Annotated in this window: 127 protein-coding genes and 2 other annotated features (2 of these 129 only partly in view); of the genes, 87 read left to right on the plus strand and 40 right to left on the minus strand. The window is 37.6% G+C overall.

Going from position 1 to position 113958, the window contains the following annotated elements; translation table 11 throughout:
• The 3 genes in view from ACXVYO_RS18620 to ACXVYO_RS18630 are tightly spaced (at most 40 nt apart) and all read left to right on the plus strand, a layout consistent with a single transcriptional unit that may run on beyond the window.
• On the plus strand, positions 1-778 hold the 3' portion of the coding sequence (locus ACXVYO_RS18620; protein WP_048562035.1) for an alpha/beta hydrolase. It extends 26 nt beyond the left edge of the window; 778 of the gene's 804 nt are visible here — the last part of the coding sequence; its start codon lies off the left edge, out of view; its stop codon occupies positions 776-778.
• 37 nt (positions 779-815) lie between these two features.
• Entirely contained in the window at positions 816-1880 is a 1065-nt protein-coding gene (locus tag ACXVYO_RS18625; RefSeq protein ID WP_001102483.1) for a tetraprenyl-beta-curcumene synthase family protein, read from the plus strand.
• 40 nt (positions 1881-1920) lie between these two features.
• A complete protein-coding gene (locus ACXVYO_RS18630; protein WP_458468162.1) occupies positions 1921-2154 on the plus strand; it encodes a hypothetical protein in 234 nt (77 codons plus the stop codon).
• Between the two features lie 36 nt (positions 2155-2190).
• Here the strand turns inward: ACXVYO_RS18630 and ACXVYO_RS18635 are convergent, their stop codons facing one another.
• The 6 genes from ACXVYO_RS18635 to ACXVYO_RS18660 all read right to left on the minus strand — a co-directional run bounded on the left by ACXVYO_RS18635 (position 2191) and on the right by ACXVYO_RS18660 (position 7587).
• Positions 2191-3492, minus strand: a complete 1302-nt coding sequence (locus ACXVYO_RS18635) for a PepSY-associated TM helix domain-containing protein (RefSeq protein ID WP_458468163.1) — start codon at positions 3490-3492, stop codon at positions 2191-2193.
• Between the two features lie 157 nt (positions 3493-3649).
• Positions 3650-4324 (minus strand): aspartate/glutamate racemase family protein, encoded by a 675-nt coding sequence (locus ACXVYO_RS18640; protein WP_458468164.1) that lies wholly within the window; start codon positions 4322-4324, stop codon positions 3650-3652.
• A 24-nt stretch (positions 4325-4348) separates the two neighbouring features.
• A complete protein-coding gene (locus ACXVYO_RS18645; protein ID WP_458468165.1) occupies positions 4349-5029 on the minus strand; it encodes an ABC transporter permease in 681 nt (226 codons plus the stop codon).
• An 18-nt stretch (positions 5030-5047) separates the two neighbouring features.
• Positions 5048-5881, minus strand: coding sequence for an ABC transporter ATP-binding protein (locus ACXVYO_RS18650; protein ID WP_458468166.1), 834 nt, complete (start codon positions 5879-5881; stop codon positions 5048-5050).
• A gap of 177 nt (positions 5882-6058) precedes the next feature.
• Entirely contained in the window at positions 6059-6631 is a 573-nt protein-coding gene (locus ACXVYO_RS18655; protein WP_458468167.1) for a class I SAM-dependent methyltransferase, read from the minus strand.
• Positions 6628-7587 carry a TIGR01212 family radical SAM protein gene (locus ACXVYO_RS18660; protein ID WP_458468168.1) on the minus strand — a complete coding sequence of 320 codons (960 nt, stop codon included), beginning with the start codon at positions 7585-7587 and terminating at the stop codon, positions 6628-6630. The genes ACXVYO_RS18655 and ACXVYO_RS18660 overlap by 4 nt, the downstream gene beginning before the upstream one ends.
• Before the next feature lie 111 nt (positions 7588-7698).
• Between ACXVYO_RS18660 and ACXVYO_RS18665 the strand changes: the two genes are divergently transcribed.
• From ACXVYO_RS18665 to ACXVYO_RS18715, 11 genes are all read left to right on the plus strand, one after another.
• A complete protein-coding gene (locus ACXVYO_RS18665) occupies positions 7699-7962 on the plus strand; it encodes a YtzC family protein (protein WP_000840869.1) in 264 nt (87 codons plus the stop codon).
• Between the two features lie 15 nt (positions 7963-7977).
• On the plus strand, positions 7978-8127 hold the full coding sequence (locus ACXVYO_RS18670) for a hypothetical protein (protein ID WP_001129345.1): 150 nt from the start codon (positions 7978-7980) through the stop codon (positions 8125-8127).
• 168 nt (positions 8128-8295) lie between these two features.
• Positions 8296-9318 carry a DUF418 domain-containing protein gene (locus ACXVYO_RS18675; protein ID WP_458468169.1) on the plus strand — a complete coding sequence of 341 codons (1023 nt, stop codon included), beginning with the start codon at positions 8296-8298 and terminating at the stop codon, positions 9316-9318.
• Positions 9319-9702: 384 nt separating this feature from the next.
• A complete protein-coding gene (locus ACXVYO_RS18680; protein WP_046198226.1) occupies positions 9703-10464 on the plus strand; it encodes an ABC transporter ATP-binding protein in 762 nt (253 codons plus the stop codon).
• 16 nt (positions 10465-10480) lie between these two features.
• Entirely contained in the window at positions 10481-12340 is a 1860-nt protein-coding gene (locus ACXVYO_RS18685) for an FtsX-like permease family protein (RefSeq protein ID WP_458468170.1), read from the plus strand.
• Between the two features lie 347 nt (positions 12341-12687).
• Entirely contained in the window at positions 12688-13254 is a 567-nt protein-coding gene (locus ACXVYO_RS18690) for a tyrosine-type recombinase/integrase (protein ID WP_063262134.1), read from the plus strand.
• A 34-nt stretch (positions 13255-13288) separates the two neighbouring features.
• Positions 13289-13786: a cation:proton antiporter regulatory subunit gene (locus ACXVYO_RS18695; RefSeq protein ID WP_097845216.1), complete on the plus strand. Its 498-nt coding sequence runs from the start codon at positions 13289-13291 to the stop codon at positions 13784-13786.
• Positions 13787-13789: 3 nt separating this feature from the next.
• Positions 13790-15013 (plus strand): cation:proton antiporter, encoded by a 1224-nt coding sequence (locus tag ACXVYO_RS18700; protein ID WP_458468171.1) that lies wholly within the window; start codon positions 13790-13792, stop codon positions 15011-15013.
• Positions 15014-15249: 236 nt separating this feature from the next.
• Positions 15250-16443, plus strand: coding sequence for an MDR family MFS transporter (locus ACXVYO_RS18705; protein WP_063262131.1), 1194 nt, complete (start codon positions 15250-15252; stop codon positions 16441-16443).
• Between the two features lie 189 nt (positions 16444-16632).
• Positions 16633-16852: a binding site (T-box leader), on the plus strand.
• A 65-nt stretch (positions 16853-16917) separates the two neighbouring features.
• Positions 16918-19326, plus strand: a complete 2409-nt coding sequence (gene leuS / locus ACXVYO_RS18710; RefSeq protein ID WP_458468172.1) for a leucine--tRNA ligase — start codon at positions 16918-16920, stop codon at positions 19324-19326.
• Between the two features lie 202 nt (positions 19327-19528).
• A complete protein-coding gene (locus tag ACXVYO_RS18715) occupies positions 19529-20479 on the plus strand; it encodes a hypothetical protein (RefSeq protein WP_458468173.1) in 951 nt (316 codons plus the stop codon).
• Between the two features lie 44 nt (positions 20480-20523).
• Here ACXVYO_RS18715 and ACXVYO_RS18720 read toward each other — a convergent pair whose 3' ends face one another.
• The 5 genes from ACXVYO_RS18720 to ACXVYO_RS18740 all read right to left on the minus strand — a co-directional run bounded on the left by ACXVYO_RS18720 (position 20524) and on the right by ACXVYO_RS18740 (position 25768).
• The gene (locus ACXVYO_RS18720) at positions 20524-20946 is read right to left on the minus strand and encodes a pyrophosphohydrolase domain-containing protein (RefSeq protein WP_000180547.1); all 423 of its coding nucleotides are present in this window, start codon (positions 20944-20946) and stop codon (positions 20524-20526) included.
• 187 nt (positions 20947-21133) lie between these two features.
• On the minus strand, positions 21134-21319 hold the full coding sequence (locus ACXVYO_RS18725; protein WP_000038782.1) for a hypothetical protein: 186 nt from the start codon (positions 21317-21319) through the stop codon (positions 21134-21136).
• Positions 21320-21409: 90 nt separating this feature from the next.
• On the minus strand, positions 21410-22489 hold the full coding sequence (gene gerHC, locus ACXVYO_RS18730; RefSeq protein ID WP_458468174.1) for a spore germination protein GerHC: 1080 nt from the start codon (positions 22487-22489) through the stop codon (positions 21410-21412).
• Complete coding sequence (locus ACXVYO_RS18735; RefSeq protein WP_458468175.1) at positions 22465-23559, minus strand: spore germination protein; 1095 nt, start codon at positions 23557-23559, stop codon at positions 22465-22467. Before ACXVYO_RS18735 ends, gerHC begins: the two co-directional genes overlap by 25 nt.
• A gap of 16 nt (positions 23560-23575) precedes the next feature.
• Complete coding sequence (locus ACXVYO_RS18740; protein WP_458468176.1) at positions 23576-25768, minus strand: spore germination protein; 2193 nt, start codon at positions 25766-25768, stop codon at positions 23576-23578.
• 152 nt (positions 25769-25920) lie between these two features.
• On the opposite strand from ACXVYO_RS18740, the gene ACXVYO_RS18745 reads away from it, so the two are divergent.
• Entirely contained in the window at positions 25921-27045 is a 1125-nt protein-coding gene (locus ACXVYO_RS18745; RefSeq protein WP_458468177.1) for an alpha/beta fold hydrolase, read from the plus strand.
• A gap of 49 nt (positions 27046-27094) precedes the next feature.
• On the opposite strand, the gene ACXVYO_RS18750 is transcribed toward ACXVYO_RS18745, so the two are convergent.
• Positions 27095-27277, minus strand: coding sequence for a hypothetical protein (locus ACXVYO_RS18750; RefSeq protein WP_016085879.1), 183 nt, complete (start codon positions 27275-27277; stop codon positions 27095-27097).
• A gap of 199 nt (positions 27278-27476) precedes the next feature.
• On the opposite strand from ACXVYO_RS18750, the gene ACXVYO_RS18755 reads away from it, so the two are divergent.
• The 6 genes from ACXVYO_RS18755 to ACXVYO_RS18780 all read left to right on the plus strand — a co-directional run bounded on the left by ACXVYO_RS18755 (position 27477) and on the right by ACXVYO_RS18780 (position 33619).
• Positions 27477-27782, plus strand: coding sequence for a rhodanese-like domain-containing protein (locus tag ACXVYO_RS18755; protein ID WP_000141210.1), 306 nt, complete (start codon positions 27477-27479; stop codon positions 27780-27782).
• A 78-nt stretch (positions 27783-27860) separates the two neighbouring features.
• The gene (locus ACXVYO_RS18760; RefSeq protein ID WP_000512461.1) at positions 27861-28085 is read left to right on the plus strand and encodes a spore germination protein; all 225 of its coding nucleotides are present in this window, start codon (positions 27861-27863) and stop codon (positions 28083-28085) included.
• 20 nt (positions 28086-28105) lie between these two features.
• Positions 28106-28429 (plus strand): hypothetical protein, encoded by a 324-nt coding sequence (locus ACXVYO_RS18765; RefSeq protein ID WP_242257444.1) that lies wholly within the window; start codon positions 28106-28108, stop codon positions 28427-28429.
• Positions 28430-28547: 118 nt separating this feature from the next.
• Positions 28548-31403, plus strand: coding sequence for a BclA-related collagen-like exosporium protein (locus ACXVYO_RS18770; RefSeq protein ID WP_458468178.1), 2856 nt, complete (start codon positions 28548-28550; stop codon positions 31401-31403).
• A gap of 172 nt (positions 31404-31575) precedes the next feature.
• Positions 31576-32589: a GTP 3',8-cyclase MoaA gene (gene moaA / locus ACXVYO_RS18775; protein ID WP_458468179.1), complete on the plus strand. Its 1014-nt coding sequence runs from the start codon at positions 31576-31578 to the stop codon at positions 32587-32589.
• Between the two features lie 16 nt (positions 32590-32605).
• Positions 32606-33619: a molybdopterin-synthase adenylyltransferase MoeB gene (locus ACXVYO_RS18780; RefSeq protein ID WP_073516783.1), complete on the plus strand. Its 1014-nt coding sequence runs from the start codon at positions 32606-32608 to the stop codon at positions 33617-33619.
• Positions 33620-33657: 38 nt separating this feature from the next.
• On the opposite strand, the gene moaC is transcribed toward ACXVYO_RS18780, so the two are convergent.
• Entirely contained in the window at positions 33658-34143 is a 486-nt protein-coding gene (moaC, locus tag ACXVYO_RS18785) for a cyclic pyranopterin monophosphate synthase MoaC (protein WP_458468180.1), read from the minus strand.
• 83 nt (positions 34144-34226) lie between these two features.
• On the opposite strand from moaC, the gene moeA reads away from it, so the two are divergent.
• From moeA to ACXVYO_RS18820, 7 genes are all read left to right on the plus strand, one after another.
• A complete protein-coding gene (gene moeA, locus ACXVYO_RS18790; RefSeq protein ID WP_458468181.1) occupies positions 34227-35516 on the plus strand; it encodes a molybdopterin molybdotransferase MoeA in 1290 nt (429 codons plus the stop codon).
• A complete protein-coding gene (gene mobB, locus ACXVYO_RS18795) occupies positions 35486-36001 on the plus strand; it encodes a molybdopterin-guanine dinucleotide biosynthesis protein B (RefSeq protein ID WP_458468182.1) in 516 nt (171 codons plus the stop codon). Before moeA ends, mobB begins: the two co-directional genes overlap by 31 nt.
• On the plus strand, positions 35998-36462 hold the full coding sequence (gene moaE, locus ACXVYO_RS18800; RefSeq protein ID WP_001994514.1) for a molybdopterin synthase catalytic subunit MoaE: 465 nt from the start codon (positions 35998-36000) through the stop codon (positions 36460-36462). The genes mobB and moaE overlap by 4 nt, the downstream gene beginning before the upstream one ends.
• Positions 36463-36464: 2 nt before the next feature.
• Entirely contained in the window at positions 36465-36698 is a 234-nt protein-coding gene (gene moaD / locus ACXVYO_RS18805) for a molybdopterin converting factor subunit 1 (protein WP_073516779.1), read from the plus strand.
• A gap of 93 nt (positions 36699-36791) precedes the next feature.
• Positions 36792-37211, plus strand: coding sequence for a DUF3888 domain-containing protein (locus ACXVYO_RS18810; RefSeq protein ID WP_458468183.1), 420 nt, complete (start codon positions 36792-36794; stop codon positions 37209-37211).
• Between the two features lie 85 nt (positions 37212-37296).
• Positions 37297-38154, plus strand: coding sequence for a glucose uptake protein GlcU (gene glcU / locus ACXVYO_RS18815; RefSeq protein ID WP_458468184.1), 858 nt, complete (start codon positions 37297-37299; stop codon positions 38152-38154).
• A 13-nt stretch (positions 38155-38167) separates the two neighbouring features.
• Positions 38168-38953, plus strand: a complete 786-nt coding sequence (locus ACXVYO_RS18820) for a glucose 1-dehydrogenase (RefSeq protein WP_071722473.1) — start codon at positions 38168-38170, stop codon at positions 38951-38953.
• A 73-nt stretch (positions 38954-39026) separates the two neighbouring features.
• Here ACXVYO_RS18820 and ACXVYO_RS18825 read toward each other — a convergent pair whose 3' ends face one another.
• Positions 39027-39521: a CarD family transcriptional regulator gene (locus ACXVYO_RS18825; protein WP_001998466.1), complete on the minus strand. Its 495-nt coding sequence runs from the start codon at positions 39519-39521 to the stop codon at positions 39027-39029.
• A gap of 256 nt (positions 39522-39777) precedes the next feature.
• Between ACXVYO_RS18825 and ACXVYO_RS18830 the strand changes: the two genes are divergently transcribed.
• Together ACXVYO_RS18830 and ACXVYO_RS18835 are read left to right on the plus strand one after the other, a co-directional pair.
• Positions 39778-40014, plus strand: coding sequence for a DUF2553 family protein (locus tag ACXVYO_RS18830; RefSeq protein WP_000533797.1), 237 nt, complete (start codon positions 39778-39780; stop codon positions 40012-40014).
• A 1-nt stretch (position 40015) separates the two neighbouring features.
• Positions 40016-40198, plus strand: a complete 183-nt coding sequence (locus tag ACXVYO_RS18835; RefSeq protein ID WP_000621751.1) for a sporulation protein Cse60 — start codon at positions 40016-40018, stop codon at positions 40196-40198.
• A 34-nt stretch (positions 40199-40232) separates the two neighbouring features.
• On the opposite strand, the gene ACXVYO_RS18840 is transcribed toward ACXVYO_RS18835, so the two are convergent.
• Entirely contained in the window at positions 40233-40460 is a 228-nt protein-coding gene (locus ACXVYO_RS18840) for a DUF3973 domain-containing protein (protein ID WP_033659785.1), read from the minus strand.
• A gap of 425 nt (positions 40461-40885) precedes the next feature.
• Between ACXVYO_RS18840 and ACXVYO_RS18845 the strand changes: the two genes are divergently transcribed.
• Together ACXVYO_RS18845 and ACXVYO_RS18850 are read left to right on the plus strand one after the other, a co-directional pair.
• A complete protein-coding gene (locus tag ACXVYO_RS18845) occupies positions 40886-41317 on the plus strand; it encodes an SRPBCC family protein (RefSeq protein ID WP_458468185.1) in 432 nt (143 codons plus the stop codon).
• Positions 41318-41641 carry an ArsR/SmtB family transcription factor gene (locus tag ACXVYO_RS18850; RefSeq protein ID WP_000098837.1) on the plus strand — a complete coding sequence of 108 codons (324 nt, stop codon included), beginning with the start codon at positions 41318-41320 and terminating at the stop codon, positions 41639-41641.
• A 33-nt stretch (positions 41642-41674) separates the two neighbouring features.
• Here ACXVYO_RS18850 and ACXVYO_RS18855 read toward each other — a convergent pair whose 3' ends face one another.
• Together ACXVYO_RS18855 and ACXVYO_RS18860 are read right to left on the minus strand one after the other, a co-directional pair.
• A complete protein-coding gene (locus tag ACXVYO_RS18855; protein WP_458468186.1) occupies positions 41675-43111 on the minus strand; it encodes an MDR family MFS transporter in 1437 nt (478 codons plus the stop codon).
• Positions 43112-43303: 192 nt separating this feature from the next.
• Positions 43304-44575 carry an NAD(P)/FAD-dependent oxidoreductase gene (locus tag ACXVYO_RS18860; RefSeq protein ID WP_458468187.1) on the minus strand — a complete coding sequence of 424 codons (1272 nt, stop codon included), beginning with the start codon at positions 44573-44575 and terminating at the stop codon, positions 43304-43306.
• 298 nt (positions 44576-44873) lie between these two features.
• Between ACXVYO_RS18860 and ACXVYO_RS18865 the strand changes: the two genes are divergently transcribed.
• The gene (locus tag ACXVYO_RS18865) at positions 44874-46526 is read left to right on the plus strand and encodes a putative polysaccharide biosynthesis protein (RefSeq protein ID WP_242241045.1); all 1653 of its coding nucleotides are present in this window, start codon (positions 44874-44876) and stop codon (positions 46524-46526) included.
• A gap of 41 nt (positions 46527-46567) precedes the next feature.
• Positions 46568-47296, plus strand: a complete 729-nt coding sequence (locus ACXVYO_RS18870; protein WP_071722484.1) for a pseudouridine synthase — start codon at positions 46568-46570, stop codon at positions 47294-47296.
• Between the two features lie 82 nt (positions 47297-47378).
• Here ACXVYO_RS18870 and ACXVYO_RS18875 read toward each other — a convergent pair whose 3' ends face one another.
• Complete coding sequence (locus ACXVYO_RS18875) at positions 47379-47600, minus strand: DeoR family transcriptional regulator (protein WP_000805512.1); 222 nt, start codon at positions 47598-47600, stop codon at positions 47379-47381.
• A gap of 357 nt (positions 47601-47957) precedes the next feature.
• Between ACXVYO_RS18875 and pepV the strand changes: the two genes are divergently transcribed.
• The 4 genes from pepV to ACXVYO_RS18895 all read left to right on the plus strand — a co-directional run bounded on the left by pepV (position 47958) and on the right by ACXVYO_RS18895 (position 53436).
• Positions 47958-49364, plus strand: coding sequence for a dipeptidase PepV (gene pepV, locus ACXVYO_RS18880; protein ID WP_458468188.1), 1407 nt, complete (start codon positions 47958-47960; stop codon positions 49362-49364).
• A gap of 221 nt (positions 49365-49585) precedes the next feature.
• Positions 49586-50131, plus strand: coding sequence for an RNA 2',3'-cyclic phosphodiesterase (gene thpR, locus ACXVYO_RS18885; RefSeq protein WP_458468189.1), 546 nt, complete (start codon positions 49586-49588; stop codon positions 50129-50131).
• Between the two features lie 138 nt (positions 50132-50269).
• The gene (gene pulA, locus ACXVYO_RS18890) at positions 50270-52411 is read left to right on the plus strand and encodes a type I pullulanase (RefSeq protein ID WP_458468190.1); all 2142 of its coding nucleotides are present in this window, start codon (positions 50270-50272) and stop codon (positions 52409-52411) included.
• 227 nt (positions 52412-52638) lie between these two features.
• Positions 52639-53436 carry a phosphotransferase family protein gene (locus tag ACXVYO_RS18895; RefSeq protein ID WP_002073294.1) on the plus strand — a complete coding sequence of 266 codons (798 nt, stop codon included), beginning with the start codon at positions 52639-52641 and terminating at the stop codon, positions 53434-53436.
• 3 nt (positions 53437-53439) lie between these two features.
• Here the strand turns inward: ACXVYO_RS18895 and ACXVYO_RS18900 are convergent, their stop codons facing one another.
• On the minus strand, positions 53440-53718 hold the full coding sequence (locus tag ACXVYO_RS18900; protein ID WP_097906247.1) for a YtzH-like family protein: 279 nt from the start codon (positions 53716-53718) through the stop codon (positions 53440-53442).
• Between the two features lie 232 nt (positions 53719-53950).
• On the opposite strand from ACXVYO_RS18900, the gene trmB reads away from it, so the two are divergent.
• Both trmB and ACXVYO_RS18910 read left to right on the plus strand, forming a co-directional pair.
• Positions 53951-54604, plus strand: a complete 654-nt coding sequence (gene trmB / locus ACXVYO_RS18905) for a tRNA (guanosine(46)-N7)-methyltransferase TrmB (RefSeq protein WP_001239381.1) — start codon at positions 53951-53953, stop codon at positions 54602-54604.
• 69 nt (positions 54605-54673) lie between these two features.
• Positions 54674-55528 (plus strand): YtnP family quorum-quenching lactonase, encoded by an 855-nt coding sequence (locus ACXVYO_RS18910; protein WP_458468191.1) that lies wholly within the window; start codon positions 54674-54676, stop codon positions 55526-55528.
• 134 nt (positions 55529-55662) lie between these two features.
• On the opposite strand, the gene ACXVYO_RS18915 is transcribed toward ACXVYO_RS18910, so the two are convergent.
• The gene (locus ACXVYO_RS18915) at positions 55663-55974 is read right to left on the minus strand and encodes a PepSY domain-containing protein (RefSeq protein WP_000118541.1); all 312 of its coding nucleotides are present in this window, start codon (positions 55972-55974) and stop codon (positions 55663-55665) included.
• 148 nt (positions 55975-56122) lie between these two features.
• On the opposite strand from ACXVYO_RS18915, the gene ACXVYO_RS18920 reads away from it, so the two are divergent.
• From ACXVYO_RS18920 to murC, 10 genes are all read left to right on the plus strand, one after another.
• Positions 56123-57196: a M42 family metallopeptidase gene (locus tag ACXVYO_RS18920; RefSeq protein WP_458468192.1), complete on the plus strand. Its 1074-nt coding sequence runs from the start codon at positions 56123-56125 to the stop codon at positions 57194-57196.
• Positions 57197-57329: 133 nt separating this feature from the next.
• Complete coding sequence (locus ACXVYO_RS18925) at positions 57330-57839, plus strand: DUF84 family protein (protein WP_458468193.1); 510 nt, start codon at positions 57330-57332, stop codon at positions 57837-57839.
• Between the two features lie 83 nt (positions 57840-57922).
• A complete protein-coding gene (locus ACXVYO_RS18930) occupies positions 57923-58237 on the plus strand; it encodes a thioredoxin family protein (RefSeq protein WP_000838193.1) in 315 nt (104 codons plus the stop codon).
• A gap of 79 nt (positions 58238-58316) precedes the next feature.
• The gene (locus tag ACXVYO_RS18935) at positions 58317-59129 is read left to right on the plus strand and encodes a DUF1444 domain-containing protein (protein ID WP_458468194.1); all 813 of its coding nucleotides are present in this window, start codon (positions 58317-58319) and stop codon (positions 59127-59129) included.
• The gene (ytpR, locus tag ACXVYO_RS18940) at positions 59126-59740 is read left to right on the plus strand and encodes a YtpR family tRNA-binding protein (RefSeq protein WP_001006763.1); all 615 of its coding nucleotides are present in this window, start codon (positions 59126-59128) and stop codon (positions 59738-59740) included. Before ACXVYO_RS18935 ends, ytpR begins: the two co-directional genes overlap by 4 nt.
• Positions 59741-59935: 195 nt before the next feature.
• A complete protein-coding gene (locus ACXVYO_RS18945; protein WP_458468195.1) occupies positions 59936-60280 on the plus strand; it encodes a thiamine transporter in 345 nt (114 codons plus the stop codon).
• 40 nt (positions 60281-60320) lie between these two features.
• Positions 60321-61277: an N-acetylmuramoyl-L-alanine amidase gene (locus ACXVYO_RS18950; protein WP_458468196.1), complete on the plus strand. Its 957-nt coding sequence runs from the start codon at positions 60321-60323 to the stop codon at positions 61275-61277.
• Positions 61278-61432: 155 nt separating this feature from the next.
• The gene (locus ACXVYO_RS18955) at positions 61433-65023 is read left to right on the plus strand and encodes a DNA translocase FtsK (RefSeq protein WP_458468197.1); all 3591 of its coding nucleotides are present in this window, start codon (positions 61433-61435) and stop codon (positions 65021-65023) included.
• A 61-nt stretch (positions 65024-65084) separates the two neighbouring features.
• The gene (locus ACXVYO_RS18960) at positions 65085-66203 is read left to right on the plus strand and encodes a nicotinate phosphoribosyltransferase (RefSeq protein ID WP_000658380.1); all 1119 of its coding nucleotides are present in this window, start codon (positions 65085-65087) and stop codon (positions 66201-66203) included.
• Positions 66204-66455: 252 nt separating this feature from the next.
• Complete coding sequence (murC, locus tag ACXVYO_RS18965) at positions 66456-67766, plus strand: UDP-N-acetylmuramate--L-alanine ligase (RefSeq protein WP_458468198.1); 1311 nt, start codon at positions 66456-66458, stop codon at positions 67764-67766.
• Between the two features lie 55 nt (positions 67767-67821).
• Here the strand turns inward: murC and ACXVYO_RS18970 are convergent, their stop codons facing one another.
• The gene (locus tag ACXVYO_RS18970) at positions 67822-68484 is read right to left on the minus strand and encodes a hypothetical protein (protein WP_458468199.1); all 663 of its coding nucleotides are present in this window, start codon (positions 68482-68484) and stop codon (positions 67822-67824) included.
• On the minus strand, positions 68481-68825 hold the full coding sequence (locus ACXVYO_RS18975; RefSeq protein ID WP_448163495.1) for a PadR family transcriptional regulator: 345 nt from the start codon (positions 68823-68825) through the stop codon (positions 68481-68483). The genes ACXVYO_RS18970 and ACXVYO_RS18975 overlap by 4 nt, the downstream gene beginning before the upstream one ends.
• A 145-nt stretch (positions 68826-68970) precedes the next feature.
• On the opposite strand from ACXVYO_RS18975, the gene ACXVYO_RS18980 reads away from it, so the two are divergent.
• The 5 genes from ACXVYO_RS18980 to ACXVYO_RS19000 all read left to right on the plus strand — a co-directional run bounded on the left by ACXVYO_RS18980 (position 68971) and on the right by ACXVYO_RS19000 (position 71118).
• The gene (locus ACXVYO_RS18980; RefSeq protein ID WP_458468200.1) at positions 68971-69519 is read left to right on the plus strand and encodes a GNAT family N-acetyltransferase; all 549 of its coding nucleotides are present in this window, start codon (positions 68971-68973) and stop codon (positions 69517-69519) included.
• On the plus strand, positions 69516-70007 hold the full coding sequence (locus tag ACXVYO_RS18985) for a GNAT family N-acetyltransferase (protein WP_458468201.1): 492 nt from the start codon (positions 69516-69518) through the stop codon (positions 70005-70007). The genes ACXVYO_RS18980 and ACXVYO_RS18985 overlap by 4 nt, the downstream gene beginning before the upstream one ends.
• A 77-nt stretch (positions 70008-70084) precedes the next feature.
• A complete protein-coding gene (locus ACXVYO_RS18990) occupies positions 70085-70489 on the plus strand; it encodes a PH domain-containing protein (protein ID WP_458468202.1) in 405 nt (134 codons plus the stop codon).
• A complete protein-coding gene (locus ACXVYO_RS18995) occupies positions 70486-70668 on the plus strand; it encodes a hypothetical protein (protein WP_458468203.1) in 183 nt (60 codons plus the stop codon). The genes ACXVYO_RS18990 and ACXVYO_RS18995 overlap by 4 nt, the downstream gene beginning before the upstream one ends.
• Before the next feature lie 15 nt (positions 70669-70683).
• Entirely contained in the window at positions 70684-71118 is a 435-nt protein-coding gene (locus ACXVYO_RS19000; RefSeq protein WP_458468204.1) for a hypothetical protein, read from the plus strand.
• A 38-nt stretch (positions 71119-71156) separates the two neighbouring features.
• Here the strand turns inward: ACXVYO_RS19000 and ACXVYO_RS19005 are convergent, their stop codons facing one another.
• Positions 71157-72272 carry an aminopeptidase gene (locus ACXVYO_RS19005; protein WP_000654740.1) on the minus strand — a complete coding sequence of 372 codons (1116 nt, stop codon included), beginning with the start codon at positions 72270-72272 and terminating at the stop codon, positions 71157-71159.
• Between the two features lie 187 nt (positions 72273-72459).
• Between ACXVYO_RS19005 and ACXVYO_RS19010 the strand changes: the two genes are divergently transcribed.
• The 5 genes from ACXVYO_RS19010 (at position 72460) to ccpA (ending at position 76038) form a co-directional block, all read left to right on the plus strand.
• Entirely contained in the window at positions 72460-72972 is a 513-nt protein-coding gene (locus ACXVYO_RS19010) for a DUF948 domain-containing protein (protein ID WP_076540795.1), read from the plus strand.
• Positions 72972-73298 carry a bacillithiol system redox-active protein YtxJ gene (gene ytxJ / locus ACXVYO_RS19015; RefSeq protein WP_001057490.1) on the plus strand — a complete coding sequence of 109 codons (327 nt, stop codon included), beginning with the start codon at positions 72972-72974 and terminating at the stop codon, positions 73296-73298. The genes ACXVYO_RS19010 and ytxJ overlap by 1 nt, the downstream gene beginning before the upstream one ends.
• Before the next feature lie 117 nt (positions 73299-73415).
• Complete coding sequence (locus tag ACXVYO_RS19020; RefSeq protein ID WP_458468205.1) at positions 73416-74432, plus strand: CamS family sex pheromone protein; 1017 nt, start codon at positions 73416-73418, stop codon at positions 74430-74432.
• A 49-nt stretch (positions 74433-74481) separates the two neighbouring features.
• Positions 74482-74625 (plus strand): hypothetical protein, encoded by a 144-nt coding sequence (locus tag ACXVYO_RS19025; RefSeq protein ID WP_458468206.1) that lies wholly within the window; start codon positions 74482-74484, stop codon positions 74623-74625.
• A gap of 414 nt (positions 74626-75039) precedes the next feature.
• Positions 75040-76038: a catabolite control protein A gene (gene ccpA, locus ACXVYO_RS19030; protein WP_001103291.1), complete on the plus strand. Its 999-nt coding sequence runs from the start codon at positions 75040-75042 to the stop codon at positions 76036-76038.
• 34 nt (positions 76039-76072) lie between these two features.
• Here ccpA and ACXVYO_RS19035 read toward each other — a convergent pair whose 3' ends face one another.
• A complete protein-coding gene (locus tag ACXVYO_RS19035; RefSeq protein WP_458468625.1) occupies positions 76073-76435 on the minus strand; it encodes a DUF4288 domain-containing protein in 363 nt (120 codons plus the stop codon).
• A 1-nt stretch (position 76436) separates the two neighbouring features.
• Positions 76437-76673 carry a DUF3949 domain-containing protein gene (locus ACXVYO_RS19040; protein WP_458468207.1) on the minus strand — a complete coding sequence of 79 codons (237 nt, stop codon included), beginning with the start codon at positions 76671-76673 and terminating at the stop codon, positions 76437-76439.
• A gap of 200 nt (positions 76674-76873) precedes the next feature.
• Between ACXVYO_RS19040 and ACXVYO_RS19045 the strand changes: the two genes are divergently transcribed.
• The gene (locus tag ACXVYO_RS19045; protein ID WP_000636592.1) at positions 76874-77146 is read left to right on the plus strand and encodes a DUF3917 domain-containing protein; all 273 of its coding nucleotides are present in this window, start codon (positions 76874-76876) and stop codon (positions 77144-77146) included.
• A 49-nt stretch (positions 77147-77195) separates the two neighbouring features.
• Here ACXVYO_RS19045 and mscL read toward each other — a convergent pair whose 3' ends face one another.
• The 3 genes from mscL to ACXVYO_RS19060 all read right to left on the minus strand — a co-directional run bounded on the left by mscL (position 77196) and on the right by ACXVYO_RS19060 (position 79410).
• On the minus strand, positions 77196-77594 hold the full coding sequence (mscL, locus tag ACXVYO_RS19050; RefSeq protein ID WP_000266996.1) for a large-conductance mechanosensitive channel protein MscL: 399 nt from the start codon (positions 77592-77594) through the stop codon (positions 77196-77198).
• 128 nt (positions 77595-77722) lie between these two features.
• Positions 77723-78649 carry a Gfo/Idh/MocA family protein gene (locus ACXVYO_RS19055; RefSeq protein WP_458468208.1) on the minus strand — a complete coding sequence of 309 codons (927 nt, stop codon included), beginning with the start codon at positions 78647-78649 and terminating at the stop codon, positions 77723-77725.
• Positions 78650-78729: 80 nt separating this feature from the next.
• On the minus strand, positions 78730-79410 hold the full coding sequence (locus ACXVYO_RS19060; RefSeq protein WP_458468209.1) for an ankyrin repeat domain-containing protein: 681 nt from the start codon (positions 79408-79410) through the stop codon (positions 78730-78732).
• Positions 79411-79559: 149 nt separating this feature from the next.
• Here ACXVYO_RS19060 and ACXVYO_RS19065 point away from each other — a divergent pair, with 149 nt between their 5' ends.
• The 3 genes from ACXVYO_RS19065 to ACXVYO_RS19075 all read left to right on the plus strand — a co-directional run bounded on the left by ACXVYO_RS19065 (position 79560) and on the right by ACXVYO_RS19075 (position 82098).
• The gene (locus tag ACXVYO_RS19065) at positions 79560-81014 is read left to right on the plus strand and encodes a sensor histidine kinase (protein ID WP_458468210.1); all 1455 of its coding nucleotides are present in this window, start codon (positions 79560-79562) and stop codon (positions 81012-81014) included.
• Position 81015: 1 nt separating this feature from the next.
• Positions 81016-81705, plus strand: a complete 690-nt coding sequence (locus tag ACXVYO_RS19070) for a response regulator transcription factor (protein WP_458468211.1) — start codon at positions 81016-81018, stop codon at positions 81703-81705.
• A 123-nt stretch (positions 81706-81828) separates the two neighbouring features.
• Positions 81829-82098 carry a hypothetical protein gene (locus ACXVYO_RS19075; RefSeq protein WP_458468212.1) on the plus strand — a complete coding sequence of 90 codons (270 nt, stop codon included), beginning with the start codon at positions 81829-81831 and terminating at the stop codon, positions 82096-82098.
• Positions 82099-82316: 218 nt separating this feature from the next.
• Here the strand turns inward: ACXVYO_RS19075 and ACXVYO_RS19080 are convergent, their stop codons facing one another.
• The 4 genes from ACXVYO_RS19080 to acuA all read right to left on the minus strand — a co-directional run bounded on the left by ACXVYO_RS19080 (position 82317) and on the right by acuA (position 85736).
• Complete coding sequence (locus ACXVYO_RS19080; RefSeq protein ID WP_458468213.1) at positions 82317-83177, minus strand: alpha/beta fold hydrolase; 861 nt, start codon at positions 83175-83177, stop codon at positions 82317-82319.
• A gap of 101 nt (positions 83178-83278) precedes the next feature.
• Positions 83279-84445 carry an acetoin utilization protein AcuC gene (acuC, locus tag ACXVYO_RS19085; protein WP_097818398.1) on the minus strand — a complete coding sequence of 389 codons (1167 nt, stop codon included), beginning with the start codon at positions 84443-84445 and terminating at the stop codon, positions 83279-83281.
• Positions 84442-85086, minus strand: a complete 645-nt coding sequence (locus ACXVYO_RS19090; RefSeq protein WP_071724315.1) for an acetoin utilization AcuB family protein — start codon at positions 85084-85086, stop codon at positions 84442-84444. Before ACXVYO_RS19090 ends, acuC begins: the two co-directional genes overlap by 4 nt.
• 17 nt (positions 85087-85103) lie before the next feature.
• Positions 85104-85736: an acetoin utilization protein acetyltransferase AcuA gene (gene acuA / locus ACXVYO_RS19095; protein WP_061680131.1), complete on the minus strand. Its 633-nt coding sequence runs from the start codon at positions 85734-85736 to the stop codon at positions 85104-85106.
• A 176-nt stretch (positions 85737-85912) separates the two neighbouring features.
• Between acuA and acsA the strand changes: the two genes are divergently transcribed.
• The 6 genes from acsA (at position 85913) to tyrS (ending at position 91186) form a co-directional block, all read left to right on the plus strand.
• Positions 85913-87631: an acetate--CoA ligase gene (acsA, locus tag ACXVYO_RS19100; RefSeq protein WP_016130337.1), complete on the plus strand. Its 1719-nt coding sequence runs from the start codon at positions 85913-85915 to the stop codon at positions 87629-87631.
• Positions 87632-87721: 90 nt separating this feature from the next.
• On the plus strand, positions 87722-88279 hold the full coding sequence (locus ACXVYO_RS19105) for a maltose acetyltransferase domain-containing protein (protein WP_000845594.1): 558 nt from the start codon (positions 87722-87724) through the stop codon (positions 88277-88279).
• A gap of 66 nt (positions 88280-88345) precedes the next feature.
• Positions 88346-88801, plus strand: coding sequence for a hypothetical protein (locus ACXVYO_RS19110; RefSeq protein ID WP_132130961.1), 456 nt, complete (start codon positions 88346-88348; stop codon positions 88799-88801).
• Complete coding sequence (locus ACXVYO_RS19115) at positions 88782-89327, plus strand: RNA polymerase sigma factor (RefSeq protein ID WP_458468214.1); 546 nt, start codon at positions 88782-88784, stop codon at positions 89325-89327. Before ACXVYO_RS19110 ends, ACXVYO_RS19115 begins: the two co-directional genes overlap by 20 nt.
• Complete coding sequence (locus tag ACXVYO_RS19120; protein WP_098015308.1) at positions 89308-89553, plus strand: hypothetical protein; 246 nt, start codon at positions 89308-89310, stop codon at positions 89551-89553. Before ACXVYO_RS19115 ends, ACXVYO_RS19120 begins: the two co-directional genes overlap by 20 nt.
• Before the next feature lie 77 nt (positions 89554-89630).
• Positions 89631-89859 (plus strand) — a binding site (T-box leader).
• A 70-nt stretch (positions 89860-89929) separates the two neighbouring features.
• Positions 89930-91186, plus strand: a complete 1257-nt coding sequence (tyrS, locus tag ACXVYO_RS19125; protein WP_000512075.1) for a tyrosine--tRNA ligase — start codon at positions 89930-89932, stop codon at positions 91184-91186.
• 78 nt (positions 91187-91264) lie between these two features.
• Here tyrS and ACXVYO_RS19130 read toward each other — a convergent pair whose 3' ends face one another.
• Positions 91265-91567, minus strand: a complete 303-nt coding sequence (locus ACXVYO_RS19130; protein ID WP_458468215.1) for a YjdJ family protein — start codon at positions 91565-91567, stop codon at positions 91265-91267.
• A gap of 150 nt (positions 91568-91717) precedes the next feature.
• On the opposite strand from ACXVYO_RS19130, the gene ACXVYO_RS19135 reads away from it, so the two are divergent.
• Positions 91718-91846 carry a hypothetical protein gene (locus ACXVYO_RS19135; protein ID WP_053514539.1) on the plus strand — a complete coding sequence of 43 codons (129 nt, stop codon included), beginning with the start codon at positions 91718-91720 and terminating at the stop codon, positions 91844-91846.
• A gap of 54 nt (positions 91847-91900) precedes the next feature.
• Here the strand turns inward: ACXVYO_RS19135 and rpsD are convergent, their stop codons facing one another.
• Positions 91901-92503 carry a 30S ribosomal protein S4 gene (gene rpsD, locus ACXVYO_RS19140; protein ID WP_000135322.1) on the minus strand — a complete coding sequence of 201 codons (603 nt, stop codon included), beginning with the start codon at positions 92501-92503 and terminating at the stop codon, positions 91901-91903.
• 398 nt (positions 92504-92901) lie between these two features.
• Here rpsD and megL point away from each other — a divergent pair, with 398 nt between their 5' ends.
• On the plus strand, positions 92902-94077 hold the full coding sequence (megL, locus tag ACXVYO_RS19145) for a methionine gamma-lyase (RefSeq protein WP_458468216.1): 1176 nt from the start codon (positions 92902-92904) through the stop codon (positions 94075-94077).
• A gap of 62 nt (positions 94078-94139) precedes the next feature.
• Here the strand turns inward: megL and ACXVYO_RS19150 are convergent, their stop codons facing one another.
• Positions 94140-94619 carry a GAF domain-containing protein gene (locus ACXVYO_RS19150; protein WP_458468217.1) on the minus strand — a complete coding sequence of 160 codons (480 nt, stop codon included), beginning with the start codon at positions 94617-94619 and terminating at the stop codon, positions 94140-94142.
• Positions 94620-94766: 147 nt separating this feature from the next.
• Here ACXVYO_RS19150 and refZ point away from each other — a divergent pair, with 147 nt between their 5' ends.
• On the plus strand, positions 94767-95405 hold the full coding sequence (gene refZ / locus ACXVYO_RS19155) for a forespore capture DNA-binding protein RefZ (RefSeq protein WP_458468218.1): 639 nt from the start codon (positions 94767-94769) through the stop codon (positions 95403-95405).
• 11 nt (positions 95406-95416) lie between these two features.
• Here refZ and ACXVYO_RS19160 read toward each other — a convergent pair whose 3' ends face one another.
• Positions 95417-96361, minus strand: coding sequence for a DMT family transporter (locus tag ACXVYO_RS19160; protein WP_458468219.1), 945 nt, complete (start codon positions 96359-96361; stop codon positions 95417-95419).
• A 124-nt stretch (positions 96362-96485) separates the two neighbouring features.
• Here ACXVYO_RS19160 and ACXVYO_RS19165 point away from each other — a divergent pair, with 124 nt between their 5' ends.
• From ACXVYO_RS19165 to ACXVYO_RS19200, 8 genes are all read left to right on the plus strand, one after another.
• A complete protein-coding gene (locus ACXVYO_RS19165) occupies positions 96486-97328 on the plus strand; it encodes a LysR family transcriptional regulator (protein ID WP_458468220.1) in 843 nt (280 codons plus the stop codon).
• A gap of 207 nt (positions 97329-97535) precedes the next feature.
• Positions 97536-99248 carry a septation ring formation regulator EzrA gene (gene ezrA / locus ACXVYO_RS19170; RefSeq protein WP_458468221.1) on the plus strand — a complete coding sequence of 571 codons (1713 nt, stop codon included), beginning with the start codon at positions 97536-97538 and terminating at the stop codon, positions 99246-99248.
• 215 nt (positions 99249-99463) lie between these two features.
• Positions 99464-100606, plus strand: a complete 1143-nt coding sequence (locus tag ACXVYO_RS19175) for a cysteine desulfurase family protein (protein ID WP_458468222.1) — start codon at positions 99464-99466, stop codon at positions 100604-100606.
• A 6-nt stretch (positions 100607-100612) separates the two neighbouring features.
• Positions 100613-101827 carry a tRNA uracil 4-sulfurtransferase ThiI gene (thiI, locus tag ACXVYO_RS19180; RefSeq protein ID WP_458468223.1) on the plus strand — a complete coding sequence of 405 codons (1215 nt, stop codon included), beginning with the start codon at positions 100613-100615 and terminating at the stop codon, positions 101825-101827.
• A gap of 80 nt (positions 101828-101907) precedes the next feature.
• Positions 101908-102105: an alpha/beta-type small acid-soluble spore protein gene (locus ACXVYO_RS19185; RefSeq protein WP_000091640.1), complete on the plus strand. Its 198-nt coding sequence runs from the start codon at positions 101908-101910 to the stop codon at positions 102103-102105.
• A 296-nt stretch (positions 102106-102401) separates the two neighbouring features.
• Positions 102402-103988: an acyl-CoA synthetase MbcS gene (gene mbcS, locus ACXVYO_RS19190; RefSeq protein WP_458468224.1), complete on the plus strand. Its 1587-nt coding sequence runs from the start codon at positions 102402-102404 to the stop codon at positions 103986-103988.
• Positions 103989-104079: 91 nt separating this feature from the next.
• Positions 104080-104511 carry a VOC family protein gene (locus tag ACXVYO_RS19195; RefSeq protein ID WP_458468225.1) on the plus strand — a complete coding sequence of 144 codons (432 nt, stop codon included), beginning with the start codon at positions 104080-104082 and terminating at the stop codon, positions 104509-104511.
• Between the two features lie 70 nt (positions 104512-104581).
• The gene (locus ACXVYO_RS19200) at positions 104582-106150 is read left to right on the plus strand and encodes an amidohydrolase (protein ID WP_458468226.1); all 1569 of its coding nucleotides are present in this window, start codon (positions 104582-104584) and stop codon (positions 106148-106150) included.
• Between the two features lie 104 nt (positions 106151-106254).
• Here the strand turns inward: ACXVYO_RS19200 and ACXVYO_RS19205 are convergent, their stop codons facing one another.
• A complete protein-coding gene (locus tag ACXVYO_RS19205) occupies positions 106255-107058 on the minus strand; it encodes an NAD kinase (protein WP_458468227.1) in 804 nt (267 codons plus the stop codon).
• 206 nt (positions 107059-107264) lie between these two features.
• Here ACXVYO_RS19205 and ACXVYO_RS19210 point away from each other — a divergent pair, with 206 nt between their 5' ends.
• From ACXVYO_RS19210 to ackA, 5 genes are all read left to right on the plus strand, one after another.
• Positions 107265-107903, plus strand: a complete 639-nt coding sequence (locus ACXVYO_RS19210; RefSeq protein WP_458468228.1) for a DUF2953 domain-containing protein — start codon at positions 107265-107267, stop codon at positions 107901-107903.
• Between the two features lie 13 nt (positions 107904-107916).
• Complete coding sequence (gene ytfJ, locus ACXVYO_RS19215) at positions 107917-108312, plus strand: GerW family sporulation protein (protein ID WP_000350005.1); 396 nt, start codon at positions 107917-107919, stop codon at positions 108310-108312.
• Between the two features lie 134 nt (positions 108313-108446).
• The gene (gene tpx / locus ACXVYO_RS19220; protein ID WP_000024525.1) at positions 108447-108947 is read left to right on the plus strand and encodes a thiol peroxidase; all 501 of its coding nucleotides are present in this window, start codon (positions 108447-108449) and stop codon (positions 108945-108947) included.
• Positions 108948-109146: 199 nt separating this feature from the next.
• A complete protein-coding gene (locus ACXVYO_RS19225) occupies positions 109147-110133 on the plus strand; it encodes a class I SAM-dependent methyltransferase (protein WP_000084362.1) in 987 nt (328 codons plus the stop codon).
• 299 nt (positions 110134-110432) lie between these two features.
• On the plus strand, positions 110433-111626 hold the full coding sequence (gene ackA, locus ACXVYO_RS19230) for an acetate kinase (protein WP_000034584.1): 1194 nt from the start codon (positions 110433-110435) through the stop codon (positions 111624-111626).
• A 25-nt stretch (positions 111627-111651) separates the two neighbouring features.
• Here the strand turns inward: ackA and ACXVYO_RS19235 are convergent, their stop codons facing one another.
• Positions 111652-112086 (minus strand): NUDIX hydrolase, encoded by a 435-nt coding sequence (locus ACXVYO_RS19235; protein WP_458468229.1) that lies wholly within the window; start codon positions 112084-112086, stop codon positions 111652-111654.
• A gap of 71 nt (positions 112087-112157) precedes the next feature.
• Positions 112158-112793, minus strand: coding sequence for a DUF1796 family putative cysteine peptidase (locus ACXVYO_RS19240; protein ID WP_458468230.1), 636 nt, complete (start codon positions 112791-112793; stop codon positions 112158-112160).
• 137 nt (positions 112794-112930) lie between these two features.
• Between ACXVYO_RS19240 and ACXVYO_RS19245 the strand changes: the two genes are divergently transcribed.
• Positions 112931-113764, plus strand: a complete 834-nt coding sequence (locus ACXVYO_RS19245) for an EcsC family protein (protein ID WP_458468231.1) — start codon at positions 112931-112933, stop codon at positions 113762-113764.
• Positions 113765-113796: 32 nt separating this feature from the next.
• Here ACXVYO_RS19245 and ACXVYO_RS19250 read toward each other — a convergent pair whose 3' ends face one another.
• Positions 113797-113958, minus strand: partial view of a YitT family protein gene (locus ACXVYO_RS19250; protein WP_458468232.1) — the 3' end only. 501 nt of this gene lie beyond the right edge of the window; 162 of the gene's 663 nt are visible here — the last part of the coding sequence; its start codon lies beyond the right edge, outside the window; the stop codon is at positions 113797-113799.

Raw genomic sequence — 113958 nt, forward strand, 5'->3', positions numbered from 1 at the left:
GAAAGCTGTCGTTGTTATCGTGCACGGCGCAATGGAATATCACGGACGTTACGAATCCGTTGCGGAAATATGGAATCATAGCGGCTACCACGTCGTAATGGGGGACCTTCCGTCACATGGAACGACTTCAAGAAATAGAGGACATATTGATTCATTTGATGAATACATAGAGGAAGTTAAATTGTGGGTGAAAGAGGCAAGAAAGTATAGGTTACCTATTTTTATATTTGGTCATAGTATGGGTGGTCTTATTGTCATTCGTATGATGCAAGAAACGAAGAGAGAAGATGTAGACGGTATTATTTTAAGTTCGCCATGTTTAGGCGTAGTAGCTGGACCTTCAGCACCGCTTCAAGTTGCCTCAAAAATATTAAATGTTGTTGCACCAAAATTGCAATTTGCAACGAATCTTACAGTGGAAATGTCCACTCGTAATCATGAAGTTCGGGACGCGATGGAGAATGATTCATTGTTCTTGCGCAAAGTATCAGTACGTTGGTATAGTGAATTGATTAAGTCTATCGAAATTGCTCATAAAAAAATAGATGATTTTCCAGATGTTCCGCTCTTGCTAATGCAGGCTTGTGAGGATAAACTTGTAGATAAAACACGTGTCCGCATGTGGTTTGATAATGTTAAAATGAGTGATAAGGCTTTTAAAGAATGGCCGAATTGTTATCACGAGTTATTAAATGAGTATGAGCGTGATGAAATTTTGAATTATATTCAGTCATTTACTGAAATACGCATCAATAACATAATAGAAACAAATAAGTAAATTATTTGTACATTGAATAGAGGAGATGAAGGAAGAAGTGAACGTACCGAGTAATCCCATAACGCTCATGGCGAAAGTATACCGTGATGTGTTTCCGGTAGTACACCATGAGCTAGCGGTGTGGAAAGAGCGTGCCTACCATATTCCGAATGATGAGCTTCATAGTCAGGCAATCGCAAGTATTGAGAATAAAACGTTTCATTGCGAAGGCGGTGGTATTTTAGCACTGCTAGCAAATGAGCACCGAGAGGAATGCATTCGTTTTATCGTAGCGTATCAAACAATCAGCGATTATTTAGATAATTTATGTGACCGCAGTACATCACTTGACCCAAATGATTTTGCCGCACTGCATGAATCTATGTTAATGGCATTATCACCTGAAGTAGAAGGTGGCGGTAATTATTATCGCTATCGTGATGATCAAGACGATGGTGGTTATTTAGATGAACTTGTTGAAACATGCCAAGATGTTTTAAAGAAAACGAAGCACTATGACAAAATTGCTCCTGTTCTTCATGAACTTGCTTGTTATTATTGTGATTTGCAAATTCATAAACACGTGAAGTTAGAAGAAAGAGAACCACGCTTACAAACGTGGTTTGAAGCACATAAAGAAAACTTACCAGAGATGAGTTGGTTTGAATTTTCAGCATGTGCTGGTTCTACACTTGGAATCTTCTGTCTTGTAGCATATGCATTTCATGATGAATTACATGATGAAGATATTGCGAAAATTAGACAAGGATACTTCCCTTACGTACAAGGACTTCACATTTTACTTGATTATTTCATCGATCAAGAAGAAGACCGTATAGGCGGGGATTTGAATTTCTGTAGTTATTATGAAAACGAGCAAGCGATATTAGATCGTATGAAACATTTTGTAGAAGAAGCAGAGAAGAGCATTGGTGATTTGCCTCATGCGAAGTTTCATCGTCTCATAAGCCGAGGGTTACTTGGTATTTATTTATCAGATCAAAAAGTATCAGCACAAAAGAATATGCACAAAATGGCGCGGCGCATTGTAAAATACGGAGGCCTCACTTCACGATTCTTCTATTGGAACGGGAAGATGTACCGAAAGAAAATGGCGCAGTGATGAAGAAAACCACTCTTGTAGAGTGGTTTTTTCTTATAATATGGTAAAGGTGGTGGTGGGAATGAAGCGATTGTTTCGAAAGTTATATGACCATATTGAAGTAACATTACTCGTGCTACTTTCCATTTCATTTGTAACTGGAATGTATGTGATGATGAATAAAGCTGGTGGTCCTACAACGATGGATTATGTAGCCCAAGTTATTATTGCATTGATTATTATAGTAGATATTGTCTTTTTAATGAGTGGTAGAAAAAAAGAAAATAGTAAATAAAAAGCATTTGTACACGAGAGTACAAATGCTTTTTCATTATGATCGTATTTTTGCAAATACATATATAAGAAGTTCAATTGCGAAAATAACTAAAACAGATAGTCCGAATAAAGGCATGACAGCGCCTAGCATAACCATCATGATAAAGAAAACGAATATACTTTTCTTATCTCTTTGCTTTGGCGGTGCTGCTAATTTTCCTTTTGGTTTTCTTGCGAACCACATTTTTATTCCATAATAAATGAGAAGTAATAAAGATAATGTCGTTAGTAAGCATAATATTTTATTTGGCCATCCGAATAAATGTCCTTCGTGAAGCGGGATACCGTAAGTGAACCATTGTGCAAATAAGCCGTAATCACGATAGTCCGTTTTTGAAATGAGTTCTCCGCTATATTGATCAAAGTAAGCTGTTATTTCTTCATTTGGTGCCACATCCATACCTGTAATACCGGAACCGCTTGATTTCGAAACGGTGAATACACCTTTCGGATCAGCTGGTAATGAGATAACATATGGCTTCTTTATTTCAATTTCTTTTTGTAATTCATCGACACAAATTGCTTTCGGTTCATTTGAATTCGATTCAGGAGGAGCTTCTTTTCTTGTTGCCCATGGCAATTCTTTTACCTTTGATTCAGGCGGTGCCATATACAACTTTGGATATCCAATCGATTCATTCGACGATGCGATTTTATAAATTTGGTTCCCCATAAATCCTGACCATGGCAATCCAGATGCAACTAGCAGAACGAGTGGAATTGTAAATATAATACCGATAATAGAATGACGTCGTTTTGCTTTTTCTCGCTTATTGGATGCGGGTATGTTTTTGAATTGGCGTATACTCATATACAATCCAGTCACAATTAAAAAGATTGTCCAGCATGCCGCAAGCTCTACAGTATAATTGACGACAGTGCCACCAACTAAAAGAGAACTATGTAATTCCCGCATTATATTCGCAAACGTTTCACTTGCATTTTGATCCCCAACAATTTGATTATTACTATCTAGATACACATACTTTTGTTGTCCAGTGTATTCATTTGCAATCGTAAGTCTCGTATTATAATCCCCATTAAACTCACTAATTTTCGTCACACTATAATGTGGATATTTTTTCTCTGTTAAGGAAATAGAATCAGACATCGAAATAGACTCTGTTTGGGCGCTCTCCCCAAAATATAAATCTTTATAGATGAAATCTTCAACCTCTTCCCGAAATAAATACCCAATTCCGCTCAGTGACAACGTAATAAGAAGCGGCGTAATAAAAAGCCCAGCATAAAAATGCCAACGCCAAAAAATGTAATGAAGCGAACGATTTACTTTCATACTTTCTGTTCCCCTAACCTTCCCTATATGAATAGATTCCTCATTTTAATATAGCGAGATTAAGTGTGGATATTTTGAAGGAATTGTGAAAAATGTTAAAAGTTTTTGGGGTTTTCATCAAACATAAACCACATTTCAGAAAGTATGTTTTCTATGTTTACGAAGATTTCTTTTTATTAGATACATACACCCTAACAACTGCCTCAGCAAGACATTGAGCAGAATCAACAAAATCCTCACCCGCCACAACATTCAAATCAGTACATGCGATAATTGCGGTATCAACTTCATCTCTCAATTGTAAAACGAGCGTGCTCCATAATTTGCGGGCTTCTTCAACTTCTCCGCTTTTTATATAAGTAATAATTTGATTAATCATTGCCTGCCATTTTTCATGATGAATGTACTCTATATTACGTTTTGCAATCCCGCCTTGATAAATACCAGCTTGAACTGTCGCTTCTGTTGCGAGAAGAGCAACTCTTTTTGTATTTTCAGGAATTGCTTGTAACGTCTCATCGACGATATTTAAAATCGGAATGGACAGAGAATACTGTAACTCTTCAAAATAAAGATGCGCCGTATTGCACGGCATAGCGATAAATTCTACGCCAGTACTTTCAAGCTTTTGCGCCCCTTCAATAATCGCCTTTTTCATTGCTTCGTGATCAATAGAGCAATCCATATAAAATGGTGTTGGACAAGAATAAATCATCATATGAGGAAAGTCCATATCATGCTTTGCTCCGTATATTGTTTGGCACTCTGCTACAACTGTATCAACGAATGGACCAGTTGATTTTGGTCCCATTCCTGCTAGTATTCCGATCATTGGTTTGTCTCCTTTAGTATGTAATTAAAAACGTTTTTTGCGAACGACAAATAGAAATAAAGTAAGTAATAAAAATGAATATACGATAGCCCAAGCTGTGAGCCATAGCGTGTGAGTAAGTATATTCATTTTGTATTGTCCAAGCATTAGAAAGCTTTCGACAGGTGGTAAAAACCATAGTAGCTCTTTTTTAAACCGGATTGAGGCAATTGTTATAAGTAATATGAATGTCAGGCTAAGCCAAGCGGTGCTTGCTTTTGGAATAATATTTCTAGTAAATAAAGTTGCGATTGAAATTCCTAATATAGAGAAAGATATATGAGCAAGAAATCCGACTAAAAATAAAGAAACTGTCATTTCTTCATTAAACATTTGCAAAATAATTGGGTAGATTACGGATATGAAAGATAAAACAGAACAAATGAGAAGAGCCGTAATATATTTACCCACATATAGTGCGGAAATATTATTTGTGTGAGAAATAGTAATTTGTTCTTGTACAGGGTCTTCCGTATGAAAAATTGTGACTGTAATCCAGGCAGATAATAAATAAAGTGCGAGTGCAGTTTCTAAGTATGTCGGTACAATAGGAGTCGGTTTATATGTATATACAAAAAGTAAGCTCACAAAGTACATCGCAATAGGAGGGACGTACTTATATGATTTTGTATAGTCGAGAAAATGGTAACGAATAAGCGCAAACATAATAAACCTTCTTTCGATTTAAAAGTTAGGTTGTAGCAGTGTGATAAATGCTTTTTTATGTAATAAAAACTGAAGCATTTCGTTTGTATATTCTTTTTCGATTTGTAGTTGAATAAGGTTTTGATTTGAATTGTGTACAACGTGTATAAATCCTAATTGTTTCCGTAGTTCTATTGCTGAAAATGTTTCGTGAACGATTGCTTCAATATAGACTTGTTCTGCTGATTTTTGCACAGAGATATTTGCCGTGATTGTATGATTTGCTAACGTCACAATTCTATCGGCAAAGTTTTCTAGTAGTTGCTTTTCGTGACATGTGAAGAGTATAGATATGCCTTGTTGTTTTAATGAGAGTAAAATATGTTCTAGTTCTTGCTGTGAGTTAGGATCGAGCCCAGAAAGCGGTTCGTCTAAAATTAATAAATGGACGTCTGTAAGTAACGCTTGCATAATACCAGTTTTTTGTTTCATACCTTTTGAAAAGTTTCGTACAACGGAATGTCTTGCATGATGTAAATGAAAAGACTCAAGAAGCATCGGAATTTTATCTTTTACATATTTTGTTGATAAACCGTGAATGTGGCCGAGATGATATAGATAATCTTCTAATGTAAAACGAATCCCTTCAGGAAAATGTTCAGGTACATAGCCAATTTGTATATGTTCTTTTCTTTGAAGTGTCCCTGCCGTAGGTGAAATAAATCCTGCAATTATTTTGAGTAGAGTACTTTTTCCAGTCCCGTTCCCGCCAATAATAGCGAGCGCTTCTCCTTCTGGAATGGATAAATCAATGTTGTCTAGTATAAGTGATTTGCCATACTTCTTTTGAATTCCCCTTAGTTCTACTAGCAAAGTTCTATCCTTCTTTCTTCAAATATTGTATACATCCATTATATAGGAGAATAAGAAAAAGACGTGCAATGGGTGCACGTCTTTTTTTGTTATGTTGTGTCGAATCGTCGATATATCGAAAAAATCGTTGATATATCCGGAGTTACGATAGATATAATTGAAAAATCGTCGATATATTTAGCGCTTCTCAATCGCCACAATAAATGGCGGGTTATTTTGCTGGTTAATGAACCCATATCGCAGTACGTGAGCTTGTTTTTGGTCTAGTTCTTCTGCAAATTTGAGAACAGCGTCGCGTTCTACTTGTCCTTCTGGGTGTCCGTGGTAAATGACAAGGACGATGATTCCTTCAGGTGCCATTACTTCTAGTAATTGTTCAATTGCTGAAATTGTTGAGTTCGGTTTTGTAACGATATGTTTGTCACCGCCAGGAAGGTAACCTAAGTTGAAGATAGCGCCTGTTACTTTTCCTTTTGCATCTTCTGGTAATACGGATAAGAGCGTATCGTGACTATCGTGAACTAAAACAGTACGTTCGAAAAGCTCTTTTTCTTTTAAACGGATAGTGGAGCTTTCAATTGCTTCTTTTTGAATATCAAATCCAAATACTTTTCCGTTATCTCCAACGATTTCAGCTAGGAAGCAAGTGTCATGTCCATTTCCCAGTGTTGCATCTACAGCGTAATCGTCTTCTTTAACAGCCGTTTGCAGCAGTGTGCGAGCAAACGGTAATACACGTTCTAATTTCATTTTTGTTTCTCCTCATTTGCATATTTTCCTTGCCAGCTCCCGCGGCGTACAAATTCTGCATCGATGGAATTTAATACTTCCCATTTATTTAAGCTCCACATTGGGCCAATCATTAGGTCAGGTGGACCGTCACCTGTGATGCGGTGCACAATTACGTCTTCTGGAATCATTTCAAGTTGGTCAACAACGAGACTTACGTAATCTTCAAGAGAAAGGAACTCGAGTTGTCCTTTTTCATATTGCTTCACCATTGGCGTTCCTTTTAATAAATGAAGTAAATGAATTTTAATTCCTTGTACATCAAGCTTCGCTACTTCACGAGCTGTTTCCATCATCATGTCATAATCTTCAAGGGGAAGACCGTTAATAATATGAGAGCAAACTCTAATGCCGTGCTTACGTAATTTATTTACGCCTTCCACGTAAGATGGGTAGTCATGAGCGCGATTAATAAGGTTTGCAGTTCGTTCATGAACGGTTTGTAGTCCAAGTTCAACCCAAAGATACGTGCGTTTATTTAAGTCCGCTAAATATTCAACGACATCGTCTGGTAAACAATCTGGACGAGTCGCAATAGAAAGACCGACAACGTCTTTTTCTGCTAGAAGCGGTTCGAATTTTTCTTTTAACACTTCAAGTGGTGCGTGTGTATTTGTGTAAGCTTGGAAATAAGCGATACATTTGCCATCTTTCCACTTCGAGCGCATTTTTTCTTTCATTTCATGATATTGCGTTATAACATCATCGCGGCGATTGCCAGCGAAGTCACCAGATCCGGCAGCACTGCAAAATGTACAACCACCGTAAGCAACTGTACCGTCACGGTTCGGGCAATCGAAGCCAGCATCTAATGAAACTTTAAAGATTTTTTCACCAAATTCATTTCGTAAATGGTAATTCCATGTATGATAACGTTTATTGTCGTTTGTATATGGAAAAGGGTTTTGAACCTTCATTACTTTCCCTCCTAAGCCGAGTCAAAATGAAACAAAATCCATTATAACATACTCATAAGGTAGAGATGGAAGGGACACACTAAAGGGGAATTGAAGCAAGGAGGGACAATTATGGCAGAGCGTCAATCACTTGAATCGTATATTACACAAGCGGAACAAGCTGTGGAATACGCGAAAGAACAATTAGACCAAGGCATGAGACAAGAGCATTACAATACGATGGAGTATTCAGATGCACAGTTACAATTAGAACAAGCATATAACGATTTACAAACGATGCAACAACATGCGAATGATGAGCAACGTGAGCAATTAAATAGAGCACGCATGGCAATTCGCCAACTGCAACATCAAATGATTATTACACCGCACTAATAAGGAGTGAATGTAATGGCGAAACGTTCAGATCAAAATAATCCAGAGCAAAAAACGCAAAATGGACATAACGCTGAGTTTTCAAATGAGCTTGATCCGGTTGTGCAAGTGAAACAGCGTAATAGTAAAAAAGGACAACCGCAAAGATCAAAGCAATCAGAGTAAACCAGGTCGCAATACGACCTGGTTTTATTTTGTATCGCAAAAGTCTGATTAAAGCTTCATTTTACTATATGACAATAATGTAAGATTACTGTAAGGTTTGCCGATAGTTGTAAGATAACATTTCCATTAGAGTAAGGGAGGATTAAATTTTGGACAAGGAGTTGCTTTATGGGGAACAATATTACAAACAAACGAATTGACGAGTTAGATTACATTCGTGGTTTCGCATTACTGGGGATTATTTTAGTAAATATTCTAGCACTACTTAATATTAAAACTCCAGATCCTAATACAGTAGATGCTAGCTATCAAAGGTTTCTATATTTATTTGTAGAAGGTCGTTTCTTCTCGATTTTCTCATTCTTATTTGGAGTAGGATTCTATATCTTTATTACGCGAGCAATTGCGAAAGGGAAAAATGGCTATGTTTTATTTTTACGTCGCTTAGTTGCGCTATTTATTTTTGGTTTAATTCATCAAATGTTTCAGCCTGGAGAAGCACTAGCGTTATACGCAATTTGTGGATTAGTCGTTTTACCGTTTTATAAAGCGAAAAAAGAAGTGAATGTAGTAATCGGTCTTATTCTTACGATAGCTTTTAGTATTATGGCAGCTAAGGAATTATTACCATTAGGTTTAATTTTATTAGGTCTTGCTGCGGGGCAGTATAAAGTGTTTGAAAACCTTTCAGCGAAAATCAAACAAGTCGCTATTTTTACAGGCATTATGTTCATTTTAAGTGTTGTAGCGTTATGGTATCAATATGGGCACGTTCCTGCTGAGCCATTCGTAAATATGATGCTTATGAATGAAGATGGAACGATAGATGCTGCAGGTCAATTCTTAAAAATTGGTGTTACAGTTGGACCAATTATTTCAGCTTTCTATGTCGGAGCATTAATTTTATTACTTCAGCTAAAACCAGTTCAAATATTGTTAGCGCCACTGAAATACTACGGTCGTATGGCTTTAACAAATTACATTGGACAAACGGCAATGATTTTAATTGCTGGTAGCGTATTTAACTTCGCAGAAAACTTAACATACATGCAGACGTTATATGTATGTATCGCAATTTACGTTATTCAAATTGTGTTTAGTGTAATTTGGATGAAAATCTTTAAAATGGGTCCGTTAGAATGGATTTGGCGTGTTATTACGTATTGGACGGTAACACCTTTAAAGAAATAAAGTGAAACTTTAATCAGTGGGGGGGTTCTTCATCCCCCACTGATTATTAGCCCTCACCAATCGGACTTTAATGGGCAGCCCGACCCCCACCTAACTTCTTTGCTTTCGCTGAATTTTGAGGTGGGGGTCTTACTGCCCATTAAAGCGGGATAAAGAGAGAAATGGGCTGTTCCTTTTGCGGAACGGCCCATTTTTATTTTCATCTTTTGTCGGTAAGTCGATATATTTTGAAAATCACTGATAATAATTCATTTACGAACGAACCTTACACACGCCCGTTTTTTATATTACAAAAGTGTAAGGTAATTGTAATGTTAACAAATAGCAGTTCACCCCCAAAAGGCGCAAAATAGGTAATGGAAAAACAAACGTAGGAGGATATATATGACGAAACCAGTTGTAGACGTGAAAAACGTTCAAAAAGTGTACGGTAAAAAAGGTGAGAACCAATCACACGCGTTAAAAGGTGTTTCATTCTCGATTCAAGAGGGTGAGTTTGTTGGGATTATGGGACCATCTGGTTCTGGTAAAACGACATTATTAAATGTAATTTCAACGCTTGATAAAGCAACGGGCGGCGTTGTTGAAATTGCGGGTACGGATATTACGAAAATGAAGCAAGGTGAGCTTTCTGATTTCCGTTCGCAAAAGTTAGGATTCATTTTCCAAGACTTTAACTTATTAGAGAACTTATCTATTTATGAAAACATTGCACTTCCGCTTTCTCTTCAAGGTGTTTCATCACGAAATATTGGACCGAAAGTAGAGAAAGTAGCGGATATGCTAGGGATTACAGAAATACTTCAAAAGTATCCATCTGAAGTCTCTGGTGGACAGAAACAACGTTCAGCAGCAGCGCGCGCACTTGTGCATGAGCCGGCAATTATTTTAGGGGACGAGCCAACAGGAGCTCTTGATTCTAAAAATGCAACGAGCTTACTTGATGCGATGACAAATTTAAATAAGGATCAAGGTGTATCGATTATGATGGTTACGCATGATCCGTATAGTGCAAGTTACTGTCAGCGTATTTTATTCATTCAAGATGGTGAGCTATATAAAGAAATTCATCGCGGTGGTACGCGTGAAGAGTTCTACAAAGAAATTTTAGATGTACTTGCAGATTTAGGTACACAAAAAGCGTAAGAAAGGAGGGTCCAGTATGTTATTTAAACTTTCCATGTCGGGGCTGAAAAGTAAGCTGAAAGATTATATCGTCTTACTTGTCGGTCTTGTCATGTCGATTTCAATTTTTTACATGTTCCAAACGTTAGCGTTGAATAAAGCGTTTATCGAATCTAATTCAGTTATTCAATCAATTGGATTCGTATTCCAAGCAGGTTCATTTTTATTAGCAATTATAACGTTCTTCTACATTTTATATGCAAATTCATTCTTATTATCTCTTCGTCAAAAAGAGTTTGGTATGTATATGATGTTAGGAGCGAAAAAACATAAAGTTACATTACTTATGTTTATTGAAACAATCGTATTAGGTGCTGCATCTCTTGCGATCGGAATTACAGTTGGTGTAGGACTTGCAGCGGGTATTGGACAGTTATTAATGAAACAGCTTGAATTTGCTGGTGAAGGGTATAAAGCATTTTATCTACCATCTATGACTGTTACTTGTATCTTCTTCTTTGCACTATTTGTATTATCAGCAATTATGAACAGTATTAAATTATCACGTATTTCTGTATTGCAACTCGTACATGCAGATGCACAAACAGAGCGTGTTGCGGTAAAAGGAAAAATGACAGGTGTCGTTGCAGTCCTTGCTGTTATTTTATTAGGAACTGGCTATGCATCGATGATTTACATGGAAAAACTAAGAGAAATGGGAATCCTTATTGCATTAATTACAACAACAGCTGGTACTTACATGCTATTTGGGTCACTTCTTCCGGTTATTATTAAAAAGTTAAAAAGTAATAAGAAGCGTAGTGAAAAAGGGCTTAATGCTTTTACATTTGCACAATTAAATTTTCGTATTAATAGTTTAACGAAGGTACTTGCAACAGTAGCGATGTTAGTAGCGCTTGGAGCGGGTGCAATTTCAGGTGGTATGGCGTTTAAAAATAACGTTATAAAAATGGTAGACGGTTTAGTAATATATGATTCAGTAGTTCATAACCCAACAGCTGAAGAAAAGAAAATTTTAGACGGTATTACATTTAAAGAGAAAAGCGAATATCGTTATAAAGTTGATGATAAATACGTTTACTATGTAAAAGAAGATTTAGAAAAAAATCGTCCTTTAGTAAAAGATATGACAAACGTGAAGTCAATGAAAGATTTAGTGAATACGAAAAAAGCTTCACAGGAACTACCAGTAGGCGCAATTTCTAGAGAGATGAATGAAAAAGATGCGAATGCGAAAGAACTTCCAGAAGAATGGGACGATGCTTTCAGAACAATTCAGCCATTTTATGTATACCAGGATCATGCAATTAAAATTGTAGATCAAAAAATGTACGATGAGATAAATGGTAAAGAAGGTATAGCATTTATCGGAAAAGTAGATGATTTCTTAACATATACAAAAGAATGGAAAAAACTTGACGAGTTGCAGCTAGATAAATATAAAAATATAAAAGCTGAAAGATTAGATAGTAAATATCAAGCTTACAATGGATTCTACGGCATTGCGAGCGGAACTGTATTTATGGGATTCTTCCTTGGAATTGCGTTCTTAGCAATGATGGCAAGTTGTTTAATGTTTAAAATTCTTTCTGGCGCATCAAAAGATATTACGCGTTATCAAATGCTTCGTAAAATCGGTGTGCGCCGTGAGTTATTAACGAAATCGATTTATAAAGAGTTATTCTTAGTATTCTTATTCCCAGCAATTGTGGGTATTGCTCACGTATTAGTTGGTATGAATATTTTCGGATTTATTTTAATGGATCCTTACTTCCGTATTTGGGTACCAATCGTAATTTTCGTAGTTATTTATGCGATTTATTACTTCATTACAGTTCAATTGTATAAAGGAATTGTTCTTCCGAAAGAAGATTAATAGGTAAAAGGCCGAGTGAAAGTGCTCGGCTTTTTGTATTTTCAGAAAAAACACTTTAATGTTACTGAAATATATAATATAATGTAAATAAGTAACATAATATGTGAGTATCAGCAACCGAAAAATGAAAGGAGGAATCCGATCTGTAGAAAGAAGCTGAACTTGTATCCCCTATTTTTCTACCCACACCGTATTTGTACAATCATAAATTTCAAAATGAAAAATTGTCAGACCTAAGTCGTATATTGTGAAAATAATGGATAATACATGGAAATCTCATAGCGTGATAAGGTAAAATGAACAGGATAATGAGAAAATTACCGTTCATAAGATGAGGAGATACATGTATGGAAGTTGTAGAGGCATTAAAAGATATAAGCCAAATTGAGGCTATGAAAAAGTATTTAAAAGAGCACTCGCAGCGAGATTATCTTTTATTTGTTATTGGAATTAACACTGGATTAAAGATTACTGAACTACTTAGCATGAAATTTGAAGAGGTATTAAATGAAGATAGAACTGTTAAAGAGTTCTACTCTCTTCCTGTGAAAGATGAAAAATTCAAACAAGATATTTATTTAAATACAAAAGTAAAAGAAGCACTTTTGGAGTATGTACAATCTATTGATGCTCAAAGAGAAAACTACGTATTTCAATCTAATAAAACGACAAATTCAATCTCACGCCAACAAGCGTATCGTGTTATTCATAGCGCAGCTGAAGCGGTTGGAATTGTTGGGAAGATTGGAACGAACTCAATGCGAAAAACATTTGGATATCACGCGTACAAAAGAGGAATAGCGATTGCGCTATTGCAAAAGCATTTTCATCACGCAACTCCATCAGAAACACTCAAGTATTTAGGAATCTCAAAAGATGAAAAGTTTAAAACAGAGATTGATGTAGATTTGTAAAAGCCGTAACTAAAAAATTTAGGAGGCGGAAAATATGAATATTAGAGAAAGTGAACTTCCGGGTATTGGTTGTAAGTTTGAAGTAATTACAAAAGGTAATGAAAAAATGGTTATCGTGATTCATGATGATGGTCGGAGAGAAATGTATCATTTTGATGCGGATCATGATGAGAGTATTTCAAGTGTTTCTCTTCGCGATTCTGAAGCGAGACAAATTGCAGCTATTTTAGGCGGAATGGTATATAGACCACAAGCGTTAGATACAATTGAGATGGCTTTTGAAGGATTATCAATTGAATGGTTTAAGGTGGAGAATAAGGCACCAGTAGTACAACAAACAATTGGTAGCTTACATGTCAGAAAAACATATAACGTAACGATTATTGCTATTTTGAAAAAGAATATGAAGAAATTCTTTAATCCAGGTCCAGACTCTATTATTGAAGCTGGCGATATGCTCGTGTTGTCGGGTGAAAGACATGAAGTGAAAAGAATTATTAATGAATTGCTTTCAGCAGGAGGTGATTCCTAATCGATGGATACTTTAATCTTTGAAGTTGGAACTGCGTTAGTATTAGTAGCTTTTGCAGCTATCCTCGCTGCGAAGTTAAAGTTCTCGATTATTCCGTTTCTCATTATACTCGGTATGTTAGTGGGGCCTCATGCCCCAGATTTAGGACTTATCGATTTAAGGTTTATTGAAAGCGGAGAAGTTATTTCCTTCCTCGGCCGCGTTGGCGTCATATTCCTCCTATTCTATTTAGGCTTAGAATTCTCAATAAAAAAATTAATTAAATCAGGAAAGTCGATTGCTTTCGGGGGGACTGTCCACATATCGCTTAATTTCATATTAGGTTTGCTTTATGGATATGTGATGGGCTTCCCCTTGTTAGAAACATTAATTATTGCTGGAATCATTACAATTTCATCGAGTGCAATTGTTGCAAAAGTAATTGTTGATTTAAGAAGATCTGGTAATAAAGAGACTGAATTAATATTAGGAATCATTATGTTTGATGATATCTTTTTAGCTGTATATTTATCAGTCGTTTCAGGGTTAGTACTTGGTGGTGCAACATCATTTTTAGGTGCTCTTACATCGGTGTTAATCGCAGTAGGATATATGATACTATTCTTTGTAGTCGCTAGAAAAGCTACGCCGTTTCTAAATAAAGTATTAGATATTTCGTCAAATGAAATTTTTATTATCGTAATATTCGCTATTTTATTCTTTGTAGCAGGGTTTTCAGAAACGATTCATGTTGCTGAGGCGATTGGAGCGTTATTGTTAGGACTCGTCTTTTCTGAAACAGAGCATAGCGATCGGATTGAGCATCTCGTCGTCCCGTTTCGTGATTTCTTTGGAGCTATATTCTTTTTCAGCTTCGGTTTAAGTATAGATCCGTTTTCACTTGGAGGAGCAGTGTGGTTGGCGTTAGGAGCAGTTCTTATTACACTCATCGGTAATTTTACAGCTGGAATGATGGCGGGACGTAAAGCCGGGTTATCGCATAAGGCTTCTACGAATATTGGTTTAACCCTCGTATCACGCGGAGAGTTCTCCATTATTGTAGCCAATATCGGCATTGCAGGTGGCTTAATGGCAGCGATTAAACCGTTCTCTGCACTGTACGTTTTAATATTAGCATCGTTAGGTCCGTTATTAACGAAAGAGTCTGGGAGAATATACTCTCTATTAGATAAGATATTTAAATGGAGTGCGAAAGAACGTGCAAAGCGAGAAAAAGAAGTTGGATAGTACAAAAAAGAGGAGACTGCATGAACTTCATGCAGTCTCCCTTTATTTATGTATTGTTACTAATGTAATTTTTGTCGGTAAGTCGATATATTTTTAAGTGGCAATCAATATAATTTCATTTACTGACATACCGTTATCTGAATTTCATCAACTATTAATCAGTTGCCTTCCTATTTAAAAACGACTACAATTTTACTGTTATAGATGAACGAAAAAATAGAATAGGAGGGGAGACTATGCCAAGGAAAGTATGGCTATTAGTAGCTGGGATGATTATTAATGTCACGGGTGCTTCTTTTTTATGGCCTTTTAATACAATTTATTTGCATGATCACCTAGGAAAATCTTTATCTGTGGCCGGAATGGTATTAATGATCAACTCGCTTACTGGTGTAATCGGAAACTTGCTCGGCGGTGTTTTATTTGATAAATGGGGCGGTTATAAATCAACTTTAGTAGGGATTGTCATTACACTCGTATCGATTTTAGGTCTTGTGTTCTTCCACGGTTGGCCGTTATATGTTGTGTGGCTAGCGTTAATCGGTTTTGGTTCTGGAATGGTCTTCCCATCGATGTATGCGATGGTTGGTACGGTTTGGCCAGAGGGCGGAAGACGAGCATTTAATGCGATGTATGTTGGACAAAACGTTGGTATTGCGATCGGAACAGCATGTGGTGGATTAGTTGCATCGTATCGTTTTGATTATATTTTCTTAGCGAACTTTATTTTATACTTTGTTTTCTTCTTAATTGCTTTTATTGGATTCCGTGGTATGGAAGACAAAAAAGAGCCAGGCGTACAAAAAGAAGTCGAAACGAAAAAAGGTTGGTCGCTTACACCAGGATTCAAAGCACTTCTTATCGTATGTGTAGCATATGCTTTATGCTGGGTTACATATGTACAGTGGCAAGGGGCGATTGCGACTCATATGCGGGAATTAAATATTAGCCTTCGTCATTATAGTTTATTATGGACGATAAACGGAGCGATGATCGTTTGCGCGCAGCCACTTGTAAGTATGTTAATTCGCTGGATGAAGCGTTCTTTAAAACAACAAATTATGATTGGAATCGTCATTTTTGCGGCGTCATTCATTGTGTTAAGTCAAGCGCAGCAATTTACGATGTTCCTTGTTGCGATGGTAACATTAACAATTGGTGAGTTATTTGTATGGCCAGCAGTTCCGACCATTGCAAATATACTTGCACCAAAAGATAAGTTAGGCTTTTATCAAGGCGTTGTAAATAGCGCAGCGACTGTAGGGAAAATGTTCGGGCCGGTCGTTGGCGGAGCGATTGTTGATTTATACAATATGGAAGTATTGTTTATAGCAATCATGGTAATGCTTGTAGTAGCGCTTATTGCAACGAGCATGTATGATAAACGAGTAAAAGTAGAAGAAACAGTTGAAGAAAAAATTGCAGTTTAGTTTGACGGAACATGTTCACATGTTTTAGAATATATTTAAATAAAACAACCTTTAGAACAAGGGAGATAGCTCGGCTGTCCTAAGAGGAATTCGTTAGTGATTAAAAGTAACGATTAACCGAGAAGCCTTCGCTTTAAGTAAGCTCTTTAGAGATACGAAGTGGTAGGTAGTTCACATTAACTCATATTTGTAATAACAGTGAGAAGGAGTAGTAGTAATAGAAGCTGGTTTAGAGAGTTGACGGTCGGTGCAAGTCAATCCACGTTTCGTTATGAACTCGCCTTTGAGTTGCAGTTGTGAAACTAATAGTAGCAATTGCCGTTAATCCACGTTACGGATCTAAGCGAATGTATATTTGTACATTAATTTAGGGTGGTACCGCGGGAATCTATAACCTCTCGTCCCTTTCTAGGGATGAGAGGTTTTTTGTATTTTGGGCGGTGAAAATAAATAGAATTTCAAGGAGGGTATCTCATGAGCTTTAATCATCAAGATATTGAGAAGAAGTGGCAAGGGTACTGGGAAGAGAATAAAACATTCCGTACGCCAGATGAGACAGAAAAACCAAAATTTTATGCACTAGATATGTTCCCATATCCATCAGGTGCAGGCCTACACGTAGGACATCCAGAAGGTTATACAGCGACAGATATTTTATCTCGTATGAAGCGTATGCAAGGATATAACGTTCTTCATCCAATGGGATGGGATGCATTCGGCCTTCCAGCAGAGCAATATGCACTTGATACTGGAAACAGCCCGGCAGAATTTACAGAGATTAATATTAATACGTTCCGTAATCAAATTAAAGCATTAGGTTTCTCTTACGATTGGGATCGTGAAGTAAATACAACAGATCCAAACTACTACAAGTGGACACAATGGATCTTCCTAAAACTATTTGAAAAAGGTTTAGCTTACGTTGATGAAGTACCTGTAAACTGGTGCCCAGCACTTGGTACAGTACTTGCAAACGAAGAAATCATTGACGGTAAGAGTGAGCGCGGCGGGCATCCAGTTGAGCGTCGTCCGATGAGACAGTGGATGTTAAAAATTACAGCTTACGGAGATCGTCTATTAGAAGATCTAGATGAGCTTGATTGGCCAGAAAGCTTAAAAGATATGCAACGTAACTGGATCGGTCGTTCTGAAGGTGCAGAAGTACACTTCAATATCGACGGTACAGACGAGAAATTCACAGTTTTCACAACGCGTCCTGATACACTATTTGGTGCAACATACTGTGTACTTGCTCCGGAACATGCACTTGTTGCTGAAATTACAACAGGGGAACAAAAAGAAGCGGTAGAAGCTTACATTAACGCTGTAAAAATGAAGAGTGACCTAGAGCGTACAGAACTTGCGAAAGAAAAAACTGGTGTATTCACTGGTGCTTACGCAGTTAACCCAGTAAACGGTGAGAAATTACCAATCTGGATCGCTGATTACGTTCTTGCAACTTACGGAACAGGTGCTGTAATGGCAGTTCCAGCTCACGATGAGCGTGACTATGAATTCGCATCAGTATTCAATCTTCCAATGAAGGAAGTTGTAAAAGGTGGAGACATTACGAAAGAAGTGTACACAGGTGATGGTGCACACGTAAACTCAGCATTCCTTGATGGTTTAAATAAAGAAGAAGCAATCGCAAAAATGATTGAATGGCTTGAAGTAACGAGCGCAGGAAATCAAAAAGTAACGTACCGTCTACGTGACTGGTTATTCAGCCGTCAACGTTACTGGGGGGAGCCAATTCCAGTAATCCACTGGGAAGATGGCACAATGACAGCTGTGAAAGAAGAAGAATTACCATTAGTTCTTCCGAAAACAGAAAACATCCGTCCTTCAGGTACAGGTGAATCACCACTTGCTAACATTGACGAGTGGGTAAATGTTGTTGATCCTGAAACTGGTAAAAAAGGTCGTCGTGAAACGAACACAATGCCACAATGGGCTGGTAGCTGCTGGTATTACCTACGTTACATCGATCCAAACAATAGCGAAGCACTTGTAGATCCTGAAAAAGTAAAACAATGGCTTCCAGTTGATATTTATATCGGAGGAGCGGAGCACGCTGTACTTCACTTACTATATGCTCGTTTCTGGCATAAAGTATTATACGATATCGGTGTAGTTCCAACGAAAGAGCCGTTCCAACAATTATTCAACCAAGGTATGATTCTAGGTGAAAACAACGAGAAAATGAGTAAATCAAAAGGTAACGTTGTAAACCCTGATGATATTGTAGCAAGCCATGGTGCAGATACACTTCGTCTATACGAAATGTTCATGGGACCGTTAGATGCTTCAATCGCTTGGTCTGAAAATGGTCTTGACGGAGCTCGCCGTTTCCTAGACCGCGTATGGCGCCTATTCATTCAAGATAACGGTGAATTAAGTGAGAAAATTACTGATGCACCAAACAAAAATCTTGAAAAAGCTTACCACCAAACAGTGAAGAAAGTAACAGAAGACTATGCAGAGCTTCGCTTCAACACAGCGATTTCTCAAATGATGGTATTCATCAACGATGCATATAAAGCTGAAACACTTCCGAAAGAATATGTAGAAGGTTTCGTAAAAATGATTGCACCAGTTGCACCTCACATCGGGGAAGAACTATGGAGCAAACTTGGATACAATGAAACAATAACATATGCAAGCTGGCCAACATTTGATGAGTCTAAACTTGTAGAAGATGAAGTTGAAATCGTTGTTCAAATTATGGGCAAAGTTCGCGCGAAACTAACGATGAGTAAAGACGCATCAAAAGAAGAAATGGAACAACTTGCACTTGAGGCAATTCAAGATCAAATTGAAGGAAAAACAGTTCGTAAAGTAATTGTAGTTCCTGGCAAACTTGTTAACGTTGTTGCAAACTAATTTATTCTATAAAAAGCTCAGAGTATTTATACTCTGAGCTTTTTTGTGTAGAAAATAATTTCTGGATCACCTTAGTCTACGTTTTCAATTATTCTATTACGTACAAATAAAAGAGCGGAATTCCCATACAGACAAACACCTATTTTTCTATAGGAAATATGATAAAAAAGGTAGGCTAAAATGAGTAGAAGAGGTGAAAGGAATGAAAGGGATGGATAACAATGCACCACATGGCTTCTTCGGAGGTGGGTCGGGTAGTTATGAACAAATGATGTTAATGGGAGGAGCTGGCCAACAAGGATACGGTGGAATTCCGAGCTGGATGGATGGAGCAGGAGGCTTTCCAACATCGGTAGCTGGTATGCAAACTGGAATGCCGACATCAATGGGAGGCTTTTCGACAGCAGGGGCTGGAATGCCTACAGTAACAGGAAGCTTTCCAACATCAGTAGCTGGCGTACAGACAGGATTTCCAGTAGGAGCACCAACTACATTTCCTTCTTTCGTTGGAGGAGTGCAGACAGGATTTCCGGTACCAGGAATAGGTGTTGTAGCTGGAGGAATAGGCGGGTATCCGCAAGTTGTTCACGGTCATCATGGACATCACCACCATCAAGGTCAACATGGTCATCATGGACACCATCATCACCAAGGTCAGCACGGCCATCATGGACACCATCATCATCAAGGTCAACATGGCCATCATGGCCACCATCATCACCATGGCCACCATGGTCATCAACAACAAGTACATCACCACGGTCACCACCACATTCATCCGCAAGCTGTTCTTTATCAAACGCACCAAGGCCATCATGGTCAACACGGTCATCAAGGTCATCAAGGCCATCAAGGCCATCAAGGTCATCAAGGCCATCAAGGTCAGCACGGCCAACATGGTCATCAAGGCCAACACGGTCATCAAGGCCATCAAGGTCACCAAGGCCAACACGGTCATCAAGGCCAACACGGTCACCAAGGTCATCAAGGCCAACATGGTCAACAGCACCAACAGCACCAACAATACCAACAATATCAACAGCAACAATCTTCTCCTTGGACAGGTGGAATTGGAGCGGGAGCAGCAGGAGCAGCGGCAGGAGCGGCTAGCATTAGTGGAGCAGCAGGACACGCGGGACACGTGGGTCATTAATGAATTGCAGAAAAAAAGACATAATAAAAAACTGCTAGGAAATTCTAGCAGTTTTTTTCAGCTTCTTGGCGTTGGCGTTCGATTTCAGCACGAAGTTGTGGCTCTGGTGCTTGCCAGCCTTCTGGTTTTAGAATTTTGCCATCGCCTTCACGGAATCGAGGTTTTCCATCAGGGAATAGTTTTGCCATGTTTGCATTATTTACAATTTCGAATCCTTTATCAGGACGTACGCCCATTTCGGCAAATGTTCCGAATGCAAAGTAAATAAGGTCAATTAGTGCATCATATTGATCTTCAACAGTCGTTGCTTCTAGAAATTCTTCTAGCTCCTCTTGCATAAAACTTGCACGGATTTTTGCACGCTCTTCTGTTAGTTTTGTTGGAGTATTTGTCACGGGGTGTCCGAACTCTTCATGCATTTTTGCAACAAGTTCATATCCTTTATCTAAACCTTTTTCGTTTGTCATGTTGTTCATCCTTTCTCGCTTTGTCCGAATCTCATTGTAACATAGGGTGATTATGAAATGAAAAGGGACTGTCCAAAAGTTTCACCTTTTAGTTAAGATAGGGAAAGATTATATCGACTAAACGACAAAACATAACCCATTAATAAAAGAAAGCCATCCCAGAATATTTTTGGGACGGCCCTGCTCGTTATTTTTCTTCTTTTATTAAAATGGATAAAATAAGGTCGATGCCAAACATACCAACGAGCAACATCGGTATAACGACAAGTAAATAACGTGTGAAGGAAACATTTTTTAAGTATGTATGAGCAAATAAAAAGACGCCGAGAAATAAAATACCATTTAAAATAGGCTTTACTAATTTTTTAGACATAAGCTCCCCCATAAATATCTTCTCTCTCTATCTAAAATAAAAACTCCTCTTTCCGTTGTATCATGCCGGAGAGAGGAGTTCAATCATTTCTCATTCGATTACACCAGAATTTGTAATATTTACGGTGTATTTTACAGTAACAGGGACATCTTTGTACATCTGTTTCCACTCTTCTATCTTGAATGGACGATAATGTTGTTTATATTTTGCACCTAGCCCGAGAGGATCGACGCCTAAAGATTTAAACTGCTTAATTAATTTAGCAGCTTGTGTATTCAATTGTTTTTGTACATTTTTTTCAATGCTTTTTGAGTTCTTGTTATTTTCTAAGTTAATTTGTTTCGATAGTTCTTGAATGCGCGCTTCAAGATGAACGTGAATAAAGAAAGAAGGCTTTCCATTTTTAATTTTTATATCGTAAGTTGGAACGGAACGAATATTATTAATCATTACGTACGCAGAATCCGTTTTAAATTCATGTGAATCTAATTTATGTTTTTCTAATAGTCCCTTAAATATGAACATATCTTTTTCCGCAATTTTACCGATATATTTATCTTTTTTAAAAAGACCAATTCCGGTGATTTTTATTTTATCACCATGTTTCTTTAAAATTGGAATATAGTAGTCTTGCCCTTCTTGATAATAACGGAATGCTCCTACATGAAGATTATCCGTTGGTAAAGGGCCAGTTTCCATGTTATGCTCTAACAATTTTTTTATATAAATTGCAACGTTGTATGAAGTCGTATATTTCCCTTTTAAAAGTTCAGTACCATTACCTTCAAGTAAAGCAACATATAAAGCGTTCCCTATGTTCACATCTCGAAGTAATGTATCGAATGAAGTAGACATTCCTTTTTTTGCAAGTCGTATAGTATATAGAGCAACACGCATTTGCCCGCTAGCAAATGGTTGAGAAGACTCTAAAGATGTGTCTGCTTTCACTTGTTTTACCGCATTTGCGGTGCCTTCAAAAACTTGAACTTTATTTCCTTTTTTTTGAATGGGACAAACGAATGTTACTTTTACTTTACGATCCTTTGCTGTATCAAAAACGGTTCCTTGAATAAGTTGTACATCATCGATAATATTTTTTTGTAAACATCCAGTTAAACTAAAAAGTGCTATACAAGAAATAAGTATTAATTTGCTTTTGATTTTTTCCATTTTCTTTTCACCCACACAATAATAAATAGGATTGGGATGTATACATAAATGACCCAAAAACTAACCTTTGATGCATTACTAATAAAGTTATTAATATCGTGTCTGTTCGTTAAAAGTTGTGAAACAATGAGAGTGATAATGATAAAAGCGATTAAAACACCTCTTTGTTTTATACGGAATATTTCATGAGTTGCTCTCGTTGCCGACCATAAGGGAAGGATGAAACTTGTAATGATAACAAGTGCATAGCCTGAAATTGCAATATATTCGAGTCTTTCTATAAAGGGTAATTGAATGACTTGGGTCATAGAAAGTTGGGCCCATATCGTTTTTAACAGTTGTTTTTCACTAAAAAATGCAAAGGCTAAAAGGGTGCTAAATAAATATAGAAGATTTGAAAATAGTGCTCCGTATTGAGCGTATTTATGAGATTGCATAGGCTTTTTCACAAATGGATATACCATGAGGTAAACCTCAAAACCGGTCATACTGTAGATTGACAGTTGAGAGGATTTTAAAATATCTGAAAAAGAATGTGTGAATATAGGGAGTAAATTCTCCCAATGTGAATATTTCAAAACGAATAAGCTTAGAAATAAATATCCTAATGTACCACCAACAGAGATGACGCAAATACCAGTAATGACACGAAATCCAGAAGAGATAATGTAATAGCTAACTAAGCACAAAAAGAGTGTTAACATCCACGTGGAAGCAGTTGGGAACATCCATACTTGAATAATTTCAACATACGTTCGAATAACCGAAATACTGAGGGTTAAAAAATAGGCTGCAAAGATGATGTTAAAGACATTCCCTATCCACTTTCCAAACGTTTGTCGTTGTAAATCAATTAAATTTCCGTTTGTTTCTTTTAATAAAAAATACATCATCCATATAAGGAGATGGATACATAGTCCTGTGATTAGAACGCCTATCCAGCCGTCATACCCAGCGGCCTTGGCAGTAATTCGAGCGAAGCCGAGAACGCCAGCTCCAAACTGTGCACCGTGAATTAAGAAGAAGACAAAGACAGGAGATATTTGATGTTTTTCTTGAACTTTACTCATCAATGCACCTCATTCCTTAATCATCAAAGTCTGATCTATGTTTTGTTGAAATTCCTTTTGCTGCTTTTTTTACATGTTGTGGCCTTGCTTGTACATCCCTTGTATCAATCATTGTTAAGGGAAAACGAATCCAAGAATCTTTAACAGATTGTTGTCTTGTCGGGTAAAACAAAGCGTACGGCTTACGTAAGGAAGTAAGTCTAAAAAGATGAGTAAATAAAAAGATAAATCCAAGAGAGATACCGAAGAGCCCTCCTATTTCTGCGAATGCTAGAAACGGGAAACGTAGTAATCGAACTGCATTACCCATTTTATAAATAGGTGTAATAAAGGAAGCAAGTGCTGATAAGGCAACGATAATTAATAAAATGTTACTCGTTAAACCAGCTTGTACAGATGCTTGTCCGATTACGATACCGCCTACAATACCGAGCGTTTGACCAACTTTCATCGGTAACCTCGCGCCAGCTTCTCTTAATAAGTCGATTGCAAGTTCTAAAAATAGTGCTTCAATTAATGGTGGGAACGGTACTTGTGCCCTTGATAAAATCAAAGTTTCAAGTAAATCACTCGGAATAAGTTCATAATGATAATTTAAAACTGCAACGTATAACGGTGTAGCGCAAATTGAAAATAGCACGGCAATTAATCTTAAAATCCTTGAAAATGTAGCGTACATCCAAGAGACATTATAGTCTTCTGGGGAAATGAAAAAATCGAAATAGGATACGGGTGTTAGTAGGACACTTGGAGAACCATCCACAAAAATAGCGATTTTTCCATCAATGAGTGCTTTTGTAACTCTATCAGTACGTTCTGTATTGATATATAAAGGGAAAATCGACTTTTCTCCCATTAGTTCTTGTATATAAGCACTATCATTAATTTGATCATATTCAAGAGCGCGTAAGGACTCCTCGAGAAAATCTACATTATCTTTTTCAGCGAGGTTGTCTAAATACATCATGACAACCTTTGTTTTGGAAAACTCGCCGACAATCATTTCTTTTGTTTGTAAATCTAAAACAGGAAGCCGTTTACGAACTAAATTAATATTTGTATCAATATCCTCTACGAAACCTTCTTGAGGACCGATAACAGTCGATTCGTTTAAAGGGGGAGTTGGTGCACGATAATTATCAATCGCGATGTTTGCAAGCATACATTTTTGATCTTGCTGGTTCAATTGAATAATCGCATGTCCTTTTAACACCATGTCCTCAATTTTTTGTAAATCGTTCGAAATTGTAATGCCACTCATCGGAATATGTTCTTTCAGCTCTTCTAGTGAAGCGTTAGGTCGTTCTAAAAGAGTAGGCATTAAATACTTTTGTAATTTCTCACCATCAAGCGAAGGTCGATAGTAAGAAATCCAATAGGGCATCGTTTCATCATCAGATGTATGGTAATTAACAAAATCACTAGACTTTTTGAGCTTCTCTATTAAATCTTGTAGAGAATGAATACGGTCTTTTTCTGGTTTCGTAAAATCATAAATACTATTATTTCCAGATCCTTGTTGTTGATCTTGCTCCAAGTTATCTTGTTTAGAGCTTTGCTGCTGATTTTGCTCTGAGTTATCTTGTTTAGAGCTTTGCTGCTGATTTTGCTCTGAGTTATCTTGTTTAGAGCTTTGTTGCTGATTTTGCTCCGAGTTATCTTGTTTAGAGCTTTGTTGCTGATTTTGCTCCAAGTTACCTTGTTTAGAGCCTTGCTGCTGATCTTGCTCCGAGTTATCTTGTTTAGAGCTTTGTTGCTGATTCTGATCCAATTTGTCTTGTTTAGAGTGTTGTTGCTGCTGATCTGAGTCGTTTTGTTTAGAGTGTTGTGGTTGATTCTGACCCGATTGGTCTTGTTTAGAGTGTTGTTGCTGCTGATTCGAGTCGTTTTGTTTAGAGTGTTGTTGCTGCTGATTCGAGTCGTTTTGTTTAGAGTGTTGTTGCTGCTGATCTGAGTTGTTTTGTTTAGAATTTTGTTGTTGATTCTGCTCCGAGTCGTTTTGCTTAGAGTATTGTTGCTGCTGATCCTGAGAAAGCTCTTTGTGTTCCTCTTTTTTTTGCGCGCCATTGCTATCTTTATTATGTTTCATACTTCTAGTTTGTTCTTTGTTATCATCCTCTGGATTGTTAGGTTGTTGCTCCAAATTATCTGTTTCGTTTTTCTCTGTTGTATTTGATTTTTTTTTCTTACGTAGCCAATTCCAAATCATATGTATTCCCTCTTTGATTGTGTAATATAGTGCTATTTTGTGGCTAATTTTGTATATTATTCATTTATTTATGAAAAGAAGAAGGAGTTTGGTTTGCATAGAAAAAAACATGTAGTAAGCAGTTCATACTATAACGGGAAGAGGGAAAGTCTGTGCAAATTGTAAAAAAGGAGAAGTTTGTTTTAAGGGAGTTTACGTTTGAAAATGGTAGGGAAATTCCTGTTCAAATGGGGTATGAGACGTATGGTGCTTTAAATAGAGAAAGGTCAAATGCGATTTTGGTTTGTCATCATTTTAGTGCAACTAGTCACGCGGCAGGAAAATATACAGCGCATGATGAGGAGTCTGGTTGGTGGGATGGTTTAATTGGACCTGGAAAAGCAATTGACACAAATAAATACTTTGTTATATGCACTGATAACCTTTGTAATGTGCAGGTGAAGAATCCTTATGTGGTTACAACAGGACCGAAATCAATTGATCCGAAAACTGGAGATGAATATGCGATGGATTTCCCGGTTTTTACATTTCTTGATGTAGCTCGTATGCAATATGAGTTAATAAAAGATATGGGAATCGCAAGGCTACATGCTGTAATGGGACCATCAGCTGGTGGGATGATTGCGCAGCAATGGGCTATTCATTATCCTCATATGGTAGAGCGGATGATTGGTGTTATTACGAACCCGCAAAATCCAATTATTACGTCAGTAAATGTAGCGCAAAATGCAATTGAGGCTATTCAACTAGATCCAAGTTGGAGGGGCGGAAAATATGGAGAAGAGCAGCCAATGAAGGGGCTTCATTTAGCAAATAGAATGATGTTTATGAACGCGTTTGATGAGCGTTTTTATGAAACAACATTCCCTCGTAATAGTATAGAAGTAGACCCTTATGAAAAGGTTTCTACATTAACATCATTTGAGAAAGAAATAAATAAAGTGACATATAGAAGTATAGAGTTAGTAGATGCAAATTCATGGATATACACTGCGAAAGCAGTTTTATTACATGATATCGCGCATGGATTTTCGTCTTTAGAAGAGGCACTGTCTAATATAGAAGCAAATGTACTTATGATTCCGTGTAAACAAGATTTGCTTCAGCCATCACGTTATAATTATAAAATGGTAGACATGTTGCAAAAACAAGGGAAGTATGCGGAAGTATATGAGATAGAAAGTATAAATGGGCATATGGCGGGAGCCTTTGATATTCATTTATTTGAAAAAAAGGTTTATGAGTTTTTAAATCGGAAAGTATCTAGTTTTGTGTAGAAAATAAATGGTGTGAAAAAGGTGCAATGTGTGTAGTAGGCACCTTTTTTTACATGATTTGTAGGCGGAAAATATATGTGGCAATTGCTATACCGAAGAACGCTATACTAAGTAATAAAAATAAGAATGATATTTCTTGTGGCGATTTTATCTTTTTATTATTTTTCATACTAAGAGCAATAATTGCAGCGATTAAGAAAATGATGCCGGTAATGAAAAGAAAAAGTGTCATTTTCATTGGCTCCTTTCATAAAACAAGTATATTGAGGATACAATGCACGAGTTATGTTTGTAAAGAATAAGTTTTGTGGGAAAATTGAGAAATAATTTTTCCATTCTTTGCGTTCTTTCTTTTGCATGCTAAAATTGATTAGACATGCTTTGTTAAGGAAGAGACTAAAGGTTTTATTGTATATAAGGAGGAATGAAATATGACAGAAGTTAAAACAATTACTACAGAAGAAGTGCAAGAACGTTTAGAAAATGGTGAAACGTTATTTTTAGTAGACGTAAGGGAAGATGAAGAAGTAGCAGCAGGGAAAATTCCAGAAGCTGTACATATTAAAATGGGCGATATCCCAAATAAAGTAGATTTCTTTGATAAAGAGAATGAATATATCTTTATTTGTCGTTCGGGAATGCGCAGTGAAAATGTATGCCATTATTTAAATGAGCAAGGATTTAAAACAATGAACATGGTTGGCGGCATGCTTCAATATGAAGGTGAAACGAAATAAGTAGCTTAAAAAAACTTGAAACGTGTTTGTTTCAAGTTTTTTTATTTTGCATACAGTGTACAAAAGGGGGATAGGTAAATGGGGATTAACTTGCGGAAAGTAAAAATTATTAATAATACAGGGGCTGTTAATGTTGGCGATTGTTATGATATCTCACCTTTAGCTGTAGCAAAAATATATGCAGGTGCTGGAGGTTCGAGTGCGGCTATTTTTTTAAATGGGAAAAGACAGCCAGAAGCAGTGATTAGAACATCAGTGTTTCTTCCGCCATTAGCAACGAGTACACGTACATTAGGTTCATAGAGGAAAGGTAGAGTGTAATTATGCCTGCTCATATAAAAGAATTTGTTATTGTGAATAACACTGGGAATATATTTACCGGTGATAATTTGAGTGATACTTCATTTACAGCTACGAAATCGTATAGTGGTTCAATGGGGTGTACTTGGATTGATGTTGTTACAGTAATAGGAACGGAGACGAAGCTTTGTTTACAGCCTGGAGACTCGGTGACGACAACATATACACGAGGTACTCCTGCTGGTACTCTAACAGGAACAAATATGGGGCAAAATGTAAATGCATCGAGTATAGCACAAGCTGTCCCGAATACAGATAATATGGATTCAGTAGCTGGACTCCCTTAAGGAATTAAGGGAGTTTTTAGTATTTCAAATAAAAATAGTCTTTGAGTTTGTTTTTGTAAATACATATTAAGAAGAGGTTTGTTTCATGTAAAAAAGATGGTATGCAGGTGGTGAAAGTGTGAAAGAGCGCGATAAAAAACATTCATTAAACTCTAATTTCAGAATTCCACCAAATCTTATTGGGCCTACCTTTCCACCCGTTCCAACGGGATTTACTGGTATTGGGATTACTGGCCCAACCGGTCCCCAAGGTCCAACAGGCCCCCAAGGACCAAGAGGATTACAAGGTCCGATGGGGGAGAGGGGCCCGACAGGACCACAAGGTGTGCAAGGGATACAAGGACCAGTTGGACCAATAGGTGCAACGGGACCAGAAGGACAGCAGGGGCCACAAGGATTGAGAGGACCACAAGGAGAAACAGGAGCGACAGGACCGGAGGGAGTGCAAGGGTTACAAGGTCCGATTGGTCCAACAGGAGCGACTGGGGAGCAAGGTATACAGGGGATACAAGGATTACAGGGACCGATTGGAGCTACTGGGCCAGAGGGACCACAAGGAATTCAAGGTGTGCAAGGGTTACCGGGTGCAACTGGCTCGCAAGGTATACAAGGACCTCAAGGTATACAAGGGCCACAAGGGCCGAGTGGAAGTACGGGGCCAACAGGAGCAACTGGTCAAGGGGTTACAGGTCCAACTGGAATAACAGGTCCAATAGGGGTAACGGGTCCATCTGGAGGACCTCCAGGTCCGACGGGGCCAACTGGTGCGACAGGTCCAGGAGGTGGACCGAGTGGAAGTACAGGTGCGACAGGAGTAACTGGGAATACTGGGGTAACAGGTAGTACCGGAGCGACTGGAATAACAGGTCCGACTGGAAGTACGGGAGAAACAGGAGCACAGGGTCTGCAAGGAATCCAAGGGGTTCAAGGGCCAATTGGACCAACCGGTCCAGAAGGTCCGCAAGGTATTCAAGGTATTCCTGGTCCGAGGGGAGTAACTGGTGAGCAAGGTATTCAAGGGGTTCAGGGGATTCAAGGGATAACGGGAGCAACTGGAGATCAAGGTCCACAAGGTATACAGGGACCTATAGGGCCTCAAGGTGTAACTGGAGCGACAGGAGATCAAGGTCCGCAAGGAATACAAGGAGTACCAGGTCCAACAGGAGAAACAGGACCACAAGGAGTTCAAGGGATACAAGGGCCGATGGGAGATATAGGACCAACAGGACCAGAAGGCCCAGAAGGACTTCAGGGTCCACAAGGAATCCAAGGCGTGCCAGGACCAGCTGGAGCAACAGGTCCAGAGGGTCCACAAGGAATCCAAGGAATTCAAGGACCAGTAGGAGCGACAGGACCAGAAGGCCCACAAGGAATACAGGGATTACAAGGAATTCAAGGTGTAACAGGAGCAACTGGAGTGCAAGGAGCAACTGGAATCCAAGGTGTTCAAGGGAATATAGGTGCAACGGGTCCAGAGGGTCCGCAAGGTGTTCAAGGTACTCAAGGGGCGATAGGTCCAACAGGTCCAATGGGAGCGCAGGGAGTACAAGGTATTCAAGGAATCCAAGGTCCGACGGGTGCGCAAGGAGTGCAAGGACCGCAGGGAATACAAGGGATCCAAGGTCCAACAGGAGTAACAGGGGATACGGGTGTAACCGGAGCGACAGGGGAAGGAACTACAGGACCGACAGGAGTAACAGGTCCAACCGGGATAACAGGTCCTTCTGGAGGACCAGCAGGACCGAGTGGTCCAACGGGGCCATCAGGTCCGACTGGTGTGACAGGTCCATCCGGTGGACCACCTGGACCGACAGGAGCAACCGGTGTCACAGGAGCAACTGGAGATACCGGGGCGACAGGCTCAACAGGAGTGCCAGGAGCGACTGGAGAAACAGGAGCAACTGGGGTTACGGGTTTACAAGGCCCGCAAGGAATACAAGGAGTGCAAGGGATCCAAGGTCCAACAGGCGCGCAAGGAGTGCAAGGGCCTCAAGGGATACAAGGAGTAACTGGGGCGACAGGAGATCAAGGTCCACAGGGAATCCAAGGTCCACAAGGAATTCAAGGTCCAACCGGTCCACAAGGAATTCAAGGGGAACAAGGTCCCCAAGGGATTCAAGGAGCAACTGGAGCCACGGGAGCACAAGGTCCACAGGGGATTCAAGGGATACAAGGAGTGCAGGGGCCAACAGGTCCACAAGGTCCAACTGGGATCCAAGGTGTGCAAGGTGACATAGGTCCTACCGGTCCGCAAGGAGTGCAAGGGTTACAAGGTCCCCAAGGCCCAACAGGGTCCACTGGGGCAACCGGAGCACAAGGTCCGCAAGGAATCCAAGGTCCAACAGGAGTCACTGGAGCAACCGGAGCGACAGGTCCCCAAGGAATTCAAGGTCCGCAGGGGGTCCAGGGTCCCCAAGGTCCAACGGGGGCCACAGGAGCAACTGGTGCACAAGGCCCAACAGGGGACACGGGTCCAACTGGTTCGCAAGGAATCCAAGGGCCAACCGGTCCAACTGGAGCTGGAGCAACCGGGGCAACGGGAGCCACTGGTGTGACCGGAGTTAGTACAACTGCAACGTACTCATTTGCGAATAACACATCAGGAACTGCTATTTCTGTTCTATTAGGTGGTACGAATGTACCGTTACCGAACAATCAAAATATTGGTCCAGGGATCACTGTTAATGGTACGAATACTGTATTTACAGTTGCAAATGCCGGGAACTATTATATAGCTTATACAATTAATATAACGGCAGCTTTACTCGTAAGTTCACGTATAACTGTAAATGGGGTTCAACTTGCAGGAACCGTTAATTCACCAGCAGTAGCCACAGGTTCATTTAATGCTACAATAATTGCTAATTTGCCTGCTGGAGCTGCTATTAGTTTGCAGTTATTTGGATTACTTGCAATCGCTACATTATCTACGACAACGCCAGGAGCTACTTTAACTATTATTAGATTAAGTTAATAAGAAGAAAACCTTGGGGCTTTTATGCTTCAAGGTTTTTATCTAGTTATTTGTAGGTAGTCTAATTACTTAGGAAAGTTTCACTTTATTCGCTTGAGCAAAAACATCGCAGTTCGAAAATATATTATAATAGAATGAAAAGAGAGAAATTTGGCAGAAAGGGAGGGTGGCGATGCAGGATATGATTACAGATTTTTTTGGACGCCCACTTCAAGATTTGCGTATATCTGTCATTGATCGTTGCAATTTTAGATGTACATATTGTATGCCAGCGGAAGTTTTTGGGCCAGATTATGCTTTTTTGAAAGATGAGTTTTTACTGACGTTTGATGAAATTGAGCGTTTGGCAAAACTATTTGTTAGCATTGGTGTACGAAAAATTAGACTTACTGGTGGCGAGCCACTGCTTCGTAAAGATTTAACAAAGCTTATTGCACGTCTCGTGAAAATTGACGGGCTATTAGATATAGGGTTAACGACAAATGCGATTCATTTAACGAAACAAGCAAAAGTATTAAAAGAAGCTGGATTACATAGAGTAAATGTTAGTTTAGATGCAATAGATGATGATGTATTTAAGGGCATTAATGGCCGGAATATTAATACAAAACCTGTTATAAAGGGAATTATGGCTGCAAAAGAGGCTGGGCTTGATGTAAAGGTAAATATGGTTGTGAAAAAAGGGATGAATGACCATCAAGTACTTCCGATGGCTGCTTATTTTAAAGAGCAAGGAATCACGCTTAGGTTTATTGAGTTTATGGATGTTGGTAGTACAAATGGATGGAACTTTGATCAAGTTGTTACAAAGCGAGAGCTAATTGAGATGATTCATAGCGTGTATCCGCTTGAGTCAGCTGAAGCGCATTATTTCGGTGAAGTTGCGAAGCGATATCGTTACGTTGGAACAAATGTCGAAGTTGGTTTTATTACTTCTGTTTCAGAGTCATTTTGTTCCTCCTGTACGAGAGCGAGAATTTCGGCAGATGGAAAGTTTTATACTTGCTTATTTGCGACCGAAGGATTGGATATAAGGGAACTTCTTAGAGGGAATCTTTCGGATGATGAGTTATTACGTGTTATACAAGATGTATGGATGAATAGAAAAGATAGGTATTCGGATGAACGGACAGAAGAAAGTGCAAAAAATCGTCCGAAAATTGAAATGTCTTATATAGGAGGATAAGAAAGGGGGCTATCGTATGCAGGAGCGATATTCAAGACAAATATTATTTGCTGGTGTTGGAGAAGAAGGACAGAGAAAAATTAGAGGGAAGCATGTGCTTATTATTGGTGCTGGTGCTCTTGGTGCGGCAAATGCAGAAGCGATTGTTAGAGCAGGTGTTGGAAAAATAACAATTGCGGATCGTGATTATGTAGAATGGAGCAATTTACAAAGGCAACAATTATATACAGAAGAAGATGCAAAGCAGTATAAACCGAAGGCGGTAGCAGCGGCAGAACATTTAAATGCGATTAATTCTGAGGTGAAAATAAATCCCGTTGTGACGGATGTAACAGTGCAAGAAATGGAAGAGTTAGTGAATGATGTAGATTTAATATTAGATGCGACAGATAATTTTGAAACGCGTCTTCTTATTAATGATATTTCACAAAAGTATAATATTCCGTGGATATATGGTGGTTGTGTCGGAAGCTACGGAGTAACGTATACCATTTTACCAGGAAAAACACCGTGTTTCCGCTGTTTAATGGAGCATCCGGCGAGCGGGGCAACATGTGATACAGCTGGTATTATACAGCCGGCAGTGCAATTAGTAGTTGCACATCAAATAACGGAAGCGCTGAAAATATTAGTAGAAGACTATGGGGCGCTTCGCGAAACGATGTTATCGTTTGACCTATGGAATAATCAACAGATGGCATTCAAAGTGAATAGACAGAAAAAAGACACGTGTCTATCTTGCGGAAGATTACGTACATATCCGAGTTTAACATTTGAAGCACAAACGAAAACAGAAGTGTTATGTGGCAGAAATACAGTGCAAATCCGTCCAGGTGTGCGGAATGAATTTAATTTAGAAGAAATTAAAAAGCGCTTACAAAGAAGTGTGGATGTAAAGGCTACTCCGTATTTATTATCATTTCCGATAGAAGAATTTCGTTTTGTTTTATTTACAGATGGCAGGGCGTTTATTCATGGGACGAATGATATCAATGTGGCAAAACGTTTATATGCAAGATATATAGGTTGAACCTAAAGGGAAACCCTTTAGGTTCAACGGAGAGCAGGTTAAGACTTTCTCGTATAATCTCCACTTTTTCCACCTGTTTTTTCAAATAAGTACGTTTCGCCAATAATCATACCTTTATCAATAGCTTTACACATATCGTACACGGTAAGAGCGGTAGCGGAAGCAGCTGTTAAAGCTTCCATTTCAACACCGGTGCTACCTTCTGTTTTAACTTTTACTTCAATAAGTAATCGATATTGTTCATCAGATTGTTTCCAATCAAAAGAAACATCAACACCTTTTAATAATAAAGGATGGCACATTGGGATAATATCAGAAGTGCGTTTCGCAGCCATAATACCTGCGATTTGTGCAACTGCTAATACGTCACCTTTCCCGATTTCATTGTGAGAGATTTTATCGTAAATTTCTTTTGTAACAACAATGCTAGAGCACGCAATTGCAGTTCGAACGGTTGTTTTTTTGTCACTTATATCAACCATCTTCGCGCGTCCTTGGTCATTAAAGTGTGTGAATGAAGACATGGAATTCCTCCTTGAAGTAATTTCTATTTAATATATAAAGTTTAATCGAGATAAAAAAAATTGCAAATATGGGGTGAGAGACGATGGTAGAAAAACGAATTCCGATTCAAGTTGCTGAGGCAGTAGAGAGAGTAATGGAATATGCGAAGAATGGTGAAGTAGAAGAAGTTTCTATTACGGAAAGTTACGGGAGAATTCTTGGGGAGGATGTTGTCTCTGATCATGACGTTCCTCATTTTGATCGTTCTCCTTACGATGGTTTCGCAATCCGGGCAGAAGATACGGAAGAAGCGAATCAAGAGAATGCAGTTGAATTTGAAGTAATAGGAGAAATCGGGGCGGGATTTGTTTTTACAGAAGAAGTAGGGTCTTTTCAGGCGGTTCGTATTATGACGGGAGCAGCTATTCCAGAGGATTGTAATGCAGTTGTAATGCTGGAGCTGACGGAAGGTTTTGAGAAGAACGAAAAAACATATATGAAGTTAAAGCGTCCTTTCCATAGTGGTGACAATGTGTCATTTAAAGGGGAAGATATAAAACAAAATCAAGTTCTCATTCAGAAAGGCGTTGCAATTAATCCAGGTGTTGCGGCCTTATTAGCGACGTTTGGATATAGTACTGTGAAAGTTGTAAAACAGCCTGTTGTTGGTATTGTGACGACAGGAAGTGAATTGCTAGAAGTACATGAGTCTTTACAGCCGGGGAAAATTAGAAATAGTAACTCTTATATGATTGCGGCTCAAATTATGAAAGCCGGAGGTAAAGTCCGTTATTATGGCCAACTTGCTGATGATCTAGATGCATGTTTTACAGCCGTTCAATCAGCGATGAATGAGGTTGATATTTTAATTACGACAGGCGGTGTGTCGGTAGGAGATTATGACTACTTGCCAGCTATTTATGAAAGATTACAGGCGAATGTACTCTTTAATAAAATAGCGATGAGACCAGGAAGTGTAACGACAGTAGCTGAAGTTGATGGGAAGTTACTTTTCGGTTTATCGGGGAATCCGTCAGCTTGTTACGTAGGATTTGAGTTATTTGTGCATCCGGTAATTCAAACATATTTATATGCGAAAGAGCCTCACGTATATAGAGCAGATGCTATTTTACAAAAAAATTTTCCAAAGCCAAATCCGTTTACTCGTTTTGTAAGAGCAAACGTGACAATTGTGGACGGGGCATTACAAGCGATGCCGGTCGGTTTAGATAAATCAAGTGCGGTATCTTCACTTGCTGATGCGAATGCTTTTATTGTGTTGCCTGGAGGAACGAGAGGATTTGAGGCAGGGATGAAAGTATCGGTATTATTGTTAGAGCACGCCGAGGGATGTGATTGGCCATGGGCAACGCCCCTTCAATCTTACAAATAGTAGGGTATCAAAATAGCGGGAAAACAACGCTTGTTGAGAAAATAGTGCATGCGTTAGCTGAACGGAAAATGAAAGTTGCTACCATTAAGCATCACGGACACGGAGGTTTTCCGGAAGTAGCGCAAAAAGATAGTGAAAGGCACCGGAAGGCTGGTGCTGTTGTCAGTAGTGTAGAGGGTGCTGGATTACTTTCACTGTCGTCATTAAAAGAGGAATGGTCTTTGCAAGAAATTATTCGCTTATATGAGTTTTTTGAAGTGGACACAATTTTAATAGAGGGCTATAAAAAAGAGAGCTATCCGAAAGTAGTGTTACTTCGTTCTGCTGAAGACGTTGAACTTTTACATAAAGTAGAAAATATAGTAGCGGTTATTACGTGGCATGATGCTCCCACAAACTTACGAGAAGAATATAAAGTATTTCATATAACAGAAGAAGAGTTGTATATAGACTGGTTTGTACAAACGGTAAGGAGTACGAAATGACAAATACGTATTATGAAGTAATTGATACAGAAATTTTGGTTGAAGAGGTAGCGAAGAAAGTTATTCGTCGTGAATGCGGTGCTGTTACAACATTTATTGGAACGGTTAGAGAGTTTACGAAAGGGCGTCGTACATTATACTTAGAATACGTCGCTTACAAAACGATGGCAGAAAAGATGCTAGAGAAAATTGGCTTAGAAGTGAAAGAGAAGTGGCCAGGTACACACGTTGCGATTACACATCGCATCGGTACACTGCAAATTTCTGATATCGCGGTTGTTGTTGCTGTTTCAACGCCGCACCGTAAAGCGGCTTATGAAGCGAATGAATATATTATGGAACGCATAAAACAAATCGTTCCGATTTGGAAAAAGGAGTTTTGGGAAGATGGAGACTCTTGGATTGGTGATCAATTAGAAAAAACGCCATATCCGGCCGGAGAGCCTGGGAAGGAGCTATAAGTATGATTCGAGTATTGTTATTTGCGCACTTGCAAGAGGAAGCAGGAACAAGTGAATTACAAATAGAGAAAGAAAATATTACGGTTGCAGAGTTAAAAGATGTTGTTGCTAAAGAATATAATGTACCAGTGACAGAACCAATTATGGTTGCGATTAATGAAGAATATGCAAATGAAGATGACACGATTCAATCTGGTGATGTTGTTGCACTAATCCCACCGGTAAGCGGTGGTTAATATTGGATTTATTAAAACGACTTTCCTACATAGGGGAAGTCGTTTTTTTATGGCAGTTTTGCGAACACTAACGTATAGAACAAGGAGGGTATTATGAAAAAAATATGTGTAGTTATGACAATGATATGTTCGGTGTTTTTCTTTTCTCCAAGTGATTCTTTTGCGAAAGAATCAAGGGAACAGCTGTTAGAAAGTGCATTATCGAATAGGTACTATTCAATTATTAGACAAGTGACAGAAGATCAATATGAATGTGCTTCCGTTATAAATATAAAGCGTCTTGGCAAGAAAGATGAGTTCGTTCCTAGATTTGAAATTACGTTACAATTTCTTACGTTCCAAGGTGCACATAATCCGCCGAATGATAAAGTTACACTTACTTTGGAAGATCATTTAGATCACGTAAAGATAAAGAAAGTGGAGCGAGAAAAGAATGTTCCTGGTGATGTTGCAGAAAAAGTTTGTGAACGAGAAAGAGAAAAAATAAAAGCTCACTCTAATGATTCAGAGTGATAATCTATCCCGAATTAATGGGCAGTAAAACCCCTATTAATTAAAATTTCACTTTATGACATTCAGTAAAGAAAGGTAATGAGCGATGGACATACTTTTAGCGATTTTACCGGCTCTATTTTGGGGAAGTATTGTGCTATTCAACGTGAAACTGGGTGGAGGACCGTATAGTCAAACGCTCGGTACAACGCTTGGTGCACTTATTTTCTCGATTGTTGTTTATATTTTTATGAAGCCAGTATTAACTCCTACTGTTATTGGAGTTGGAATTGTATCAGGTTTATTTTGGGCGCTTGGTCAGGCGAATCAATTAAAAAGTATTGATTTAATGGGTGTTTCGAGGACGATGCCCATTTCAACAGGACTTCAATTAGTTGCGACGACTTTATTTGGAGTCATCGTATTTCATGAGTGGTCCACGACAATATCGGTCGTCCTTGGCGTATTAGCTCTCGTTTGTATTATTATCGGTGTTATTTTAACATCGCTTCAAAGTGAAGAAGAAAAGAATGCAGAGCAAGCGGGGAATTTTAAAAGGGGCATTATCATTTTATTGATTTCAACAGGCGGTTATTTAGTTTATGTAGTAGTGATTAGGCTCTTTAACGTAGATGGTTGGTCAGCTTTATTGCCACAGGCAGTTGGTATGGTGTTGGGAGGCATTTTGCTTACGTTTAAGCATCATCCATTTAATAAATATGCAATACGAAATATCATTCCAGGATTAATTTGGGCAGCTGGAAATATGTTTTTATTCATTTCACAGCCGCGTGTTGGAGTGGCAACAAGTTTCTCGCTATCGCAAATGGGAATTATTATTTCAACGCTTGGCGGGATTCTTATATTAGGTGAAAGAAAAACGAAACGCCAATTAATAGGTATTGTTGTCGGTATCGTTTTTATTATTGCAGCCGGAATTATGTTAGGTGTTGCAAAAAGTTAAAGGAGGTATGGAAATGTATAGTGATTTAGCAGGGAAAGTTGTCGTTATTACAGGATCAGCAACTGGTCTTGGAAGAGCGATGGGGGTAAGGTTTGCTAAGGAGAAAGCGAGAGTAGTGATTAATTATCGCTCACGAGAATCAGAAGCGCATGATGTATTAGAAGAAATTAAAAAAGTAGGCGGAGAAGCGATTGCTGTAAAAGGTGATGTCACGAATGAATCTGATGTTGTGAATCTCATTCAATCTGCTGTGAAAGAGTTTGGTACGCTTGACGTTATGATAAATAATGCAGGGATAGAAAATGCGGTACCATCGCATGAAATGCCGCTCGAAGATTGGAATAAAGTAATCAATACCAATTTAACAGGTGCCTTTTTAGGGAGCCGTGAAGCGATTAAATATTTTGTAGAACATGATATTAAAGGGTCTGTCATTAATATGTCTAGTGTTCATGAGAAAATTCCGTGGCCGCTATTTGTGCACTATGCGGCCAGTAAGGGCGGCATTAAACTGATGACAGAAACGTTAGCATTAGAATATGCACCAAAAGGCATTCGTGTAAACAATATTGGACCAGGTGCAATAAATACGCCAATTAATGCAGAGAAGTTTGCTGATCCTAAAAAACGTGCTGATGTGGAAAGTATGATACCGATGGGCTACATCGGAAAACCGGAAGAAATTGCAGCAGTTGCAACGTGGCTCGCTTCTTCAGAGGCCAGTTACGTAACTGGAATTACGTTATTTGCAGATGGTGGAATGACGTTATATCCATCGTTTCAAGCAGGACGTGGGTAATAGAAAAGGACAAAGAGTTTTTGCTCTTTGTCCTTTTTTGTGCAAAAAAAAATAGCGGTCGGCTATTTTAAATTTAATGATTAATTGTATCTTGAAGATATTCTGTTGCTTGATGTTCAGAAACATTTTGCACGAGTGCAACTTCGCTAATCATCATTTTTCGGGCATTATCTAACATTTGTTTTTCGCTCGCATTTAAAGCTCTCTCTTTATTGCGGCGAAGTAAATCGCGAACAACTTCTGCACTATCTTGCAGATTGCCGTTTTTCATTTTTTCCATATTCATTGTATATCTTTGTTTCCAGGAAAGTGATGTATCTGATTCCCCGTTTTGAAATTCAAGAAGTATATCATCTAACGTACCTTTATCTACGATATAACGAATACCTGATTTTTGTAATTGATCCATAGGAAGCATTACTTGCATATCTTTACTAATGATACGTATCACACAATATTGACGTATTGTTCCTAATATTTCTTTCTCTTCAATGGCTTCGATGACCCCTGCGCCGTTCATTGGATAAACGATTTTATCACCAATTTGAAACAAATCATCCACCTCCATATGTGGTAACCACCTTTAATGATAACATAAGTGAATAAAAATGTCAAATTTTATATAATACCATAATAATTATATATGAGTCAATAAGTAAAAACTCTTTTTTTATATATATTTTTTTGCTCTTACTTATCTATGATTTTTTTAGAAAAATAGTACAGGTGAGGAAGGGAGGCATATCCACTTATTTTTAAGCATAAAATGTAAAATCGCTAATACAATATACCTAAATCCGTTCTTTGCAAAGGAGGGAGAGAAGGTGGGGCGCACAATAAAAATTGATATTACAAATAAAGTTGTAGCTAAATTTAGACCAGATTGTTTGGAATTATATACGAGTAAATTTATGATAGGTAAGTTTTATGTCTATACTGAAGGTAAACAATATGTGTTAGAAGACGGATATATATATGAAGACGGAAAATTTTATCGCATCATAGATACGCACCGTGGCAATAATCAAGCGGCGGAGGGCTGCGATCTAGGATGGTGTTAACATGATTCGTGTGAAAGTGTTTGATGAAAGTCACGAAAAAGACTTAGAAGACGCTGTAAATGTTTTTTTGAAAAAGATTGATGATAGTAACTTTGTAGATATTAAGTACCAAGTTGGTGTTTCCATTAACGATGATGAGAACCAAATTTATTGTTTTTCAGCAATGATCGTTTATAAAGCATAAAAAAGAGCTGGGTGAGCCAGCTCTTTTTTATGCTTTATGTTGGGACAACATGTGTCGGTAATACGTTCATAATGGATTGGGGTGTACCTAATTTCTTTGTCGTTAAAAGAGGCTCCCCTGTTTCATGGTTTTGGGCATCTGTACACATACCAAGGTGATAACGATCACCTAAAAATGGATCAATATAAAAACCGTTTTTGAATACTTTATCATTCGGATGTTTTTCATGATGAATATCAGAGCAGTTAATGCAATAGAACATAGTTGTCATCCCCTTTTTATTTTTGTTTGAAAAAAGTGAGTCGGTAGTCATTTCGCTCCTAAGGAAATGTTGAGGAGAAGAGAAATAACTACCTACTCAAATGGTGGGCATATTCCTTCTGATTTTTCATATCTCGCGTAGTGTCCCTGAGGGAAGGAGGAGAGACGAAATACGCATGATATAAGCAAGGCTCTTCTTTCAAGATGAATGATGGAGTTTCATGTTAAGAGAAGTTTTTATTTTTTGTTGCCTTTGTGAGTATATTATGAAGGAATGCTGAGAGGGTGTTTGTCCTGTTGAAAAAATGTTGAGAATTTCTCAACATTAAAAAAAGAATTAGCGTTGACATGAAACTAAAAGGTGTTATATTATCTAAATGTAACCGAAAGGTGTTATATTTGAGCGCCGAATAAAGGAGAATGAAAATGGAACAACAAAATACATTAAATGATATTAAACAAACGATCGTTTTCAACGCGTCTATTCAAAAAGTATGGAATGTAGTATCAACTGCAGATGGAATTGCATCATGGTTTATGCCAAATGATTTCGAATTAGAGGTAGGACATGAATTTCATGTACAATCACCATTTGGGCCATCACCATGTAAAGTGTTAGAAATTGATGAGCCAAATCATCTATCTTTCTCATGGGATACAGATGGCTGGATCGTTTCATTTAATTTGAAAGACCTAGGAGATAATAAAACAGAATTTACGTTAATTCACGGCGGCTGGAAACATCCTGATGAAATTCTTCCGAAAGCAAATGCGAAGAGCTCTATTATTCGCGATAGAATGAGTGGAGGCTGGGTAGCGATTGTAAATGAAAAACTGAAAAAGGTTGTCGAAGGCTAAGTGTCCTCATCGGCAGCGAAGTATGATGTATTTCAAGCAATTGCTGACCCAACCCGCCGCGAAGTAATACGGTTATTAAGTGACAAAGAGTTACCGATTTCCAAAATAACGGATCATTTTCCGATGAGTCGTACTGCGGTTGTAAAGCACCTTCATATTCTTTCAGAAGCGAATTTAGTAAGCGGAAGAAAAAGTGGAAGAGAGAAGATATATCGTTTGCATCCAGAACCACTAGAGGAATTACAACAATGGCTCTCGTATTATGAGCGTTTTTGGGATAATAAATTGTCCATGCTGAAACATATTGTGGAGAATGAAGAATAATAAAAAGGATGACCATTTTGGTCATCCTTTTTATTATTGCTCACTTGTTTGAGTAGCTGGTTTTAATAAAATCCAAGCGATAATTAGTGTGAATACTGCTAATACGAAAGTACTCATATAAATGACGTGTACACTTGATGCTAATGCCTCTTGCGATTCGGTTGCTACATTTGCTGTAGTTCCCCCGTGTCCGCCAGATACAAGATCAAGGTTTTTAATACCGCGTGCGTGAATCATCGTATTGAAGATTGTTCCAAAGATTGCAGCACCTAACGTTTGACTAAATGTATTAATAAATGTGTTTAAACCAACGGCTGTTCCACGTGTATGAGCTGGTACGGCTGCTTGAATTGTTACCATGTAAATCGGTGTCACAAGCCCCATTCCTAAGCCGAATAATCCGACTGCTACATAAATAAGGAACGAAGGTGAATGTGTTGATAATGTAAATAATAAGAACGTAGCGACTGATAAAATGCTAGCTCCAAGTAAAATGATTTGTTTCGTTTTTAATTTGCCTACTAAGTTACCGGAGAAAATAGCGCCAAATGTCCACATAACAGGGATTGGCATTAAAATAAGTCCAGCTTCAGTCGCATTTTTTCCTAATACACCTTGGCTCCAAATTGGAAGGTACATTGTAATACTAATGATCATTGCGCCAGCAATAAGCGTTAATATGTTTATCGTAGATAATGTACGATTAGAGAAAAGTGCTAGCGGAATTAATGGTTCCGGAGATTTTTTCTCGATGAATAAGAAAATAATGAATGAAACGACGGCAAAGATTAATAGGCCGATAATTGTAATGTCTCCCCAGTTTTGCTTACTGCTGCCTGTTAATAATGCGTATAGTAGAGCAATCGTACTTAATGAGAAGACTGTTGCACCAAGATAATCGATATGGTGTTTAGCGGGCTTAATAGATTCTTTGTAGTAAATGGCAATCATTAAGCAAGCGATAATTCCGAATGGAACGTTTAAGAAGAAAATATAACGCCAAGAAAGAGAATCAACTAAAAATCCGCCGACTAACGGTCCGATAACACCAGATACGCCCCAAACGGCACTCATCCAGCCTTGTGCTTTCGCGCGGTCTTTCGCTTCGCTATATAAGTCTCCAATAATCGTCATTGTGATCGGCATAACAGCACCAGCACCAATACCTTGAAGAGCGCGGAAGAAGATTAATTGTTCCATCGATGTAACGACTCCGCAAAGTGCAGAACCAATTAAGAAGATTGTAGCTCCGATAAGTAAAACTTTTTTACGGCCGAATAAATCAGCGAGCTTTCCGTATATTGGAGTCGAAACAGCTGTTGCAAGCATATAAATTGCATATACCCAACTAACAAGTTCGACGCCTGACAAATCACTCGTTATACGAGGGATTGCTGTACTAACAATCGTTCCTTCTACTGCAGAAAGAAACGTCATTAGCATTAAAGACATCATGACTTTTTTTCTCATATGTTTTCCCCTTACCCTTTTTCAAATATTCAACAATATAAAATATAAAGGTACTAAGGTATATAAAGCAACAAAAAAGCAATGGGAAGTTTGGGGGAGCGTATATTTGTCGCTAAATCGATATATTTGAGGAATCGCTGATATAATTTCATGTACCTATAAAAAAAGAAACAGGAATCCCTGTTTCTTTTTTTAATATTGCATTTTTGCGTTTTCTCCAGCCGTTGTTCCGGCAATTCGACCAGTAACGAGAGCAGATGTAATGTTATAGCCGCCAGTATAACCGTGGATATCAAGAACTTCTCCGCAGAAATATACGCCGTTCGTGAATTTAGAAGACATTTCTTTCGGATTAATTTCTTTCACGGATACACCGCCGCCAGTAACGAATGCTTTTTCAATTGACTGCGTACCATTTACATTCACAGTAAATTCTTTAAAGTCTTTCACAAGTGCACGAATCTTTTCGTGAGAAACTTGTCCAGCTTGTTCGCTACCGTCAATTTCATTTTTTTCTAATAAGAATAGGAAGTAACGTTCAGGTACATAACCTTTTAAAACGTTTTTAATTCCTTTTTTCGGATCTTCTTTCATTTGTTTCAGCATGCGTTGGAATAGTTGCTCACTATTTTCCTCTGGCAATGCATCGATACTCATTTGAACCGTATTCGTTTTAAACTTTTTCAGTGCTTTCACGACGAATTGACTACAGCGAAGAGCAGCAGGACCAGATAGGCCGAAATGAGTGAAGAGCATGTCCATTTTATGAGAAATGATAGCTTTTCCTTTCGGATTTAATACGCTTAAGTTTACATCGCGTAAAGCAAGACCTTGTAAGGAACGATCACGAATAAATGGTTCGTTTGAAAGGATCGGTACTTCTGTTGGGAATAATTCTGTAATAGTATGTCCAGCCTTTTCAGCCCAAGCGTATCCGTCTCCAGTAGAACCAGTTTGAGGAACAGATTTTCCGCCAACAGCGATAACGACGTGATTCGTTTCTAACACTTCACCAGTTTGTAGTACGACTGCTTTCGTTTGACCATTCTCATATTCAATCGTTTCGACAGGTGTATTCGTACGGATTTTTACACCTAAGTCTCTTAATCGTGTTAAAAGTGCATCTACTACTGATTGTGCTTTATTTGAGACAGGGAACATGCGACCATGATCCTCTTCTTTCAGCTTTACACCGAGATTTTCGAAGAATGTAATAATATCTTCATTATTGAAAATAGAAAAAGCGCTGTATAAGAAGCGGCCATTTCCTGGTATATGTTTAACAATCTCATCAAGTGGTAGACGGTTCGTTACGTTACAACGGCCACCACCAGAAATCGCAAGTTTACGTCCTAGTTTATTTCCTTTATCAAGAAGTAAGACATTTGCGCCTTCTTCTGCAGCACCGATTGCAGCCATTAGCCCAGAAGGCCCGCCGCCGATGACAATAACATCATAATGCATAATATATCGACCTCATTTTCTACATTTCCTGCCTAAAAGAATAGCATGTTTTCCCTTAAAAGAAAAATAGAGTGAAGTACTGCTTAAGGAGAGAATTGTGGTACAATACAAAAGTTAGAGTTCAGCACTATCCTGCCATTTGTGGGCCATAAGACGAAAACCTTATGATGTAAGAGAAATAAAAAGGGGATTTGATAGCCCGTAAATGCTCGAATAGTTCAACTAATAAAGAGTAGGGAGTGAACACCTTCCCTGCAAATTATAGTTTCACTTTATGTAGATGTAGGAGGATTTTTGTATGTCCGATTCGAAATTTCTGCGCGGAACGCTTATTGTTACGTTAGGGACATTTTTAGTAAAGTTCTTAGGCATGATTTACGTCTTTCCGTTTCATGCATTAGTAGGTACAGAAGGCGGAACGCTCTATACATATGGATACATTCCATATACGATCTTTTTAAGTATTGCAACGGCAGGAGTGCCGCTTGCTGTTTCCAAATTTGTTTCCAAATATAATGCGCTTGGCGATTATAAAACGAGCCGGAGAATGTTCCGCTCGGGAATGGTTATGATGATAGTAACTGGAGTTCTTTCGTTCCTAGTTCTATATATGTCGGCGCCATTGTTTGCAGAAGCAATGCTTGGTAAACAAAGTATACACAGTAATGTAGAAGAAGTTACGACGATTATTCGTCTTGTAAGTTTTGCACTTATTGTTGTACCAGCAGCGAGTTTAATTCGTGGTTATTTCCAAGGTCACCAATCTATGGGACCGACTACTGTTTCGCAAATTATTGAACAAATTATTCGTATCGTCTTTTTATTAGCGGGTAGTTTTATCGTTATTAAAGTACTTGGCGGTACAGTTGCAACAGCAGTTGGGGTAGCAACATTTGCTGCATTCGTTTCAGCAGTTGGAGCACTCGGCGTATTGATTTGGTACTGGTTAAAACGTAAAAAACATTTGGATCAATATTTAATTGAACAAACTGTACCAGAATCGACAGTGAGTACCGTTCAATTATTTAAAGAATTATTTGCATATGCGATTCCTTACGTTGTAATTGGGTTAACAATTCCTTTATATCAACAAATTGATACATTGACATTTAACTCAATTATGCAAGCGATTGGCCAAGGTGATATCGCAGAGCGAGCACTTGGTATTTTCACAATGTGGACGCATAAATTAATTATGATTCCTGTATCACTTGCAACAGCGTTTAGTTTAACGCTTGTACCAGCGATTACAAAATCATTTACTGAAAAACAATACCGTTATTTAAAGTTACAAATTACACAAACATTCCAGGCAAATATGTTCTTAACATTGCCAGCAGTTGTTGGTATTTCAACACTTGCATATCCAATCTATACTGCGTTCTATGACTCAGATCCATTAGGTGGACAAGTGTTAATGTGGTATGCACCGGTTGCGTTGTTATTCGCTTTATTTACAGTAACAGCAGCAATTCTGCAAGGAATCAATCAACAAAAACATGCGATTGTCGCACTTATTATGGGTGTTATTTTGAAATTTGTATGTAACGTAATCTTTATTCGTTATTTCGGTACAGTTGGAGCGATTTTAGCAACAGCAGTCGGATTCTTAGCTTCCGTATGGTATACGAATAGACAAATCAAAAAACATGTACACTATTCATTTGGTGTTGTATATAAGAGAACATTCCAAATTGCAGTATTAACACTTGTAATGGTCATTGCTGTAAAGTTATCACAATGGATTCTGTCCTTCATGATTTCGCCTGATGGACGAATTGGTGCTCTTATTACCGTTGTGGTTTGTGCAGGTATTGGTGGTCTTGTGTACGGATTGTTAGCAATTCGCACAGGAGTACTGGAAAGAGTATTTGGCGGAGAAGCGTTAGAGAAAATTCAACGTAAACTTGGCAATAGATTTAAAATAAAGTTGAAATCAAAAGGGGCGTAATTACGTCCCCTTTTCTATGATAAAAAAAGAAGGTGAAAAGCGTGAGATTAGATAAATTATTAGCGAATATGGGATACGGAAGTAGAAAAGAAGTAAAGAAATTATTGAAAGACGGCGTTGTGAAAATTGATGGAACGCCAGTGAAAGATGCAAAGGTTCATGTGAATGTAGAAGAGCAAGAAGTTATGATTCATGGTGAAGTTGTGGAATATAAAGAGTTTGTTTACTTAATGATGCATAAACCACAAGGCGTTATTTCAGCGACAGAAGATGATAATCATGAAACAGTAATAGATTTATTAGAATTAGAAGATGCAATCTTTGATCCGTTCCCAGTTGGAAGACTTGATATTGATACGGAAGGTTTCTTATTGATAACAAATGACGGGAAGTTATCACATCAATTGTTATCTCCGAAAAAGCATGTGCCGAAAAAATATTATGCACACGTTGCAGGGGTCGTAACAGAAGAGGATGTAAAAGAGTTTGCTAAAGGTGTTATTTTAGATGATGGCTATGAAACAAAGCCAGGTGCACTTACAATATTAAAAAGCGATGAAATTTCTGAAATTGAGCTTGTCATTACAGAAGGAAAGTTCCATCAAGTAAAGCGTATGTTTGAAGCGGTAGGGAAAAAAGTAGTCTACCTAAAGAGAACAGAGATGGGACCGTTAGTATTAGATGCAGAGTTAGAACTTGGAGAATACCGAGAGCTATCAGATGAAGAAGTAGAAATGTTAAAAACATATCAAGTAGATACTGAGAAATAGTGCTGTTTTTCGGCGCAGAAAAGACCCCTTTCTAATGAGTTAGAAAGGGGTATGTATTTATTTACATACAATTATTTTTTCATTATGAGGTCATTCTCACTTTCTTTCCTGTTGTTGTCCACTTACCGCGGCAAGGGCTATACACGAGTTCATTAAACTGCAACACATTTAGATCACGTTGTATCGTTCGCGGTGTGATCCCGAACTCATCTACAAGGTCTTTCGTCGTTACCGTTCCGTTTTCATTGATGTACATATAAATTGATTTAATGCGTGTTAGCATACGAGTAGTTGTAGGTTTCAAGAGAAAACCACTCCTCTACTAGTTTTTTTGACCCCATTCAGGAAAGAAGGTCGTTACTACCATTGTACTCTACATGATAAAATTCATGCTTTAATCTACTTAAATTTTACAGAAATTTAACAAATATTCATATAGAAAAATATTGGTAGTTGACATTGTATATATGGTCAGTCAACTAACACATAAAATTCTACGTAAAACGCCAAATTCCTGCAAATTTTTTTGAAAAAATAAAAGAAAAACTAATGAGAAATATCTGAAATATTATAATTGTTCGGTATTTGATTTTCGTGTATGGCATAAGAGATTTCGGTTTGTTATGATGAAAGAAAGAATATAGTGAAGGATGGATGCGTGATGTCAGCAATTAATTGGACAGAAGAAGTTGCAAAACGAAAAGACGATTTAATTCGTGATACACAACAATTTTTACAAATTAAAAGTGTATGGGAAGAAGAATCGGCGAAAGAGGGCGCACCATTCGGTGAAGGTGTAGAAAAAGCTTTATCTTTCATGTTACATAAAGGGGAAACTGAAGGTTTTACTTCTAAAAATTTAGAAGGATATGCAGGTCATCTTGAAATGGGACAAGGGGAAGATTTAGTAGGTATTCTTTGTCACGTTGACGTTGTACCAGAAGGAGATGGCTGGACGACTCCTGCATATAGTGCAGATATTCGCGATGGAAAGATTTTTGCACGTGGTGCAATTGACGATAAAGGTCCAACGATGGCAGCTTATTATGCGATGAAAATTGTGAAAGAATTAGGTTTACCTCTTTCAAAACGTGTTCGTATGATTTTAGGAACAGATGAGGAAAGCAATTGGAAATGTGTAGATCACTACTTTAAAAACGAAGAAATGCCAACAATTGGTTTTGCGCCAGACGCGGATTTTCCAATTATTAATGCAGAAAAAGGAATTTCTGATATACAAGTTGTGCAAAATGGTAGTGAAGGGAAGAAAAGTACATATGAACTTGTTTCGTTTGAGTCAGGTCGTCGTTTAAATATGGTTCCTGATTTTGCAGAAGCAATTATTACAGGAGAAGATGTAAATGCACTTACAGTAGCATATGAAGAGTACTTACAAACTGCTAAAAAAATAGGTGAAGCAATTGTAGAAGGTAATACGGTGACGTTGCAAATTAAAGGGATTTCAGCTCACGGATCTACTCCAGAGAAGGGCGAGAATGCAGGTTTATTACTGGCAAACTTCTTAACGAAAGTCGCTCTTGATGGAAAAGGAGCTTCGTTTGCAACATTTGCAACAGAAACATTTACTGGTGATATTTATGGTGAAAAGGCTACTATCGCTTATAAAGATGAAGTTAGCGGTCCGTTAACTGTGAATGTTGGTCGTCTTTCTTATACGAAAGAAAATGGTGGTAATTTAGGGTTAAATGTACGTTATCCAGTTACGACTAACTTTGAAGAGATGATTGCGAAGTTAAAAGAATACGTTGGTACTCATGGATTTGAAGTAGCGGACTATTCGAACTCTCGCCCGCATCACGTTGATAAAGACCACGTATTAATTCGTACGTTACAGCGCGTATACGAAGAACAAACAGGTGAAAAAGCAGAACTATTAGCAATTGGCGGTGGTACTTACGCACGTTCATTGAAAGCTGGTGTTGCATTTGGTCCGCTATTCCCTGGAAAAGAAGAACTTGCGCATCAAAAAGACGAGTACATTGAAATTGAAGACTTATTAAAAGCGACAGCAATTTATGCGCAAGCAATTCATGAATTAGCGAAGTAATAGATATATATAAATAATAAGAGGCCGTCCCGATACATATTTTGGGACGGTTTTCTGTTACGTATCGTTTGTTGTTAAGATGATATTCCTTGTCGAAACGTCGATATAATTTCATTTCGTATTGCAATCTTAACTTGGCTAGACTGTTAGGGAAGTTTGATTCTTTTTCATTGAATGAGATACGAAAGAAAAGCAACAATAGAAAGAAGGAGAAGATGTACATGGAGCCGCATTATTTTGTCGCAATCACTTTACCAAATCATATAAAAGAAGTGCTGTCTAACTATAAAGAGGAAATGCAGGGAGAATTACCATTTCGTTCATGGGTACATAAAGAAGACTATCATATCACCCTTTCATTTTTAGGAAGTGCGACAGAGGAACAAGTAGATGGAATACAGAATGGATTACAAACACTTACGGAAACGAAAGAACTATCGTTCACATTACAAGGATTTTCAACATTCGGTATGGAAGATAGGCCGCGTATTTTTTGGTCGAAGGTAAGTGAGAATCACGATTTGTTCCAGTTACAAAAGCAAGTACACGCTATTTGTGAAGGGAATGGATTTTCTTTAGAAACGCGCCCATATCATCCGCATATTACTGTTGCTCGTAAATGGGTAGGAGAAGAGAAGTTTGATTTAGAACATATAAAGGAAGTGCCAGAAATATCATTTCAAGCGGATACAATTACTTTATACGAATCTCACGTGAAGGAGACACCGAAGTATAAAGCGATTGCTGAAATAAAATTACAAAAATAGAATGTATGAAAACGTTTTTTATACAGGTGAATATACTATAAAGAATAATGTGTTACTGTATAGAGCTTTGCTGATAAGAAAAGCCTTATCATTTGCAGCTCGTTTCATTTTAACTTTAAGAATGATGGTGATTTTTTTATGTTGAAAGTAAAACGTCCATTTGATGCCTATTTAGATGAAATGAATAAAATTACAATTTTGCTCCCACATGCGTATGGAACAAGTCGGACATTTCGTTTGCAAGAAGGAAGTAACGTGAAAGATTTACCGATTGCTCATACAATTGCGCTTCCGGATGCAACGAAGTATGAGTGCTTTATAGAAGAGCCGCTAGATGTGGGGAAGTATTATACAGTACGAGATGAACGGAATGAAGAAACAGATTTACAAATAGGTGCTGTCATAAGAACAGCGATTTTCGATGAAAAGTATTATTACGAAGGTACCGATTTAGGGGCTGTGTATCAAAAAGAAGCAACGACATTTAAAGTATGGGCTCCAACTGCGAGGCTTGCGAAAGTAAGGATTTATAAAAGTGATAAAGAATATACCGATCATGAAATGTACAGAGGAGAAAATGGAGTTTGGACTCATACATTACAAGGCGATTTAGCTGGAGCAAAGTATACATTTCTTGTTTGTATTAATTTAATATGGAATGAAGCGGTGGACCCTTACGTAAAGTCAGTGACTGTAAATGGGAAATACGGCGTTGTTATCGATTTAGAAAAAACAAATGTAACAAAGCAGGAGCAATTACCACCATTACAGGCGATGACAGATGTCATATTGTATGAACTGCATATTCGTGATGCTACTATTCATCAGGGCAGCGGAGTGAGTAAAAAAGGAACATATAAGGGGCTAATGGAAGAAGGAACAACAGGTCGAAATGGGACGTTAACAGGCTTGTCTCATATAAAAGATTTGGGTGTTACACATGTTGAATTATTACCTTTATATTGTTTCGGTGGTGTAGATGAGGCGAATCCTTCCTCTGCATATAATTGGGGTTACAATCCATTATATTACAATGCACCAACAGGATATTATGCTACAGACCTCTCTGATCCGTATAACAGGATAGTAGAGTGTAAACAGTTGATCGAAACATTTCATGAGCATGGCATTAGGGTGATTGTAGATGTTGTATATAATCATGTGTATGAAAGAGAGCTATCATCATTTGAAAAGCTTGTCCCAGGATATTATTTTCGGCATGGTGAAGATGGCATGCCTTCTAATGGGACGGGAGTCGGGAATGATATAGCATCTGAACGGAAAATGATGAGGAAATTCATTGTAGAGTCTATTTTATATTGGCTTACTGAATACAATGTTGACGGATTCCGATTCGACTTAATGGGGATTTTAGATGTCGATACGATGAATATAATAGAAAAAGAAGTACGAAACATAAAGCGAGATGCTTTGTTATTAGGAGAAGGGTGGGATCTACAAACACCACTTCCTGCCGAAGAGAAAGCAACGTTAAATAATGCAAAGAAAATGCCGTATATTGCGCAATTTAATGATCAATTTCGTGATGGAATAAAAGGGAGTACCTTTCATATAAATAAACGTGGTTTTGCATTTGGTGGGCATGTAGACTGTAATCATTTGCAGTATATAGCATCAGGAAGCCTTTTGAGTATGAAAGAAACAGGTTTGTTTTTAGAGCCTGTGCAAAGCATTAACTATGTAGAATGTCATGACAATATGACGATGTGGGATAAACTAATGCGCAGTAATGAAGAGCCAGAAGAGATTTTGAAAAAACGTCACCTTCTAGCGAGCGCAATGGTGATTCTTTCGCAAGGCATTCCTTTCTTACATGCTGGGCAAGAGTTTTATCGTACGAAGCAAGGAAATGAAAATAGTTATAATGCAAATGATGAAATTAATCAATTAGATTGGGATCAAAAAGAGAAAGAGATAGAGACCGTTAACTATATAAAAGGTTTAATTGCGATTCGTAAAGAGCATGGAGCATTCCGATTACAAAACGCAGATCTTATAAAAAAGCACATGACTTTTCTGCAAACATCTCCAGAAGTACTTGCATATCACTTAGAGCATGCAGAATCGTTTGGACCGTGGAAAGAGATTATAGTTTTATTTAATAGCGGTTTAGAAGCTAAAACGGTGCAACTTCCGAAAGAAGAAACGTGGCATGTGTTAGTAAACGAAAAGCAAGCGAAAATAGAGCCAATTTCTTCATTTAGAGGAAAGGAACTTAGGCTCGCTCCAATTAGCACGTATATATTGACGATAATGTGACAAATCGCTACTTGACGATGAGAATGTAATAAATGTAGAATTGACAAAGGTGACGATTTTGAGAAGTTGTCATTCTATGACTGGTTTTGTAAAATAAAATAGAGAGTTTTTGGCTTATGCCAAGTTTTCTTTTCATTTACATTAAAATATATGAATCCACAACATGTGTAGAAATGTTGCGGTTTTTCTTTTCATAACTATAAAAGATAAGGATTTGTTAACGGGTAATGAATATGGAATGGTTGGAACAATTATTAGGAAAAGAGTGGAGTCTTGTACCGGCTGGTGGAGTAACGGGCGATGCATATATTGCGCAAAACGGACAACAGAAGTTATTTTTAAAGCGGAATACATCGCCCTTTTTAGCGGTATTGTCAGCAGAAGGAATTGTTCCAAAATTACTTTGGACAAGAAGGGTAACGAACGGTGATGTAATTTCTGCTCAAAAATGGCTTCCGGGACAGAAGCTAGAGCCAGAGGATATGAAACTAGAACGTGTTGCAAAACTTTTGAAGAAAATACACTCCTCTAAAGCGCTTGTACAGATGATTCAAAGACTTGGGAAGCAGCCGCTTCACGCACAAGAGTTATTACAACAATTGCAACTTGTTTTAAGAGGAGATATAAGGGATGATGAAGCAATTCAGCAAGGCCTTCAATATTTAATGGATTCATTAAAAGATATTGAACACAATGAATTCGTTGTATGCCATTGTGATGTAAACCATAACAACTGGCTATTGTCGGATGAAGATGAGCTGTTTTTAATTGATTGGGATGGAGCTGTAATTGCTGACCCAGCTCTAGATCTCGGTATGTTATTATATTGGTACATTCCGCGCCACGAATGGAGCGAGTGGCTCGAATATTATGATATTGAAATGGATGAATCGCTGCTTAGGCGTATGAGGTGGTATGTAATAGCACAAACGATTTTGTCTATTCAATGGCACACAACAAAAAAGCAGCAAGCAGAAGCTGAATATTGGCATCAATATTTACAGCAACTACTTGCTTCAGAGTAATACTTAAGAAAAATTGTCCATTCCAGCAATCCACTGAGTAAGTTGTTCTTGATTATTGGAAATGTGGTTGTCCAAATTAGAGGAAGATTTACCCGATTGACTATAAGAATATACATCGTTTAGCATTGCTTTAGCGTCACTATTTATACTATCGTTTGCGAGTAACGATTGAATGAGACGCTCTAATTGCTCGCATTCAGAAACTGTCCCGCAACAATCACTTTGGTGATTGACTAAAATATCTTTCAGCACTTCTAATTGATGTTGTTGATTAATTGGCATGAACGGATCATCCTTTCGATTGTTTTTCTCTTCTTAGAAATGTAAGAGAAAAAGCTGTTTCGTCATGGAATGTTTAATGCTGTATGTAGTTTTTATCAAAATGGTACATCTTATACTTGAAAGAAACGGACCGAGTGCTCGTACGTACTTGGTTTTTTATTTGGTAGATTGATTAAAACAGAAAGAAGGAATTATTCCTTTAAAATAGCTATGTAAAGAGAGGGAAACATCTATGCGTTTAAGACATAAACCATATGCAATGGATCGAATTAATGAGTATTCACATATCGTAATCGGAAACCCAGAGGAGCGCGCTGGTAATTGGAAAGAAGTATTTGGAAATGAACAACCAATTCATATTGAAGTAGGTACAGGTCGTGGCCGCTTTATGTATGATATGGCAAAAGCAAATCCGCATATTAATTATATTGGAATTGAAAAATTCACAAGTGTTGTTGTAGATGCACTTGATAAATTAATTGAAGAAGAATTACCGAACTTAAAGTTAATTAATAAAGATGCTGAAGATTTAACAGTTTTCTTTGCAAAAGGTGAGATTGATCGCGTTTATTTAAACTTCTCAGATCCATGGCCAAAGAAACGTCATACGAAGCGTCGTTTAACGTATAAAACGTTTTTACGCAATTATGAAGAAGTGTTAGTAGAAGGCGGAGAAATCCATTTCAAAACAGATAACCAAGGTTTATTTGAATACTCTCTAATGAGTATGGCTGAGTATGGTATGTTATTAACTTACCTTAGCCTAGATCTTCATAATAGTGATTATGAAGGTAATATCATGACTGAATACGAAGAGAAATTCTCTAGTAAAGGTCATCGTATTTACCGAGTGGAAGCGAAATATCGTACAGAGCCTATGCAGTAATGCATAGGTTTTTTGCAGCTAAAATAATCAGAAATTTATGTTAATATTAATTTGAAAGGGGGATGTGTAATGGAGCAGTTACAAGTTGGAGATATAAAAGTGACGTGGCTAAAAGGTGGGAACACACATTTAGACGGGGGAGCAATGTTTGGCGTTGTACCGAAAGTGCTTTGGTCACGCAAGTATAAACATAATGATACAAATCATATTTATTTACGAACAGATCCGTTACTTTTGCAAACGAAAGACGGAAATATGCTCATTGATTCTGGAATAGGAAACGGTAAATTGAATGAGAAGATGAAGCGAAATCAAGGTGTAACAGAAGAATCATCGGTGTATGAATCATTAGAAAAACTAGGATTAAAGCCTGAAGATATCCACTACGTTTTAATGACACACCTTCATTTTGATCATGCATCTGGTTTAACAAAATGGGAAGGTGATCACCTTGTACCGGCGTTTCCGAATGCGAAAATTTACGTAAGCGAGACAGAATGGAATGAAATGAGGAACCCAAATATTAGATCACGCAATACATATTGGAAGGAAAATTGGGAGCCAATTGTAGATCAAGTTATTACGTTCCAACAAGAACTAGAAATTACAGATGAAATAAAAATAGCGCATACAGGCGGTCATAGTGATGGACATGCAGTTATTGCTTTAGAAAGCAAAGGTGAAACGATGCTTCATTTAGCAGACTTATTGCCGACGCACGCCCATCAAAATGTACTATGGGTAATGGCATACGATGATTATCCGATGACATCAATTGAAAATAAGCAAAAGTGGATGAAATACGGCGATGAAAACAATGCTTGGTTTACGTTTTATCATGACGCGTATTACCGTGCAGTAAAGTGGAATGAGGAAGGGCATATCGTAGAAAAAATAGAACGAAAAACGAGTATAGAAGCATAAAAAGAGGAGGTTGTTCCAGCAGTCTGTTGGGGCAGCCTTTTTATTATTGGCTTTTTTGGTCGGTAAATCGATATAATTTCAATTACTATCCATAATTAAAAAATAAGAGGTTCACCTAATGGGAACCCTCCTTTTTATGCTGCTATAACCTCTAAAACAGTACCTGTTTTAGCATCAACTAAAAATTCAAATCGTTCTTGTATATCATCTAACATCGTTGTAAGACCGCCGCGATAAACTTCATATGCGACATCATATTTTTCAAATGTCTCTGGAACCATATGTACCCAAGAGCCAGTAATTTCACCTTTATGACTTAATGCTTGTTTCACCATTTTCAATGCTTTTTCTGAAGAAATATGGGATTGTTCTTGGACTTTGTTTGCAACAAGATAACCAGCTGCAAATCCAACGCCAAGACCTGCTACTAAACCTTTCCAGCTCATATATTCACCTCAATTCTATAAAATAAAAATAGTGTACCAATAATAATTATAAAGCAAATACAGCTAAAAAAGAAGAAACTAGAAACATTTCGAAAATTTCGTTACAATAAAAGAGGTATTCTACTAAGGTTTGAAAGAAGGGGACTTCGTGAATAAAGAGACATTACAATTATTTCGTACGTTAACAGAATTACAAGGTGCATCAGGTTTCGAACATGATGTACGCCGTTTTATGAAGCAAGAATTAAGCAAATATGCGGATGAAATTGTACAAGACGGTTTAGGTAGCGTATTTGGTCTGAAAAAAGGGGACGAAACTGGCCCACGTGTTCTTGTAGCAGGTCATATGGATGAAGTAGGTTTCATGGTTACGCAAATTACGAAAAACGGAATGCTTCGTTTTCAAACGTTAGGCGGCTGGTGGAGCCAAGTTCTATTAGCACAGCGTGTACAAGTTATGACGAAGAATGGTCCTGTTATTGGGGTTGTTGGTTCTATTCCTCCTCATTTATTAAGTGACGCGCAACGTGCAAAACCGATGGATATAAAAAATATGTTAATTGATATAGGTGCAGACAGCTATGACGATGCGATTAAAATTGGTATAAAACCAGGACAACAAATCGTGCCAATCTGCCCGTTTACGCCGATGGCAAACGAAAAGAAAATTATGGCGAAAGCTTGGGACAACCGTTACGGATGTGGCCTTGCAATCGAATTACTAAAAGAATTAAAAGACGAAACATTACCAAACACATTATATTCTGGCGCGACTGTACAAGAAGAAGTTGGTCTTCGCGGTGCGCAAACTGCTGCAAATATGATTCAACCAGACATTTTCTATGCGCTTGATGCAAGCCCAGCAAATGATGCATCTGGTGACAAAACGCAGTTCGGTCAATTAGGAAAAGGTGCTCTTCTTCGTATTTACGACCGTACGATGGTAACACATAGAGGAATGCGTGAGTTCATTTTAGATACAGCAGAAACACACAACATTCCGTACCAATACTTTATTTCACAAGGTGGTACAGATGCGGGCCGTGTACATACAAGTAACTCAGGTATCCCATCAGCAGTAATTGGTGTTTGCGCGCGCTACATTCATACACATGCTTCTATTTTACATGTTGATGATTATGCAGCAGCGAAAGAGTTAATTACGAAGCTTGTAAGAGCAACGGATAAAACGACGCTAGAGACAATTAAGAATAACGCGTAGAGAGGAAGAAGGGCTGAAGAGCCTTTCTTTTTTTAGATGGGAGAGCTCCCATCGATGTGTGGTGGCGATGCTCCCATATATAAAGAACAATTTGATTAAGGTAAAATGATGGAATTTTATAGAGGTGAACGAAATGAAAGTAGTAGTTGGATCGAAGAATAAAACGAAAGTTGGAGCTGTGGAGAAGGTTTGGAATGATGTTGAAATTACATCTCTTTCTGTTCCTTCAGGAGTAGCGAACCAGCCGTTTTCAGATGAAGAGACGATGCAAGGAGCGGTTAATAGAGCGAAGCGAGCGCTGCAAGAAGGAGAAGCTCAAATTGGTATTGGGCTAGAAGGCGGCGTAATGAAAACAGATCACGGTTTATTTATGTGTAACTGGGGCGCGCTAGCAACAAGTGGTGGGAAAACATTTGTTGCTGGCGGGGCACGTATTAAGTTACCAGATGATTTTTTAGCACCTCTTGAAGATGGCAAAGAGTTAAGTGAAGTGATGGAAGAGTTTGTACAGAGAAAAGATATTCGCAGTCACGAAGGTGCGATTGGTATTTTTACAGATGATTATGTCGACCGTACGGAATTATTTGTACACGTTGTGAAGTTACTTGTTGGGCAATATAAGTATGACGAAAAGCAAGCATAAACCTTGCACCATGCGCGATGTATGGTAGTATAAAAGAAAGATTATAACATGAAAAAATGCACTCGTTAGAGGAGGAAATATAGATGAAATCATTAGAAAGTATGGAGCAATTCCAACAATTAAAAAATGAAGAGAATGTAGTCTTTATGTTCTCAGCAGAATGGTGCCCAGACTGCCGTTTTGTAGACCCATTTATGCCAGAAGTAGAAGAGAAATATAGTGATTTCTCATTTTACTATGTAGATCGTGATGAGTTTATTGATCTATGCGTAAAATTAGACGTATTTGGCATTCCGAGCTTTGTAGCGTACAATAAAGGTGAAGAAACAGGTCGCTATGTAAACAAAGACCGTAAAACACAAGAACAAATCGAAGAGTTCATTGAAGGTTTAAAATAAGGCAATTTGCCAATTGAATTGTAAAACAACCTCTACCTTCGCGGGGGAGGTTATTTTTTTGGAAGGGAGGAAAAAAGAGATGAAGATGACAAGTAAAAAGATGAAAGACGAGTTAATGAAGAAATTATCTCGCCCGGAATGGGACTTTCAGTATGATAGTGAGAAAGAAGTTCTACGTATAGAACAGAAAGACTCGAAAAAAGGTATTAACGTATCGCTTCCAGGAGTTGTGGCAAAATGGGAAGTGAATAAAGAAAAGGCGATTGAAGAGGTTGCCTATTACGTACAAGAAGCGTTAATTGCGATGCATAAAGAAGAAAATAGCGCGGCGAAAATTTTACCTGTTATTCGCTCTACTTCTTTCCCGAAACAAGCAGAAGAAGGAAATCCGTTTATTATGACGGATCATACGGCGGAAACACGTATTTATTATGCGCTAGATTCGAATAAAACATATCGTCTCATTGATGAGAGTCTATTACAAAAATTAGGACTTACAGAGCAACAAGTGCGTGAAATGGCATTATTCAACGCTCGCTCATTAGGTTATGAATTTAAACAAGACACAGTAGCAGGGAATACATTCTACTTTTTAAACACGAATGATGGGTATGATGCGACTCGTATTTTAAATGAATCGTTACTACAATCGATGCGTGAAAAGATTTCTGGTGACATGGTTGTTGCTGTTCCTCACCAAGATGTATTAATTATTGCTGATATCGTCAACGAAATCGGTTATGATATTATTGCACAAATGACAATGAAATTTTTTGCCGAAGGGCATGTTCCGATTACATCACTTTCATTCGTATATGAAGATGGGGACTTTGAACCAATCTTTATTTTAGCGAAGAATCGGAAGAAGACAGATGGAAAAGAGAAAGGATGAACGAAGTGAACGTTTTTTACAACCTTGAAGGAATTGGTGACACTCTAATTGTTGCCTTACAAGATATTACTTTAGAGAACCGTACTTTTGATCGCAAAGGAGATGTTGCACGCGTATATGATCGTGAAAGCAACGAAACAGCAGGATTCAACATCTTTAATGCATCTTCTTACTTAGAAGTAAAAGAAACAGGTAACCTAACGTTAACGAAAGAACTTGTAGAACAAATCAACGGAATTTTAGCGAAGAACGGCTTTGAAGAAACAGTAGAAGCAGATCTTTCTCCAAAATTTGTTGTAGGTTATGTAGCTGAAAAAGAGAAGCATCCAAATGCTGATAAGTTAAACATTTGTAAAGTAGAAATCGGTACAGAAACATTACAAATCGTATGTGGCGCACCGAACGTTGATGCAGGACAAAAAGTTGTCGTTGCAAAAATCGGCGCTGTAATGCCAAGCGGTATGTTAATTAAACCAGCTGAACTTCGCGGTGTTCCTTCTTCTGGAATGATTTGCTCAGCACGTGAATTAGAGCTTCCAGATGCTCCACAAGAAAAAGGTATTCTTGTATTAGAAGATAGCTTTGAAGTTGGACAAGAGTTCAAATTTTAATTGATGTAAGAAAAGAGAGGTTGTCCTTTTGGATAACCTCTCTTTTCTATTGAATCGTTGATATATTGTGAGTTGTGATAGATATATGTAGAAAATCGTTCATATTCATAAGGATGTCACCTTTTTTCTTAAAATCTATATTGTGTTTTATAAACAAAATAGTTAAAATTTAGAAAAATAGAAGGGGATAGACGTATGACACAACAACTAAAAATCGCAGAACTTCTGAAACGAATTGAAACTTCAAAACAACAAGATATCGAGTTAGGTTCCTATGAAATATATTTGTTTAGTGAAAATGAATTAGAAAAAGGACAAATCGGTTATCGATATGATAAACATAAAAATTCATTAATAAGTGAAGAACATGGAAAATGGAAAGAAGAATGGATTGTTATCGGATATGAAACAGATATGGGGGATCCGGTTTTCGTAAATGTAGTTGATGATGCTTATCTAGTTTATACAGCAGAGCGTGGTACAGAAACGTGGCAACCCGTTCATATCGGAAATATGGATGAGATTATAAAACAATTATAAGAAAAACTTTGAGACCGGTGCAAAGTGATGGGAGAAAAACATGAAGTATATAAAAATAATGAGCATGATTGCATTCATTGGAATATATATGGGTGGTTGTTCGCAAGAAGAGCCGGAAAAAGAAGTAACATCTTCTATGCAGGAAACAAACAAAGATAACAAGGAAGACGCACCGGTAGAAAAGCAGCAAGAAGAACAAGAAAAGAACGAAGAACCGCAAGCAGTTCAAACGAATGAGCAAGTGGAGCATAAGCAGGAGAAAGTGCCGGCCGAGGAAAAGAAAGAAGAAGCTACGCCAGTGCAGCCCGCCGAGCAACCGCTGCAAAATAATGAACAAAAAGTAGAGAGTAATGAAAAACGAGGAAAGTTTCTCGTTGTTATTGATCCAGGACATCAACAAAAAGCGAATTTAAATTTAGAGCCGATTGGACCAGGAGCAACGACGCAAAAATATAAAGTGACAGATGGTACAACTGGTGTTGTGACGAAAAAAAGAGAGGCTGTTCTCGTATTAGAAATGGCCTTCCTATTAAAAGAAAAGTTAGAAGCAAAGGGAATACAAGTATTAATGACGAGAACGTCACAAGATGTGGATATAAGTAATAAAGAACGCGCGACATTTGCAAATGATCATAAGGCAAATTTGTTTTTACGTCTTCATGCAGATGGTTCTGAAAATCCGAATCAAAGTGGATTTGCTGTATTAACACCGGCAGAAGGAAGTCCGTATACGAAAGAGATTTATGCTGAAAGTCTTCAAATCTCTCAAACGATTGTAAATAAAATGAGAGAGAATCAGCAAGTGAAAGTGAATGGAATTAAATTCAGGGATGATCTTTCTGGATTTAATTGGTCCAAAGTACCTGGTGTACTATTAGAACTCGGGTTTATGTCAAATCCTGAAGAAGATAAAAAATTATCGGACTCGCAGTATGTAAATTCTTTATTGCAAAGTGTAACGGATAGTGTAGAGGAATATCGGAAGAGTAAAGCTTAAACGCAGTCTTATATGTAAGGGTGCGTTTTTCTATATGAAAATACTTGTAAATTAGAATGTTATGGATAAATATGACATGCTTAATTTTACCTGCACTTTTTGCCGAATGCTGATACAATAAAGGATGTTACTATTTAGTAGAAAGAGTGGTAAGCATGTTAGATTGGATGAAAAAGCTGTTTAACAAAGAGGAAGAACAAACAGCGATGAATAAAGAAGTGTTAAAGCAAGTTGAAAGTCAGCCGAAAATTCCTCGTGTAAACCACTACACTGAAGCAAGAGAAGCACAAATGGCAAGTAGGAATGCAGGTAAATGCCGTTTTCCATTAGTACCGGATAATGGGTTCGATGAAGAGGATGTTATAGAAACAGGGCATTTTGAAGAACAACCTGTTCAAGCTGTAACATATGAAGATCAGCCTACTCAAAGAGGAATCAAAGTGGAAAGAAGTAGACGACAGTATGTGGAGAAGGTAGTTTCTACATATGAAGAGCCGGAAATGCAATATGAACCGGAGCGAGAGCCTGTCGTAAAGAAAGCATCTGTACCTACGCAAGAAAGTAACCGTAGACCATTTCGTCCAACAGAAATGATTTCGCCAATTTACGGATATAATCGTCCTTCAGTAGAGAAAAAGGTAGAAAAGCAGGAGGAAGAAAAGGAAAGAGAAGACCTTGAAATATCTGTAGAGGGCAAATCAGTCGTTGATGCATGGTTAGAGAAAAAAGGATATGCATTATCTGATTTCTCAGAAGGAAAAGCAACGAATTCTTCCAGTCATGAAGGAGTTGATCAGCGAGATCAACAAAATAAAAAGGAAGAAAAGTCAGTTGTCGATCAATGGCTAGAGAAAAACGGTTATGAAATTGAACGCCAAGAACCTATAGTAGAAGAAAAAGAAGTGGTTCAAGAAATTAGTGCACCGCAGGAAGTTCCAGCAGCTGAATTACTTCAGCAAGAAAGTGATGTAGTGGCCCGAAACATTCTACAAGCGGAATTAGTAGATTCTAAAGTAGAGCACGAGGATACAATATTAACAGAAGAAATTAAACGTAATACAGAAATAGAACAACCTACTATTGAAGTAGAAAAGCAAGCTCCAGAAGAATCAGTGATTGTTAAAGCAGAAGAGAAACTTGAAGAAACAATCATTGTGGAAATACCAGAAGAAGTGGAAGTAATTGCGGAAGCAGAAGAGTCAGAAGAAGTGGAAGTAATTGCAGAAGCGGAAGAGTCAGAAGAAGTAGAAGTAATTGCAGAAACAGAAGTACCAGAAGAAGCGGAAGTAATTGCGGAAGCAGAAGAGTCAGAAGAAGTGGAAGTAATTGCGGAAGCAGAAGAGTCAGAAGAAGTGGAAGTAATTGCGGAAGCAGAAGAGTCAGAAGAAGTGGAAGTAATTGCGGAAACAGAAGAGCCAGAAGAAGTAGAAGTAATTGCAGAAACAGAAGAGCCAGAAGAAGTGGAAGTAGTTGCAGAAGCGGAAGAGTCAGAAGAAGTGGAAGTAATTGCAGAAGCAGAAGCGCAACCTGTAGAACTTGAGGAAACGCAGCAAGAAATATTGTTAGATGAAGCAATTGAACAAAAGAATGGGTTCATGCATGTTGCTGAGGCTGATGAACAAACGCAGAAAAATGTTCAAAGCTTTGCGGATGTTTTAATTGCGGAAGAACAACAAGTTGTAGAAGAAGCACTGATTACAGAAGAGCAGCCAGTTGTTGCTGAGGCACCGATTATAGAAGAAGCACCGATTGCAGAAGAGCAGCTTGTTGTTGCTGAGGCACCGGTTGTAGAAGAAGCACTGATTGTAGAAGAGCAGCTAGTTGTCGCTGAGGCACCGGTTGTAGAAGAAGCACTGATTGCAGAAGAGCAGCCAGTTGTTGCTGGGGCACCGATTGTAGAAGAGCAGCCAGTTGTAGAAGAAGCACCGATTGCAGCAGAACAACAAGTTTTAGAAGAAGCACTGGTCGCAGAAGAACAACCAGTTGTCCAAAAAGAAGAACCAAAACGTGAGAAGAAGCGTCATGTCCCATTTAATGTTGTTATGTTGAAACAAGATAGAACACGATTAATGGAAAGACATGCGGCTAGAACAAATGCAATGCAATCTTCTATGAGTGAACGAGTAGAGAATAAGCCTGTACAACAAGTGGAAGAAACACCAATGCAGCAAGTAGTGGTAGAACCACAAGTGGAAGAAAAGCCAGTGCAACAAGTAGTGGTAGAGCAAGTACAAAAGCCAATTTCAAGTACGGAAGTACAAGAGAAAGCATATGTTGTAAATCAAAGAGAGAACGATATGCGAAATGTATTGCAAACACCACCGACATATGCAATTCCACCATTAACATTGCTATCGATTCCGCAGCAAGCGGCGTTGGATAATACGCAATGGTTGGATGAACAGAAGGAATTATTAGATACAACGTTTAATAATTTCCATGTTGGTGCACATGTTATTAACGTATCGCAAGGTCCAGCAGTAACTCGTTTTGAAGTACAGCCAGACCCAGGTGTGAAAGTAAATAAAATTACAAATTTAAGTGATGATATTAAGTTAAGCTTAGCAGCGAAGGATATTCGTATTGAAGCACCGATTCCAGGGAAGAGTGCGATTGGAATCGAAGTTCCAAATAAAGAAAGTAAGCCAGTATTTCTTCGTGAAATTTTAAGAAGCCCTGTGTTTACAAAGAGCGAGTCACCGCTTACAGTTGCGCTAGGACTTGATATTTCAGGTGATCCAATTGTAACGGATATTCGAAAAATGCCACATGGACTTATTGCGGGTGCAACGGGTTCTGGTAAAAGTGTGTGTATTAACGCAATTTTAACGAGCATTTTATATAAAGCGAAACCGCATGAAGTGAAGTTAATGTTAATCGATCCGAAGATGGTTGAGCTTGCACCATACAATTCTGTTCCGCATCTTGTAGCACCTGTTATTACGGATGTAAAAGCAGCGACAGCTGCATTAAAGTGGGCAGTTGAAGAAATGGAGCGCCGTTATGAATTGTTTGCGCATGCAGGGGCTCGTGATTTAACTCGTTACAATACGATTGTAAGTGGGCGAGAAATTCCGGGAGAGACATTACCTTATATCGTTATTGTCATTGACGAGTTAGCCGACTTAATGATGGTAGCACCTGGTGATGTTGAGGAAGCGATTTGTCGTATTGCGCAAAAAGCACGTGCTTGTGGTATTCATTTATTAGTAGCGACACAGCGTCCGTCTGTAGATGTTATTACAGGTTTAATTAAGTCAAACATTCCAACGCGTATTGCGTTTACTGTATCATCTCAAGTTGATTCGCGTACGATTATCGATATTGGTGGCGCGGAGAAATTACTTGGCCGTGGTGATATGTTATTCTTAGGGAACGGTACATCTAAGCCTGTTCGTGTACAAGGTGTATATGTATCGGATGATGAGATTGAAAAGACAGTTGATCATGTGAAAAAGCAAATGAAACCGAACTACTTATTTAAGCAAGAGGATTTATTAGCGAAAACAGAACAGGCTGAGTCAGAAGACGAATTGTTCTTTGAAGCATGTCAATTTGTTGTAGAACAAGGGGGAGCGTCCACATCTTCTGTACAGCGAAAATTCCGCATCGGTTATAATCGCGCGGCACGTCTCATTGAAGAGATGGAATCGCAAGGAATTATTTCTGAGGCAAGAGGAACGAAGCCAAGAGATGTCCTTATTTCTGAGGATGAATTCGCTGCTATGCAGGAAACAAATGTATAGTAAACGGTTTTGCTGTATACTAAGAGAAAATGTTGGATAGTAAAGTAGGGAGTAAAGCGACATGAAAGAAATTGAACTAAAATTAAAAGGTGAAATAAATAGACTAACAAATAGAACATTTAAATTTGACGAACGTGTTGGAGAAGGTTGGTTCTCTGCCGTTTACTTTTTAAAGACTAGAGAAATCATTGAAGAATTTCGCCCGAAAAGTGTTGTAACGATGCAATTTTTCCAAAAGGAAAATGCAGTTCTTTGCGGAACAGATGAAGTAATTGCATTGCTACAAACATTCGCTAAAAATCCTGAGGAACTTGAAATTAACTCTTTAAAAGATGGCGATAATATTAGTCCGTTTGAAACAGTGTTAACAATTCATGGTCCTTATGAAAATTTCGGATTTTTAGAAGGTGTCATTGATGGGATTTTAGCTCGTCGTACATCAGTTGCGACAAACGTATATAACGTTGTCCAAGCTGCGCGTAGCGTAGATAAAGAAAAACCAGTTATTTTCATGGGAGACCGTGATGATCATTATACACAACAAGCTGGTGACGGTTATGCAGCATACATCGGAGGTATGAGCGCACAAGCGACGCATGCGATGAATGAATGGTGGGGCAGAAGTGGTATGGGGACAATGCCTCACGCATTAATTCAAATGTTTAATGGTGATGTTGTGGAAGCGGCAAAAGCATATCATAAGAAATTCCCAGAAGATGAATTAGTTGTATTAATTGATTACAACAATGATGTCATTACAGATGCACTTCGCGTAGCGCGTGAATTTGGATCAACATTAAAAGGTGTACGTGTAGATACGTCGCGCACGATGATTGATCAATACTTCATTCGCCACCCAGAAGTACTTGGAACATTCGATCCACGTGGTGTAAACCCATCGCTTGTATTCGCACTTCGTAAAGCTCTTGATGAAGAAGGATTCCAGCATGTAGACATCGTTGTAACTGGTGGATTTGATGAGAAGCGTATTCGTGAATTTGAAGCTCAAAACGTACCTGTTGATATATACGGAGTAGGAAGTAGCTTATTAAAAATGAATATTGGCTTTACTGGTGATAACGTAGAATTAAATGGAAAACCAGAAGCAAAAGCTGGTCGTAAATATCGTCCAAACCCACGTTTAGAGCGTGTTCAATTAGAAAAAAGAGAAGATATGTAAAAGAGAGAAAAACTGATAGGTGATTGACCCTATCAGTTTTTCTGTTATCATAGTATAGCGGCTTCTTTTTTGCTATAATGGATTTGTTATGGACATAAAAAAGAAGTACGTACGAGTTTATCCTGATAAGTGAAGGGAAGAATAACTTCACTACATCAAAAATGTATGATGATTACCAAAATAAGAAAAGATTCATATACTGTCTTATAGATAGGCCGTTGTATTAGTTCGAAATGTTGGAGGTTCTTTAAGATGACAGTTTACCATTTTGTAGGAATTAAAGGAACAGGAATGAGTTCATTAGCTCAAATTCTTCATGACATGAAGCATACTGTTCAAGGGTCTGATTATGAAAAGCGTTTCTTTACACAAACAGCGTTGGAAAAGCGCAATATCTCGATCCTTCCTTTTGATAAAAATAATGTAAAAGAAGGACAAGTGATTATTGCAGGAAATGCATTTCCTGATACGCATGAAGAAATCGTAGCAGCAAAAGAATTAAACATCCCAGTACATCGTTACCATCACTTCTTAGGTGACCTTATGAACCAATACACAAGTGTTGCTGTAACTGGTGCGCATGGAAAAACATCAACAACTGGTTTGTTAGCCCATGTAATGCAAGGTGCACACCCTACATCTTACCTTATTGGAGATGGAACAGGGCATGGGGTAGAAAATAGTAAGTATTTTGTATTTGAAGCTTGTGAGTATCGTCGTCATTTCTTGTCTTACAATCCAGACTATGCGATTATGACAAACATTGATTTTGATCATCCAGATTATTTCTCAGATATCAATGATGTATTCAATGCATTCCAAGAGATGGCATTGCGAGTGAAAAAAGGCATTATTGCATGTGGAGATGATGAAGAACTTCAAAAAATTCAAGCGAAAGTACCTGTTATTTTCTATGGATTTGGAGAAGATAATGATTTCCAAGCACGTAACATTCAAAAGAGAACAGATGGTACTATTTTCGATGTATTCGTTCGTAATACGTACTATGACACGTTCAAAATTACAGGATACGGCAATCACAGCGTATTAAATGCATTAGCAGTAATCGCGCTTTGCCATTATGAAAACGTTGATGTAGAAGCAGTTAAGCATCAGCTAACAACTTTTGAAGGCGTAAAACGTCGCTTTAATGAAAAGCCAATGGGAGAGCAAGTTATCATTGATGACTACGCGCACCATCCGACAGAAATTAATGCAACGATTGAAGCAGCTCGTCAAAAACATCCAGAGCGTGAAGTTGTCGCTGTATTCCAGCCGCACACATTCTCACGTACAGAAAAATTCTTAGATGAGTTCGCTGAAAGCCTAAGCAAAGCTGACCAAGTATACTTATGTGATATTTTCGGATCAGCACGCGAAAACAAAGGTGAATTAACAATCGAAGATCTGCAAAAGCGTATTGACGGTGCAGAACTAATTACAGATACAACAACGGATGTATTAAAGAAACATAAAAACGGCGTTCTAATTTTCATGGGCGCAGGCGACATCCAAAAATTCGAAGCAGCTTACGTAAAAGAAGTTCAAGTTGCAGAGAAGTAATAGAAAAGACGCATAGCTGTGGCTGTGCGTCTTTTTTTGTTGTGTTCGATATATTTTAAAAAGCATTGATATGTTGGTATTGTTTATTCTTTTTGTATAGTTGTTTCAATAAAACGATATAAATTGAACTAAAAAGTACATATCCAATTAAATAATAGAATGAAAACATATCAAATTGTTTTGTTATCATAATTCGAATCGCGAAAAAGCTGAATGGGAGAGCAATTAGCAGTCTTGAACTGATGAAAATAATTGTTTTAAAGTATTTTAATAAATCCATATTCCAATGTTTTTCTCTAAAGATAAACCAAATGTTGCTTGCAATAAAGGCTAGTAAAAATGGTAAATTAGCAGAAAAATTTATAAAACCGAGTACAATAGGCACTGATAAAGCGCCGAGTGGACCGATAGATAGGCCGGAATAATATTTAATAAATGTATTTGTAGATTGCTGTGCATCTTGAATAACATCTGTATATTCTCCTGCAATTTCCTTTGCTAATTCTTTTGGAGGAAGAAATTCTTTAATCACTTGTGAAGGAATGCTCGCTAATGGTATCCCTTCACTTTCTTTACATAATGCATTTTCATATAAATCCGATTTGATCTCTAGCACATGTTGTTCTCTTGCTGACGCAGGTAAGTTCATTAAACCTTTATGAAGATCGTGTAAGAAAGAAGTAATGAGTTCATTTGAAAAGAATTGTTCTTTGTTCATTTTTTATCCTCTCCTTTAGCTAGTAACATTAGAGCATGATACACTGCATCATAATCATGTAAGCGACTATTTAAAACTTCTCTCCCTTCGTCTGTAATTCGGTAGTATTTTCTTTTTGGGCCATCACCGGACTCTTCCCAATAGGAAATAGCCCAATTGTTTTTCGTGATTCGATTTAATATAGGGTAAATCGAACCGTTTGGGATATGAAACACAGGGATATCTTGTAATGCACTTGTAATTTCGTATCCGTACATAGGTTGTTTGCTTATTAAAGACAAAATAGCGAGATCAAAAACACCTTTACGTAATTGAATTATAAAATTATCATTTTTTTCCATACTTTAACTATATATGATTCATATCTAGATATCAATCATACATAGTGTTTGTTCGTATATAAAATTCGAAAGAAAGTGTGAATATTTAACAATTTACATTTATAAGTGTTAGAATAATAAGAAAACTAAAAGGGAGCTAAAAAACATGTTCACACTTCGAGTAGACGATGAAATCGAATTACAGTTATTAGAGAAGCATCATAAAGAGGAACTATATCAATTAATAAACCAAAACCGTAATCATTTACGAAGATGGCTTCCTTGGGTGGATGGGGTAAAATCTGCTGATGCGTATGATGAGATTTGTCCGATGTGGTTAAAGAAGTTTGCAGAGGGAGACGGTTTTGAAAGTGGCATACGTTATAAAAGTAAGCTCGTGGGGATGGTAGGCATTCATCCGGTAAGTTGGGGGAAGAAAGCGGCAAGTCTCGGATATTATCTTGCAGAAGATGCTGGCGGGAAAGGCATTATGACGCGTAGCGTAAAGGCTGTACTTCACTATGCATTTGAGAATTTAAAATTAAATAAAATGGAAATTCGGTGCGGTGTTGAAAATGTGAAAAGCCGTGCTATTCCAGAACGTTTAGGTTTTAAGTTAGATGGTATTTTAAGAGAGGAAGAGTGGTTATACGATCATTTCCATGATATCGCTGTATATAGTTTACTAGCTTCAGAATGGAAGGAGATCCGATGAACGAGAAGATACGCATTATTCCGTATGAAAGTACGTTTCAAGATGAAGTAGTAGATCTTATCGTTCATATTCAGCAAAAAGAGTACAATGTTCCCATTACGAAAGAAGAACAGCCAGACTTACTTGAAATAGAAACGTTCTATCAAAGGGATTATGGAAACTTTTGGGTTGCGATTTATGATGATAAAGTAGTTGGAACAGTGGCGTTATTAGATATTGAGAATCAGCAAGTAGCGCTAAGAAAAATGTTCGTAAAAAAAGAGTTTCGCGGAAAAGAGTGGGGTGCATCATATAAGTTGCTCCAAACAGCAATTTCGTGGGCTGAGAATAAAAAGCTGAAAGATATTTACTTAGGAACGACAGTGAAATTTTTAGCAGCGCATCGCTTTTATGAAAAGAATGGTTTTCAAAGTGTGAGTATGGACGAGTTGCCAAAAAGTTTTCCAGTGTTGCAGGTGGATAAGAAATTTTATAGATATATTGTTTAAGAAGGTCATGTAGAAATGGCCTTTTTTTATGAACTAAAATGGAAAAAGTGGTATAATTTAGGTTAGGGGGTGCGTGTATGAACATTCCGATTCAAAGAAGTAAGTCGGTAGTCATTTTCGTTTGTCTCACGTTAGTTTTTATGTTCGTATATCCACTTGTCATGCTTTTCGCAAATAAAGAGCAGTGGATGTCAGCGTTAATTGGAATGGGTTTATGCTTCCTTGTGAATGTGCCACTCGTTTGGGAAGTATTTATTAAAAAGCATAAAGTAGAAAATGGTGTATTGAAGTACGGCATTTTGAATGATGATGTTTTATTAAAAGATATTAGAGTTGTTCGTCATGTTGGAAAGTATCTTGAAATTACGACGAATGCATACAAAGTACATATGGTTGCGATGCCGCAACATATGAATGAATTCTTGGCGCTTATCGAGAAAGAAAATCCACATGTGAAAATAGAAATGGTAGGTAAGAAATGAAATATGTAAAACCTTTGTTTTGTTTGGAAATTTTGTTTGTGTTTGCTATTTGTACTAGAGTATATATGAAATGGGATCTGCCCTTATATGAACCAATATTAATAGGTGCTATTGCAGTGGCGCTTTTATATTACTTTCATTTTCAGCAAACAAAAAACGAAAAAAGTAGCTCTATGTAGTTAGGAGGATTAGAAATGAAAAAAGTCCTTATGTTATTTTTACTTCTGCTAACCGCATCCGTTCTTTTAATAGGGTGTAATGCGAAGAAGGAAAAGGCTGATATGAATTTTGAAAAGGCACAAAAGGTTGAGATTGAATCACTTACAGATTCAAGTGATAAAAAAGTAATTACCGATAAAAAAGAAATTGAAAAGCTGTTTGAAGTCATGAAAATGGATAAGTGGGAAATGCAATCGGCTCCTTTAGATACTCCGCAAGGGAAAACATTTAAAATGTATCAAGAAGATACACCAAAATTATCGGAGTCGAGTAAAGATAAAAAGGAATTACATGAAATTGGTACGATGACAGTGTATAAAGATGTTCCGTATGTTGAAGTTGAAATGAAAAATAAGAAGATGAGTTTTAAAGTGCCAGAAGATGTGGCGAAAGATTTATTAAAGTATTAATAGAAAAACGCTCGGAGTGCATCCGAGCGTTTTTGTTATTATTTTAAGTTCTCTGGGTTTAAAGCTTCTAATTCAGATACAACGAAGCGTCCGTCTTTACGGATTAGTACGTCGTCGAAGTAAATTTCGCCGCCGCCGTATTCTGGGCGCTGGATGCATACTAAATCCCAGTGAATGTTCGAGTTGTTGCCGTTCCATGCATCGTCGTAAGCTTGTCCAGGAGTGAAGTGGAAGCTGCCATCGATTTTTTCATCGAATAGGATGTCTCCCATTGGATGTAAGATGTATGGGTTTACGCCGATTGCGAACTCACCAACGTAGCGTGCACCTTCGTCTGTATCGAAGATTTTGTTAATGCGCTCTGTATCGTTTGCAGTTGCTTCAACGATTTGACCGTTCTCAAATTTAAGTTGTACATTCTCAAATGTATAACCGTTGTAAGGAGATGGTGTGTTGTAAGAAACTGTACCGTTAACAGAATCGCGAACTGGTGCAGAATATACTTCACCGTCTGGAATATTTAAATGACCAGAGCATTTAATAGCTGGAATGTCTTTAATAGAGAATGTTAAGTCAGTTCCAGGACCAGTCAAACGAACTTTGTCTGTTTTATTCATTAATGTAACAAGGCTATCCATTGCCTTATCCATTTTACCGTAGTCTAAGTTACAAACTTCGAAGTAGAAGTCTTCGAAAGCTTCTGTGCTCATTTTAGCAAGCTGCGCCATAGAAGCATTTGGGTAGCGAAGAACAACCCAGCGCGTTTTCGGAACGCGGATGTCTCTATGAACTTTCTTACCAACTGTTTGACCGTGAATTTGCATTCTTTCACTTGGTACGTCAGCTTGTTCGTTAATGTTATCGCCAGAGCGAAGACCGATATAAGCGTCCATATCTTTCATTACGCTTGCTTCGTATGCAGCGATTTGTTCAAAATGTTCTTCAGTAGCCCCCATTAATAAAGAGCGGTCTACTTGATGATCTTTTAAAGAAACGAATGGGAAACCACCAGCTGCATATGCTTCTTTTACAAGTGCAGTTACAAGTTCTTTTTGTAAGCCAAAGTTTTCAATTAATACTTTTTCGCCTTTTTGTAAGCGAATAGAGTAGTTAATTAAATTGTATGCTAACTTTTCAATGCGTGGATCTTTCATATGTAAAGCCTCCCTACTAATTATGTATCCTCTCCTATTGTAACCTACTTAGTGGAATTTGTTGAATCATTTATGTTAAAGTTAACGAATAAGTATGAAAATTCTAATGAAAAGATAAGGATTAGAACGAAACGGAAAATGATTGTATAATAGGAGAAAGTATGAAAAAGATAAAGGAAGTGATGAAATGCAAGTTCTTTTATATGTAAGTGCGGCTATTATCGCGGTTGCTTTCGCTGTATTAGTATTGTATGTATGCAGAACGTTGTTATCGGTTCAAAAGACGTTAGAAAACGTTGCGAGCACGTTAGAAGGTTTAGAAAAGCAAATGCAAGGGATTAGCGTAGAGACGGAGCAATTATTACATAAAACAAATGCGTTAGCTGATGACATTCAACAGAAGTCACAATCATTAAATAAAGTAGTATCGGGCGTAGATGGAATTGGAACGACAATCCATTCTTTAAATACGAAACTTCGTAACGTATCAGATTCTGTTACAGACGAAATTGAAAACAATGCAGATAAAGTAGCGCAAGTTGTACAGTGGAGTAGCGCAGCAATTGAAGTATACAATCATTATCGTGCGACAAGACAAGAGAAAAAGGTTGAAAAAGAAGAGCGTAAATTAGAAAGACTTGAGAAAAAGGCTGAAAAGAAAGAGAAGCGCTCTAGACTTCGTATGAGAGGTGAATCGTGATGAATATGACAAAAGTTGAAACAATTGAAGAGCTGGAAGTATTAGTAGAAAAAAACGAGCCGTATGTTCTTTTTAAACATAGTACGACATGCCCGATCAGTCATGGTGCGTATACAGAATTTCAAGCGTATTGTAGTGAAGAAAGAGCAGTACCAGCATATTACTTATACGTACAAGATGCGAGAGATGTTTCGAATCGTGTTGCAGAACAGTACAGTATTAAACATGAATCTCCGCAAGTGTTATACATAAAAGATGGGATGGTAGTATGGAATACGTCTCATTGGAACATTAAAAAAGACGCTTTAGAAGAAAATATTAAGTAAAAAGAAGCAAGCTAAAGGTGCTTGCTTCTTTTTTTTGTTTTTGTTGAAATATATTTAATGGTACACTGTTAATAGTTCAAATTAAATAACTAGATTGTTGAAAGTAGGTTTTAAGTAATGAAGAAAATGGCATTATCCTTCGCGGTCGTAAGTTTATTACTAGGAGCTTGTAGTAATGATACGATTAGTAAGAAGGATGAAGTTATACAAAAGGATACGAAAGAAAAAAGCATGATTCCGAGAACTGCTGTTTCTAAAGATTATTATAGAACTGTAATTCCTTTAAAAGAACAAAAGGTTATCAATACAGCTAATATAAAAACAAATTCTAAATTAGATTTAGCAGAGTATGAGAATGGTTTAATGAATATTGCAAAAGAGCAATTTGATACAGAAAATCATGTACTACAATTAAATCAGTATATCCCTGAGAAATTAGTTGATGAACTAGTCGCGAAAGTAGAAGCGCCAGTTTTGACAAATATTATAGAACAAGACTATTTCGGGAAGCAGAATTCAAATGAATTAAGTTTATCTGGCGTTGTGATTGGGCTAGCGATGTCTTCAAGTGTATCGAATGAAGAAGCAATGTCTAAGGGCGCTGAAGTTGCAAAGCAACTTATTGAAGCGATTAATAAAAATGACAAGTATAATAAGTCTCCAATTACGTTTGCTATCTTTAAGCAAGAAAATACAAGTTCTTTAAAAAATGGTACGTATATTGCTAGTGCTACCGTTCAAAAGAATGATACGAACCTTGGAAATTGGAGCACGATCGATGAACAAGCGTTTTCATATCCTTCTGATGAATTTACAAAAGCACATGGAGAAGATAATAAAAAAATAACTGAATTTGCTGATGCAATGAAAGGTTTTTCTACTGGAGATTTTATCCCAGTAAATGCTAAGGTTTCTTATAAGAAAAATCAAATGGATGCATTAAATATGAATATTGTTATTAAATATAACGGTAAAACAGAATTAATGGCTCTTACCCAACTGGCTGCTCAAAGTATGTTAGAAAAATTACCTAAAGATGCAAAAGTTCAATTGCAGATCAAGTCCGAGAGTAAAATCGAGGCGATTATTATAAAAGAGAAAAACAGCGATAAACCGTTTGTTTCCTTCTTGTAAAAAAGACAGTGTAAACACTGTCTTTTTTTATTGAAAGTGAAAATATAGGATGGGAAAGAGCGCGTCATATTTCCGCTGTGCCAATTGTAAAGGAAGAAATATAGTTACCCCTGTCGTTCTTGATGTAACGCATTCTACTGGGCGCCGTGCGCCTCCAAATCCAACGCATCAAATGACTATCATTGTCGTTTGATGTCGGTAAGTCGATATATTTAAAAAATCGTTGATATATTTGGAGTAGTAATCGATATATATGGAAAATCGCTCATATAATTTGAGCTGTGATCGATATATTTGAAAAATCGCCGATATAAATTTCATTTACTATCGTACTGCTTAAAATAAGGTTCCTCCGTATGAAATATCTATATTTTTACAAAAAATGCCCTTTTTTTCATAAAAAATACGAAAATACGAGAAAAGAAGCGAATTTTTTCGAAACTTTTGCGGGAAAATATTGTATGAGCCTGCGTTTTTATCGTATCATTAGTAAAAGGAAGAACTCGGGACGATTGGTGGCATCTGCAAATAGAGTTGATGTCTTTTTTTCATTCAAGTAACCGATACATAAAAATAGATAACAAAAATAGAAGGAGTGTGCGATGAGATGAACGTAACAATCTATGATGTAGCGCGCGAAGCGAACGTTTCAATGGCTACCGTATCACGCGTTGTGAACGGTAACCCAAATGTAAAGCCTACAACAAGAAAGAAAGTATTAGAAGCAATTGATCGTTTAGGATACCGCCCAAATGCGGTAGCACGTGGACTAGCAAGTAAGAAGACAACTACAGTAGGTGTTATTATTCCTGATATCTCAAATACGTTTTATGCAGAACTTGCTCGTGGAATTGAAGATATCGCAACAATGTACAAATATAACATCATTTTAAGTAACTCTGACCAAAACAAAGAGAAAGAGTTCCATTTATTAAATACGATGCTTGGAAAACAAGTGGACGGAATTGTTTTCATGGGTGAAGATATTACAGACATTCATATTGAAGAGTTCAAAAAGTCTCCCGTACCGATCGTATTAGCAGCGTCATTTGATGAGCAAAATGAAACGCCATCAGTAAATATTGATTATACACAAGCAGCTTACGATGCAATGAAGCACTTTATTGAGCAAGGACATAAGCGTATCGGTTTCGTCTCTGGTCCTTTCATTGATAAAGCGGGAAGCGCGAAGAAGTTACAAGGTTATAAAAAAGCTTTAGAAGAAGCAGGTATTTCATATGATGAAAATCTTATAATCGATGGAGATTACACATATGATTCAGGTATCGAAGCATTCGAAAAGCTTTGGAGCAGCGATGAAAAGCCAACAGCAATCTTCGTATCTTCTGACGAAATGGCACTAGGTGTAATCCATGCAGCACAAGACGCTGGATTAAACGTACCAACTGATGTAGAAGTACTTGGTTTCGATAATACACGCCTTGCATTAATGGTTCGTCCACAACTTTCAACAGTTGTACAACCAATGTATGATATCGGTGCAGTAGCAATGCGTCTATTAACAAAGTATATGAACAAAGAAAAAGTGGAAGATCACACTGTTATCTTACCTCACCGTATCCAATTTAGAGATTCAACGAAGTAAGTATAAAAAAGCTCACAGCATTCGCTGTGAGCTTTTATTCGTATTCGGGATAGTATTTTTGTACGACTGTATCTACCGTTTTATTTTTCTTAACGTGTAAAAATCTTGCGTATAATTCTTTTCCAGTTTCAAATGGTGTATCGTCTAATTCAAACACATGCAACACTTTTCGAAATGTCCATTTCACTTGCTCATCATACATGTTATCGTACGTATCCTCAGATTGCATAGCGATTTTTTCACCTAGTTTGTGTGCTTCTTCTAAACTGTTTGCTTTAACAAGAATAATACTTTCTTCAAAAAGTGTATCGTGATTTTCTTCATAATGCTTATCCATTTTCGTAGGATTAGGCTCACCAGAATGAACAGATTCAAACAATAATTTTACAGCGTACATATTATGCTGCATGTTTCACCTTATAAATAATACTTGCGACAAGCGAAGCAGGTATTGTAAATACGTTACTTTGGTAATGGTAATGTACTTGAGATTCTTCATAAGACATGTTGTCATATAATTCGTTTTGTGACACATTCATTTTCTTCTGTTTTTCTTTGAGTATTTTAATGTAGTTATACTGTATTGGGACGAGAATGAGGAAATAGGCTAATACGATTAGTGAAATCCAAATCATTATGAACACTCCCTTATAAAGAATATTTATATATGGTAATTCTATCAATTTATACGAAAAATATCCATTTATTTCTAGTGGTCAATTTCCTTTCCAAAATGCCATTGTTCCTTGTTATATGTCACATAAGTGCAAATTTAACTATTATAGGTCAATGTCATGTATAATAGAAAGAAAAGGCTTGTGAGGGGGGAAAAGAGATGATCGTTCTTTGGATAATTACGCTTTGTATGACTGCTATTTTTGCATATATGACGTTAAAACAAAATGGCTTAAAGCGATTTGTTCCAGGAAGTATTCTTGCAGGAATTGCCCTTATCACGTATGTAATTTCTATTTTTATTGAAAGTGTATCAGTGGACATGAGCACAAGTTTAATGTTCATGGGTATTACACTATTTGCAGGTAGTATTATGGTACTTATGGTTGCAGGTATTATTTTATTTATTCATATGAATTCGGAAACGTTATAGCATATAGAAAAGGCATGTCCCAGAGGGACATGCCTTTTTATCCGTTCAATTATGCTCTATCTTTAGAAGAGTTTTGTTGTTTTAATAAGTCGCGAATTTCGCCAAGAAGTTCTTCTTCTTTTGTTGGTTCTGGAAGTTCTTCTTCTTTTTCTTCTTCTCTTTTAGATGTTAGTTTGTTGAATACTTTAATGAACATAAAGATAGCCGCTGCAATAATTAAGAAATCAAAAATAGTTTGGATGAAGTTACCATACATAATAGATGATTTACCAAATGTAATTTTTAAATCTGTAAAGTCAACGCCACCTAATACCATACCAAGTAATGGTGTGATGATATCTTTTACTAAAGAACTAACGATTTTACCGAATGCAGCACCGATTACAACCCCGACAGCTAAATCGATTACATTCCCTTTGAATGCGAATTTTTTAAACTCGTTCCACATGTGTTAATCCCATCCCTTCCACGATTCATTATGAAATTTATAATTCCTATCAACATATTCTATAGAAATTTGCGACAGAAATAAAGAGGAAATGGGAATGAAAGTAAATTCTGAAAAATGTATCCGTTTTAATTTTTATTTATATCATCTAGTAGAGATTGCAACAATTGCTGCGTTTTTAATGCTTCTAATCCATCTACAACAGGCTTTGTATCACCGTGTACACATTCAATAAAATGATGAACAGCATCTTCAAAACCACGCTGTTTCAACGTCGTATCCCATGATGGTGAACCGCTTTGAGAAACTGTATTATCCTGCTCAACTTCAAATGTGTTCATATTTTTTACGCGAATGATTTTCCCTGTCGTTACAAGTTCAATTTGTTCTAAATTTGTACCAGCATGGCGATGCATCGCGGTAGAAAGTAACAGTCCACTTGGCGTTGTATATGTGTGATGTCCGAAAAGAAGTTCATTCTTTTCATTCATTTGCATCCTATTATGAACGACATTAAGGTCATCGTTAGCTAACCAGCGAGCAGTATCTACGATATGTAAGTAATCATCTAACATAGTAAAGTCGTACGTATATGGTCCTACTTTATTTGTGCGGTGCTTTTCAATTCGAATCCATGAAATATTATGAGCTTGCTCTTTTGCAGCAACATACATAGGAACGAATCGGCGATTAAATCCGACCATTAACTTTCGGTTATACTTTTCGCTCAACTCGACTAGTTGCTCAGCTTGTTCCACTGTAGCTGCTAGCGGCTTATCAACATAAACGTCGATTCCTTTTTTCAGAAGTTCAGAAACGATTTCATAATGTGTAGCAGTTGAACTATGAACGAAGATTGCATCGCATTCCGAAGCTAACGTTTCAATAGAATCAAAGTCTTGCATGCGGTATTGCTGGCAAATTTGTTTCCTTTTCGCAGCGTTAGGTGTAAACGCCCCTACAAAATTCCAATCCGTTTCTTTTGTAAGTGTTGGAAGGTAGGCTTTTTGTGCAATACTTCCAAGTCCAATCATCCCAATTTTAGGTTTGTTCATGTTTACTCCCACCCTATTAATATTGATGTAACGGCTTAAATGTAGCATAGGGCGGGGGAGGAAGGCAAAGATTAGCTTTTTTACTTACGTCCTTCTAACAAAATTTTCTCTATCTCTTCAAAGTTATGGGCGCGCGCATGCTCTAACGGGGTAACACCATCGTTGTCTGGAATATTTACATCAGCACCGTGCTCAATAAGAAGGCGAATGACTTGTTGTTGTGTTTCGTTTCCGTTACTTAGTACGATGGCTTCCATTAAAGCGGTCCATCCGAGATTATTTACATGGTTAACATCAATAGTTGTTCGCGTAAGGAGTTCCTTAATAACATCAATATAGCCATGTTCTGAGGCGGGGATAAGAGCTGTTCCGCCGTAACGATTCGTAAGTGATGGATCTGCGCCAGCATCAATCGTTAGTTTTAAAATATCCAAATGACCTTCAGCACCGGCGTATAGAAAAGGATTATTTTTCATATCATCTTGGATGTTTACGTCAGCACCAGCTTCGATAAGCGCTTTGGCAGTTTTTACATCATTTTTGTATGTAGCAATCATAAGAGGAGTACGTCCTTTATTGTCTGTTATATTTATGTCAGCCCCTTTTTTGAGTAACGATATAACAGTATTCGTTTCTTGTTTCTCAGTAGCTGTTAGTAGCGCGGTCTCCATGTTTGTCATCTCCTTTTTAACTTCTTGTTCTTGCGAGCATCCTTGCAAAAAAATTATGCAACAGATCATGCTTACTGTTTTTTTGAACATGGAATTTCAACCTCCTCATTTCAACTGTAAAATAAGAACATTAAATTTTTATAAACTGACGCTAAAATTACTATAAAATCGCTTGAGTATTTGAACATATATTTTTATGCTTATGAGTAATAAGGTTTGGTAAAGTGAGGATGTAACATATGTCTATTAAAACAAGATTTTTATTCTCTTATATTGCTGTTATTCTCGTTTCCATTACGCTCATATTAGTTGCGGGATTTTTAATTGTTTTTTCCATAACAGGAGACTTGGAATCAGTGAAAAATTTCTATAAAAGTTCCTATATTCAAAAACCGCTTACGCCAGAAGAAGAGAATACGTATATTGAATTGAAATTAGCGGCAAAGAAAAATCAATCACAATTATTAGATGAATCTTTCGTTTCATCGCTTGAAAAAGAAGGTGTGAAAATAGTTGTAAGAAAGGGAGAAACCATTTCTTATGCTACAAAAATATTTGAAAGTATATCTTTAAAAGAAGCTCTTCCGAAATTTGAATCAGCAAATATTAATAGTCGTGGCACAACGGAACTAGGCGATACATTTTATCGATATGTAAAATTTGATTTTTATTTTCCCGGAGATGAAGAAGGGAGTATATTTGTACTAAAAAGACAAAGTTCATTTGTCGATCTTACACAAAAATTATTTCCGATTTTGTTCGGAGCGCTTTTACTGTTAGCCATTTTACTCATAGGGCTAGTAAGTTATTTCGTCTCAAGGAGTGTGATAAAACCAATTTTTGTATTGAAAGATGCGACTGGTAGAATTAAAGAAGGGGATCTAGATTTTCAAATTCCAGTTACCTCCCATGATGAAATCGGGCAGTTAAATCAAGGATTTGAGGAAATGAGAAAGAAGTTAAAAGAATCGATTGAAGTACAAACGCAGTATGAAGAAAATCGAAAAGAGCTTATTTCAAACATATCCCATGATTTAAAAACACCTATTACATCTATTATCGGATATGTGGAAGGTATAAAAGATGGGGTAGCAAATACGCCAGAAAAAATGGATAAGTATTTAACGACCATTCATACGAAGGCGAAACATATGGATACACTCATTGATGAGCTCTTTTTATTTTCGAAGCTTGATTTGAATCGAGTTCCCTTTCAGTTTGAAACGATAGAGTTAAACATGTTTATGCAAGAATTATTAGAAGAGATGCAGATGGATTTAAGTGAGGAAGGTATAGAAGTTCACTTACAATTACATTCATCGCCATTATATGTAACGGCCGATTGCGAAAAGATAAATAGAGTGATATCCAATTTAATTCATAATAGTGTGAAATACATGGATAAAGAAGAGAAGAAAATTACTGTAACAGTATTAAGTGATAACAATACAGTCATTGTGAAAGTGATGGACAATGGGGCAGGTATAGAAGCTGATACGCTGCCGTATATATTTGAGCGGTTTTATCGTGCCGAGCAATCGCGAAATTCTAGCACAGGTGGAAGTGGACTTGGCTTAGCGATAGCGAAGCAAATAGTTGAAGAACATGGCGGGGAAATTTGGGCGGAAAGTAAACTTGGGGAAGGTACAAGTATTTTCTTCTCATTGAAAAAAGTACAGGAATGTGGTGAGTAGAATGAAGAGAATTTTACTAGTAGAAGATGAAATAAGTATTGCAGAATTACAGCGAGATTATTTAGAAATTAGTGATTTTCAAGTCGATGTAGAACATTCAGGAGAGATAGGTCTACAAATGGCTCTTCAGGAAGACTACGACTTAATTATTTTGGATATTATGCTTCCGAAGATGAATGGATTTGAAATTTGTAAACAAATACGTGCTATAAAGGACATTCCGATTTTACTTGTTTCAGCAAAGAAGGAAGATATAGATAAAATTCGCGGACTCGGTTTAGGAGCGGATGATTATATAACGAAACCGTTTAGTCCAAGTGAATTAGTCGCAAGGGTAAAGGCGCATATTTCTCGTTATGAAAGATTATCAGGAAATGTGAGTAAGCAACGCGATACGCTATACATTCACGGAATTGCTATTGATCAGCGAGCGAGAAAAGTTTTTATAAACAATGAAGAAATCGCGTTTACAACGAAGGAATTTGATTTATTAACATTCTTTGTAACGCATCCAAACCAAGTATTAAATAAAGAACAGTTATTTGAACGGATTTGGGGACTAGACTCAGCTGGCGATTTAGCCACTGTCGTTGTTCACATTAGAAAGTTACGTGAAAAAATTGAAAGAGATCCCGCTCACCCGCAATATATTGAAACAGTGTGGGGAGCTGGTTATCGCTTTAACGTGTAATGTACCTGCCGAGTAATTGGCAGGTTTTTTATGTTATTTGAACGAAAAGGGAATAATAGGTAATTTATGTTAAAGTATAAAGAGAAATAAAACATAGGGGAGTATGAGAGGGCGTGCTACATTTTGGGAGATACATTAAAAGATAATAAATCAAACAAGGCTTTAAAGATTGGAACTAATATCGTACTTATCTTATTAATTATTGGTGCAATACAAATGTTTTATGATGAAGATTCTACGAATGATCATTTTGGTGGGTTATTTATGATGGTCTTTTTTGGAATTAAAATAATTTCTAATGTTATGATGAGTATAAAAGAAGGAGATAAAAAGTCGATATTCATTGATGTAGGTTTGATGATTTTTTTGTTCTTCTTGCTGTTTTTATTGTGAAATATTTCTTTTGAAAAAAGCTCATAGTCTTATAGAGACTGTGAGCTTTCCTTAATAATAACGGTACTAGTGTAACGATTTATCCCGCATTTAACGGGCAGTAAGACCCCTACCTCAAAATTCAGCGAAAGCAAAGAAGTAAGGTGGGGATCAACTGCCCGTAAAAGCCCGATTGGTTCAACTAATAATCAGTGGGGGAAGAACAAAACCCCCACTGATTAAAGTTTCACTTTATAAAATGTTTGAGTAGTAGAAGTAAACTGGGCAGCTTCTTCTAAAAAAGGATAATGGTTACTTTCCTCAAATGGAATGAAGATAGAATTACGTATACCATTATGCATTTCGATAGAATACTGAATCGGGCACTGTACATCATGTCTTCCGCATATAATGAGGGTCTTTGTTTGGATGGAAGGTAATTTTTCTCTTAAATCAAATGACGGATATTCATTGGCGAAAGCGTTCATCCGGCTAGCGGACATAGTTTTTTTGATTGGTTTACAAAAATAAGAGTTGTAGTTTTCTGGATTGTGCAATGATAATTTTGTTCTCTCAGTAGATAGTTCTTTTCGTTCTTCACTTGTAAGATCAGGTTTTTTTAAGTTTTCGATGAGCTGTTGCATATAATGAAACTGTGGATGTGCGGGGTGATAAATGCAAAATGGTGTTTCGGTATAATTACTTGCTGCAGCTCCGGCCACGACTAATGATTGTAAGGAATTTGGATATGTAATCGCATATAAAAGTCCAAGCATACCACCTGTGGAATGACCAGCGAAATGCCATGTTGGGAGTTGTAAAGCTTCTCGTATTACTTCTAAGTCGTGAACCGTTTCAATCATACGTAATTCTTTTTTTGAATTGGCTTTTGCTGAGTTACCAGCGTCTCGTAAATTAATGAGGAATACACGATGTGTAGCAGTGAAAACATCCGCAAAGTAATCACCAGTTTCATTAAATTGTGAATAGTGATGTGTAAGACAAAGTGGTTCGCCATTTCCTTTTGTAAAGAGTTCAAATGTGCCACGTTTCGTGTTGATTATTTGTTGCTGCCACATAATATCACGACCTTTTCCCATAAAAGTTGGACCAGTTAATTATTAAATAAAATATATCGACTTACCAACAGAAAACGACAATAAATAAAAGGAGGCTATTCAAAAACGAGCCTCCTTTTTCTTTAGTACAAAGATTTTGTCATATTATTCCGAATTATTTCAAGGGATTTCGTTACAGTTAATGCGTTCTTTTCTTCAATTTCTGGTTTGCGGGGGATAGGTTTATACATGTTGTCTGGATCTTCCCATGTGAGGGGAAGTTCTGTTTCGGCTTGTCCTTTCCAAGCGTCAATCCATTCTGGAGGGAGATAACCTGAGATGTTTTGGATGTTGTTCATTTCGAGCCAAATGAGTGCCCATGCTCTTGGGACGACGCGCCAGTGGTCATAGCCACCGCCGCCGACAGCAATCCAGCGACCTTCGCAATATTCGTTAGCGATTTCGCGAGCGAGCTTCGGTATTTCACGGTAAATATTCATCGTTGCGCAAAGGTGTGTAAGCGGGTCGTAATAATGTGCGTCAGCGCCATTTTGCGTTAAAATAATATCCGGTTTAAAGTAGGCTGCAACTTCTTTTACGACAGTTCGATATGAATCTAAAAACGATTCATCCTCTGTAAAAGCATCGAGTGGAACGTTAAAAGAATAACTATAGCCATTACCTTGTCCACGTTCATTTACAGCGCCAGTTCCAGGGAATAAATAACGCCCAGTTTCATGTAGTGAAATGGTGCATACGTTAGGATCGTCGTAAAAAGACCACTGTACACCATCACCGTGATGAGCATCTGTATCAATATATAAGACGCGTAAACCGTATTTCTTCTGAATATATTTCATTGCGATGGAACTATCGTTATAAATACAAAAGCCAGATGCCTTGCCGCGGAAGCCGTGATGTAAGCCACCGCCTAAATTAAGTGCGTGTTTTACCTTCCCGGAAAGAACAGCATCGACAGCCGTTAATGTACCGCCAACGAGTAATGCGCTTGCTTCGTGCATATTTGGAAACATCGGCGTATCTTCTGTTCCGAGTCCATATGTCATCGCAATTGATTTTTCTAACTTACCTTCTCCAGCACGTTTTACCGCATTTATGTATTCCTCTGTATGAACGTAGGCAATCTCTTCATCTGTAGCCATCCGTGGTGCGATGATTTGGGAAGGAGAGATAAAACCGCCCTTTTGTAATAAATCATACGTGAGTGTAACGCGCAGTTGGTTAAAAGGATGATCAGGGCTAAACGAATAGCCCCGAAAGTCATCCGAATAAATAAACGCGCTACTCATGCTTGCATCCCCATAATGTTCGGCCATAATACGCGGTAGCCTTCTACTTCAAGTGCATCAATCACTTTTAGTGGATTCATCGTTTGAATGCGGAAAACGAGTACTTTATCGTTCTCATCTTTTGCTGGGTAGACGAGAACGCTCACGATATTGATTTGTAACTCACTAAAAATGGCAACAACTTTTCCGAGAATGCCAGGTTCATTTTTTACTTGAATTTCAATTTGTGAACTCGGTTGATGTGCTCCTGTTAATTTCACTAACGTGTGCAGTACAGTAGATTCAGAGATGATTCCTACTAACTTGCCTGCTTTTGTAACAGGAAGACACCCAATTTTATTTTCAAAAAATAAAGTAGCAATTTCCTCAACGAAATCGAGAGGATGGCAAGTCATAACAGGATGTTTCATAATCAGTTCAAGTGGTTGCTTCAGCATATCGAGTGAAACTTGTTCATCTAAAATAGACGGACTTGCATCTCTTACATCCCGATCAGAAATAATGCCTACCACATGATTATTTTGATCGACAATTGGAATGTGCCGAATGCCTTTCGTGCGTATCGTTCGGATTGCTGTTTCGATTGTATCGTTTGGGTGTAGTGTCACCACATCTTGATTCATAATTTCTTCTACAATCATTCCAGTTGCCCCCTTTATTAATACATAAAACGATTGTGAAAACGTAGACGATCAAATGCTTGAATAGAATCCGTATCAACGCGTTTACCGATGCGGACCATTAAACAGTTAGCAGGATGCGAACAAATTTCAGGATCATCTGTAGCCATCCATTGTAAGCCACCAGCATTCATCATTTTTTCCATTACTTTTCGGTACTCCCAAACATTTAAGCCTGTTTGTTTTAAATCCCAGTGCCAATAATATTCAGTCGTCAATATAATGTAATCTTCCATATGGTCGTCCATCATTGAAACTTCTAATAAGTTCTTTCCGACAGCGCAACCGCGGAAGGCAGGGACAACTTCAATCGCCCCGAGTTCAATTAAGTTTTCTATCTTTCCTTCTGACCATCGTTCGAGTGGATCAGGATACAAGTATGTAACATATCCAACAATCGTTTGGTCATGTCTAGCAATAATGAGACGAGCTTCTGGTAATTTAGAAATTTCGACAATTGCTTTATATTGCTGCTCGGCAGGACGAAACGCAATTAAATCTGGATGAAATTCATACATTTCTAAGTTATGTGTAGAGACAGGACCTTCAATAATTAAAGTGCCTTTCGCTGTTTTTAAGTTTCTAGCATTATATATTTTTTTATGAATCAATGTATTGCTCACCACCTTGAGGGTTTGTGAATCTATTCATATCGTACTTTATAATATATGCGATGTGAATCGAAATTTGTCATTAAAAATTTGTCTAAAAATCAACAAATATACTGAAAATTTTAAATAATGTTATTATAATAGATAATAGAATACATAGGAGGGGGATGTAAAGTATGAAAGTAGAAACGCTTCCTGTCATTAAAGGAGAAAATAATTTGCCGAATTATGATGAGGCATACGCGAATTTTAACTGGGAAGAGGTTAATAAAAACTTTACTTGGAATGAGACAGGCCGAGTAAATATGGCGTATGAGGCAATTGACAAGCATGCGAAATCCGATCGTAAAAATAAAGTAGCCCTTTATTATCAAGATGGATCGCGAAAAGAGAAGTATACATTTAAGGAAATGAAGGATTTTTCTAATAAAGCAGGAAACGTCCTGAAAAATTATGGCGATGTAGAAAAAGGCGATCGCGTTTTTATTTTTATGCCGCGTTCTCCAGAATTATATTTCGCACTTCTTGGTGCAGTGAAATTAGGGGCAATCGTTGGTCCGCTATTTGAAGCATTTATGGAAGGCGCAGTTCGCGATCGTTTAGAAGATAGCGAAGCAAAGGTGTTAATTACAACGCCTGAATTGTTAGAGCGCGTACCATTAAATGATTTACCAGCTTTAAAAACAGTCTTCCTTGTTGGAGATAATGTAGAAGAAGGCGGTAAAACGGTAGCGTTTAATCCTTTATTTGAACAAGCTTCAAAAGAATTACATATTGAATGGTTAGGCCGTGAAGACGGTTTAATTCTACATTACACGTCTGGTTCTACTGGTAAGCCGAAAGGTGTGCTTCATGCGCAAAATGCAATGGTGCAGCACCATCAAACGGCGAAATGGGTATTAGATTTAAAAGAAGACGATGTATATTGGTGTACAGCTGACCCAGGCTGGGTAACTGGAACAGCTTACGGTATTTTCGCACCGTGGTTAGTTGGGGCATCAAATGTTGTTTTAGGTGGCCGCTTTAGTCCAGAAGCGTGGTATGAAGCACTACAAGATTACGGTGTAACAGTTTGGTACAGTGCGCCAACAGCGTTCCGTATGTTAATGGGAGCTGGACAAGACGCAATTAAAAAATATGATTTATCACAAGTTCGTCACGTATTAAGCGTTGGTGAACCGTTAAATCCAGAAGTAATTCGCTGGGGTATGAACGCATTTGGACTGCGTATTCATGATACGTGGTGGATGACAGAAACAGGTGGACAAGTTATTTGTAACTACCCTTGTATGGAAATTCGTCCAGGTTCAATGGGTAAACCAATTCCAGGTGTGAAAGCAGCGATTGTTGATAATGAAGGAAATGAAGTACCTCCATACACAATGGGTAACTTAGCGATTGGTAAAGGTTGGCCAGCGATGATGCGTGGAATCTGGAATAATCAGCAAAAGTATGAATCTTACTTTATGCCGGGAGATTGGTACGTATCTGGTGACTCTGCTTATATGGATGAAGATGGATACTTCTGGTTCCAAGGGCGTATTGATGATGTAATTATGACATCAGGTGAGCGCGTTGGTCCGTTTGAAGTAGAAAGCAAATTAATCGAGCATGCTGCTGTTGCAGAGGCTGGTGTAATTGGTATTCCTGATCCAGTGCGCGGCGAAATCATTAAAGCATTTATCGCGCTTCGAGCAGGATACGAGCCATCTGATGAATTAAAAGAAGAAATTCGTCAATTTGTAAAGAAAGGCCTAGCAGCTCATGCAGCGCCAAGACAAATTGAATTTAGAGATAAATTACCAAAAACGAGAAGTGGTAAAATTATGCGCCGCGTATTAAAAGCGTGGGAATTAAACTTACCAACAGGTGACTTATCAACGATGGAAGATTAAGAGAGGAAGGTCTGAACAAGTAATATGTTCAGACCTTTCTTTTTTTATGGTATCATAAACTTATACATACGAGTTAAAGGGGAGAAGGAAATGAAAACAGAAAAAGAAAAGATGATACTAGGGGAAATGTACATACCAGCTGATCCTGTTTTGGTTCAAGAGAGGGAGCAAGCTCGTATACTAACGAGAAAATTAAATGAAACGCCAGAAGTACAATTAAAAGAGCGTAGCGAAATCGTAAAAGAACTATTCGGAACGACAGGAGATAACATTCATCTTGAATCTTCTTTCAGATGTGATTACGGTTATAACATTCACGTTGGTGAAAATTTTTACGCGAACTTTGATTGTACAATTTTAGATGTATGCCCGGTGACAATCGGAGTGAACTGTATGTTAGCTCCAGGTGTTCACATTTATACAGCAACACACCCGCTTGACCCAGTAGAGCGCATAAGCGGATCAGAATATGGAAAACCAGTTACAATTGGTGATAACGTATGGATTGGCGGAAGAGCGATTATTAATCCTGGTGTCACAATCGGAGACAACGCGGTAATCGCATCTGGCGCCGTCGTAACGAAAGATGTGCCGGATAATGTAGTAGTTGGCGGAAATCCTGCAAAGATTATTAAAAAAATAAAATAATATTTGAACGAAGTGCCTTCCTCGTCTGTATACATTTATGAAAGAATAGATGAGGGAGGCTTTTTTATGTCTAATAAATTACTTCTTACTTTTGCTTTACTTGGAATTATAGTCGTATTTTCTTGTGGTTTGCTATTACCGATGCCAATTGGATTTAAAGTATCAATGATTACAGCTGGGGTTATGATGATTGTTATGTTTTCCATCATTATTCCGTTTGATAGAAAACATATAGTACGGAAAAAAGGATATAAAATTGATTTTACAAAAACAAAAGTGTATTTTCGCTGGAATGTATTTGATACGATTTCGGCTTGTCTGGCAGTGTATGCATGTATATGTGTGCAAGTATTAAATATTTTAGTTTCAACCGGACAGACAATTCAAAACCCGTATGTTCAATTTTTTACGAATCAATCACAAGTATGGATTATTGTCGCGAGTTGCTATTTAATTTCCCGGATTTCATTAACGTTAAAAGGAATAAAGGAGATCAAAAATCATGGCGCAGATTGGGAGTGAGGAGGAACTCATGCTTGCGTATCAAAGTGGAGATAAACAGGCAGGAGAAAAACTATATGTTTTAATCAAACCAGCGCTATACACATTTTTGTATCGATTTAACCGAGATGAACAATTAAGTATCGATCTCGTGCAAGATACATTTTTGACGCTAGAGCGTAAGAAACATATGTATGAACCTGAAAAAGGCAAAATAAAAACGTATTTATTTCAAATTGGTTATCGTCTTATGATTAATAAATTAAATAGAAGAAAAAAGTGGCGTACGCTTTTACCATTTTTAGTGCCGATTCAGGAAAAAGAATTTTCTCACGAAGATCGGCTCACAGTAAGAGAAGCAATTTTGAAAGTTCCGGAAGAGCAAAGAGCTGTCCTTATTCTTTCTTATTATCATGATATGCAGCAAAAAGAGATTGCGGAGGTATTAAACATTCCGATTGGAACAGTGAAATCGAGACTCCATAACGGGATAAAGAAATTGAAACAATTGCTGGAGGTGGATGAAATTGAGCGAAAATCCCTTTAAGAGTGAATATAAATTAAAGCAGCATTTAGATAGTGATCATGTAGAAATACCAGATTTTCCAAAAACGGTAAGTCGTTTCGATCGATTGATCAGATTTCTTGGTTCTCCAGCGAAAGATCCTGTGGAGGCGACGATTGGGAATGATTTATCGGTTGTGTTTCATGTATCGTTATTAGTGGGGGTTCCAATTCTTTCTCTAATTACGATACTCTTTGTGACGTTGTAAAGGATTGGCAAGGAGAGAACACCTACCTCTATTTGACACGCCTATATAAATGATGGTATAAAGAAAAGTATATGAATAATTGAGCGTGGAAAGGGAGAAGTAGTGATCATTTCCCTGTTTTAGAGAGCTGATGGCCGGTGAAAATCAGCACATAGATGATCGCGAATTACGCCCCTAGAGCATCTTTTTTCGATTGAATTGTATTCAAAAGGGAAAAGACGGTGCTAAGCCGTTATGTAAATAAGGTGGTAGGCTTTTTTGGCCTGCAACTAGGGTGGTAACGCGATAATCAAAATCGTCCCTTATTTCAAGGGGCGATTTTTTTATGTTTTCAACCTTCACGCCAGTAATGAACTTAAAGGAGAGTATGTAGGATATGGGTATTTTACAAGATCTTGAATTTCGCGGTCTAATTAATCAGCAAACAGACGCTGAGGGACTTGAACAATTATTAGAAAAAGAAAGCGTTAAATTATACTGTGGTTTCGACCCGACAGCGGATAGCTTACACATCGGTCATATGTTACCAGTATTAATGTTACGTCGTTTCCAATTAGCTGGTCACCAACCAATCGCACTTGTTGGCGGTGGTACTGGTATGATCGGTGATCCAAGTGGTAAAAAAGCAGAGCGTACATTAAATACGAAAGATACAGTTGCTTACTACACAGAAAGCATTAAAAACCAACTTTCAAACTTCTTAGAGTTTGAAAACGTGGACAACCCAGCAACAATGGCTAACAACTATGATTGGCTTGGTAACTTAGATGTCATTTCATTCTTACGCGATATCGGTAAAAACTTCGGTTTAAACTATATGTTAGCAAAAGATACAGTAGCATCTCGTTTAGATACTGGTATTTCATTCACTGAGTTTAGTTATATGATTTTACAATCATACGACTTCTTGAACTTATACCAAAACCATAATTGCCGCTTGCAAATCGGTGGTAGTGACCAATGGGGTAACATTACAGCTGGTCTTGAATTAATCCGTAAATCAGAAGAAGATGCGAAAGCATTCGGTTTAACAATTCCACTAGTTACAAAATCTGACGGTACGAAGTTTGGTAAAACAGAAGGCGGCGCAATTTGGTTAGACCCAGAGAAAACAACTCCTTACGAGTTCTACCAATTCTGGATTAACACAGATGACCGTGACGTTGTTAAATACTTAAAATACTTCACATTCTTATCTCATGAAGAAATTCTTGAGCTTGAAAAGCAAGTAGCTGAAGCACCAGAAAAACGTGCAGCACAAAAAGCGTTAGGTTCTGAAATGACAAAACTTGTTCACGGCGAAGAAGCATTAGAGCAAGCGATTAAAATTTCAGCTGCATTATTCAGCGGCTCTGTAGCAGAACTGACTGCAAGCGAAATCGAGCAAGGATTCAAAGACGTACCATCTGTAGAACGTACTGCAGAAGATACAGTATTAATCGACTTACTTGTAGAAAGCAAAATCTCTCCATCAAAACGTCAAGCACGTGAAGATGTAACGAACGGCGCAATCTACGTAAACGGTGAGCGTACACAAGCATTAGACTACGTTGTAACAGAAAATGACCGCATCGAAGGTAAATTCACAATCATTCGCCGCGGTAAAAAGAAATATTTCTTAATTCGTTACTAATCAGAAACGAATATAAAACAAATAGTACCCCGAATTGTAGGCTGAAAAGTCTATGATTCGGGGTTTTTATGTATAAATTTAGATTGCCTTACGAGTTCTTGTAAATAGAATATGAAGAATTAATACGAGCATATAAAATAAGCTAATGAGCATAACAACAAATGCTGTTGGATAAAATTTTGCCGCATATATAAAGAAATCGATTTGATAAATATCTTCGTAATTTGAAACGGTGCCTTTAAAGTAATTCGTAAACTTAGCGCTATATTTCCATTCATCGGGATCATCTATCAAATTACTCCCCTGATACCAATTAATAAGTGCGGAAGTAATAAACAGCATACATGCACTACCTAACTGAACCATTTGATTTATTGTCAAAATGAATCGACCTCCTATTTAATGGTTATTATAGCGTGCATTCATATTCCTGTAACCTTTTTGTTGTAATCTCCTTTTCGAGTTCATACGGAAATCACATGTAAGCGGTATGATAAATGTATAACAAATAGAAAGGAGTGGTAAAAGAAAATGTCACTAGAAGCGCTCATTATTTTTTCTTTGCTAAATGCGGGTCAGCTTGCAGAGAATTCGAAGATGGATGTACATAAAGAGCAGAAAGATGCTTATGTATACGTTCAAAAAGAGGAAAATAAATAATTTTATTTTATATATAAACGAAAAAAGCCAATCCACAGGATTGGCTTTTTGTCATTAACGAGAGTAGAACTCTACGATTAATGCTTCGTTGATTTCAGCTGCTAACTCAGAACGCTCAGCGTGACGAGTGTAAGTAGCTTCTAATTTATCAGCATCGAAAGTTAAGTATTCTGGTACGAAGTTGTTAACTTCGATCGCTTCTTTAACAACAACAAGGCTGTTAGATTTTTCGCGAACGCTGATTGTTTGACCAGGTTTTACACGGTAAGATGGGATATCTACGCGAGATCCATCAACTGTGATGTGGCCGTGGTTTACTAATTGGCGAGCTGCGCGACGAGTGCGAGCTAAGCCCATACGGTAAACTAAGTTGTCAAGACGAGCTTCAAGAAGGATCATGAAGTTTTCGCCGTGCTTACCAGGCATTTTACCTGCTTGGTCAAATGTGCGACGGAATTGACGCTCAGTCATGCCGTACATGTGACGAAGTTTTTGTTTCTCTTGTAATTGTAAACCGTATTCTGAAAGTTTCTTACGTTGGTTAGGACCGTGAGGACCTGGTGCGTAAGGGCGTTTTTCTAATTCTTTTCCTGTGCCGCTTAGAGAGATTCCAAGACGACGAGACAGTTTCCAAGCTGGACCTGTATAACGAGCCATAGTTGACTCCTCCTTTAAAAATGTTTTTATTTACGTAAAATAAAAACAGACGTAATCGATATTTACGGGCATTTTGTTTTCATGTACCTTCGCTCCAGCAGCAGGGAGTTACGAGATACACCTCCGTAGAGGAACAAAATACAAACGATAAACTCACATTACAAGGCTGCCTTTTTATTTTACACAAACGCTATTATATCTTTTACCCAGAGTTTCGTCAAGCGAGTACGTTTTTGTTTTATGCATATAAATTTTGGAAATTAACAAGAAGGAATTTAAAACGATATAAAAGAAGTGATAGAAACACAAATAAAACGCTTACATAAAATGTAGTGAAAAACGTTCATTAATTTTTTTGATGAATATGCGGTAATAAAAACATAAAAGGGGATGTTTTTATGAAAAAGAAGCATATGGAGACAGCGTTAATTCATCACGGTTATACATCAGAGGAACATAAAGGAAGTTTAACACCACCTTTATTTCAAACGTCTACCTTTACATTTGAGACTGCGCAGCAAGGGGAGGCGAGTTTTGCGGGAGTGGATCCGTCCTATATTTACTCAAGACTTGGAAATCCAACCGTAAAATTATTTGAAGAACGTATGGCGGTGTTAGAAGGCGGAGAAGAAGCTCTTGCTTTCGGATCCGGTATGGCAGCTATTTCAGCAACGTTAATTGGTTTTCTAAAAGCTGGAGATCATATTATTTGTTCAAATGGATTATATGGGTGCACGTACGGTTTTTTAGAAGTATTAGAAGAGAAGTTTATGATTACGCATTCGTTTTGTGATATGGAGACAGAGGATGATGTCGAAAATAAAATCCGTCCAAATACAAAGGTTATTTTCGTTGAAACACCGATTAATCCAACGATGAAATTAATCGATTTAAAACAAGTGATTCGGGTTGCGAAGCGAAATGGCTTACTTGTCGTTGTTGATAATACGTTTTGTTCACCGTATTTACAAAGACCGCTTGAGCTTGGTTGTGACGTAGTTGTGCATAGTGCGACAAAATATATTGGCGGTCATGGCGATGTAGTGGCGGGTGTAACGATTTGTAAAACGAAAGCGTTAGCTGAAAAAATTCGCCCGATGCGAAAAGATATCGGCGGTATTATGGCGCCGTTTGATGCGTGGTTATTGTTACGCGGATTAAAGACGTTAGCGGTAAGAATGGACCGCCATTGTGATAATGCCGAAAAAATTGTATCGTTCCTGAAAAATCATGATGCGGTAGAAGGTGTTTGGTATCCAGAAGGGGAGTTAGCATCTCGCCAAATGAAACGAGGTGGTGGTGTGATTTCTTTTTCAGTAAAAGGCGGAAAAGAAGAGACGCAAGCGTTTATTAATGACCTTCACTTTATTACAATTGCAGTAAGTTTAGGGGATACAGAAACGTTAATTCAGCATCCGGCAACGATGACGCACGCTGCGATTCCAGCTGAGCTAAGACAAGAAATGGGCATTTATGATAATTTAATACGTTTATCTGTTGGTTTAGAATCATGGGAAGATATCGTGTCTGATTTAGAGCAGGCGTTAAAGAAAATATCAACTGTGAATCAATAAAAAAGAGTGAGCTATCGGTTTCGTACGTGATGTACGCAATCGATAACTCGCTCTTTTCTTTTTTAAAGATGTTTTAAGAGTGTTTCCACAAACTTTTCTAAATAGCGCTGATCTACTTCATCAAAACGATTTTTTTCAGGGCTATCAATATCTAGTACACCAATGACAGTTTCTTCTTTCACAATCGGTACAACGATTTCTGAATTCGAAGTACTATCGCAAGCGATATGTCCTGGGAATTGGTGAACGTCTGCTACAAGCTGCGTTGTTTTTGTTTCAGCTGCAACGCCGCAAACGCCTCGTCCAAATGGAATGCGCACGCAAGCAGGCATTCCTTGGAATGGTCCAAGAACAAGCTGATTTCCTTCTGTTACATAAAAGCCAACCCAATTCACACGATCTAAAAATTGGTTTAATAATGCGGACGCGTTTGATAAGTTTGCGATTACGTTTGATTCGCCAGTTAATAATGCATCCAGTTGTTTAATTACTGTCTCGTATTGCTCTTCACGAGAACCTGCATAACTTTCTTTTGTAAACATGGAAACAGCCCCTTTTTTATCGAGATGTGTAAAATATTAGCAAAATACGATGTATTTCACATGACTTTGTCGATAGAAAATTAAAGGAATTTGTCTTAAAAGTCAAGAAATTTACACTATAGCTGTTCAGTGAGAGGAAGTGAGCGCATGAAACAGACGAAACAAAAAGTAATTGATGCGGCAATATCGTTGTTTAACACGAAAGGTTATGATGGAACGTCGGTGCGAGACATTGCAAAGCGAGCGGATGTGAATGTAGCGAATATTTCATATTATTTTTCTGGAAAGCAAGGCCTATTAGAGCAGCTTATTACGGATTTTTTAGAAGGGTATATTCATGTGATTGAAACGTCCTTTGAACAGAGAGAGTATTTGTCGGCTAAAGATGTAATGGTGCAAATGGTGCGTGGGATTTTACGATATCAATTTGAAAATAGGGAACTGACACGTTTCTTCTACCGAGAGCTTTCACTGGATACGACATTAATTCGCGAAGTGATGACCATTTATTTTTCTAAAGAAAGATATTATATAGAGCAAATCATAAAGCAAGGACAAATGAAGCAAGAATTCAAAAAGGTATCTTTTACAATGTTTATGACGCAATTAAAAGGCATGATGAATATGCCGTTTTTATATCCGCAATATATATCAGAAGTGCTGCATTCTTTTCCGTCTGAGACATTTTTCATAGAAATGTACACGAAGGAAATTGAACAATGGATGGAACAAACATTATGTATAACGAATATATATCAGGAATGGCCAAGAGCTGTTCATATGTGAAAAATCCCCACCTAACGAACTGAGGTGGGGATTTTTGTGCTTTCTTTTCTTTGCCATATATTGTTGCATAATAGCGCGATAATTGTTAAAGCGGCTCCGGAAATTTCAATTTTGTCGACTGTATAACCTCGAAAGATGGAACCGATAAGTGCAAGTACAGGAACTAAATTCATAAATAATATGCCGTTAATAGATGAAATATAGCGATTTCCTGTGTTCCAGCAAAATACAGCGATAACACCTGCAATAATCGACATATACAAGAGTTCAAAACGAACGTTCATAATGGTACGTAGTGACGGTACAGTAATGACGTTTGTGTAAGTGAAGAAAGTGACGATAACGATGAGCGAAATCGAGCCGAATAAACAAGTTAACGTCGTATATCTGAGTGGTGACCAAGATTGAAAACGAGCACCACCGTTCGTGTAAATGACCCAGCAAGTAACGCCGCACAGCATAAGTATATTTGTTGAGAGGTGACTGGCAGCTCCAAATAATAAGTGAATATTTCCCTTTGAAATGACAAGCATCACACCGAGCAATGCAATGAACATACAAAGGAATGTGTAGTTTTGTGGGCGTTTATTTTTTGTTATCCACTGCAATAATAAAGCGATGAGTGGCATAAGAGACTGAATCATCGCGGCATGGATGGCTCCAGAAGGTCCGGCGAGTTGTTGGCCGTAAAAAACGAGAAAACCATATCCGGCGAAGCCGACCGTTCCGTAAAAGAATAACGAAAGTGTTCTTTTTTCTAAGCGGAGTGAAGTTTTTCCTTCAGTAATGAATAGCAAAATAAGAAAAATTATAGCTGCTGATCCGTACCGGATAGTTGTGAAGAAGAACGGATCGATAAACTGTAGGGCATTTGCCATGACAGGAAACATAAATCCCCAAGCCGTTACGGCAAGTAGGCATAGGAGGTATCCGAGTAGCATTTGTTTTTTGTTCAAGAGTTTCATTCCCCTTTATATTTCGTTATAGTAAGTTGATGAAATAAGTATAAAGAGTAATTGTTTATAGAAGGAAATATCGATTTTTTATAACAGTTATAACTTTTTGTTAGAGGTGTGTACGATGGATTTGGAGGCAGTACGATCGTTTATTGAAGTAAAGAATACGCGCAGTTTATCAAAGGCGAGTAAGCTTTTACATATTTCTCAACCGGCGCTTAGTAAGCAAATTCAAAGGTTAGAAGCGGATTTAGAGGTTATTTTACTGAAGCGTTCCGCGCAAGGAGTGGAGTTAACAGAGGCTGGAGAGTTATTTATAACAAGAATGTTACCGATTTTGGAACACATATATGAAGTGAAAGCCGAAATGAAGGCTTTTCAAGAGAAGCGGAAAATTTCTATGGGCATATTGCCAAGTTTAGCAGCGCATTACATATCAAAATGTAAAGATGTATTAGGTGAAGGATTCGAAGTAGAATGGAAAATTGAGCATACGAAAGTACTAATGGGACTCTTTAAAGAACGGAAGATTGAAGCGATGTTCGTCGATTCAGTAGTAGAAGGCGCTACGTGTATAAAAGAAATGCGAGAAGAAAAAATTGTTTGTGTCGTTTCAAATAATCATCTTTATAAAGAGAAAACAGTAATCCGAATGGAAGAATTGCAAAATGAAAAGTTAATCGTATACCCAGAAATCTGTGATGTAAGGAAAATGATTACGAATATGTTTCAGGGGATAGGTGCGAAACCAATCATTGCATTTGAAACTTCTTATGCAGAACCGATGCTTGCGATGGTCGGAGCGGGACTTGGTATTACGTTACTTCCAGAAATGTCAGTAAAGCAAGCGGTAAAGCAAGGGAATGTGCATGCGATTTCTATTGAACCACCACTTGCACGCAAAATTTATTTCGTATCCCATATGAAAGAGAACCTGTTATTACAATCATTTGATGATGGGAGATAATCCAAACAGAAGATTGAGAAAGATTACAATTGCATTGAAAGAAACATGAAATTTTAAAAAAAACTAGGTCAAAAACAAGCCATTACATGGTATGATTAGTACATTGTTAGTTGTTAAATATAGGGGAATTCCCTTTTTATACATAATGCCTTCCATTTCATAAACGGAACGGACAAAAAAAGAGATATAACTAGGAGGCTTTTTTGCATGGATTCTATCCTGACGATCGTTATCATTGTAGTAAGCTCTATTCTAGTGCTGCTCATGATAGAGCTTGTGATAAGAAATCGTTCATATAAAGATATTGAAGCACTTGAGCAGTGGAAACAAGAGATAAAAGATAAACCTGTGGCAGACGAACTAAAACGGGTGAAAGACTTAAATATGACAGGTCAAACAGAAGAACTGTTTGGTAAATGGCGTGAAGAATGGGATGAGATTGTATCAACAACCCTTCCGAAAGCAGACAAAGATTTAGCGCAAGCGCGAAAATTCGCCTCGCAATTCTCCTTCCGAAAAGCAAAGCATGCGATGAATGAATCCATAAGTGGTTTAGATGACGCTGATAATCGTATTACAGACATTTTAAATGAATTACAGCAATTGTTAGAAAGCCATGAAAAAAACAGCTCGGAAATTGAAGGGTTACGTGATACATATCGTAGTATGAAGAAGAGTGTTCTTGCTCATAGACATATGTATGGAGCAGCAGAACAGAAAATCGAAGAGATGCTAGACGCTGAATCTAATAAATTTAAAAGCTTTGAAGAGGCAACAGATAATGGTGACTATTTAAAAGCGAGAGAAATTGTTATTAGTTTAGAAGAAGGTTTGGCAAGCTTAGAAATCATTATTCACCAAATTCCAGATTTATTGGTAGAGTGTCAAGCGACGTTACCAGTTCAGTTGGAAGATTTATTACACGGACATAATGATATGGTAAGACAAGGTTATGTATTAGAGTATTTGGAAGTCCCTAAAGAAGTTCGTGATATGACGACACAACTACATACATGTTTAATGGATATACAGGAGCTTCATATAACGGAAGCAGCTGAAAAAGTAGAAAACTTAAAAACGCGTTTAGATGGCTTCTATGATCAACTAGAACAAGAAGTACATGCGAGACATTATGTGGAGCAAAAAACACTTTCTGTTTATGAAGACTTAGAAGAAATTCGCGCTGAAACGATTGAAACAAAAGCAGAAACACAACTTGTGAAACAAAGTTATCAGTTACAAGATAAGGACATTGAGTCTCAAAAAGTAATTGAAAAGCAAATGCATATTTTAACGAAACGTTTTGAAATGCTGCAATTACGCGTTGCGGAACAAGATATTGCCTTCTCTATTATTCGTGAGGAACTGGAAGAGGTTTATGAGCAATGTGAAACGTTAAAAGTACTTCATGCAGAATATAAAGAAATGCTGCAAACGATGCGTAAAGAGGAATTTGAAGCGCGTGAGAAGTTGCAAGAAATGCGAAATATCATTTTTGAAACGAAACGTTTTATGCAAAAGTCGAATTTACCAGGTCTTCCAGAAAGCATTATGGAAGATTTAAAAAGAGGACAAATGGCAATGCAAGCTGTATATGAACAGTTAGAAGTGAAACCGTTAAATATGAACGCTGTAAATAGCAGTTTAGAAGAAGCGTACACAACTGTTAATGGTGTAGCTGAAATGACAGAAGAGTTAATTGGACAAGCGTATTTAGTTGAAAAATTAATTCAATACGGTAATCGTTACCGCAGTCATGATGAGAACCTTGCAGAGAGCTTAAATTATGCGGAGAAATTATTCCGTGAATATCAATACGATGCAGCTTTAGAACAAGCGGCTTCTGTACTAGAGCAACTTGAACCTGGCGTTGTTCAAAAAATAGCTGAATATGTAGACAACGAACAAACCCTTTCATAAGGGTTTGTTTTTTTGTGTAATTTTGCAGGCGATGTTGCTATAATGAATAGCGGAATACAGTAAGGTTATTCGTTTTAAGGTAAAGTGAAAGGGGATCCTCACTAGTTATCGGCCTTCACAATCGGGATAAAATGGAACCTTTGAGTAGTCTTAGCGTAATTACACGTATTTGTGATATGATTATATGATGTGATAGCGCTGAAAGGGGAAGAACGATGATCTATTTTGATAATAGTGCGACGACGAAGCCATATCCAGAAGCCCTTCAATCGTACGTAACGGTTGCTGGAAAATATTTTGGAAACCCTTCTTCTATTCATTCGCTTGGAGGAGAGGCAGAGCGTCTATTAACACAATCAAGAACGATTGCAGCGCAGCTTCTTCACGTTAAACCTTCTGAGATTATTTTCACATCAGGTGGAACGGAAGGGAATAACCTTGCGATTAAAGGAATAGCGATGAGGAATCGTTCGCGCGGTAAACATATCATTACAACAAATATTGAACACGCGTCTGTGTTTGAAGCATATAAACAATTAGAAGATCTCGGTTTTGATGTAACATATTTACCGGTTAATGAGCATGGTGTTGTATCGGTAGAGGATGTAAAACGAGCACTTCGTGAAGATACGATTCTTGTGTCAATTATTCACGTGAACAACGAGACTGGAGCAATTCAGCCTGTTGCTGAAATTGGAACGTTATTATCGAACTATCCGAAAATAAGATTCCATGTGGATCATGTACAAGGGATAGGAAAAGTACCGGTTGATTTATATGCTTCTCATATTGATCTTTGCTCAATATCTGGACATAAATTCCACAGTGTAAAAGGAACGGGTCTTCTTTATGTGCGTGATGGCGTAAGGTTAGATCCAATTTTATCAGGTGGTCAACAAGAGCTTAAGTATCGCTCTGGTACAGAAAATTTACCTGGCATTGTAGCGATGGTGAAAGCACTTCGCATGACAATGGAACAAGTGAAAGAAAAGATAGCTCATTTGCACAATTTACAAACAGAGCTTGTCCGTTTCTTCAAAGAGATGGAAGATGTAACGATCAATACGTCGCTTGCCTATGCAGCACCACACATTTTAAATATATCATTTGTTGGTTTAAAACCAGAAGTGGTCGTTCATGCTTTAGAAGAGCACGGTGTATATGTATCGACGAAATCTGCTTGTTCTTCAAAAGCAAATGAAGTGAGCAGAGTGTTAGTGTCAATGGGAGTACCGCATGCCGCTGCTGCAAGTGCTATTCGCATTAGTTTGGCACCAGAAAACACGATGGAAGAAGTAAAGCAATTTGAAGGTATTGTGAAAGAGACGATGCCAAAATTATATGAAGTGATGAGGTAAAGAAATATGATGACATATGAATATATTTTAGTTCGTTATGGAGAGATGACGACTAAAGGTAAGAACCGTTCTAAATTTGTAAGCACATTAAAAGATAACGTAAAGTTCAAACTGAAAAAGTTCCCAAATATTAAAATTGATGCAACACATGATCGTATGTACATCCAATTAAATGGTGAAGACCATGAAGCAATTTCTGAAAGATTGAAAGATGTATTTGGTATTCATAAATTTAACTTAGCGATGAAAGTACCATCAGAATTAGAAGATATTAAAAAAGGTGCATTAGCAGCTTTCTTACAAGTAAAAGGCGATGTGAAAACATTTAAAATTACAGTGCACCGTTCTGATAAACGCTTCCCGATGAAGACGATGGAGTTACTTCCAGAAATCGGTGGACACATTTTAGAAAACACAGAGGATATCACAGTAGATGTTCATAATCCAGATGTGAATGTACGTATAGAAATTCGCAGTGGTTACACATATATTATGTGCGGTGAGCATATGGGAGCTGGCGGTTTACCAGTTGGCGTTGGCGGAAAAGTAATGGTACTTCTTTCTGGTGGTATCGATAGCCCAGTAGCAACGTACTTAACGATGAAACGCGGCGTGTCTGTGGAAGCAGTTCACTTCCATAGCCCACCTTTCACAAGTGAGCGTGCAAAACAAAAAGTAATCGATTTAGCACAAGAGTTAACGAAGTACTGTAAACGTGTAACGCTTCACCTTGTTCCATTTACAGACGTGCAAAAAACGATTAATAAAGAAATTCCATCTAGCTATTCAATGACAGTTATGCGTCGTATGATGATGCGTATTACAGAGCGTATCGCAGAGGAGCGTAATGCACTTGCAATCACGACGGGTGAAAGCCTTGGACAAGTAGCAAGCCAAACATTAGATAGTATGCATACGATTAACGAAGTAACAAACTATCCGGTTATTCGTCCACTTATTACGATGGATAAATTAGAAATTATTAAAATCGCTGAAGAAATCGGCACATATGATATTTCAATTCGTCCGTATGAAGATTGCTGTACAGTATTCACACCAGCAAGCCCAGCGACGAAGCCGAAGCGTGAAAAAGCGAATCGTTTTGAAGCGAAATACGATTTCATGCCATTAATCGATGAAGCTGTAGCGAATAAGGAAACAATGGTATTACAAACAGTAGAAGTAGTGGCGGAAGAAGAAAAATTCGAAGAACTTTTCTAAAACCATAAATTACCATATCTAAAACGTGTATGAAGTCATGTTATTTATCACACTCTATACTCACAAGGAGGTGATATAACATGTCACGTAGCACAAATAAATTAGCGGTTCCTGGTGCTGAATCAGCATTAGACCAAATGAAATACGAAATCGCTCAAGAGTTTGGTGTTCAACTTGGAGCAGATGCAACAGCTCGCGCTAACGGTTCTGTTGGTGGTGAAATCACTAAACGTCTAGTTTCACTAGCTGAGCAACAATTAGGCGGTTACCAAAAATAATCCCATATAAGATGGCTTAGAAAGAGCGGGTTCTCCCGCTCTTTCTTTTTGTTGTTTGCACCGTTATACGTTTATCCCGCTTTAATGGGCAGTAAGACCCTCATCTCAAAATTCAGCGAAAGCAAAGAAATTAGGTGAGGGTCGGGCTGCCCATAAAAGTCCGATTGGTGAGGGCTGATTAAAGTTTCACTTTATTTCGACATAGACATAAAAAATTTGTCAAAAGAAGAGGGTTCAAAATTAACTGAAAATTCTTTATTATATAAGGGAGGCATAGAAATGGAGGAGGATATTGTATGAAGAGAGAAGAATTGTTGGCGCCGCTATCTTATAATTTAGTTTCTGAAATAGAGAAATATACAGGTGATAAAGAGAAGCTTGCTTTAATTTGGCAAGATGATAAAGGGAATAGACGAGAAGTTACATATGCTGAGTTAATGCAAGGTGCGAATAAAATTGGAAACGCTTTTATAAAAAGTGGGCTACAAAAAGGGGACAAGCTTCTTATCATGATGCCGCGTTTAATTGAAGCGTACATGACGTATATCGCTGCGATTAAAGCAGGATTTGTCGTAATTCCGAGTTCGGAAATGTTACGCAAAAAGGATATCGAATATCGCATTGAGCACGGGGAAGTAAAAGCGATCGTAAGTTATGAACCGTACATTGGCCAGTTTGATGATATAGAAGCGATGGAATCTCTTCAAAAATTCGTTCTGAGCGAGCAGTCAGTAGATGGATGGATTAATTTAAAAACAGCGTTAGAAACAGAAAGTGACATGTTAGAAATGGCAAAGACAGATAAAGAAGATATGGTCTTTTTATCTTACACGTCAGGGACGACAGGAAATCCAAAAGGTGTTGTTCATACGCATGCGTGGGCATACGCTCATTTACGTACGAGCGCTCCAAATTGGCTCGGAATTGAAGAGAATGATGTTGTATGGGCAACGGCTAGTCCAGGCTGGCAAAAGTGGATTTGGAGCCCGTTTTTAGCAACTCTCGGATCAGGGGCAACAGGATTTGTATACAACGGTAAATTTGAACCGAAAGCATATTTAAATTTATTAGACGATAATAAGGTGAATGTGCTTTGTTGTACGCCAACTGAGTATAGATTAATGGCAAAGGTAGAAGACTTAAGCCAGTACAATTTAGAGGCGTTACATAGCGCTGTATCCGCAGGTGAGCCGTTAAATAGAGAAGTCATTGAAACATTCCAAAAGCACTTTAATATTACAGTGAGAGACGGCTATGGGCAAACGGAAAATACATTACTTGTTGGTGTAATGAAAGGAATGGATATTAGACCGGGATCAATGGGAAAACCAACGCCAGGCAACCACGTTGATATTGTAGATGAGGAAGGTATTCCGGTGCAGGTAGGAGAAGTTGGTGATATTGCAGTTCACATTGAAACACCAGCCCTCTTTAAACAATATTATAAAGACGATGAGCGCACAGCGATGCAATTCCGCGGTGATTATTATATTACCGGTGATAAAGCGAAGAGAGATGAAGACGGCTATTTCTGGTTTGAAGGGCGCGGTGATGATATTATTATTAGCTCTGGTTATACAATCGGACCGTTTGAAGTAGAAGATGCACTTGTAAAACATCCTTACGTAAGAGAGTGCGCAGTTGTCGCAAGTCCTGATGAAATTCGCGGAAGTGTCGTGAAGGCATTTATCGTATTAAGAGAGAATATAGAAAAGAACGAAGAAACCTTAATTCCAATACTCCAACAACATGTCAAAGAACTTACTGCACCATATAAATACCCTCGCAAAATTGAATTTGTAGATGAACTACCAAAAACGATTTCCGGAAAAATTCGCCGTATTGAACTTAGGAAACAAGAGATGGAGATTCCATCAAAATAATTTCGAAAATAGTTGAATGAACTGTAAACTGTATGGTATTATAGGAGCGAACATAAGTTCGATTTTATAAATTAAAAAAAGAGGTGTCCGTATGATTTTAGGTATTAATCCGTACGTAGTTTTAGATGGTAGTGGGCAAGAGGCTGTACAGTTTTATAAAGAGGTGTTAGATGCAAAAGTAGAAGTCATGCAAACTTTTGGTGACATGCCTGAAAATCCAGAATATCCAATTCCAGCTGAATCAAAAGAGCGCGTTTTACATGCTACTTTAAAAGTTGGTAATACGGACCTTATGATTTCTGATACATTCCCAGGTCAAGGGCATGCAATCGGATCTCAAGTAACAATTGCAATTCAAATTAGTGATGCAGAAAAAGCGAAAGAAGTATTCGAAAAGTTACAAGAAGGTGGAGAAGTTATTATGCCACTTCAAGAAACGTTCTGGAGCCCAGCATACGGACAACTTAAAGATAAATTTAGCATTGAATGGCAAATCACAACGAACCCTACTGAACAAAAGTAATTTTTAGAAAAGCACCATGTTTTGAAATGGTGCTTTTTTTTATACAATAAAAACAAAGGAGATGGGATATATGGGAGAAATTTGGTATGGCGGCACCATTTACACAATGCGAGAAGAGAATGAAAAAGTAGACGCTGTTTATGTTGAAAACGGTATAATCGTTGATGTCGGGAGTAAAGAAGAGTTAGAAGACCGATATGCTACGGTTAAATTGCATGATTTAGAAGGAAAAACGACGATTCCAGGTCTCGTTGATAGTCATATGCATATTATTGGGCATGGAGAGAGGTTACTCCGTCTAGATTTATCGAACTGCACATCTTATAGCGAAGTGCTGACTCTCGTGCGGAAGCGAGTGGAAGAAGCTCCAAAGGGCTCTTGGGTTATTGGAGAAGGATGGAATGAAAATAACTTTATAGATACGAAAGATGTTCATGTGAAAGATTTAGATGAAATTTCGAAAGAACACCCCATTTTATTAAAGCGTGTTTGTCGTCACGTGACATGGGTGAATTCATACATACTGCAAGAAGCGAACATAACAGAAGCGACGCAAGAACCGAAAGGTGGAAAAATTGGCCGTGATGCGTCAAATAATTTAACAGGTCTTTTATATGAACAAGGGCAAGAGTTAATTAAACATGTGCAGCCAGAAATTGATGAAGCTTATTTACAAAGCGCTTTGCAAACAGCGATTAAAGACTGCTGGCAATATGGGCTCGTTGGTGGGCATACGGAAGATTTAAATTATTATGGTGGCTTTAAAAAAACGCACAATGCGTTTTCTCATGTTATAAAGGAAATGCCATTTAAAGCACATTTACTTGTTCACCATGAAGTAGCACATGAACGAAATGAATATGAAAATAAGCATTATATTGAATTTGGGGCGATGAAAATTTTTTCTGATGGTTCTTTTGGCGGAAGAACAGCTTTATTAAGTGAACCGTATGAAGATGCGCAGGAAACAAATGGAGTTGCGGTCTTCTCACGTGAAGAGCTTGCGGAGTTAGTGAAAAAAGCACGAGATTTACATATGCCAGTTGCGATTCATACAATCGGTGACTTGTCGCTAGAATATGTCATTGATGCACTTGAATTATATCCACCAGCAGAAGGATTACGCGACCGCATTATTCATTGTCAGCTCGCTCGTGAAGAGTTGATTGAGAGAATGAAAAACTTACAAGCCATTATTGATATACAACCAGCTTTTGTTTCATCAGATTTTCCATCAGTCATTGAAAAACTAGGAGAGCATCGTCTTCGTTATGCGTACGCTTGGAAGACGTTACTGGAGGCGGGATTACATTGCAACGGTGGATCTGACGCGCCAATTGAACAAGTGAATCCGTTTTTAGGCATATATAGCGCTGTTACACGCAGAAGTTTTATTGACGGTATATGTTATATGCCGGAAGAGAGATTAACGGTATATGAGGCTGTCTCTTTATTTACAACAGGAAGTGCCTATGCAATCGTAAAAGAAGCGAAGCGAGGGCAAATTACAAAAGGATATGAAGCAGACTTTACGATAGTAGATCGAAACATATTTGAAATAGAGGCAGAAGAAATAAAAGAAGTGCAAGCAGAAATGACCGTAATTGATGGGAAGATTGTGTATAGGAAAGACGTGTGAAAATATATCGACTTACCGACAAAAGCTAACAATATTGGTCGGTAGCGAGAAAAATAAAAAACCGCCGCATTATGGAATATCATAATGCGGCGGTTTTTTTCATGCTATAAAAACGTTCTCTGTACTTTTTCCCAGAAGGAATTGTTTTTTAATTTAACTGTTTTAATTTGTTTATCGCTTAAGCGTACAATAGCTTTTTCTACCTGTTTAATGCTAAGCGCTTCATTATCCATACCGATAACAGGATAATCGTTACCGTCTGGTCTTAGTTTTAAAGTTAGTGTACGTTCGTGATTTAAAATGAACGGTGAACCGAGCGTACGGTATGTGTTGTTATTTAATGATGCTAGTTCGCTTACTTGGAAGCATGGGATAAGCGGATCAACAACCGCACCATGTAACGATTTATTGTAAGCTGTACTACCTGTTGGGGTAGAAACAACTAAACCGTCCCCTCTAAATGTTTCGAAATATAGATCATCAACGTGAACATCTACAACGAATGTTTTAATAATGCTAGAGCGCAATGAGAACTCATTTAAACAATAGAAAGATGTACCGTGATCTACATCTACCTGAATTGTTGGGTATTTTCGCACTTCAATTTCATTTTTTGTAATTTCTTGAAGGGCTGTATCAACGTGATCAATATGGAAATCGCAGTAGAACGAAATTTCATCTTTCGTAGAAATCCCTGCGTATAAGCAATCTTCTCTAAAACCAGTTTGACGAACGGCTTGTAAGAAAGTTGCATCATCTCCAACACTGACGATAGCGTTTGCATTTTTTGGATGATCTAATATGGTAAATCCATTCTCTTCTAAAATACGATAGATTGGTTTCATTTTTTCAACGAGCGTTGCTTTGTCATCACCATAAAAGAAAAATAAATTGCGACGATCTGCCATTATGTATCCCTCCACTGCAGTTAAATTTTCTGTTCTTCGTGCTACATATCATCAGAATACGTTCCCCGACGATATGTTCAAATAATATATTTCGATATAAAATGTCAAAATCCCTTTTTATTTTTTAGAAAAATTTTTATATTCAATCTTATAAGATTCTGTTTAATGATGAATAAACTTGTCGATAATGGGTACGGAGTGAAAGGATGATACGTATGAAGTGGCTCGTAATTGGAATAATAATTCTTCTCCTTTTTATTTTGCTTATACTATTGTCGAAAATAAAGCTTAAAGTGACATTTTTATATTCAGAAATGGAAAAGCAATGTTTGTTTCAAGTGAAAATATGGATGTTTCGATACACATTCGATGTACTGGAAAGAATTGAAAAGCAACAGAAGAAGACAGGACAAAAGATCGAGAAAGCTGAAGAGGACGGCGGATTAGATAATAAAATTATAGCGCAACTTGATAGTATGGGGGAGCTGATAAAAAAGCTACAAGAAGTTCATACTATTGTTAAAGATTTTCTCAAACGAGTGAAAATCAATGGTTGGAGATGGCATACGCAAATTGGTGCAGGTGATGCAGCTAGCACTGGAATTGTCACTGGATATGCATGGGGGACAAAAGGAATGGCTGCTGGAGTTGTAGGACAATATATGCATATTCTAGACGTACCAGAATTTGAAATTACTCCTGTTTTTCAAGGGAAAGGATTTGCATCAAGATGTGAGTTAACGGCATCTTTTCGCATATTTCGTGCTATAAAAACAGGAATCAAATTACTCGTATTTATGAGAAAACAAAGATCTGGTACGACTGAAAAATCTGTTCAAGCATAAGGGGGGATATAGAATGGACCATCCAATTCAAGGTTTAATGACAACCGCAATGCAGCATTTAAAACAAATGACTGATGTTAATACAATTGTTGGTGATCCAATTAAAGCGGCAGATGGAAGTGTAATCCTTACCGTTTCGAAAGTTAGTTTCGGATTTGCCGCTGGTGGAAGTGAATTTGGTAAAGTAGAACATTCAGGCCGTCATCCATTTGGCGGGGGAAGTGGTGGAGGAGTTTCTATTAATCCTGTTGCTTTTCTTGTAATAAATGGAGAAGGTGTAAAAGTATTGCATTTAGATAAGCAAACACACGTCATCGATAAAATAATTGAATTAGCGCCACAAGCGGTTGATAAAGTGAAGGAAATGATGGATAAACGAAAAGAAGACGATCCTGAATTTCAAATTTAACGAATAAAGAAGCTGATCAATGGATTGGCTTCTTTAATTTTTTTGTAAATAAAGCGATTTTATTTGCATTATCGATAGGGACAAACTATCATTTACATTGTACATATTTTGTTTAAATAAGGGAGGATTTTCAAGTGGCAAACGTAACTTTTAAAGGTAATCCAATGACTTTAGTTGGAACAGAAGTTAAAGTTGGCGATCAAGCGCCAAACTTCCAAGTATTAGCAAACGACTTATCTCCAGTAAGTTTAGAAACATACAAAGGTGAAGTAAAATTAATTAGTGTTGTACCTTCAATCGACACAGGTGTGTGTGATGCACAAACACGTCGTTTTAACCAAGATGCAGCAGGTATTGAAAACGCGAAAGTATTAACAATTAGCGCTGACTTACCATTCGCTCAAAAACGCTGGTGTGCAGCAAACGGTTTAGAAAATGTTGTTACACTTTCTGACCACCGTGACCTTTCATTCGGTGAAGCTTACGGCTTAGTAATGAAAGAGCTTCGTTTACTTGCTCGTGCAGTATTCGTAGTAGATAGCAACGACAAAGTAGTTTACGCAGAGTACGTAAGCGAAGGTACAAGCCATCCAAACTATGAAGCAGCATTAGAAGCAGCTAAATCTGCAAAATGATGTGAAGGAAATGACCTCTTATAAAGAGGTCGTTTTTTCTCATATATTGCTGCGTAACGGTACCAATATATGAGAAAAAACGTTATATCGCATATAACTGAAAGGGGAGCTCTTTGCAGGAGGTCGCTTTTTCTTTTTGGAAAAAAACACTTTGTGGTATGATATAAGTTATGTGTAAAAGAGAGAAGGAGGAATGTACGTGAGTCAGACAGTAGAAACATTATTTTCTATTTTTGATTCTTCTGCGGTAGTTTTACGTAAAGAATTAGATGTAACATATTTAGAGGCGCTTGTAGAAACAGGTGATAACTTGTTTGAAGGAGCGATTTTACAAGAGGAATTATCTGAGTCAGCAATTGAAAGGCTGAATCGTGAATATAGTACGTTTAATGAAGAAACATATAAAGGTGAAGAAATTCGTAAAGCATTTCAATTAGCCATCTTAAAAGGAATGAAAGAAGGCGTACAAGCAAATCACGAAATGACGCCTGATGCAGTTGGCATGTTCATGAGCTACTTATTCCATAAATTTATGCAAGGTCAAAACGAAATTACGGTGTTAGACCCTGCAATTGGAACAGGTAACTTAATGACTACAGTGTTTAATAGCGCCAAAGAAGGACTAGCAATGAGTGGGTTTGGTGTAGAAGTGGATGAAGTGCTAATTAAACTTGCTTTAGTAAATGCGAATTTACAAAAGCATGCAATCGAATTCTTCCATCAAGATGGACTAGCGCCACTTTATATCGATCCGGTTGATGCAGTCGTTTCAGACTTACCGATTGGTTACTATCCAAATGAAATCGGTGCAAGTGAATATAAGTTAAAAGCAGATGAAGGAATGTCGTATGCACATCACCTATTTATTGAACAAAGTGTGAAACATACGAAAGAAGGCGGGTACTTATTCTTCCTAGTGCCAAACTTCATTTTTGAAAGTGATCAAGCACCAAAATTACATGCATTTATTAAAGAAACATGTTTTATTCAGGGGTTATTACAGCTACCTGTTTCCATGTTTAAAAACGAGAAAAATGCAAAAAGTATATTTGTTCTCCAAAAGAAAGGCCCTAGTGTAACGATGCCAAAACAGGCGTTATTAGTGGAGTTACCTAAATTCTCCAACATGAAGGCGATGGAGAACATTATGGATCAATTAAATACTTGGTTTGCAACGCATAAATAAGGTTAGGTATATGTAACAGGGTTAGTAATTCATGTAGTACAGTTTTATATGATATGTCATATTTTTAAATATATACTAGATTTAACTGAATTTTTTTGAAATCTGTAATATATATTTTTTCTTGGTGTTACAATTTTTTCACTTGAAATATATGTCGGACGATGTTTAAATTAAAATCGTGAGTATAAAATTTGCTAATGATGAAACGTTTTCATATGTAGTGAATTTAATTAGATAAAATCGAGCGGTTTGTGGAAACATCCACACAACTACCAAGAGAAAAAGGGGCGAAAGACTAGATGTCAAAAATCATCGCGATTAACGCAGGAAGCTCTTCCTTAAAATTCCAATTATTTGAAATGCCAAGTGAAACAGTATTAACAAAAGGTTTAGTAGAACGTATCGGTTTAGAAGATAGTATCTTCACTATTACTGTAGATGGCGAAAAACAAAAAGAAATTACAAACATTCCAGATCACGCAGTAGCAGTTAATATGCTTCTTAACAAATTAACTGAAAACGGAATCGTTAAATCTCTAGATGAGATTGGCGGTATCGGTCACCGTGTTGTTCACGGCGGCGAAAAATTTGCTGACTCTGTTTTAATTACTGATGAAGTATTAGCTGATATCGAAGAATTAAGCGATTTAGCACCACTTCATAACCCAGCAAACCTTGTTGGTATTAAAGCATTCCAAGAAGTATTACCAAACGTACCAGCAGTAGCAGTATTCGATACAGCATTCCACCAAACAATGCCGGAATCTGCATTCCTATACAGCTTACCATATGAGTACTATGAAAAGTTCGGCATCCGTAAATACGGTTTCCACGGAACTTCTCATAAATACGTAACTGAGCGCGCGGCTGAATTATTAGGTCGTCCACTTGAAAGCTTAAGCTTACTTTCTTGTCACTTAGGTAACGGTGCAAGTATCGCAGCAGTAGAAGGCGGTAAATCTATCGATACTTCTATGGGCTTCACTCCACTTGCTGGTGTAACAATGGGTACACGTTCTGGTAACATTGACCCTGCGTTAATTCCATACATCATGGAAAAAACAGGACAAACAGTAGAAGAAGTAGTTAGCGTATTAAACAAGAAGAGTGGTATGTTAGGTCTTACTGGTTATTCTAGTGACCTACGTGACATCATTGCGAAAGAAGAAGAAGGTGACCACCGTGCGAAAGTAGCACTTGATGTATTCGTAAGCCGTATCCACAAATACATCGGTTCTTACACTGCTCGTATGAAAGGTGTAGACGCAATCATCTTCACAGCTGGTGTAGGTGAAAACAGTGCAATTATTCGTGAGCGCGTATTAGAAGGCCTTGAGTACATGGGCGTATACTTCGACGTAAAACGTAATAACGTATTTGGTGAAGAAGCATTCATCAGCTTCCCGCACTCTCCAGTAAAAATTATCGTAATTCCAACTGACGAAGAAGTTATGATTGCTCGTGATGTACTACGTCTTGGAAATATTGGTTAATATACTATATAAAAAAGACGAGATCCTATAGGATTTCGTCTTTTTTTTGTCGGATATAGTTTAAAATTCCATCTGGATATAATATTTTCTTCTCCTGAATGAATGCAGTAATGGGAATCCATTTCGCATACGATACTGTTTGCTCATCTTGTATATTCATTCTTTCCATTTCATATAGTGATGTGTCTAATAAGCATACAGAATATAGTTGAATGATTTCATGACCCATTTCTCCATCAAGATGAAAGATGTTTTCTAAGCATCCTAAATAATGGGTGATTTCCACTTCTGTATGAAGCTCTTCTTTAAATTCACGAATAACGGTATGTGCTGATTTTTCACCAAGTTCAATTGAACCGCCAAGAGGTCGATAAAATGTTTCATCAGCTGCATGATATTCTTGTACGAGAAGGCGACCTTGATGTGTAGCAAGACCAAAAGCTTTTGCGCGTGGATACATATACGATCACTCCTTATTTATTGTGTATAAGGATGATTATAATGTGTTTTGTAATAAAAGGTGTCGTGTGTTTAAGCTTTTGGTCTAATTGTGATCCCATCAAATAAGTCATTCCAAAATGCTTCATTATACTGAAATACATCCATAATAGGGCATTTTATAACACAAATGTTTTGTAATCCCCAATCGTCTTGGGTGATAGTTGGCACATCTTCAGGAATGAGTAATAGGACAGAGAATGTATGTTTAACTAATTGAGATAAAATGTGTTCCAAGGAACGTGCTTCTTCGTATGTTCCTCCAGTTCGAATAAACAATGTGGATTCTGCCGTTTCAATTGTAGTTAGAAAACGATGAATTCGATGCTCATAGTTTAACTTAATTTCTGTATAAGAAGGCCAAGAAGTTGGTGTGTTTACATCTGTTTTAAAATCATGGCAGGAGTCAATTTCATATAGGGTATCACGAAGTCTTAATTTCGCATTATCATCCCAAAAAGAGATGAAGGATAAGTTTTCGAACTGTAAAAAACAGTCAAATCGATTTTGTAATAATACATTCACTTTTTCTAATGAAGGGCTTAGCATAAAATCGATAACACCAAAAAATGGTGATAATTCGAATTGATATAATGCCCAAGCAGGCCAGCAGTTTTGTCCTAAGCTGAATACTGCATGATATTCTTTTTTTATATTGGATAGATTCATGTGGTTCATCTCATCCTTTTTGCTAATATTTTATGTCATTAAAAAATGGTATGTGAATAAAGATAGACAAGCATATTTGCAAAGAATAAGCAGAAATATGTTACAATAGAAAAAAATCGAACGAGGTGGTTGTTACGATGCGATCGAAGCGAGAACAAGCCATTTTAGACAATATAAAAGAATGGGAATCGCAATTAGTTGAGCAAGAAGCGACTGATTTTCAAAAAATGTTTGATAAATGGGTACATACGACAATTGCGAAATTACCTGAGAAAAAACGAAAAGATTTCTTTACGAAAGCAGATGGATGGCTCTTTCATTTGCATGCATTGATTCAAAGCTCACAATCACAGTTAGAGGCGCGTAATCGTATTTTAGGAACGTCGAGATTATTTGATGAATCGATTGAACAACTGGAAGATTTAAAAGCGTTATCTATTGATCAATTAACATACATAGCAGAGCAGCAGACAGCACGACATCGCTTATATTCATTCGTACAAGGCGGAGCAACGGGTGCTGGAGGTTTATTATTATTAACAGCTGATTTTCCGGTTATGATCGCGTTAAATGTGAAGGCAGTCCAACTTATTGCCACATCATTTGGACATGATGTGAACAAGCCTTATGAAATGATGCTTGCACTAAAGGTGTTTCATGCGTCATTACTGCCAGGAAGGCTTCAGCAATACGCATGGTACAATTTACTGCAAGAGCTAGAGCAAGAAGATTCGTTCTTCTACGAAGGAGACGAAGCGGTGTTACAACCAGCTTCTACTGAAGTTGTGTTAAAACAAATTTTGAAAACATTTTCGATTTATGCTCTTCGTCGTAAATTATTCCAAGGTATTCCGGTAATTGGAATGGCAATTGGGTCTACAGTGAATTATCGTTTAACAAGAAACGTTACTGAATTTGCAAATAGATTTTATCAAGTGCGCCACATAGTCGAGAAGGAAAAAAGAGTATAAAAAAAAGCGAGAGGCCGAAGCCTTTCGCTTTTTTAATTTGTTGCATGCTTTTTGGACATTGGAATAGATACTGGTTGCTTTTCTGCTTTCTTCTCTGCTTTTGGATAATAAATTAAATCCAATGTTTTTGCCTGTATGGCAATCGAAAGAATAGTAAAAGCAATTTCTGTCCAATTTAAATAATATAATGAAAG

The organism is Bacillus sp. BC08 (assembly GCF_054326875.1).

Excerpts from the sequence above, each read along its gene's own strand:
- ytfJ (WP_000350005.1), top strand. The coding sequence starts at position 107,917 with ATGGACCATCCAATTCAAGGTTTAATGACAACCGCAATGCAGCATTTA.
- ACXVYO_RS18675 (WP_458468169.1), top strand. The coding sequence starts at position 8,296 with ATGGGGAACAATATTACAAACAAACGAATTGACGAGTTAGATTACATT.
- ACXVYO_RS18640 (WP_458468164.1), bottom strand. The coding sequence starts at position 4,324 with ATGATCGGAATACTAGCAGGAATGGGACCAAAATCAACTGGTCCATTC.
- ACXVYO_RS18910 (WP_458468191.1), top strand. The coding sequence starts at position 54,674 with ATGGAGCAGTTACAAGTTGGAGATATAAAAGTGACGTGGCTAAAAGGT.
- ACXVYO_RS18865 (WP_242241045.1), top strand. The coding sequence starts at position 44,874 with ATGTCCGATTCGAAATTTCTGCGCGGAACGCTTATTGTTACGTTAGGG.
- ACXVYO_RS19005 (WP_000654740.1), bottom strand. The coding sequence starts at position 72,272 with ATGAAAGATCCACGCATTGAAAAGTTAGCATACAATTTAATTAACTAC.
- ACXVYO_RS19000 (WP_458468204.1), top strand. The coding sequence starts at position 70,684 with ATGAAAAAAGTCCTTATGTTATTTTTACTTCTGCTAACCGCATCCGTT.
- moaA (WP_458468179.1), top strand. The coding sequence starts at position 31,576 with ATGCAGGATATGATTACAGATTTTTTTGGACGCCCACTTCAAGATTTG.
- pulA (WP_458468190.1), top strand. The coding sequence starts at position 50,270 with ATGTTGAAAGTAAAACGTCCATTTGATGCCTATTTAGATGAAATGAAT.
- ACXVYO_RS18995 (WP_458468203.1), top strand. The coding sequence starts at position 70,486 with ATGAAATATGTAAAACCTTTGTTTTGTTTGGAAATTTTGTTTGTGTTT.
- acsA (WP_016130337.1), top strand. The coding sequence starts at position 85,913 with ATGAAAGTAGAAACGCTTCCTGTCATTAAAGGAGAAAATAATTTGCCG.
- ACXVYO_RS19175 (WP_458468222.1), top strand. The coding sequence starts at position 99,464 with ATGATCTATTTTGATAATAGTGCGACGACGAAGCCATATCCAGAAGCC.
- ACXVYO_RS18960 (WP_000658380.1), top strand. The coding sequence starts at position 65,085 with ATGAAAGAAATTGAACTAAAATTAAAAGGTGAAATAAATAGACTAACA.
- ACXVYO_RS18760 (WP_000512461.1), top strand. The coding sequence starts at position 27,861 with ATGGGGATTAACTTGCGGAAAGTAAAAATTATTAATAATACAGGGGCT.
- ACXVYO_RS18900 (WP_097906247.1), bottom strand. The coding sequence starts at position 53,718 with ATGCCAATTAATCAACAACATCAATTAGAAGTGCTGAAAGATATTTTA.
- ACXVYO_RS19240 (WP_458468230.1), bottom strand. The coding sequence starts at position 112,793 with ATGAATCTATCCAATATAAAAAAAGAATATCATGCAGTATTCAGCTTA.
- acuC (WP_097818398.1), bottom strand. The coding sequence starts at position 84,445 with ATGAGTAGCGCGTTTATTTATTCGGATGACTTTCGGGGCTATTCGTTT.
- ACXVYO_RS18705 (WP_063262131.1), top strand. The coding sequence starts at position 15,250 with ATGCCAAGGAAAGTATGGCTATTAGTAGCTGGGATGATTATTAATGTC.
- ACXVYO_RS18660 (WP_458468168.1), bottom strand. The coding sequence starts at position 7,587 with ATGAAGGTTCAAAACCCTTTTCCATATACAAACGACAATAAACGTTAT.
- tyrS (WP_000512075.1), top strand. The coding sequence starts at position 89,930 with ATGGGTATTTTACAAGATCTTGAATTTCGCGGTCTAATTAATCAGCAA.
- ACXVYO_RS18980 (WP_458468200.1), top strand. The coding sequence starts at position 68,971 with ATGTTCACACTTCGAGTAGACGATGAAATCGAATTACAGTTATTAGAG.
- ACXVYO_RS18840 (WP_033659785.1), bottom strand. The coding sequence starts at position 40,460 with ATGTTCTATTGCATTAACTGCTCTGATATTCATCATGAAAAACATCCG.
- ACXVYO_RS18950 (WP_458468196.1), top strand. The coding sequence starts at position 60,321 with ATGAAGTATATAAAAATAATGAGCATGATTGCATTCATTGGAATATAT.
- ACXVYO_RS19105 (WP_000845594.1), top strand. The coding sequence starts at position 87,722 with ATGAAAACAGAAAAAGAAAAGATGATACTAGGGGAAATGTACATACCA.
- ACXVYO_RS19150 (WP_458468217.1), bottom strand. The coding sequence starts at position 94,619 with ATGTTTACAAAAGAAAGTTATGCAGGTTCTCGTGAAGAGCAATACGAG.
- ACXVYO_RS18810 (WP_458468183.1), top strand. The coding sequence starts at position 36,792 with ATGAAAAAAATATGTGTAGTTATGACAATGATATGTTCGGTGTTTTTC.
- ACXVYO_RS19060 (WP_458468209.1), bottom strand. The coding sequence starts at position 79,410 with ATGTTCAAAAAAACAGTAAGCATGATCTGTTGCATAATTTTTTTGCAA.
- ACXVYO_RS18630 (WP_458468162.1), top strand. The coding sequence starts at position 1,921 with ATGGTAAAGGTGGTGGTGGGAATGAAGCGATTGTTTCGAAAGTTATAT.
- megL (WP_458468216.1), top strand. The coding sequence starts at position 92,902 with ATGAAAAAGAAGCATATGGAGACAGCGTTAATTCATCACGGTTATACA.
- moaC (WP_458468180.1), bottom strand. The coding sequence starts at position 34,143 with ATGTCTTCATTCACACACTTTAATGACCAAGGACGCGCGAAGATGGTT.
- ACXVYO_RS18635 (WP_458468163.1), bottom strand. The coding sequence starts at position 3,492 with ATGAAAGTAAATCGTTCGCTTCATTACATTTTTTGGCGTTGGCATTTT.
- leuS (WP_458468172.1), top strand. The coding sequence starts at position 16,918 with ATGAGCTTTAATCATCAAGATATTGAGAAGAAGTGGCAAGGGTACTGG.
- ACXVYO_RS18735 (WP_458468175.1), bottom strand. The coding sequence starts at position 23,559 with ATGAGTAAAGTTCAAGAAAAACATCAAATATCTCCTGTCTTTGTCTTC.
- moeA (WP_458468181.1), top strand. The coding sequence starts at position 34,227 with ATGGTAGAAAAACGAATTCCGATTCAAGTTGCTGAGGCAGTAGAGAGA.
- pepV (WP_458468188.1), top strand. The coding sequence starts at position 47,958 with ATGTCAGCAATTAATTGGACAGAAGAAGTTGCAAAACGAAAAGACGAT.
- ACXVYO_RS18685 (WP_458468170.1), top strand. The coding sequence starts at position 10,481 with ATGTTATTTAAACTTTCCATGTCGGGGCTGAAAAGTAAGCTGAAAGAT.
- ACXVYO_RS18820 (WP_071722473.1), top strand. The coding sequence starts at position 38,168 with ATGTATAGTGATTTAGCAGGGAAAGTTGTCGTTATTACAGGATCAGCA.
- ACXVYO_RS18755 (WP_000141210.1), top strand. The coding sequence starts at position 27,477 with ATGACAGAAGTTAAAACAATTACTACAGAAGAAGTGCAAGAACGTTTA.
- ACXVYO_RS18670 (WP_001129345.1), top strand. The coding sequence starts at position 7,978 with ATGGCGAAACGTTCAGATCAAAATAATCCAGAGCAAAAAACGCAAAAT.
- rpsD (WP_000135322.1), bottom strand. The coding sequence starts at position 92,503 with ATGGCTCGTTATACAGGTCCAGCTTGGAAACTGTCTCGTCGTCTTGGA.
- ACXVYO_RS18720 (WP_000180547.1), bottom strand. The coding sequence starts at position 20,946 with ATGACAAACGAAAAAGGTTTAGATAAAGGATATGAACTTGTTGCAAAA.
- moaE (WP_001994514.1), top strand. The coding sequence starts at position 35,998 with ATGACAAATACGTATTATGAAGTAATTGATACAGAAATTTTGGTTGAA.
- ACXVYO_RS19135 (WP_053514539.1), top strand. The coding sequence starts at position 91,718 with ATGTCACTAGAAGCGCTCATTATTTTTTCTTTGCTAAATGCGGGTCAG.
- refZ (WP_458468218.1), top strand. The coding sequence starts at position 94,767 with ATGAAACAGACGAAACAAAAAGTAATTGATGCGGCAATATCGTTGTTT.
- glcU (WP_458468184.1), top strand. The coding sequence starts at position 37,297 with ATGGACATACTTTTAGCGATTTTACCGGCTCTATTTTGGGGAAGTATT.
- ACXVYO_RS18665 (WP_000840869.1), top strand. The coding sequence starts at position 7,699 with ATGGCAGAGCGTCAATCACTTGAATCGTATATTACACAAGCGGAACAA.
- ACXVYO_RS19010 (WP_076540795.1), top strand. The coding sequence starts at position 72,460 with ATGCAAGTTCTTTTATATGTAAGTGCGGCTATTATCGCGGTTGCTTTC.
- ACXVYO_RS18845 (WP_458468185.1), top strand. The coding sequence starts at position 40,886 with ATGGAACAACAAAATACATTAAATGATATTAAACAAACGATCGTTTTC.
- thpR (WP_458468189.1), top strand. The coding sequence starts at position 49,586 with ATGGAGCCGCATTATTTTGTCGCAATCACTTTACCAAATCATATAAAA.
- mscL (WP_000266996.1), bottom strand. The coding sequence starts at position 77,594 with ATGTGGAACGAGTTTAAAAAATTCGCATTCAAAGGGAATGTAATCGAT.
- ytxJ (WP_001057490.1), top strand. The coding sequence starts at position 72,972 with ATGAATATGACAAAAGTTGAAACAATTGAAGAGCTGGAAGTATTAGTA.
- ACXVYO_RS18915 (WP_000118541.1), bottom strand. The coding sequence starts at position 55,974 with ATGAGCTGGAAAGGTTTAGTAGCAGGTCTTGGCGTTGGATTTGCAGCT.
- ACXVYO_RS19070 (WP_458468211.1), top strand. The coding sequence starts at position 81,016 with ATGAAGAGAATTTTACTAGTAGAAGATGAAATAAGTATTGCAGAATTA.
- ACXVYO_RS19205 (WP_458468227.1), bottom strand. The coding sequence starts at position 107,058 with ATGGCAGATCGTCGCAATTTATTTTTCTTTTATGGTGATGACAAAGCA.
- ACXVYO_RS19210 (WP_458468228.1), top strand. The coding sequence starts at position 107,265 with ATGATACGTATGAAGTGGCTCGTAATTGGAATAATAATTCTTCTCCTT.
- ACXVYO_RS19035 (WP_458468625.1), bottom strand. The coding sequence starts at position 76,435 with ATGTACGCTGTAAAATTATTGTTTGAATCTGTTCATTCTGGTGAGCCT.
- ACXVYO_RS18655 (WP_458468167.1), bottom strand. The coding sequence starts at position 6,631 with ATGAAATTAGAACGTGTATTACCGTTTGCTCGCACACTGCTGCAAACG.
- ACXVYO_RS19065 (WP_458468210.1), top strand. The coding sequence starts at position 79,560 with ATGTCTATTAAAACAAGATTTTTATTCTCTTATATTGCTGTTATTCTC.
- thiI (WP_458468223.1), top strand. The coding sequence starts at position 100,613 with ATGATGACATATGAATATATTTTAGTTCGTTATGGAGAGATGACGACT.
- moaD (WP_073516779.1), top strand. The coding sequence starts at position 36,465 with ATGATTCGAGTATTGTTATTTGCGCACTTGCAAGAGGAAGCAGGAACA.
- ACXVYO_RS18835 (WP_000621751.1), top strand. The coding sequence starts at position 40,016 with ATGATTCGTGTGAAAGTGTTTGATGAAAGTCACGAAAAAGACTTAGAA.
- ACXVYO_RS18740 (WP_458468176.1), bottom strand. The coding sequence starts at position 25,768 with ATGATTTGGAATTGGCTACGTAAGAAAAAAAAATCAAATACAACAGAG.
- ACXVYO_RS18860 (WP_458468187.1), bottom strand. The coding sequence starts at position 44,575 with ATGCATTATGATGTTATTGTCATCGGCGGCGGGCCTTCTGGGCTAATG.
- murC (WP_458468198.1), top strand. The coding sequence starts at position 66,456 with ATGACAGTTTACCATTTTGTAGGAATTAAAGGAACAGGAATGAGTTCA.
- ccpA (WP_001103291.1), top strand. The coding sequence starts at position 75,040 with ATGAACGTAACAATCTATGATGTAGCGCGCGAAGCGAACGTTTCAATG.
- ACXVYO_RS18945 (WP_458468195.1), top strand. The coding sequence starts at position 59,936 with ATGACACAACAACTAAAAATCGCAGAACTTCTGAAACGAATTGAAACT.
- ACXVYO_RS18930 (WP_000838193.1), top strand. The coding sequence starts at position 57,923 with ATGAAATCATTAGAAAGTATGGAGCAATTCCAACAATTAAAAAATGAA.
- ACXVYO_RS18975 (WP_448163495.1), bottom strand. The coding sequence starts at position 68,825 with ATGGAAAAAAATGATAATTTTATAATTCAATTACGTAAAGGTGTTTTT.
- gerHC (WP_458468174.1), bottom strand. The coding sequence starts at position 22,489 with ATGGAAAAAATCAAAAGCAAATTAATACTTATTTCTTGTATAGCACTT.
- ACXVYO_RS18970 (WP_458468199.1), bottom strand. The coding sequence starts at position 68,484 with ATGAACAAAGAACAATTCTTTTCAAATGAACTCATTACTTCTTTCTTA.
- ACXVYO_RS18895 (WP_002073294.1), top strand. The coding sequence starts at position 52,639 with ATGAATATGGAATGGTTGGAACAATTATTAGGAAAAGAGTGGAGTCTT.
- ACXVYO_RS18750 (WP_016085879.1), bottom strand. The coding sequence starts at position 27,277 with ATGACACTTTTTCTTTTCATTACCGGCATCATTTTCTTAATCGCTGCA.
- ACXVYO_RS19080 (WP_458468213.1), bottom strand. The coding sequence starts at position 83,177 with ATGGGAAAAGGTCGTGATATTATGTGGCAGCAACAAATAATCAACACG.
- ACXVYO_RS18765 (WP_242257444.1), top strand. The coding sequence starts at position 28,106 with ATGCCTGCTCATATAAAAGAATTTGTTATTGTGAATAACACTGGGAAT.
- ackA (WP_000034584.1), top strand. The coding sequence starts at position 110,433 with ATGTCAAAAATCATCGCGATTAACGCAGGAAGCTCTTCCTTAAAATTC.
- ACXVYO_RS18695 (WP_097845216.1), top strand. The coding sequence starts at position 13,289 with ATGAATATTAGAGAAAGTGAACTTCCGGGTATTGGTTGTAAGTTTGAA.
- ezrA (WP_458468221.1), top strand. The coding sequence starts at position 97,536 with ATGGATTCTATCCTGACGATCGTTATCATTGTAGTAAGCTCTATTCTA.
- ACXVYO_RS18855 (WP_458468186.1), bottom strand. The coding sequence starts at position 43,111 with ATGAGAAAAAAAGTCATGATGTCTTTAATGCTAATGACGTTTCTTTCT.
- ACXVYO_RS18825 (WP_001998466.1), bottom strand. The coding sequence starts at position 39,521 with ATGGAGGTGGATGATTTGTTTCAAATTGGTGATAAAATCGTTTATCCA.
- ACXVYO_RS18680 (WP_046198226.1), top strand. The coding sequence starts at position 9,703 with ATGACGAAACCAGTTGTAGACGTGAAAAACGTTCAAAAAGTGTACGGT.
- ACXVYO_RS18690 (WP_063262134.1), top strand. The coding sequence starts at position 12,688 with ATGGAAGTTGTAGAGGCATTAAAAGATATAAGCCAAATTGAGGCTATG.
- trmB (WP_001239381.1), top strand. The coding sequence starts at position 53,951 with ATGCGTTTAAGACATAAACCATATGCAATGGATCGAATTAATGAGTAT.
- mbcS (WP_458468224.1), top strand. The coding sequence starts at position 102,402 with ATGAAGAGAGAAGAATTGTTGGCGCCGCTATCTTATAATTTAGTTTCT.
- ACXVYO_RS19195 (WP_458468225.1), top strand. The coding sequence starts at position 104,080 with ATGATTTTAGGTATTAATCCGTACGTAGTTTTAGATGGTAGTGGGCAA.
- ACXVYO_RS18985 (WP_458468201.1), top strand. The coding sequence starts at position 69,516 with ATGAACGAGAAGATACGCATTATTCCGTATGAAAGTACGTTTCAAGAT.
- ACXVYO_RS19045 (WP_000636592.1), top strand. The coding sequence starts at position 76,874 with ATGATCGTTCTTTGGATAATTACGCTTTGTATGACTGCTATTTTTGCA.
- ACXVYO_RS19200 (WP_458468226.1), top strand. The coding sequence starts at position 104,582 with ATGGGAGAAATTTGGTATGGCGGCACCATTTACACAATGCGAGAAGAG.
- mobB (WP_458468182.1), top strand. The coding sequence starts at position 35,486 with ATGGGCAACGCCCCTTCAATCTTACAAATAGTAGGGTATCAAAATAGC.
- ACXVYO_RS18780 (WP_073516783.1), top strand. The coding sequence starts at position 32,606 with ATGCAGGAGCGATATTCAAGACAAATATTATTTGCTGGTGTTGGAGAA.
- ACXVYO_RS18725 (WP_000038782.1), bottom strand. The coding sequence starts at position 21,319 with ATGTCTAAAAAATTAGTAAAGCCTATTTTAAATGGTATTTTATTTCTC.
- ACXVYO_RS18935 (WP_458468194.1), top strand. The coding sequence starts at position 58,317 with ATGAAGATGACAAGTAAAAAGATGAAAGACGAGTTAATGAAGAAATTA.
- ACXVYO_RS19090 (WP_071724315.1), bottom strand. The coding sequence starts at position 85,086 with ATGATTGTAGAAGAAATTATGAATCAAGATGTGGTGACACTACACCCA.
- ACXVYO_RS18990 (WP_458468202.1), top strand. The coding sequence starts at position 70,085 with ATGAACATTCCGATTCAAAGAAGTAAGTCGGTAGTCATTTTCGTTTGT.
- ACXVYO_RS19025 (WP_458468206.1), top strand. The coding sequence starts at position 74,482 with ATGGGAAAGAGCGCGTCATATTTCCGCTGTGCCAATTGTAAAGGAAGA.
- ACXVYO_RS18715 (WP_458468173.1), top strand. The coding sequence starts at position 19,529 with ATGAAAGGGATGGATAACAATGCACCACATGGCTTCTTCGGAGGTGGG.
- ACXVYO_RS19245 (WP_458468231.1), top strand. The coding sequence starts at position 112,931 with ATGCGATCGAAGCGAGAACAAGCCATTTTAGACAATATAAAAGAATGG.
- ACXVYO_RS19020 (WP_458468205.1), top strand. The coding sequence starts at position 73,416 with ATGAAGAAAATGGCATTATCCTTCGCGGTCGTAAGTTTATTACTAGGA.
- ACXVYO_RS19235 (WP_458468229.1), bottom strand. The coding sequence starts at position 112,086 with ATGTATCCACGCGCAAAAGCTTTTGGTCTTGCTACACATCAAGGTCGC.
- ytpR (WP_001006763.1), top strand. The coding sequence starts at position 59,126 with ATGAACGAAGTGAACGTTTTTTACAACCTTGAAGGAATTGGTGACACT.
- ACXVYO_RS19165 (WP_458468220.1), top strand. The coding sequence starts at position 96,486 with ATGGATTTGGAGGCAGTACGATCGTTTATTGAAGTAAAGAATACGCGC.
- ACXVYO_RS18925 (WP_458468193.1), top strand. The coding sequence starts at position 57,330 with ATGAAAGTAGTAGTTGGATCGAAGAATAAAACGAAAGTTGGAGCTGTG.
- ACXVYO_RS19055 (WP_458468208.1), bottom strand. The coding sequence starts at position 78,649 with ATGAACAAACCTAAAATTGGGATGATTGGACTTGGAAGTATTGCACAA.
- ACXVYO_RS18700 (WP_458468171.1), top strand. The coding sequence starts at position 13,790 with ATGGATACTTTAATCTTTGAAGTTGGAACTGCGTTAGTATTAGTAGCT.
- ACXVYO_RS19040 (WP_458468207.1), bottom strand. The coding sequence starts at position 76,673 with ATGATTTGGATTTCACTAATCGTATTAGCCTATTTCCTCATTCTCGTC.
- ACXVYO_RS19110 (WP_132130961.1), top strand. The coding sequence starts at position 88,346 with ATGTCTAATAAATTACTTCTTACTTTTGCTTTACTTGGAATTATAGTC.
- ACXVYO_RS18955 (WP_458468197.1), top strand. The coding sequence starts at position 61,433 with ATGTTAGATTGGATGAAAAAGCTGTTTAACAAAGAGGAAGAACAAACA.
- ACXVYO_RS19115 (WP_458468214.1), top strand. The coding sequence starts at position 88,782 with ATGGCGCAGATTGGGAGTGAGGAGGAACTCATGCTTGCGTATCAAAGT.
- ACXVYO_RS19185 (WP_000091640.1), top strand. The coding sequence starts at position 101,908 with ATGTCACGTAGCACAAATAAATTAGCGGTTCCTGGTGCTGAATCAGCA.
- ACXVYO_RS18645 (WP_458468165.1), bottom strand. The coding sequence starts at position 5,029 with ATGTTTGCGCTTATTCGTTACCATTTTCTCGACTATACAAAATCATAT.